The following is a 112663-nucleotide window of genomic DNA, read 5'->3' as shown; positions in this document are numbered from 1 at the left end:
GCGTCGCGCTCCAGCATGTGGGGCAGCGAGAAGACGAAGGCGCCGTTGTCCTCGCTCAGCAGACCGGTGCGCTCGCCGTCGAGCGCGGCGATCCACTCGGTCCAGCGGCCGCCCGGGTAGGCGTACTGCAGCCGGCCGACCAGCGTGAAGGGCTGGCCGTCGACACGGCCCGCCGCGAAGAGCTGCAGCGGGCTGAAGTCGTCGAACAGCTCCGCCATCTTGCCGATGCGCGCGAGCGTCTCGCCCTGGCGGACGACGGTGCTCTGGCAGTACGGGCAGACGGCGAACGCCGATTGCGCGGACCTGAATTCGACCGGTGCGCCGCAACCCGGGCAGGGCGCACGGTAGGCGCGCTGGGCGCCTGGTAGCTCAGCCATCGCGGGTGCTTAGACCAGCTTCTTGAGCAGCTCCGCCTTCTTGGCGTCGAACTCTTCCTGCGTGAGGATGCCCTTGGTCTTGAGATCGCCCAGCTTCTCGAGCGTGGCCATCACCTCGTTGGCGCTGATCTCGGTGACCGGTGCGGCGGCGGCCACGGCGGCCGTCGCCGCGGCGTTCGGGTTCAGGCCCTGCGCGAGGTTCTGCGCCAGCACCTGGCCCAGCGCCACGCCGGCCCCCAGGCCCATCGCGTCGCCCGCGATGCCGCCACCGCCGTTGGCCGAGCCTTCGGCGAACTTCGGGATGGCCTGCGCCGTCTGGTACTGCATGAACTTGCCCATGTCGTTGCCGACCATGCCCATGCCGATCTTCTGGTCGAGCACCTTCTGCAGCTCTTCGGGCAGCGAGACGTTCTGCACCGTGATGGCTTCGAGCTTGACGCCGATCTTGGCGAACTCGGGCTGCAGCTGCGTCGACAGCGCATTGGCGAACTCGATCTGGTTCGCGGCGAGATCCAGGAAGGGCACGCCGCTGGAGGCGATGGCGTTGCTGATGTTCTGCAGCACCAGGCCGCGCAACTGGCCGTCGAGGTCGGCCACGGTGTAGATGTCGCGCGTGCCGGAGATCTCGGTGTGGAACAGCTTGGCGTCGCCGATGCGGAAGCTGTAGTTGCCGAAGGCGCGCAGACGCACCGCGCCGAAGTCCTTGTCGCGGATCGTGATCGGCTGGGGCGTTCCCCACTTCTGGTCGACCTGCTGGCGCGTGCTGAAGAAGTAGACATCGCTCTTGAACGGGGATTCGAAGAGCTTGTCCCAGTTCTTCAGGTACGTGAGCACGGGCAGCGTCTGCGTCGTCAGCTTGTACATGCCGGGGCCGAAGACGTCGGCCACCTGGCCTTCGTTGACGAACACCGCCACCTGCGACTCGCGCACGGTGAGCGACGCCCCGTTCTGGATTTCCATCTCCGCCATCGGGAAGCGCCAGGCCAGCGTGCCATCGCCGGACTCGGTCCATTGGATGATGTCGATGAACTGTTTCTTGATGAAATCCATCAGTGCCATGGCGCTCCTCCAGGTGGTCGAGTTGAATCGACCGGATCATATGCGCAGCGGACGACGCTGCGGCGACTTCAAGCCAGCTGATCGCGCAGCGCGCGCTTGAGCAGCTTGCCGCCCGCGTTGCGCGGCAGCGGTGCGTCGGCCCAGGTGATCGTTTCGGGCACCTTGTAATCGGTGAGCTGCGCGCGGCAATGGGCGCGCACGGCTTCGTCATCGTGCGGCACGCCGGGCGCGTGGATGAAAGCGTGCACCCGCTCGCCCAGCACCGGGCACGGCCGACCGACGATCGCCGCTTCGACCACACCGGGCAGCGCCATCAGCGTGTTCTCGACCTCGACCGAGTAGATCTTGAAGCCGCCGCGGTTGAGCATGTCCTTCTTGCGGTCGAAGAGCCGCACGAAGCCGTCGGTGTCGACCGACCCCAGGTCGCCCGAATGCCAGTAGCCGCCGGTGAAGGCGGCCTGCGTGGCCTCGGGGTTGTCCCAGTAGCCGGGCACCACCATCGGGCCGGCGATCCACAGCTCGCCGGTTTCGCCGGCGGGCAGCTCGCGGCCGTCGTCGTCCATCACGCGCACGTCGGCGCAGGGCAGCGGCACGCCGACCGTGTCGGCATGGCCGCGCGTGAGGCCGGGCGGCATCATCGTGGTGGGCGAGGTGGTCTCCGTGGCGCCGTAGGCATTGACCAGCACGAGCCCGGGCAGGCGCTCGGCCAGCGCATCGATGGCCGACACCGGCATCGGCGCGCCGCCGTAGCCCCCGATGCGCCAGGCGGCGAGTTTCTCGCCGTCGAAGGCCGGGTCCATCAGGCACAGCGTGTACATCGCCGGCACCATCAGCGTGTGCGTGACGCGCTCGGCCGCCATCGTCTGCAGGAAGCTCGCCGCCTTGAACGCCGGAATCATCACGATGGCGCCGCCCACGTGCACCATCGCCGCGATCACTGCGATCAGGCCCGTGACGTGGCTCGCCGGTACGGCCAGCGCGGAGCGGTCGCCGGTGCGCACGCCCATGCACACCGCGTAGTGCCGCACCGAATGCGCGACGTTGAGGTGCGTGAGCATCGCGCCCTTGGGCCGGCCGGTGGTGCCGGAGGTGTAGAGGATGAGCGCCGTGTCCTGCTCGTTCACGGCGGCGATGGCAACCGGCGCGTCGCCGGGGCCCAGCGCGTCGAGCGGCAGCGCACCCTCGGCCGCGCCTGCAGCAACGATGCGCAACCGCAGCGCCGGCACGTCGACGGTGTCCGGCACGCGATCGGCCAGCGCCGCATCGAACACGATCGCGCAGGCGCCGCACTGCTGCAGCATGTAGGTGAGGCCGGGCTTCTGCTCGCGCTCGCCGATCGGCACGGCGATGGCGCCGAGGCGCTGCACCGCGAACAGCACGGCGATGAACTCGGGGCGGTTGCCCATGAAGAGCACGACACGCTCGCCGGCCGTCACGCCGTGGGCCGCGAGCCCCGCGGCGATGCACGCGGCTTCGGCGGCGAGACGGCGGTAATTCCAGCGTGTCTCTCCACAGACCACCGCATCGCTGTCGCCATGCGCGGCGACGGCCTGTTCGAGCAGTGCGTGCATGCTGCCCGGCCGCTCGACGAAGCAGCGCACGATGCGATCGCCATACGCCGCCTCGTGGCGCACCGCGGGGATGTTCCGGGACTGCCAGTGCGCGTTCATGCGGCGCTCGCGTGGGCTTCGGCGGCCACATTGGCGCCGCGCTCGATCACGTACTCCACGTCGACCAGCTTGCGCGAATGGTTGAGGTCCGATTGCGCGATCAGCACCGACAGAGTGCTGCCGCGCAGCCCGGCGATGACCTCGCCGAGGCGCATCGACAGGGCCGGGGCGACGCCCTCGAAGGGCTCGTCGAGCAGCAACAACCGCGTACCGACCGCCAGTGCCCGCCCCAGCGCGACCAGCTTCTGCTGACCGCCCGACAGCAGCAGCGCGCGGCGTTCGCGCATGGCCGCGAGCTCCGGCAGCACGCCGTAGACGAAGTCCAGCCGCGCCTTCGCGTTGCGTGCGCCAGTGGCCCACAGCGGCACCAGGATGTTCTCCTCGACGGTCAGTTCGGGCACGAGGCCACGGTCTTCCGGCATGTAGCCGATGCCCGCTGCGGCGCGGCCGTGCTTGGGCATGCGCGACAGGTCCTGTCCGTCGAAGACGATGCGGCCCTGCGTGGGCGCGAGGTGGCCCATCACCGAACGCAGCAGCGTGGTCTTGCCCGCGCCGTTGCGGCCGATGAGCCCGGCCATGCTGTTGGGCGCGACGGCCAGGCTGAGGCCGCGCAGCACCTGCACGGAGCCGATGGCGACATGGATCGATTCGATGGCGAGCATCGCTTACTCCTGGCGAAGTGTGCCGGTGACGTAGCGGCGCACGTCGTCGGTGGCGAGCGCGGCTGCGGGCGTGTCGTCCGCGATGATGCGACCGCTGTAGAAGGCGATCACGCGGTCGGCGTAGCGCTCGACGATGTCCATGTCGTGCTCGACGAAGAGCACCGTCATCGGCGCCTGTCCGAGCGCGGTCATGATGATCTCCATCATCGGAAACTTCTCTTCGGCCGACACGCCGCTGGTGGGCTCGTCGAGCAGCAGCAGGCGCGGCTCGCCGGTCATCGCCATCGCGATGTCGAGCAGCTTGCGCACGCCGCCCGGCAGCTCGGCCACGCGGCGCTCGCGGTGCTCGGTGAGGTTGAAGCGCGCGAGCAGCGCGTCGGCACGGTCGACCGCATCGTCACGCCGCGCGGTCTGCCAGAACGACAGGCGGTTCTCGCGGCAGGCGGTGGCCACCAGCATGTTCTCGAGCACCGACAGCTCCTGGAAGAGCTGCGGGATCTGGAACGACCGCGCCACGCCCAGCTGCGTGATCTGCCGCGGCGCGAGACGCGTGATGTCGCGGTCGCCGAGCAGGATGCTGCCGGTGTCGGGCTTGAGGTAACCCGTGATCATGTTGACGAAGGTGGTCTTGCCCGCGCCGTTGCTGCCGATCAGGCTGACGCGCTCGCCGACGCCCACCGCAACCTCGATGCCGCTGGCCGCAACCACGGCACCGAAGCGCTTCTCGATGCCGCTCGCGCGCAGCAGGATGTCGCGCTCGGCGGGCGGCGTGAGCTCGGTGAAAGGCTTCATCACGGCGTTCATGCGCGGCCTCCCTTCGAGCGCTTGGCGCCCCCGCGGTCGACCCACAGCGAGCCGATGCCGCGCGGCAGGAAGCGGATCATCAGCAGCAGGAAGAGGCCGAGCGACAGCTGCCAGGTGTTCGGGAAGTAGAGGCTCGAAAAGGAGCGCACGATCTCCAGCAGCGTCGAGGCGACGAACACCGCCAGCACGCTCTGCCAGCCCGCGAGAATGGCCACGAAGACGAACTCGCCGGAGGTGGTCCAGTAGCTGAAGTTCGGGTCGATGTGGCCGAGCGACATCACGGTGAGCGCGCCCCCCGCACCGCCCGCGAAGGCGGCCAGCAGGAAGTTGATACTCATCGCCTGTTTGACCGAACCGCCGAGGTATTCGACGCGCAACTCGTTCTCGCGCACCGCCTGCGTGACCAGCCCGCGGGTCGAGTCGAAGTAGGCGCGTGCCAGCAGCGCCATCACGCCCGCGAAGCCGAGCGTCACGCTGTAGAGCACGTAGCCCACGCGTGCGTCCGGCAGCGCCTGGCCGAACAGGGTCGGGCGGCCCATGTTGAAACCGTCGGAGCCGCCGAGCGCGTTGGTCTTCACCAGCACGCCATAGCAGACCATCGACAGCGCCAGCGTGAGCATCGCGAAGAAGATGCCGCGGTAGCGCGCGAGCATCGGCGCGAAGGGCGTGGCGACGACCAAAGCCGCCACGCCGCCCAACAGCGCCAGGCCCAGCGCATCGGTGATGCCGAGCCTGTTGAAAGCCAGCGCCGCGGCATAGCCGCCGACCGCGAAGACGAGGCCCTGGCCGAAGGACACGACGCCGCCGCGCATCAGCAGCACGATGCCCAGCGACACCAGACCGTGCGACGCCGCCATGGTGAGCAGGAAGGTGAGCCACTTGGGCATGAAGGCGCCGGCGACGACCAGCCCCACGATGAAGGCAAGGCCGACGAGCAGCACCGTCGCACGGTGCGAGCGGTGCGAGGCCGCGGGTGGGGACGAGCTGAGAGGAATGCTCTGCATGGTCATATCTTTCGGGCCTGGATGCGCTGGAACAGCCCTTCGGGCCGCACCATGAGCACCAGCGCCATGACGATGTAGATGGAGAAGAGCTCGGCCTCCGGCATGACGTGCACCGCGAAGGAGCGGGCCAGTCCGACGATGAGTGCGCCGATGGCCGCGCCCTCGATGCTGCCGAGGCCGCCGATGATCACGACCGCGAAGGACACGATGATCACGCCGACCGACACGCCCGGCTGCACCGAGATCAGCGGCGCGGTGAAGGCGCCACCGATGGCGGCCAGGAAGATGCCGACGGAGAAGGCCAGCATGTACACGCGCGACACGTTCACGCCCATGCTGGCCGCGACCTCTTCGCTGTGAATGACGGCGAGCACGATCTTCCCGTGGCGCGTGCGGTTCAGGCCCCACCACACCGTCAGTCCCACGGCGAGCGCCATGCCCATCAGCATGAAGTCGTAGCCCACGTACACCTGGTCGCCGATCTCGACGTTGCCGAAGAGCGCATAGGGCTCCGACACGTAGTACGGGTTGGCGCCCCAGAGGAGCTTGGTGACGTCCTCGAGCATCAGGAAGAGCGCGTAGGTGACCAGCACCAACAGCACCTCGTCGCGGCCGTAGAAGAAGCGCATGAGCCCGCGCTCGGTCAGCGGCGCGACCAGCACCGCCACGGCCACGGCCGCGAACAGCATCGCGACCAGCGACCATTCGGGCGCGAACTTCAGCGTGGCGAACCAGCCGACGAAGCTGGCCGCGGCGTATGCACCCAGCGCGTAGAAGCTGCCGTGCGCGATGTTGAGGATCTTCAGCACGCCGAACACGAGCGTGAGCCCGAGCGCGACGATGAAGAGCCAGGAGGCGTAGCTCAGGCCGTCGATGAGGATGGTGATGGCGGTGTTCATGCCCGACTCGTAGGGTTGGAGACTGGAGCGGCCGCCACGGGCCCGTGCAGCGCGCGGGCCCGTGGCGGATCGGTACGGCGCGGCTCAGGCGCTCAGCACTTGGCGCCGGCGAAGTTGCTCTTGATCCAGTCTTCCGACTTCACGTTCGGCGGCGGATTCACGCACTCGGCCGGGAAGCGCTGGATGTCGTCGAGCACCACCATCTTCTTGGCGGCGTCGTAGCGCGTCTTGCCGATCGCGGTTTCCTGCGTGGCCTGGTGGCCGTCGCCCAGCGTCATGCGGATCTTTCCGCCGGGCGAATCCCATTCCATGCCCTTGAGCGCCGCCGCGAGTTGCTCCGACGTCGGCTTCTTGCCGCCGTTGGCCGCCATCGCCTTCTCGGTCGCCAGCTTGAGGCCCATCAACGCCTGCGCCATGCGGTAGGGCGCCTGCGCGGGGTACGTGTTCTGGGCCTTTTGGTAGACGCTCCACCACCAGTCGTTGAGCGCCGACTTCGGCGACAGCAGGCCGTAGGCACCGCGCGCGCCGAGGATGGCGCCGTCGGGCATCTTGTCGCCCAGGTTCGTGAGCACGTGGTCGGCCGCCGACAGCACGACCTGCGAGCGCTTGAACAGCCCGCGCGGACCCGACTGCAGGATGAAGGCCTGCAGGTCGCCGCCCCACAGGCTGGAGTGCGTGACGTCGGCGCGCTTGGACATCAGCGCCGAGATCTCGGTGCCGTACTGCCCGGCGCCGAACTTCGGCAGCAGGTCTTCGCCGGCCTTGGCGTCGGGGTAGAGCTGCGCCATCGACAGCATGAAGTCCTTGCGCGAGTCCTGGCCCCAGGCGTAGTCCTGGTTGATCATGTTGTACGTGGCCGCCTTGACGTTGCGCGCCTTCATGTAGCGGGCCAGCGCGACGTTGTCCATGGTCGCGTGCGACGCGGTGCGGAACACGTAGTTGTACTTGCCGTCCTCGAAGATGCGCGGCGTGCCGCAGTCGTAGAGGATGAGGAACTTCTTCATCTCCTCGGCCACCGGTGCCACCGCCAGGCAGTCGCCCGAGCCGACGTAGCCGACCACGGCATCGACCTTCTCGCGGTCGTAGAGGTTGCGCAGTTCCTGCACCTGCTTGGTCGCGCCGCCGTTCTCGTCGACGTAGATCGCCTCGATCTTCATGCCGCCGAAACCGGTCTTGTTGTAGGGCGCCGGCGCCTCGCCCTTGTTGAAGGCCTCGACCAGCGCCTTGGCGCCGTTGACCGCGGGGATGCCGAAGCTTTCCGCCGCCTGGCCCGAGAGAAAGCTCACCACGCCGACCTTGAAGGTCTCCTGCGCCTGCGCGCCGAATGCGAGTGCGCCCACGCCCAGGGCGATGGCGGAACGCGCCATGCCGCGGCGCCATGCGCCGACCCGTGCCGATCCGATCTGTTGCTTCGATGCCATGTCTCTTGTCTCCTTCGTTTTGGATGAACTACCGTGCTTTCGCGATGGGCGTGCGCATGTCCAGGCCCGTCATCTCGAAACCCTTTTGAAAATCGACCATGTGCTTGCGCGTCCACTCGGCGGCGGCATCGGCGTCGCGCCGCTGCAGCGCGTCAAGGATCGCGCGGTGCGCCGCGAGGTTGCGGGCCTTCGATTGCGGCAGGTGCAGGTGGATCTGCAGCAGCGTCGGGTTGTAGAGCAGGCTGATGGGCTCGCGCGCCAGCATCAGCGCGCGGTTGTGGCTGGCACGGCCGACCAGCGCGTGGAACTCGACGTCGAGATCCACCAGCCGGGCGTTGTGCTCGACCGAGTCGGCCCCGTGGGCCTGGAGATCGGCCGTGAGCGCGGTGTTGTGCGCCAGTTCCTCGAGGTCGGCGGCCTCGGCATGTTCCGCCGCCAGACGCGCGGCCAGCGGCTCCAGCGTGATGGCGACCTGCCACAGCTCCTGGAAGGTGGTCTGCTGCAACAGCAGCAGCCGCGCGGCGCGGGGCGCCAGGTCGTACAGACCCGGCAGGGTGACGAACAGCCGACGGCCCTCGCGACGTTGCACCAGACCTTCCTGTTCGACCTGGCGGATGGCTTCGCGCACCGTCGAGCGGTGCACGCCGAAGCGCTCGGCCAGGCTCTGCTCGGTCGGCAGCGGCATGCCCGGCTTGAGCTTGCCGCTGAGGATGCTGCGCTCGATCTCCGACGACACGGCCTTGTAGGCCGGCTCCAGCCGAAGCCGGGTGAACATCGACACGTCGTCCGCGGGCGGTGCGCCGACAAGCCGCACGGCGGGTGCCGCGGTACGTGCGGACGAGGGGCTGCCCGCCGTGCGGCGGGGTGCGCGAATGCTGCCGGTCAATCGATGTCTCCTCGCGCTCGTCAGCGGCGCGTTTCGTTTGTCGGACAATCGGATTTTGGTGAGCGCCTTGCGCGGCATGGAGCGGGTTTTCCCGTTGCCGCGCGGCAAGACCGGACGCGGCACCGGCCCGGCTCGGGCCTTCTCTCCAATGGGCGAGGTCTACAATCGCGCCCCCTACAACCGTGTCGCGGACGCGTCATTCAACGCGCCAGCGATCGCCGGAGAACGCTGCCAATGTCCGATCTCTCTCCCCTGAGCCCCGCGGTTCCTGCCGCACCCAGCGCTGAAGACAAGCGCGCCGAGTTGCGCCGTGCCGCACTGGAATACCACCAGCTGCCGGTGCCGGGGAAGATCGCCATCGCGGCCACCAAGCAGATGGTGAACCAGCGCGACCTGGCGCTGGCCTATTCGCCCGGCGTGGCCGCGCCCTGCGAGGAGATCGTCAAGGACCCCGCCAACGCCTACAAGTACACCGCGCGCGGCAACCTGGTGGCCGTCATCACCAACGGCACCGCGGTGCTCGGCCTGGGCGACATCGGCGCGCTGGCGTCCAAGCCGGTGATGGAGGGCAAGGGCGTGCTCTTCAAGAAGTTCGCCGGCGTGGACGTGTTCGACATCGAGATCAACGAGAAAGACCCGGCCAAGCTGGTCGAGATCATCGCGTCGCTGGAGCCGACCTTCGGCGCCATCAACCTCGAAGACATCAAGGCCCCGGACTGCTTCTACGTCGAGCGCGAGCTGCGCAAGCGCATGAAGATCCCGGTGTTCCACGACGACCAGCACGGCACCGCGATCACGGTGGCCGCCGCGCTGCTCAATGGCCTGAAGGTCGCGGGCAAGAACATCGCCGAGGTCAAGCTCGTGACCTCCGGCGCCGGCGCTGCGGCGCTGGCCTGCCTGAACCTGCTGCTCAAGGTCGGCCTGCTGCGCGAGAACGTGTTCGTCACCGACCTGGCCGGCGTGGTCTACGAAGGCCGCGAAGAGCTGATGGACGACGACAAGCGCCAGTACATGCAGAAGACGCAGGCGCGCACGCTGTCGGAAGTCATCGAGGGTGCCGACGTGTTCCTCGGCCTGTCGGCCGGCGGCGTGCTCAAGCCGGCGATGGTGGCCAAGATGGCGGCGCGGCCGGTGATCTTCGCGCTGGCCAACCCGAACCCGGAGATCTCGCCGGAAGACGCGCATGCGGTGCGCGGCGACGTGATCATGGCCACGGGCCGCACCGACTACCCGAACCAGGTCAACAACGTCCTGTGCTTCCCGTACATCTTCCGCGGCGCGCTCGACTCGGGCGCGACGACGATCACCGACGAGATGGAGATCGCCGCGGTGCGCGCCATCGCCGAACTGGCGCAGGCCGAGCAGAGCGAGGTGGTGGCGGCTGCCTATGTCGGCGAGAAGCTCACCTTCGGCCCCGAGTACCTGATCCCCAAGCCCTTCGACCCGCGCCTGATGATGAAGATCGCGCCGGCCGTGGCCAAGGCGGCCGAAGAGAGCGGGGTGGCGACGCGCCCGATCGCCGACCTCGACGCCTACCGCGACAAGCTGCAGAGCTTCGTCTACGCCTCCGGCACGATGATGAAGCCGATCTTCGACGCGGCCAAGCGCGCGACCAAGAAGCGTGTGGCGTTCGCCGAGGGCGAGGAAGAACGCGTGCTACGTGCCGTGCAGATCGTGGTCGACGAAGGCCTGGCGCGCCCGACGCTGATCGGCCGGCCGGCCATCATCGCCCAGCGCATCGAGAAGTTCGGCCTGCGCCTGCGGGAAGAACTCGACTACGACATCGTCAACGTCGAACAGGACCACCGCTACCGCGACTTCTGGCAGACCTACCACCGCATGACCGAGCGGATGGGCACCACCGTGCAGACCGCCAAGATCGAGATGCGCCGCCGCCTGACGCTGATCGGTTCCATGCTGCTGCACAAGGGCGAGGTCGACGGCCTCATCTGCGGCACCTGGGGCACCACGGCCATCCACCTGCACCACATCGACCAGGTGATCGGCAAGCGCCCCGGCGGCTGCGCCAGCACGCCCCAGGACGTGCCGATCTACGCCTGCATGAACGGCCTGCTGCTGCCCGACCGCCAGGTGTTCCTGGTCGACACGCACGTCAACTACGACCCGACGCCGGAAGAACTGGCCGAGATCACGACCATGGCGGCCGAGGAAATGATGCGCTTCGGCCTCAAGCCGAAGGCAGCGCTGCTGTCGCATTCCAACTTCGGCACCAGCAACCAGCCGAGCGCGGTGAAGATGCGCCGCACGCTCGACCTGCTGCGCGTCCAGGCGCCCTGGCTCGAAGTGGATGGCGAGATGCACGGTGACGTGGCGCTCGACGGCAAGCAGCGCGCCGCCGTCATGCCCCACAGCGCCCTGGCCGGCGACGCCAACCTGCTGGTGTTCCCGAACCTGGACGCCGCCAATATTTCCTACAACCTGCTCAAGACGGCGGCGGGCGGCAACATCGCCATCGGCCCGGTGCTGCTGGGCGCGGCCAAACCTGTGCACATCCTCACGGCCAGCGCCACGGTCCGGCGTATCGTGAACATGACGGCACTGACCGTCGCCGATGCCAACGCCGAACGCTGAGCACATTGGCGACAGCGGTCGCTAACTTCACTGTCGACGAATGCCCCCAGGCGCCTGCTCAATAATTGAGCAGGCGCTTGCTATTTGCGCATCCGTGGTGCACACTGGCGGGCTTGAATTCGCGGGTTAACCCCAAGGTTGATCCCTGATTCGGCCCCCTCGCTCTTTTCCTGTGGTGCCCCGTCGGTCACCATTTCATTCATGGCCTCGATCTCGTTGTCTGTGTCCCGATTCGCCGTCGCCGGCATGCTGCTGGCGGCATTGGCGACCGGGGCCGGTGCCCGGGAAACCCGAGACATCGACCGGACGGCAGCGCGGCAGCCGACCCAGGAATCGATTGCACTGCGCGAATTGCCGCCCCAAGGTCAGCGGACCTATCAGGCAATTCTCGAGGGAGGTCCGTTCCAACATGAGAAGGACGGCACGGTGTTCGGCAACCGCGAGCGTCTGTTGCCTTCCGCGCGTCGCGGGCACTACCGCGAATACACGGTCGATACGCCGGGCGCCCGCAATCGGGGTGCGCGGCGCATCGTGTGCGGCGGTGAGCGTCGGGCGGCGCCCGATGCGTGCTGGTACACGGCAGATCACTATGCGAGCTTCAGGCGGATTTCGCCATGACCGATGAACTGGATGGGAGCAGCGCCCCAGCGCGCCCCAAGGAAATGATGACGACGACAACCATGGAAAGACCAGCGGAGATGACCTTATCCCTTCGTGCCGTGCGACCCAACATCGTGCAGTCGATTCGCGCCTTCCGCGTGAACGACCTGCAGGATGCCGCGAACGCGTCCGGGCAGCACTTCCTGTATGCGAACCTGGCCAACGCCCAGTCGAAGCAGGACGTGCTCGACCTGATCGCACAGCAATTCACCTTCCCGGCCCACTTCGGGAAGAATTTCGACGCGCTGTACGACTGCATGACCGACCCGTTGCATAAATCAGGCCCGCAGCCTGGTTTCGTGGTGGTGCTGGAACAGATCCCGGCCAATGCCAAGTTCGACAAGGAAGCCCGCGAACAGCTGCTCGACATCTTCCGTGACGCCTCGGACTACTGGGGTGACCGGAAGATCCCGTTCAGGTGCTTCTATTCTTTTCTGTAGCCCGTTCTGCATCCACCAGCCAAGCAGAACGGGCGAACGAGGCTCAAGAGGGTAGCGTGCCGGTCGTCGGCATCGACATCGCGCCGGTCGACCCCACCGCAGAGAAGATGCCGACCGACAAGTTGGTCGACGTGTCACCGCTGGCGCTGCGCATGAGCAGCCCCTTCAACGCGGGATACTGGCTCGCCGCCGCCTGATGAAAAAAGCCCGTCGATGACGGGCTTTTTTCTTGGCGCGCTTTAGCCGCTCAAGACGAGGGGGGCAGGTGCGGGCGGAACTGCCTGTGCCAGGGCCACGTACTCGGCCACCGGCACCTCCTCGGCACGGCGCTGCGCGTCGAAGGGGCCACTGAAGCCGTGTTCGTCCAGCCATTTGCCCAGCGTATGCCGCAGGATCTTGCGGCGCTGGCTGAAGGCGACCTGCACGATTTCGCCAAGCCGTGCGGCATCGAGTACCGGCGGCTGTGCGAACGGCACCATGCGCACCACAGCACTGTCCACACGCGGCGGCGGCTCGAAGCTCTCCGGCGGGACAAAGAGGATGTTCTCCATGGCGTAGCGCCACTGCAGCATCACGCTCAGCCGGCTGTAGTCGGACGTGGCCGGCCTCGCCACCATGCGGTCGATCACTTCCTTCTGCAGCATGAAGTGCTGGTCGGCGATCAGGTGCGCGAAGCCCAGCAGATGAAAGAGGATGGGCGTGGAGATGTTGTAGGGCAGGTTGCCCACCACGCGCAGCGGTTGGCGCGGATCGCCCGCGAGCCGGGCGGCCAGCGCCGCGAAATCGACCTTGAGGACATCGGACTCGATCACGTCGAGCTGGCCGTGCTCCCGCAGCCGCTTGGCCAGGTCGCGGTCGAGCTCGATCACCGTGAGCCGCCCCAGCCGCTCGACCAGCGGCTGCGTGAGCGCCGCCAGGCCAGGTCCGATCTCGACCATCGCGTCGCCCGGCTGCGGGGCGATGCCCTGCACGATCGCGTCGATGATCCCGCCGTCCGACAGGAAGTGCTGGCCGAAGCGCTTGCGCGCGATGTGCTGGGCCATCAGGCCAGGTGCCTCATTTACTGCGGCGGCTCGCGCAGTTCGACGTAGGCCCGCCCGCGGGTTTCCTGCACCCAGGTCTCGAAGGCCTCGTCCGTCTTCTTGTCCTTCAACACCGCGCGCGCGGCTTCACGCTGCTCGGTCTGGCTCAGCTTGGCCTCACGGCGGCCGAGCACCTGGATCAGGTGCACGCCGAAACGCGACACGACGGGGTCGCTGATCTGGCCGGGGGCCAGGCGGTCCATCGCTTCCTCGAACTCCGGCACGAACTGGCCGGGGCGGCCCCAACCGAGGTCGCCGCCGTCCTTGGCGCTGCCGTCTTCGGAGTTGTCGCGCGCCAGACCCGCGAAGTCCGCCGTACCGGCCTGGATACGCCGCTTGAACTCGGCGAGCTGCGCAATGGCCTGGGCCGTGCTGCGCTTCTCGTCGTTGCGCAGCAGGAGGTGGCGCACCTGCGTCTGCGTGACCACGCCTTCGGCGGAGCCCGCCCGGCCCTTGGCCAGCACCTTGATCACATGGAACCCGGCGCCCGAACGCACCGGGCCGACGATGCCGTTGACCGGCGTGGCCTGGGTCGCCTCGACGAACAGGGGCGGGTAGCGGTCGGCCGAACGCAGCCCGAGCGCGCCGCCGTTCGCACGGTCGGGCGAGTCGGAGTTCTCGCTCGCCAGTTTGGCGAAGTCTTCGCCCGCGATGGCGCGTTGTGCGATGCCCTGCGCCTTTTGCTGCAGCGCCTTCACCTGCGCCTCGCTGGCATCTTCCGGCACCGCGACCATCACGTGCGCGAGGTTGATTTCGGGCGACAGCGCCGCGTTGCCGCTGCGCTGTTCCTGCAGGAACTGCTCGACCTCGGTGTCGCTGACCTTGACGCGGGAGTTGACCTCGCGCTCCCGCACCCGGGTCAGCGTGAGCTGGTCGCGCAGGTCGGCACGGAATTCCTGTTTGGTGATGCCGTCGGCGGCGATGCGGCGGTAGAGGTCGTCCAGGCTCACCTGGTTCTGCCGCGCCACCAGCTGTTCGGCCTGGTCGATGGCGAGATCGTCGATCTTGATGCCGACCTCTTTGGCCACCTGCAGCTGCGCCCGTTCGGAGACGAGCCGCTCGAGCACCAGGCGGTTCAGTTCCGGGCGCGGCAGGCGCTGCGCGTCGGGGTTCTGTTGAAGGATGCGGGTTGCACGCTTTTGCACCTCGGTGTTGGTGATCGGCTCGGAATTGACCAAGGCCACGATGTACTCGGCCGACCGCTGCCCGGTGACTACCGGCGCCGCAGGCACCGCGGCACCCGGTGCGGTCGCGTTCACACGCGGCCCGCCGCGCATGATGTCGGTGATGCCGGTGCCGCCGCTCGGGCGCAGGCCGAGGCCCTGTGCCTGCGCGGCCGATGCGAGCATCAGTGCGCCCAGGCAGGCCCAGATGGCGGTGGAACGGAAGCGTTTCATTATTGGGTGACTCAGTCGTAATTGGTGAAGCGGCTCGGTGTCTCGCCGGGCTGGCGCAGCGGCTGGTAGCGCTGGATGTTCTGCGACAGCGTCTTCAAGGGGCTCGCGCCGACGGCCGCAAAGCCGACGAACTCGATCTGGAACATGATCCGGGTGGCTGCTGAGACCTGTCCGGTGGACAAACGTTCCAGCACCACGCGCCCGATCCAGCAGCAACCATCGTATTCGACGCCGATTACGCCGTCGGTGAGCTTGCTGTCCTTCAGGCTGTAGTTCATGCGGCCCACGGCATACCAGCGGCCGCCGCCTTCGCCCCGGCCCGGGCCGAGGTTCTTGCCCTTGTCGCCCCACAGGTCATTGAGCGGCCATTGCCAGCCGATGTCGATCGACTTGTTGCCGTCATTGGCCAAGGTGCTGCTGTCGGCTTGGTAGCGGTACGCCGCATTGATGGTGCGGTACGGCCCCGGGTTGTAGCGGGCGGTGATGGTGCTGCGCTCCGAACGCCGGGAGTCGGGGTTGTACTGGACGGTGGTGTCCGCGGTCCACTTCGAGGTCCAGTTGATCTGGGCGCCCACCAGGATGTCGCTCAGGCGGTCTGTGACCGGCGACACCCCAGGTAGCGTGACGCGCTGATCGCTGAAGCGAAAGCGCTGCGCGACGCCGAAGCGGGCTGCCTCGGCGCCGGTGTCGGGGTCGATCAGCCGGGTGCTGACGCCGCCCGTCAGCACGTTGCTGTCGGAGATCCGGTCGTTGCCCGAAAACGCGTTCTCGGTGTAGATGGTCGCGAAGTTGAAGTCATTGGCCGCGGTGTCGTACAGCGGCAGCTGGCTCTGGTCGCGGTAGGGCGTACGCACGTAGAACAGGCGCGGCTCCAGCGTCTGGCGGAACGAGCGCCCGAACAGGCTGGTGTCGCGTTCGAACACCATTCCGCTGTCGATGCTGAAGGTCGGCACGGTCCGGCTCGCCGAATTCGATCCGTTGGCCAGCGGCCCGTCGAACTGGTAGGACGTCGCGTGCAACTGCACCTTCGGGATGACGAAGGTGCCTGGCGTGATCCAGGGCCGGCTGACCTGTAGGATGCCGAAGGCGCGCTCGCCGTCGGGCTGGCGCCGCCCGTTGAGCAGCGGCGCGTACTGCGAGTCGGCCTTGAAGCGGGTGTAGTCCAGCGAGGTGCTGACGTCGAAGCCGTTCCAGTCGTACTGGATGTTGTTCGCCGTGAGCTGCGGCATGCGGTCGTAGGGCGGCGTGATCGGCGAGAGCGAATACTGCAGGGTCTGGTACGACAGCGCACGCACCTGGCCGTACCAGTCGCCCTTGGCCCAGTTGAGCGAGGCCTCGCTGTCCAGCAGACGCGAGCTCAGGGTCGGCGTGCGGGAGAAGTCGCGCCAGTAGTCGTTGTCGCTCACCCGGTTGATGCGCAGCGTGCCCGCGAGGCCATCGAGCCCGAAGGGCTTCGGATCGAAGGTCTGGTTGTGCGTGGTCCAGAGGCCCCAGCGATCGCGGTCGCGCAGCTGGTCCGACGGCATGTAGTCGGCCCGCAAGACACCGCTGTAGGTGTTCTCCAGGTAGCGAAACTCGCTGCCCAGGTTGATGCCGCGCTTGGTCATGACCGTCGGCGTCAGCGTCGCGTCGCGGTTCGGTGCGATGTTCCAGTAGTAGGGCATCTGCAGCTCGATGCCGTTGACGCTGTCCATGCCGAAGACCGGCGGCAGCAAGCCGCTCTTGCGCTGGTTGTTCAGCGGGAAGCTGATCGACGGCAGCGCGGGCGAGCTGACGCCCATGAAGCTCAGGCGCGCGTCGGTCGCGATGCCGACGCTCTCCTCGGTGTCGGTGGTCAGGGTGGCGGCGGTCAGCAGCCAGGCGGGCACCCAGCCCGGATAGTCTTCGCGCCGGCAGGTGGTGTAGGTGGCATGCCGCGCCACCGAGATGTTCGCGTCGACGAAGTCGATGCGATCGGCGTTGCCGTTGCCCCCGGTCTCGAGGAACTGGTAGCGCACGTTGTTGAAGAAGCCCTCGAAGGTCTCGACCTTCAGCTGCAGCTCCGGGCCTTCGTAGACGTTGCCGCCCTGGTTCACCCGGACGTTGCCCTGCGCCTTGGCGAGGTCGTCGGGCTGGTAGTACTCGAGGCGGTCGGCACGGATCACCGTGTCACCGCGCCGCAGCGAGGCGTTGCCCTCGACCACGGTCTCCAGATCGGGCCGGCCCGAGATGCGGTCGCCGTCGACGAAGCTAGGACGCAGACCGCGCTCGGTGGTCGGGATGGTTTCGACCAGTTGCGGTGTGCGCCGCAGCTGCAGCGGCGCGTCGATCCAGGCGGCCTCCTGTGCGAATGCGCCTTGCGCCTGCCACAGGGCCAGCGTCAGGAGGGCCAGCGGCAGGGGGGGGCGCTGGGGCCGGCTCATTCGCCCCTCCGCCCGGTCGCTTCGGCAGCACCCGGCGCCCACGTCGCGGCGGGCAGCGGGGACACGGCGGGCCAGGCACGAGGGCAATTCAATTCGAACATGGGCAGGAGCGTCACGGATCGTCGAGGAAAGATCGTCGAGGGAAAGGGGGCTGCGAACGGGGGTGTTCGCCCAGGGCCTGAGAAGGCCATTTGTAGAATCGATTATCCATGACCGCATCCCCGAACCCGGCCGCCGGCGCCGCCCCTTCCATTGCCTGGAGCGACCCGGCCCGCGCAGCGGCCTTCGGGCGCTGGCTCGACCGCATCGCGCCGGCCCATCAGCTGATCCCCCAGACCGTGCGGCTGGCCTCGGCCGACGCCAGCTTCCGCCGCTATTTCCGCATCGACACGGCCGGCGAAGCGCGCACCCGCATCGTGATGGATGCGCCGCCCGACAAAGAGAACAGCGCGCCCTTCGTCGAGATCGCCCAACGCATGACCGACGCCGGCGTGAAGGCGCCCCAGGTGCTCGAATGGGACACGGCCGACGGCTTCCTGCTGCTCGACGACCTGGGCAGCCGCACGATGCTCGACGTGATCGACCCGGCGAACGCCGACGCGAGTCGCCCGCTGTACGGCCAGGCCATCGACGCGTTGATCGCCTGGCAGCTGGCGTCCAAGCCCGGCGTGCTGCCGCCCTATGACAGCGCCCTGCTCGAACGCGAGCTGGCGCTGTTCCCGCAGTGGTATATCGCGCAGCACCGCGGCGTCGCGGTCGAAGGCGTGATCAAGGAACGCCTCGAGCGCGCCTTCAAGGCCATCGTCGCGCACAACCTGGCCGCGCCGAGCGTCTACGTGCACCGCGACTTCATGCCACGCAACCTGATGGTGGCCGACGACGGCGGACCGCTGGGCGTGCTGGACTTCCAGGACGCGGTCTACGGTCCCATCACCTACGACATCGCCAGCCTGATGCGTGACGCCTTTCTGAGCTGGGACGAGGACTTCGTGCTCGACATCACCGTGCGCTACTGGCAGCAGGCGCGCAAGGCCGGCCTGCCGGTGCACGAGGACTTCGGCGAGTTCTACCGCGCGGTCGAATGGATGGGCCTGCAGCGCCACCTGAAGGTGGCCGGCATCTTCGCGCGGCTGACCCTGCGCGACGGCAAGCCGAAGTACCTGGCCGACACGCCGCGCTTCATCGCCTACATCCGCGCTACCACCAGCCGCTACACCGAACTCACGCCGCTGCTGCGCGTGATCGACGAGGTCGAAGGCACGCAGCCGCTGGTCGGCTTCGCGTACGGCCGGGTCTGAGGTGCCGCGCTTCCACTGTGCCGTTCCCCTGCAGGCCGGGCTCGCGCTCGCACTGCCGCCCGGCGCCGCACGCCATGTACAGGTGCTGCGGATGCAGCCCGGCGAGGCGCTGACGCTGTTCGACGGCCGCGGCGGCGAATACGCCGCAGTGGTCGAGCGCATGGGCCGCAGCGAGGTCACCGTGAACGTCGGCGCGCACGACCCGGTCGAACGCGAGGCGCCGCAGGCGGTGCACCTTGCACTGGGCATGCCGGCCAACGACCGCATGGACTGGCTGGTCGAGAAGGCGACGGAGTTGGGCGTCGCGAGCATCCAGCCCCTGATGACCGCCCACGGCGTGTTGCGCCTGGCCGGCGAACGGGCCGAGAAGAAGCGCGCCCACTGGGAAGCCATCGCGATCGCCGCCTGCGAGCAGTGCGGCCGCAACCGCGTGCCGCAGCTCCACCCGGTGCGGGCCTACGCCGACTGGCTCGGCGATGCGCACACGGACGATGGCGTGCAGCGGATCGTCCTGAGCCTGGTGCCTGGCACGCAGCCGCTGGCCGCTCTGCCGGCTGCAGGCGCCTGGCAGGTGCTGAGCGGGCCGGAAGGTGGCCTGAGCGCCGACGAAGAAGCCCGCGCGCTGGCTCAAGGCTTCCGTCCGTCCCGGCTCGGCCCCCGCGTGCTGCGCGCCGAGACCGCAGCGCTCGCGGCGCTGACGCTGCTGGGCGGGGCATGAGTGCGGTCTTCGTCCGGCCATCGCGCTTGCGGCGCCGCTTCCATCGCGTGCCCGCCTTGCTCGCGGGCCTTTGCCTGGCAGGCGCCGTGCAGGCCCAGCATTTCGCACCGAAGGCCGTGGCCGACAGGACGGTGCGTCCGGAGGTCCGGCTTGCCTTCAAGCGGCTTCTGGCCGCGCCCGTGGTGCAGCGCACGCTGGACGCGGTGCGCGACGACCACCTCAACACCATCGACGACCTGCGGCTGCTCACCGAGATCGAGGCGCCGCCCTTCAAGGAGCGACAGCGCGCCGAAGCCTTCCTCGCGCGGCTGAAGGCGCTGGGCCTGACCGATGCCACCATCGACGGCGAAGGCAATGTGCTCGGGCTGCGCAAAGGCCGCGGCACCGGCCCGACGCTGCTGGTGTCGGCGCACCTGGACACGGTGTTCCCGGCCGGCACCGACGTGCGCGTGCGCGAGCGTGAAGGCCGTCTCTACGCGCCCGGCATCTCGGACGACACGCGCGGCCTCACGGTGCTGCTGTCGTGGCTGCGCGTGCTGAACGAGCAGAAGGTGCAGACCGAAGGCGATCTGCTGTTCGCCGCAAGCGTCGGCGAAGAGGAACTCGGCAACCTGCGCGGCATGAAGCGCATCTTCGCGGAGCACCCCGAGATCGACGGCATGGTCGGGCTCGAACCCGCACCCGACGGCAGCGTTCTGGTGGCCGGCACCGCGAGCCGTCGCCACGAGATCGTTTTCAGCGGGCCGGGCGGACACAGCTTCGGCGCCTTCGGCCGCGTGCCCAGCGCCGTCCACGGCATGGGCCGCGCCATCGCGAAGATCGCCGACCTGAAAACGCCCAGCTTCCCGCGCACGACCTTCACCGTGGGCACGGCGAGCGGCGGCACCGCGGTCAACGTCATCGCGGCCGAGGCCCGGATGGCGATCGACATCCGCTCAGATGCACCGACCGAACTGCGGGTGCTCGAGCGCAGGATCTTCGAGGCAGTCGATGCCGCCGTGCAAGAGGAAAACGCCCGCGCCCGCACCGACACGCTGCGTGCCACGCACCGATTGGTCGGCGAGCGCCCGGGCGGCCGTACGCCGAGCGACGCGGTGATCGTCGAGGCCGCCGTGCGTGCCAACGCCAGCGTGGGCCTGCGCACGCTGCTGCGTGGCGGCAGCACCGACGCCAACGTGCCGATGTCGCTGGGCATCCCGGCCATCGTGGTGGGCGGCGGCGGGCAGACCGGCGGCTTCCACGCCCTGGACGAATGGATCGACCTGCACGAGGCCTGGCGCGGCGCGCAGAATTCGCTGCTCACGGTGCTGAGCTTGGTGGGCGTGCAGCGGGTGAGCGCGCCGCTGCTGGCCAGGCGGTCCGCCGCCAATTGAGTCACGCGCGCGGCGGATACCAGCGGGCCGACGGGTTCCCAGGCGACGCGCGGACGCGCACAATCGCAGCCCTTCGTTCACACATCAAGGAATAGGTCATGGGATTGCTCGACTCGATGCTCGGTCAGGTGCTCGGCGGCTCGCAGGGCGGGCAGGGCGATCTCGCCGGTGCGCTCGGCGGCCTGCTCGGCAACAGTGGCGGGCCGGAAGGGCTCGGCGGCCTGGTCTCGAAGTTCGAGCAGGCAGGCCTCGGCGACGTCATCGGCTCCTGGATCGGCAAGGGCGAGAACGCGCCCGTCTCCGGCGGCCAGCTCAACGAGGTGCTCGGCAGCGACGCGGTCTCCGCCATCGCCGGCAAGCTGGGCATCAGCCCGGGCATGCTGCTGCCGATGCTGGCCACGCTGTTGCCGTCGCTGATCGATCGGCTCACGCCGAACGGCCAGATCCCCGAGCAGGGCGTCGGCACCAACGAAGAACTGCTGTCCTCGCTGAGCGGCCTGCTGCAGAAGCGTTGAGGGCCGGGCGCCCGCCGGCCCGCCGCGACGCATGAACCGCAAGCTCTGGCTACTGGCCGCCTGCCAGGGGCTCTTCCTCACCAACAACGTCACCTTCATCGCCATCAACGGGCTGGTGGGCCTGAGCATGGCACCACGCGCCTGGATGGCCACGCTGCCGGTGATGGGCTATGTGGTCGGCGGCGCGCTTTCCACCGGCCTGGTTGCGCGCACGCAGCAGCGCTACGGTCGCCGCCGGTCGTTCCAGATTGGCCTCGGCGTGGCCTTCGCGGCGGCGCTGCTGTGCGCGCTGGCGGCCGTCAGCCGCAACTTCTGGCTGCTGACGCTGGCCACGGTCATCGCGGGCTACTACAACGCCAACGCCGGCCTCTACCGGTTCGCCGCTGCCGAACTCACGCCGCCCGAGGGCCGCGAGAAGGCGGTGTCGATTGTGATGGCGGGCGGGCTCATCGGCGCGGTGGCCGGCCCGAACCTCGCGAGTGCCACGCGCGACCTGCTCGCCGTTCCCTTCGCTGGCGCGTATCTCGCGCTGGCCTGCGTGGCCCTGCTCGCCATGGCGGTGATGCACTTCATCGCGTTCCCCGCCGTGCCGGCCGCGCAGCGTGCGAACGGCGGCCGGCCGCTGCGCGAGATCGTTCGACAGCCAGTGTTCGCGGTGGCCGCGCTTTCCGGCGCATTGGGCTTCGGCGTGATGAACCTGCTGATGGCCGCGACGCCGCTCGCCATGCAGATCTGCAGCCTGCCGTTCCCGGACGTGGCCTTCGTGCTGGAGTGGCACGTGATCGGCATGTTCGCGCCGGGCTTCTTCACCGGGCACCTGATCCGGCGCTTCGGCCCGCTGCCGGCGATGGGCGTGGGGCTGGTGCTGCAACTGGGCTGCATCGCCGTGGCGCTGTCGGGCGTGGACCTGCACCGGTTCCTGGTCGCGCTGTTCCTGCTTGGCGTGGGCTGGAATTTCCTCTTCACCGGCAGCACGACGCTGTCGCTGGGCGCCTACACGCCGGAGGAGCGCGACCGCGCGCAGGGCGCGTTGAACTTCAGCGTGTTCGCGACCGTGGCCGTCACCTCGCTGGCCTCGGGCGTGCTGGTCACGACGCAGGGCTGGCAGTGGCTGAACATCGGCTCGCTGGTACCGGTGGCGATGATCGCCGCGGCCCTGCTGTGGTTGGCGCGCCGGCAGGCCGTGGCACGGCGCGCGGCCGCGACGGTCTGACGGCGATCGACCTGAGGCGTCAGGCGGCGACCGGCTCCGCCTGCGCCTTGCGGTGCGCCACCGGCAGCGCGGCGATCACCTCGGCCACCGCCGCCGTCAGCTTCTTCGCATAGGGCACGTGCAGGAATTCGTTGGGGCCGTGCGCGTTGCTCTTGGGACCGAGCACGCCGCAGACCATCATCTGCGCAGTCGGGAAGCCTTCGCTGAGCATGTTCATCAACGGGATCGTGCCGCCCTGGCCGATGTAGCCGCAGGGCGCGCCGAAGTGCGCCTGTGACGCGGCGTTGAGCGCCTGCTCGAACCACGGCGTGATGGCGGGCGCGTTCCAGCCGGTGGCGCCGCCGCCGCCCTCGAAGGTGACCTTGGCCTGGTAGGGCGCGTTGTCTTCGAGCAGCGCCTTGAGTTCCTGCACCGCGCGGTCGGCATCGACCAGCGGCGGCAGGCGCAGCGACAGCTTGAACGCGGTGTAGGGGCGCAGCACGTTGCCCGCGTCTTTCAACGCCGGGAAGCCGTCGGCGCCGGTGACCGACAGCGTCGGCTTCCAGGTGCGGTTGAGCAGCGCCTCGACCGGGTCGGTGGTGGTGGGCAACGCGAAGGTGGTCGAGCCGCCGCAGTCGTAGTGCGCCCACGGGAAGCGCTTGAACAACTCGTCGCCGAGGATGCCGGCGGTCACGCGCGCCTGCGCCAGCCGGTCGGCCGGCACCTCGCAATGGAAGCTCGCGGGCAGCAGGCGGCCAGTGGCGCTGTCCTCAAGGCGGTCGAGCACCTGCCGCATGATGCGGAAGCTCGACGGCACCAGGCCCGAGGCGTCGCCGGAGTGGATGCCCTCGGTCAGCACCTCGACCTTGAGCGTGCCGCCGGCCATGCCGCGCAACGAGGTGGTGAGCCAGAGCTGGTCGTAGTTGCCGGCGCCGGAGTCCAGGCAGATCACCAGGCTGACGTCGCCCAACCGGTCCTTCAGGGCCGTGACGTAAGGCAGCAGGTCGTAGGAGCCGCTTTCCTCGCAGGTTTCGATGAGGCCGACGATGCGCGGGTGCGCAGCGCCCTGCGCCTTGAGCGCCTGCAGCGCCGCCACGCTGGCGTAGACGGCATAGCCATCATCGGCACCGCCGCGGCCGTAGAGCAGGCCGTTCTCGTACTTCGGTGTCCAGGGGCCGAGGTCGTTGCGCCAGCCGGTGAACTCGGGTTGCTTGTCGAGGTGGCCGTACATCAGCACGGTCTCGCCCATGTCGGTGCCGGTCGCGGGCACCTCGAAGAACAGCACCGGCGTGCGGCCCGGGAGACGCACGATCTCGAGCGTCAGGCCCTCGACCTTCTGCGCCTCGACCCAGGCCGCGGCATTACGCAGCACGGTCTCGAGGTAGCCGTTGGCCGACCATTCCTTGTCGAAGCCCGGCGACTTGGCCGGGATGGCAATGTAGTCGGTGAGTTGCCGGAGGATGTCGGTGTCCCACTTCGTGGTGACGTCGGACAGGGCGCGCTCGGCATCGAGTGCGCCGGCGGGCCTTTGGCCAATTTCGCGGTGCAGGGGGGCGTTCATCGGGGTTCTCCGCTGAAAGGAATCGAGGGAAAAAGCATTGTGCGCCTGCGGCCGCGCCGCGTAGAGTGCGCAGTCCCAATCCCGACTCGACATGAGGAGCGTCCGATGAGCAGCAGCAAGGCGACCGACCGCATCCGCGTGGGCATCGGCGGCTGGACCTACGAGCCCTGGCGCGACAACTTCTATCCCGCCGACCTGCCGCAAAAGCAGGAGCTGCACTACGCGAGCCGGCAGGTCACCGCGATCGAGGTCAACGGCACCTACTACAGCACCATGAAGCCCGAGAGTTTCCGCAAGTGGCATGACGAGACGCCCGACGACTTTGTCTTCTCGCTCAAGGCCTCGCGCTACGCGACCAACCGCAAGCTGCTGGCAGGGGCGGGCGAATCGATCACGCGCTTCGTCGACAGCGGCATCACCGAGCTCAAGGACAAGCTGGGGCCGATCGTCTGGCAGTTCATGCCGACCAAGGTCTTCGACGCGGAGGACTTCGCGGCCTTCCTCGCACTGCTGCCGAAGAAGGCGGGGAGCCACACCCTGCGTCACGTGATGGACGTGCGGCACGAGAGCTTCATGGCGGCCGAGTACCTCGCGCTCGCACGCAAGCACGGCGTCGCGACGGTGTTCACCGACTCGGACAAGTTTCCATCCTTCGCCAACCTCACGGCCGACTTCGCCTATGCGCGCCTGATGAACAGCGACGCGAAGCTGAAGGCCGGCTATGCGCCGAAGGCCCTGACGGCGTGGGCGGCGCGTGCGCAGCAGTGGGCCGGTGGCAGCGCGCCGGACGATCTGCCGCGTGTGGACGGTGCCGACGATGTCGCGGCCAAGGCACGCGACGTGTTCGTCTTCTTCATCAACGGCGCCAAAGAAAAAGCACCTGCCGCAGCAGGTGCCTTGATCGCGAAGCTGGGCGCCTGATCAGGCAGCTTGCAGCGACGGCTTCTTCGATTCCGATGCGCCGAAGGTGATCTCGCCGGAGAGCTGGCCGCCTTCCTCGATCACGATCTTGCCGTAGCGGATCTTGCCGGTGACCTTGCCGGTCGAATGGATGACGAGCTTCTCACGCACCGTGAGGTTGCCGTCGAAGACGCCGCGGATCTCCGCGATGTCGATCTCGGCCGAGCCCTTGAACTCGCCCTGCTCGGCAATCTGGATCACGCGCGAATCCATCGTGGCCTCGACCAGGCCTTCGACCACGAGCGTGTCGCAGTCGGTGATCTCGACGCCCTTGAGCTTGATGTTCGGGCCGACGGTGAGCTTGCTGCCGCCTTCCTTCACGGCCGGTGCGGTCGCAGCCGGCGTGGTGGGCGTCAGGGCCGAAGGCGTGACGGGCGTGCCGGCGAGATTGGTGCCACCGCCGACGAGCGGCGCAGGGCGGGAATTGAAGTTGTCGGTGTCGCGGTCACGCTTGCCGAAGAAGGGGGACTGTGAAGCCAAGACTTACTCCTCTGGAAACGGCCTATCGTAAGAAGCCCACGCACCATGCTGGCACTTTTTTCCGAAAGATTGGTAACGAGATCATTCGCCTGGCGCAGCATTGGGTACTTTCGATGTGCTTCGAGGGCGCACAACGACAATGCCATCGCCGTCGCTGCTCCTTCACCGATCCATGCCCAAGAAGAAACCTCTGCCACGCTCTGCCGCCGGCCCGGCCATCGCCGACGAAGTGCCGGTCGAACTGCGCTTCGGCAAGCCCGACCACGGATGGCGGCTGAAGCTCTATTCGATCATCTTCGAATCCGAGACACGTGCGGGCCGGTGGTTCGATCTGGCGCTGATTGCGGTCATTCTCGTGAGCGTTCTGGTGGTGGTGCTCGACAGCGTGCAGCCGATCCGCGCGCGATGGGGCTCGGTCTTCGGCGTGCTGGAGTGGTTCTTCACCATCGTCTTCACGCTCGAGTACATCGCGCGCCTGGCCTGCCTGAAGCGCCCGATGCGCTACGCCGCGAGCTTCTATGGCGTGGTGGACCTGCTGGCGCTGCTGCCGACCTATCTCGCCATCCTGGTGCCCGGGCTGTCGGTGCTGATCGACGTGCGCATCCTGCGGTTGCTGCGCATCTTCCGCATCTTCAAGATGTCGCGCTATGCGGCCGAGTACCGCACGCTGGTGACCGCGCTGGCCGCGAGCCGCCGCAAGATCATGGTGTTCGTCGGCTTCGTCCTCATGGTCGTGCTGGTGCTGGGCACGCTGATGTACGTGGTCGAAGGGCCGCAGCACGGCTTCACCAGCATTCCCGTCGCGGTGTACTGGGCCATCTCGACCATGACCACCGTCGGCTTCGGCGACCTGGTGCCCAAGACCGACATCGGCCGCGCGATCGCCTCGGTGATGATGCTGCTGGGCTGGGGTGTGCTGGCCGTGCCGACCGGCATCGTGTCGGCCGAGATGGTGCGTTACGGGCGTGATGCGATGCCCGCACTGACGGGAGGCCACGGCCTGCTGGCGGAGGCATTGCACATCGCACCGGACACGCGCCGTTGCGCCGACTGCGGCGCCGGCCAGCACACCGCCGACGCCCGCTTTTGCCGATGCTGCGGGAACGCGCTGGGCTGAGCCCTCAGGCGTTGGCGTCGGCCCAGACGGCACGGCCCTGCGACGCATCGTCGATGCGCGCCACGAGCGCCGGGGCGTCGGTCTCGACCACCTGGAAAGTGCAGCGAACGAGCGTGCCGTGTGCGACATCCATCAGCGACGCACCGGCCGCGACCAGCTCGCGGCGCAGCATGCCTTCCATCGCATAGGGCACGCTGCACGACAAGGTACGCTGCCGCTGCAACGGCAGCTTGGTCGCGCCGAGCAGCGCCTGCGCCACCGCATCGGTGTAGGCGCGCACCAGGCCGCCCGCGCCCAGCTTCACGCCGCCGAAGTAGCGCACGACGGTTGCGAGCACGCCTTCGAGATCCTGATGCCGCAGCACCTCGAGCATCGGCCGGCCGGCGGTGCCGCCGGGCTCGCCGTCGTCGTTGGCCGCCGACTGCCCGCCGGCCATCAGCGCCCAGCAGACGTGCGCCGCGCCGGGATGCGCCACGCGCAGATCGTTCACGACGCGCAATGCGGCCTCGCGGTCGGCCACCGGCTGCACGCAGCCGATGAAGCGGCTCTTCTTGATGACGAGCTCGCTGTGGACCGCGGCGGCGAGCGTCTGCGCCACGGGCTCAGGCGCGCTCGAACTTGAAGACGGCCGTGCCGGCGCGCGCGTTCGGCAGCCAGCGCACCTCGCGGTCGTCCTGCACGCCGAAGGCATCGAGCACGCGCAGGCTGTTCTTGCCCGCGAGCACCTCGAAATCCTTGAAGGTGCCGACGCGGATGTTGGGCGTGTCGTACCACTGGTAGGGCAGGCGGCGCGTCACCGGCATGCGGCCGCGCGCGATGCTCAGGCGGTTGGGCCAGTGCGCGAAGTTGGGGAAGGCGACGATGCCGATGCGGCCCACGCGCGCCGTCTCGCGCAACATGACCTCGGCATTGCGCAGATGCTGCAGCGTGTCGATCTGCAGAACGACATCGAAGGACGCATCGTCGAACATCGCGAGGCCTTCGTCGAGGTTCAGCTGGATCACGTCGACGCCGCGGCGGATGCACTGGAGCACATTGCCGTCGGCGATCTCCACGCCGTAGCCGCTGCAGCCGCGCTCGCGCTGCAGCAGGTCGAGCAGGGCGCCGTCGCCGCAGCCGAGGTCGAGCACGCGCGCGCCTTCGGGCACGAGCTTGGCGATGAGACGCTGGGTGTCGATGTCGCTCATGCTGGCAGCTCTGCCGCGACGCGCTCGAAGTAGGAGCGCACCACGCCCATGTAGCGCACGTCGTCGAGCAGGAAGGCGTCGTGGCCGTGGGGCGCGTCGATCTCGGCGTAGCTCACGCTGCGGCGGTTGTCGAGCAGTGCCTTGACCAGCTCGCGGCTGCGCGCGGGGGAGAAGCGCCAGTCGGTGGTGAAGCTCACCAGCAGGAACTTCGCGGTCGCCTTCGCGAAGGCTTCGGTGAGGTCGCCTCCGTGTTCACGCGCCGGGTCGAAATAGTCGAGCGCGCGGGTGATCAGGAGGTAGGTGTTCGCGTCGAAGTACTCGCTGAACTTGTCGCCCTGGTAGCGCAGGTAGCTCTCGATCTGGAACTCGATGTCCTGCGTGGAGTAGCGGTAGTGGGTACCCGCGATTTCGCCTTCGACCGCACTGCGCAGCGTGCGCCCGAACTTCTCGTTCATCACGTCGTCGCTGAGGTAGGTGATGTGGCCGATCATCCGCGCGATGCGCAGGCCGCGCTTGGGAATCACGCCCTGCTCGTAGAAATGGCCACCGTGGAAGTCGGGATCGGTCACGATGGCGCGGCGCGCCACCTCGTTGAAGGCGATGTTCTCGGCCGTCAGGTTGGGCGCGCTGGCCACGACCACGGCGTGGCGCACACGCTCCGGATACTGAAGCGTCCACGACAGCGCCTGCATGCCGCCGAGGCTGCCGCCCATCACGGCCGCGAGCGTGCGGATGCCCAGCACGTCGAGCAGGCCGGCCTGCGCGTCGACCCAGTCTTCGACGGTGACCACCGGAAAGTCGGCACCGTAGACGCGGCCGGTGGCGGCATTGACGTGCATCGGCCCCGTCGAGCCGAAGCAAGAGCCGAGGTTGTTCACGCCGATGACGAAGAAGCGGTCGGTGTCGAGCGGCTTGCCGGGCCCGATCATGTTGTCCCACCAGCCTTCGGACCTGGGCTGCCCGGCATAGACGCCGGCGAGGTGGTGCGACGCATTGAGCGCATGGCAGACCAGCACCGCGTTGCTGCGGTCGGCGTTGAGCGTGCCGTAGGTTTCGTAGGCGAGCGAATAGTCGCTGAGCGACGCGCCGCTGCGCAGGGGCAGCGGCCCCGCGAAGGACATGGACTGTGGAACGACTTCGAAAGACATGGACGAAGAAAAACCCGGCCTCGCCAAAAAACGAGCCGGGTTCGGCCACGGTCTTTAGCTGAATTTGTTAAGCGCCCGCAAGCTGTAGCAAATCGGCGCCCGGCGAGTATAGCCGTGCCGTCAGCCGACGATCATCACCACGCCCAGCACCAGGAAGATCGCGGCCGAAATGCCGTGGACCAGCTTGATCGGCACGCGCCGCATGATGCGTTCGCCCAGGAAGACCACCGGCGCATTGGCCAGCATCATCCCGAAGGTCGTGCCGGCGACCACGCCGATGTAGTCGTTTACGAAGCGCGCCGCCAGCATGACGGTCGCGATCTGCGTCTTGTCGCCCATCTCGGCCAGGAAGAAGGCGACGACGGTGGTGCCGAAGACGCCGAAATGCGAGCGCGTGCCGGTCTCCTCCTCGTCGAGCTTGTCCGGGATCAGCATCCACAGCGCCATCGCGATGAAGGCCCCGCCGAGCAGCCAGCGCAAGGTCGTCGGCCCCAGCCACTGGGTGACGAAGGCACCCACCGCGCCGGCGAGCGCATGGTTGACGAGGGTGGCGGCGAAGATGCCCAGCACGATCGGCCAGGGTTTGCGAAAACGCGCCGCGAGGACGAGCGCGAGCAGTTGGGTCTTGTCGCCCATTTCCGCCAGGGCGACGATGCCGGTGGCGACGAGAAAAGCTTCCATGATGACGTGGGGATTCCTCGGCCGAAGCAGACGCAATTGACCATGCAACCCTTCGGCCGAATCCCGAAGTTGCATGGTCAAAGGTCTCGCCAAGTGCTGACCGCTTGCGCCATGTCCTGTGTGGGGCAGGACAAGTGTGTTGACGCAAACCCTTCTCGCGATGGAAGGCGGCTACTCCCCAATGACCGGCCGATTCTAACGGTGTGGGCCGATCATCTTGTGAGCCAGCGCTGACTTCTCAGAGTGAAAACGGCGGCTGCGCCGAGGGGAAAATCCTGCTTGCAAATTTCATATTTCACCCATAATGCACGAGCCTCCCTTCAAATTTGCCAGGGCGGAAATTGGGTGATCGGTCAGTTTCGCGCGACTCGGCGATCCGCCGGGATGATTGCTTTCGGGACTCCATCGCTTTCTTTGATGTGTTTATGAGGAGTCCCTCGATGGGCAACAAACTGTACGTCGGCAACCTGCCTTATTCGGTGCGCGACGGTGATCTGGAACAGGCCTTCGGCCAATTCGGCTCCGTGACCAGTGCCAAGGTCATGATGGAACGTGACACCGGCCGCTCGAAAGGCTTCGGCTTCGTCGAAATGGGCAGCGATGCCGAGGCACAGGCCGCCATCAGCGGCATGAACGGCCAGCCGCTGGGCGGCCGCAGTGTCGTGGTCAACGAAGCACGCCCCATGGAAGCCCGCCCGCCCCGTAGCGGTGGCTACGGCGGTGGTGGTGGCGGCTACGGGGGTGGCGGCGGTGGTGGTTATGGCGGTGGCGGCGGCAATGGCGGGGGCGGCTACGGCGGTGGCGGTGGTGGCCGCAGCGGTGGTGGCGGTTACGGCGGTGGTGGTGGTGGCCGCAGCGGCGGCGGTGGTGGCGATGGCGGTTTCCGCAGCCCCTACGGTGCCGGTCCGCGCGGTGGTGGTGGCGGCCGCAGCGGTGGTGGCGGCGGCTACGGCGGTGGTGGCAACAGCGGCTACTGACCCACAGCGCTCCGCAACAAGGCTCCTTTCGAGGAGCCTTTTTCATGCCTGCGACGGCGTATCGGCGCTCAGCCTTCGTCGCGTCGCTTCTTGCGCCCCCGCCCCTGCACGGCGCGGTCGAACACGGCATTGGGCAACAGGCGCATCAGCTTCGCGACGACGCCCATCTGCCAGGGAATCACGCGGTAACTGCGGCCGGCCTCGATGGTGCGGAAGGCCTGTTCGGCGAAGTCGTCGGCCCGCATCAGGAAGGGCATGCCGTAGCGGTTGTCCTGCGTGAGCGGCGTGTCGATGTAGCCGGGGCAGATCGTCACGACTTTCACGCCGCTCGCACGCAGCTCGCCGCGCAGGCTCTCGCAGTAGGCGACGACACCCGCTTTGCTGGCGCAGTAGGCGCCGTGACCCGGCAAGCCACGGATCGCCGCGACGCTGCCGATGCCGACCAGCCGGCCGCTGCCCCGTGCCGCCATCGCGGCGACGAAAGGATGAAAGGTTGCCGCCAGGCCGACGTTGTTGATGGCGAAGGTCTGGGCCAGCACGTCGAGGTCGCCGCGGTCCGCCGTGTCGATGCCGACACTGATGCCGGCGTTGGCGATCACCACGTCCGGCAGCCCCTGTTCGGCGATGCAGCGTGCGCCGACCGCGGCGATGGCATCGATCTGCGCCACGTCGGCACCGTAGATGGCGCAGCGGTCCGCGGCGATGCCGCGCGCAACCATCCAGGTGGCGATCTCCCCGGTGCGGCGCGCGACCAGCGCCAGGTCGTAGCCGGCGTCATGGAAGCGGCCGGCCAGCGCCTGGCCGATGCCGCTGGAGGCGCCGGTGATGAAGGCCAGCGGCCGCGGGTGGGCAGCCATGGGAACGCGTCAGCGCGGCGCGCGCGACGCCGGCGTCGGCGCGGTGGCCGATGGCACCAACTGGCCGCGCACCCGGCCCTGCAGGTTGGCGACGCCGCTCAGGTTGTCGTAGTCGAGCGTGTCGGCCGTGAAGCGATCGGTGCCGCGGATGAGCGTGACCGGCTTGTTCGACGTCACGCGTTCGCTGTCGAGGTACGCATGCAGGAAGTCGCCCCGGAACTCCAGCCGCGGGGCTGCGCGACCGGACGCGACGGTCGCCGCGTCGCGCACCACCACCGCGTTGCCGAACAGCTGCACCTCGCTGCCATCGCCATTGGACAAGCCGCGGTCGGCCGTGGCTCGCGTGACGAGGCCCTCGGGCGAAATGGCACGGATGCGCACCTTGTCGACCTCGAGCGTGTCGTTGTCGGGGTAGTGACGTCCTTCGGTGCCGAAGAGTTCGCTGCGCAGCTCGCCGCTCGGCAAGAAATTCTTGATGACGAAGCCGCGCATGAAGAAGTCCGGCTCGTGGGTCGGTGCCGCCTTGGCGGTGGGCTCGAGCAGCTTGGGCGCGTTGCGCACCAGCCAGTAAGTGCCCAGGGCCAGCAGGGCTGTCACGATGACCGGGAGGTAGATGGTGGCGCGGTCGACCGCGTCACGCAGCAGCGCACGAAACGGCTTCATGCGGCGGGGCCTCGCGCCGCATCGAGCAGGCGTCGGTAATGACCGCCGGCCGTCAGCAGCAGGTCGCAGAACTCGCGCGCCGCGCCTTCGCCGCCGCGCGCCGTCGTGACGTGGTGGGCGATGGCGCGCACTTCGGCATGCGCGTTGGGCGGCGCCGCGCAGAAGGCGGCCCGGCAGAGCACCGGGAGGTCGGGCCAGTCGTCGCCGATGGCGGCGGCCTGCGTCCACGCGAAGCCCAGCTGCGCCAGCATCGCCTCGGCGGCGGGAAGCTTCTCTTCGGTACCGTAGCGCACATGCTCGATGCCCAGGGCCTCGAGCCGCACACGCAGCGGCTTGGAATCGCGCCCGGTGATCACCGCCGGCACGATGCCTGCCGCGCGCAGCAGCTTGAGGCCGTAGCCGTCGAGGATGCTGAAGCGCTTGAGCGTCTCGCCGTGCTCGCTGAAGAACACGCCGCCGTCGGTGAGCACACCGTCGATGTCGAAGAAGGCAATGCGGATGTCCTGCGCCGCCAGCAGGGTTTCAGTGGGGAAACGCGTTGCCATCAGATGACCTTCGCGCGCATCAGGTCGTTAATGCTCAGCGCGCCGATCAGCACCTGGGCCGCGTCGACCACCAGCACGCTGGTGATGCGGTGATGCTCCATCAGTTCCGCAGCCTCCACGCCCAGCGCCTCGGCGCGGATGGTGCGCGGCGCGGGGTGCATGACGTCGGCGGCGGTGAGCGCCCGCAGGTCGGCGCCGGTTTCGATCAGGCGGCGCAGGTCGCCGTCGGTGAAGATACCGACCGGGCGGCCTTCGGCGTCGACCACCGCCGCGGCGCCCAGGCCCTTGGCGCTCATCTCGCGCATGAGGTCGCTGAAGGTGGCAGTGGGCGCCACGCGTGGCACGTCGTCGCCCGCGCGCATCAGGTCACTCACCAGCGTGAGCAGCTTGCGCCCGAGCGCGCCGCCCGGGTGCGATCGCGCGAAGTCCTCGGCACCGAAGCCGCGGGCATCGAGCAGCGCGACGGCCAGCGCGTCGCCCATCGCCATCTGCGCGGTGGTGCTGGCCGTCGGCGCCAGGTTGAGCGGGCAGGCTTCCTTCTCGACGCCGCTGTCGAGCACGAGGTCGGCATGGCGCGCCAGCATCGAGTCGCGCCCACCGGTGATGGCGATCAGCGGCACGCCCTGGCGCTTGACGACCGGCAGGATGGCGGCGAGCTCGTCGCTCTCGCCGCTGTTGGAAATCGCCAGCACCAGGTCGACCGCCTTGATCATGCCGAGGTCGCCGTGGCTGGCTTCGGCCGGGTGCACGAACATCGCCGGCGTGCCGGTCGACGCCAGCGTGGCGGCGATCTTGCGGCCGACATGGCCGCTCTTGCCCATGCCCATCACGACCACGCGGCCGCGCACCCCGAGGATCTTGTGCACGGCCTCGACGAAGCTCGGGCCGATGCGCGACTTCAGGCCGAGCACGGCCTCGGCTTCGATGTCGAAGGTGGTGCGGGCCCGCGCCAGCAACGTCTCCGGGTCGGCCTTGTCGGCCAGGGGGGGGCGGGAACTCATCCGGCGGATTTTATCGGTCGGCCGTCTTCCGGCCCGCGGACCCCACGAGTGGCCCGGCCCCGCGCATGGCGCTTGCTAGCATCGGGCATGTCCTCGCTCGATCTCACGCTGTTGTATTTGCTCGCTGCGGTGATCGGCGTGGTGGCCTGCCGGTCGCTCAAGCTGCCGCCGATGCTGGGCTACCTGTCGGCCGGGGTGCTGATCGGGCCGCACGCGCTGGCACTGGCGCAGAACTCCGAGGGCATCCGCCACCTGGGCGAATTCGGCGTGGTGTTCCTGATGTTCGTGATCGGGCTGGAGTTCAGCCTGCCCAAGCTGCGCGCGATGCGCCAGCACGTGTTCGGCCTCGGGCTGCTGCAGGTGATGCTGACCATGAGCATCGCCACCGCCGGGGCCCTGTTGCTGGCGCAGTTGCTGCCGCCGGCCTGGCAGCTCGGCTGGCAGACGGCACTGGCGCTGTCGGGTGCGCTCACCATGAGCAGCACGGCCATTGTCGTGAAGCTGATGTCCGAGCGCCTCGAGCTCGAGAGCGAGCACGGCAAGCGCGTGATGGGCGTCCTCCTGTTCCAGGACCTGGCGGTGGTGCCGCTGCTGGTGCTGATCCCGGCCCTCGGCGCGCCACCCGAGACGCTCTTCAAAGCCCTGTCGATCGCGCTGCTGAAGGCCACCTTCCTGGTGGGCGTGCTGCTCTACGGCGGTCCGCGCGTGATGCGCTGGTGGCTCACGCTGGTGGCGCGGCGGCGCAGCGAGGAGCTGTTCATGCTCAACCTGCTGCTCGTCACGCTGGGCCTGGCCTGGCTCACCGAGCTGGCCGGCCTGAGCCTGGCGCTGGGCGCCTTCATCGCCGGCATGCTGGTGTCGGAAACCGAATACAAGCACCAGGTGGAAACCGACATCCGGCCCTTCCACGACGTGCTGCTCGGTCTGTTCTTCATCACCATCGGCATGTCGCTTGACTGGCACATCGTGGTGGAGCGCTGGGCGCTGGTGGCGGTGCTGCTGGTGCTGCCGCTGGCCTTCAAGCTCGGGCTGGTGACGCTGCTGGCACGCGGCCTGGGCGCGACCACCGGTGTCTCGCTGCGCGCCGGCCTGTACCTGGCGCAGGCCGGGGAGTTCGGCTTCGTGCTGCTCACGCTGGCGCAGGACCGCAGCCTCTTGCCGCCCTGGCTGGCGAATCCGGTGCTGGCATCGATGGTGCTGTCGATGCTGGCGACGCCCTTCATCATCATGTACAGCAACGCCATCGTGCGCAAGCTGGTCGCCAGCGACTGGATGCAGCAGTCGCTGCAGATGACGAGCATCGCGCGCAAGACGATCAACACCGCGCAGCACGTGATCATCTGCGGCTACGGCCGCTGCGGCCAGAACCTGGCGCGCATCCTCGAGCGCGAGGGCATCCCGTACATGGCGCTCGACCTCGACCCCGACCGGGTGCGGCAGGCCGCCGCCGCCGGCGACTCAGTGGTGTTCGGCGACGCCGCGCGCCTGCAGGCACTGATGGCGGCCGGCCTGGCGCGGGCCAGCGCGGTGGTCGTGACCTACCTCGACGTGCCCGGCGCCCTCAAGGTGCTGGCCAACACGCGCGCGCACGCGCCGCAGGTGCCGGTGATCGTCCGCACGCAGGACGACCTCGACCTGGAGAAACTGCAGGCCGCCGGCGCGACCGAGGTGGTGCCCGAGGCCATCGAAGGCTCGCTGATGCTGGCCAGCCATGCGCTGGCCCTGGTCGGCGTGCCGATGCGGCGCGTGATCCGTGTGGTGCAGGACCTGCGCGACGCCCGCTACAACCTGCTGCGCGGCTACTTCCATGGTGCCGACGACGACCGGGGCGACGAGATCGACCACGAGCGGCTCAACAGCTTCACGCTCACGCCCGGCGCACGGGCGGTCGGACGGGCGCTCGGCCAGCTCGCGCTGCACGCCGTGGGTGTGCGCATCGTGGGGATCCGCCGGCACAGCGGCACGGCGGCCTCGCTGGCCGACGACACGGTGCTGGACGACGGCGACACGCTGGTGCTGTCGGGCAAGCCCGAGGCGCTGGCGCTGGCGATCGAGGTGCTGCAGAAAGGCTGATGCGCGCGGCGCATCGATGCAATTTCAGGCGGCGTTGGTCGGATTGCGCTTCTCTTCGTCGATGCGCTGCTGCTTGCGCACCGCGTCGCAGCGCGCATGGGTGCTGAACTCGGGCTTGGCGCATTGCACGACCAGGCACTGTGCCGTGGCGATGAAGTTGCGACCGGCACAGGCCTGCGCCGGGTCGGCCGGCGGCGGCGGGTCGACTGGCACCGTCGACGGCGCGGCCGCCGCCGGTGCCGCGGCGACGGGCGGTGCCGCGGCGGGTGGCGCCGACACGGACGCCGCCTTGCGCGGCTTCCGTGTTGCCGGCACCGCGGACGGGCCGGCGACGGCCGGCGAAGAAGCCATGGGCGCAGGCGCGGCAGCGGCCGTCTTTTCGACGGGGAGCGCTTCGGCCGGTGACACCGGGGCCGAGACCGGCAACACGACGGGCTCCGGTGCGGAGGCAGGCGCCGACACGGGTACCGCCGTCGGATCTTGTGCCTGCGGTTGCACCACCACCGGCACCGGCCGCCGATGCAGGCCGCGGTAGACATACAAGCCGCCGGTGGCGACGACGATGGCCGCGGCCGCCAGCAGCACCCAGAACACGCTGCGGTCGCGCGGTCGCGGCGCCACGTCCAGCAGATGCGGACGCGAGGAGGGCTCGGCAGACGCGCTGCGCAGCGCCGACGGGCGCGATGCACGGGCCGCCGGCTGCGAACCGGCACGCGGTGGCGGCGCGCGGCCGTCGTCCAGCGACGCCACGACCGTGGCGCCCCACGCGTCGTCGAGCGCCTCCGCTTCCGCGGCCGAACGTGGCGGCAGGCTCACCAGCTTGCCGCCGCACCCCTTGCAGAACTTCGCCGCGTCACGGTTCTCCGTGCGGCAGGCCACGCAGAGCAATGCCATCGCGCGCTCAGGTCACCGCGACGCGCTTGAGCCGGTCGACCATGCGCTTGGCGATCACGCCGCCGAGGGCGATCACGATCTCCAGCGCCAGGTTCGGCTGGCGGTTCGACATCTCGGCGAAGCGCACCGGCGTCAGCCGCCAGACCCGCGCGGCGCCGATGGCCACCACGTTGGCGGACCGCGGCAGCCGCGAGAAGAAGGAGCCTTCGCCGACCACCGCCCCCGGATTCAGGATAGCCAGCTGCATCTGGCCCTTGCTGCCGGCCAGGTGCACGCTGAGCGTGCCGCTCTCGATGAAGAACAGGGTGCGGTCCTGCGCACCCTGGCTGATCAGCACATGCCCGGCGGGCAGATCGAAGCCCTGCATGTATTCGCCGAGCAAGTCCCATTGCTGCGCATTCAGCGCTGGCGCAAAGGCGTCGTAGCTCGTGTTGTGCGTGACCGCACGGCACAGCGCCTGGATGGCGGAAGACATGGTCCGGTCTCCTGTGTTCGGTGAGAACCGTAAATGTAGACAAATGTCACACGCTTGTGTCCGGGGATGTACTACTTTCCTATGCAGAATCGCGAAAAAATCACACCCAGTAAATCATCGGAGCCGAATTCGCCGGTGATCTCGTTCAGAGCGTTCTGCGCCAGGCGCAGCTCCTCGGCCAGCAGGTCGAGCGCGGGGTTGCGGGCGCCGAGGTGCGCCCCGGCCTGCGCCAGATGCCGCGCCACGCGCGCCAGGGCGTCGACGTGGCGGGCCCGCGCCAGGTACAGGCCTTCGGGGACCGACTGCCAGCCGGCGATTTCCAGCAAGCGCTGGCGCAGCGCCTCGATGCCGTCGCCCGTCTTGGCAGACAGCGCCACGCCGCCGGCCGGTGCCGGCGACGACGCCGCGTCCTGCTTGTTCCAGACATCCAGCACCGGCACGTCCGCCGCGAGACGCGACTGCAAGGTGCGCAGGATCTCGGCATCCGCCGCCGCGTAGGCCGGCGCCTCGGTGCGGGTCAGGTCATGCAGGAACAGCACCGCGTCGGCGCTGTCGATCTGGCCCCAGGCGCGGGCCACGCCGATCTGCTCGACCTCGTCGCTGCTGTCGCGCAGCCCGGCGGTGTCGGCCACGTGCAGCGGCACGCCCTGGATCTGGATGGTCTGCGACACCACGTCGCGCGTGGTGCCGGCCACGGCGCTCACGATGGCCAGCTCGGCGCCGGCGAGCGCGTTGAGCAGCGAACTCTTGCCTGCGTTGGGCTGGCCGGCGATCACGACCTTGATGCCTTCGCGCAGCAGCGCGCCCTGGCGCGCGCGCACGCCGACGGCGGCCAGTTGTGCCTGCAGCGCGGCGAGCTGGCCCGCGGCATCGGCCTTCTGGAGGAAGTCGATGTCTTCCTCGGGGAAGTCCAGCGTCGCCTCGACCAGCATGCGCAGGTGCACCAGCGCGTCGCGCAGCCCATGCACCTCGCGCGAGAAGGCGCCCGACAGCGAACGGCCGGCGCTGCGGGCCGCGGCCTCGGTGCTGGCGTCGATCAGGTCGGCGATCGCCTCGGCCTGCGCGAGATCGATCTTGCCGTTGAGGAAGGCACGCTGGCTGAACTCGCCCGGCTCGGCCACGCGCAGGCCGCGCAGCCTCGGCTTGCCGCTGGGCGCATCGACCTCGGCGGCTGCCTCGAGGCAGCGCGCGAGCAACAGTTGCAGCACGACCGCACCGCCGTGGGCCTGCAGTTCGAGCACGTCCTCCCCGGTGAAGGAATGCGGCGCCGGGAAATGCAGCGCCAGCCCGCGGTCGATGGCCTCGCCATCGGCATCGAGAAAGGGCAGGTAGGTGGCCTCGCGCGGCTTGAGCGGCCGTCCGCACAGGGCGTCGATCAGCGGGCCGAGCGCGCGGCCCGAAACACGCACGATGCCGACCGCACCGCGTCCGGGTGCGGTGGCGATGGCGACGATCGGGTCGGTGGAACGGGCCAGCATGGAAGACCTATTGTTTCGCAGTTGCCATGGAAAAGGGCCGCTTGCGCGGCCCTCGGAGCAGATCGGCGTCGGGCCCGGGCCTACTTGCCCAGGACGCCCAGGCGCTTGTTGATGAACCACTGCTGCGCGATCGACAGCGTGTTGTTCGTGATCCAGTACAGCACAAGGCCGGCCGGGAAGAAGATGAACATCACGCTGAAGGCCAGCGGCATGATCCACATCAGCTTGGCCTGCATCGGGTCCGGCGGCGTCGGGTTGAGCCAGGTCTGGAACAGCGAGGTGGCGGTCATGATGACGGGCAGGATGAACCAGGGGTCCGGCGCCGAAAGGTCGTGGATCCAGCCGATCCAGGGCGCGTGGCGCATTTCGACCGACGACAGCAGCACCCAGTAGAGCGCAATGAACACCGGAATCTGGATCACGATGGGGAAGCAGCCACCCATCGGGTTGACCTTCTCGGTCTTGTAGATGCGCATCATCTCCTGCTGCATCTCCTGCGGCTTGTCTTTCAGCCGCTCGCGCATCTCCATGATCTTCGGATTGATGGCCTTCATCTTGGCCATGCTGGCGTAGGCCTTGGCGTTGAGCCAGTAGAAGGCCGCCTTCAGCAGCACGACCAGCGCGACGATGGCCCAGCCCCAGTTGCCCAGGATGCCGTGCAGCTGGTTCAGCAGCCAGTACAGCGGCTTCGAGATGATCGTGAAGATGCCGTAGTCCTTGACCAGTTCGAGGCCGGGCGCGAGCGCCTCGAGCTTCTTCTCTTCTTCGGGGCCGGCGAACAGGCTGCTGTCGATCGTCTGCGACGCGCCCGGCGCCAGCTTCTGCAGCGGCAGCACCATCGCCACGGAGTACAGATTGTTGCCCAGATCGGCCACACGGAATTCGCGCTTGAGGTTGTCGCTGCCGGGGACATTGAGCAGCCAGGCCGACACGAAGTAGTGCTGCACCATCGCGATCCAGCCGTTGTTGGCGGGCGGCGGCAGTTCGGCTTTGTTCTTCGTGATGTCGGCGAACGCGACCTTGTGGAACTTCTTCTCGTCCGTGTAGAGCGCCGGGCCGGTGAAGGTGTTGGTGCCGAACATGGTGCCGGCGGCCACGGTGCCGTGGCGCACGAACTGCAGGTACAGCTGTGCGTCGCGCGGCTGGTCGCCCACGTTGACCACCTGGTGCTTCACGCGGATGGCGTAGTCGCCGCGGGTGAACACATAGGTCTTGACGTACTTGAGGCCGCCGGCGGGTTGCGACTCGAACGCGACCTCCAGCGTGTTCTGCCCGTCTGCCAGCGTGCGCGGGCCGGCCGTCGGCGTCATCGGCGTCAGGTGGTTGGGAAAGCGGTCGCCGCTGTCGACGGTGTTGAGCAGGCCCGTCTGCGCGACATAGCGCGTCGCCGGCGAGCCATCTTCCATCAGCGTGACGTCCTTGATGACGTTGGGTGCCGGCGGGTTGCCGATGAGCCGGTGGAAGGTTTCGATCAACCCGCCGTTGTTGGTCTGCTCGTCATACTTGCGCAGCTGCAGCTCCGACAGCGTCCCGCCCTGGCCGTCGATGACCGCGGAGAACACGTCCGTCGTGATCTTCACCTTCTCGCCGGCCGCTGCCGGTGTGCCCTGCGTGGGCACCGCCGCCGCGCTCGCGGTGCTGCCGGCAGCCGTCGGAAGCGCACCGTTGGCGGCCTTGGGCGATGTCGGGGCGGTGCCCGCCGCCGGCGGGGCCGGCTGGGTCGTCCTCGAAGGCAGGAAGGTCGGCTTGTTGCCGTTGTAGACCTGCCACTGGTCCCACAGCATCACCAGCGAGAAACCAAAGATCACCAGCAGGATGGTGCGGCGAATATCGTTCATGAAGAAGACTTCTTGTCGGAGGAGAGAAAGGCGAACAGCGATCGCGAAGCGTCGCGCCCGGCCTTCGTGGGAGGCACCGGATCGTGGCCGCCCTGGCACCAGGGCTGGCAGCGCGCGATGCGGTGCAGGGTGAGATAGCTGCCCTTGGCAGCGCCATGGCGCTCGAGCGCCTCGATGGCATAGACGGAACAGGTCGGCTCGAACCGGCACGACTGCCCGAGCCAGGGACTCAGGAGCAACCGGTAGGCCTTGACCAGGCCGATCAGCGCGCGCCGGATCATGGACGCGCCGCTTGGGCCCGCTGGAGCAGTTGCTGGAGTTCGGCGCGCACGGCCGCCTTGAGCTTGTCCGACGTGGCGCTCACGAATTGCTTGCGGTCGAAACCGGCGCGCAGACGCACCACGTGCGCAGCAGGCGGCAGCGAAGCTTCGGCCAAGGCGCTCACGGTATAGATCTGTCGCTTGATGGCATTGCGCGTGACCGCGCGGCGAGCCCAGCGTTTGGGCACCATGGCGCCCACCCACACGTCGCGCGCGCTGCCGAACAGCGACTCGGCCCCGGCTGGCGCGTCGAGCGTGCAGCGGTGCAAGGCGAAGTGGGCGGTGCGCGCCACGGTGGCACCAGCGAGGACGGCCTGGAACTGCGCGCGGGTCTGGAGCCGCTGCATGGAACCCGCCCGCAGTGCGCCACGCGGGGCTGCGGACGGAAGCGGCGAATCCTGCAAGGGTGCCGTCGGTCGGGCCTTAGACGGCCAGACGCTTGCGGCCCTTGGCGCGGCGAGCGTTGATGACGGCACGGCCGCCGCGGGTCTTCATGCGGACCAGGAAGCCGTGGGTACGGGCGCGGCGGACTTTGGAGGCTTGGTAAGTGCGTTTCATGATGCTTTTTCCTAGGAACCCGCCGATGATCGATTGCGCCGGCGAGGGTTGACGCCCCGAAACACACAAGAGGTTTTCAGGGAAACCCGCGATTATCACAAACATTTGCCGAACCAACAAATCCTGCCCTTTGCCAGGGCATGGAAGCGTTGCCGAATCGACCGCCAATCCGGGTGTGGATAAGGTTTTGACAAGTTAGAATGCCCGACGCCCTGACGAGGCAACTATCCACAACACGACAACCAGAAAAATGACCGAGGGACGCCCCTTTCTCACTGCCCATGCCGACCGACGGCGCGGGTGACAGCCTCTGGCAGGCCTGCGTCGACCAGCTCGCGCAGGAGCTGTCCGAGCAACAGTTCAACACCTGGATCAAGCCGCTGACCGCACAGGTCACGGACGACCTGTCACGCATGACCGTGTTCGTCGCGAACCGTTTCAAGCTCGACTGGATCCGGGCCCAGTACGCCAGCAAGATCTCGGCCATGGCCGAGAAGATCTACGGCCAATCGGTGCATGTCGAGTTAGCGCTTGCTCCGCGGGAAGCGCCCGTGCGCAGTGCACCCGTGGCCGTCATGGCCGAAACGGATGTGCCGCGTGACGTGGCCGGCCTGGGCGAGGATGCGGCCTCGGCCGCCTTCAAGAATCGCCTGAATTCCGGCCTCACCTTCGACACCCTGGTCGAGGGCACGGCCAACCGCATGGCGCGCGCGGCAGCCATGCACGTGTCGGGCATGCCAGGGCATCTGTACAACCCGCTGTTCATCTACGGCGGGGTCGGGCTGGGCAAGACCCACCTGATGCACGCCGTGGGCAATCGGCTGCTCGCCGACCGACCCGATTCCAAAGTTCTCTACATCCACGCCGAGCAGTTCGTGTCGGATGTGGTCAAAGCCTACCAGCGCAAGACCTTCGACGAGTTCAAGGAGCGGTACCACTCGCTGGACCTGCTGCTGATCGACGACGTGCAGTTCTTCGCCAACAAGGACCGCACGCAGGAAGAATTCTTCAACGCGTTCGAGGCGCTGCTGGCCAAGAAGTCGCACATCGTGATGACGAGCGACACCTACCCGAAGGGCCTCGCCGACATCCACGAGCGGCTGGTGTCGCGTTTCGATTCGGGACTGACCGTGGCCATCGAGCCGCCCGAGCTCGAGATGCGCGTGGCCATCCTGATCAACAAGGCGCGGGCCGAATCGGCCGAGATGCCGGAAGAAGTGGCCTTCTTCGTCGCCAAGAACGTGCGCTCGAACGTGCGCGAACTCGAAGGCGCGCTGCGCAAGATCCTGGCGTACTCGCGCTTCAACCAGAAGGAGATCTCGATCGCCCTGGCGCGCGAGGCGCTGCGCGACCTGCTGTCGATCCAGAACCGGCAGATCTCGGTGGAGAACATCCAGAAGACGGTGGCCGACTACTACAAGATCAAGGTCGCCGACATGTACAGCAAGAAGCGCCCGGCCAGCATCGCGCGGCCGCGGCAGATCGCGATGTACCTGGCCAAGGAGCTGACACAGAAGAGCCTGCCGGAAATCGGCGAACTCTTCGGTGGCCGCGACCACACGACGGTGTTGCACGCGGTGCGCAAGATCTCGGGCGAGCGCCAGCAGCTCACCGAGCTCAACCAGCAGCTCCACGTGCTCGAACAGACCCTCAAGGGCTAGTCACCGGCACCGGCTAATCTCGGCACTGCACAAGTAACGAATCGAACGAAACGAGGAAGAGGTAAGAGATGATCGTCCTGAAGGCAACACAAGACAAAGTTCTCGCCGCGCTGCAGTCGGTGGCGGGCATCGTGGAGCGGCGTCACACGCTGCCGATCCTGGCCAACGTGCTGATCCGCAAGACCGGCGGCCAGTTGCAGCTCACGACCAGCGACCTGGAAATCCAGATCCGCACGACGGCCGAGCTGGGCGGGGACGAAGGCAACTTCACCACGACCATCGGCGCACGCAAGCTGATCGACATCCTGCGCACCATGCCGACCGACCAGACCGTGAGCCTCGAGTCGAGCGCGAGCAAGCTGGTGCTCAAGGGCGGCAAGAGCCGCTTCACGCTGCAGTCGCTGCCGGCCGAAGACTTCCCGCTGGTGCAGGAAGCCGCCAACTTCGGCCCGGTCTTCAGCGTGCCGCAGAAGACGCTGAAAGACCTGCTGCAGCAGGTGTCGTTCGCGATGGCCGTGCATGACATCCGCTACTACCTCAACGGCATCCTGTTCGTGGCCGAGGGCAAGCAGCTGAGCCTGGTGGCCACCGATGGCCACCGCCTGGCCTTCGCCTCGGCGACGCTCGAGGTCGAGGTGCCGCGCCAGGAAGTGATCCTGCCGCGCAAGACCGTGATCGAGATGCAGCGCCTGCTGTCCGATGCCGAAGGCGCCATCGAGATGCAGTTCGCCAACAACCAGGCGAAGTTCAGCTTCGGCGGCATGGAGTTCGTCACCAAGCTGGTCGAGGGCAAGTTCCCCGACTACAACCGCGTGATCCCGAAGGCGCACAAGAACAGCGTCACGCTGGGCCGCGCCACGCTGCTGGCCAGCCTGCAGCGCACCGCCATCCTGACCAGCGACAAGTTCAAGGGCGTGCGCCTGAACCTGGAGCCGGGCACGTTGCGCATCGCCTCGAACAACGCCGAACAGGAAGAAGCCCAGGACGAGCTCGACATCGACTACGGCGGCGACGCCATCGAGATCGGCTTCAACGTGACCTACCTGATCGACGCGCTGTCGAACATGAGCCAGGACATGGTCAAGCTCGACCTGGCCGACTCCAACAGCTCCGCGCTGCTGACGATTCCCGAGAACGCGAACTTCAAATACGTCGTGATGCCGATGCGGATCTGACGCGTTCCCGTCGACAGCCCTTGCACCCACAACCCGCGGCCACCGCGGGTTGGGTCTTTCAAGAGACCCCAGAACCCGTTTCCCCAGAGAGGATGTGTCCCCAATGAGCGAAGAAAACAAGCCGGAAGCACCGCACACCGAGCCGGTCTACACGCCTGAAATCGACAGCGCGATCCCGATCGAGATCACGCCGCCCGACACCTCGTACGGCGAAGGCTCGATCACCATCCTCGAAGGCCTCGAAGCCGTGCGCAAACGGCCCGGCATGTACATCGGCGACACCTCCGACGGCACCGGCCTGCACCACCTGGTGTTCGAAGTGGTCGACAACTCGATCGACGAGGCGCTGGCCGGCTACTGCGACGACATCGTCGTGACCATCCACAGCGACAACTCGATCTCGGTCACCGACAACGGCCGCGGCATCCCGACCGGCGTGAAGATGGACGACAAGCACGAGCCCAAGCGCTCGGCCGCGGAAATCGCGCTGACCGAGCTGCATGCCGGCGGCAAGTTCAACCAGAACAGCTACAAGGTTTCGGGCGGCCTGCACGGCGTGGGCGTGTCGTGCGTCAACGCACTGAGCGTGATGCTGCGCCTGGTGGTGCGCCGCGAAGGCAAGATCCACGAACTGGAGTTCAGCCGCGGCTTCGTGCAGAACCGCCTGCTCGAGACGGTGAACGGTGTCGAGGTCTCGCCGATGAAGATCGTCGGCGACACCGACAAGCGCGGCACCGAAGTGCACTTCCTGCCCGACACCACGATCTTCATCGAGAACTCGGACTTCCACTACGAGATCCTCTCCAAGCGCCTGCGCGAGCTGAGCTTCCTGAACAACGGCGTGCGCATCCGCCTGAAGGACGAACGCAGCGGCAAGGAAGACGACTTCTCCGGCGCCGGCGGGGTGCGCGGTTTCGTCGAGTTCATCAACAAGGGCAAGACCGTCCTGCACCCCAACGTGTTCTACGCCGAGGGCGAGCGCCCGGCCGAAACGTACGGCGGTATCCCCGGCACGCACATCGGTGTGGAAGTCGCGATGCAGTGGAACAGCGGCTACAACGAGCAGGTGCTGTGCTTCACCAACAACATCCCGCAGCGTGACGGCGGCACCCACCTGACCGGCCTGCGCGCCGCGATGACGCGCGTCATCAACAAGTACATCGAAGAGAACGAGTTCGCCAAGAAGGCGAAGGTCGAGGTCACCGGCGACGACATGCGCGAAGGCCTGTGCTGCGTACTGAGCGTGAAGGTGCCCGAGCCGAAGTTCTCGAGCCAGACCAAGGACAAGCTGGTGTCCAGCGAAGTGCGCGCGCCGGTGGAAGACATCGTCGGCAAGCTCCTGACCGACTACCTGCAGGAACGCCCGGCCGACGCCAAGATCATCTGCGGCAAGATCGTCGAAGCGGCCCGCGCCCGCGAAGCCGCTCGCAAGGCGCGCGAGATGACGCGCCGCAAGGGCGTGCTCGACGGCATGGGCCTGCCCGGCAAGCTGGCCGACTGCCAGGAGAAGGACCCGGCGCTGTGCGAGGTCTACCTGGTGGAGGGCGACTCCGCCGGCGGCTCCGCCAAGCAGGGCCGCGACCGGAAGTTCCAGGCCATCCTGCCGCTGCGCGGCAAGATCCTGAACGTCGAGAAGGCGCGCTACGAGAAGCTGCTGACCAGCAACGAAATCCTGGTGATGATCACCGCTTTGGGCACCGGCATCGGCCGCGCCGGCGCCACGACGAACGGCGGTGGCGCCGACGACTTCAACGTCGCCAAGCTGCGCTACCACCGCATCATCATCATGACCGACGCCGACGTCGACGGCGCCCACATCCGCACGCTGCTGCTGACCTTCTTCTACCGGCAGATGCCGGAGCTGGTCGAGCGCGGCCACATCTACATCGCGCAGCCGCCGCTCTACAAGGTGAAGGTCGGCAAGGAAGAGCAATACCTCAAGGACGGCCCGGCGCTCGACGCCTTCCTGCTGAAGGTGGCGCTGCAGAACGCGAGCATCGAGACCGGCGGCCCAAACCCGACCACGCTGGCCGGCGACACGCTGGCCGAGCTGGCGCGCAAGCACCAGCTGGCGCAGGCCGTGATCGCGCGCCTGGGCGTGTTCATGGACGCGGCCGCGCTGCGCGCCATCGCCGACGGCGTGTCGCTCGACCTCGACACCACCGCCAGCGCCGAAGCCTCGGCCGTCGCGCTGCAGGCCAAGCTGCGCGAACTCAACGAAACCGGCGTGCCCGCCGAGGTCGCGAGCGAGTTCGACACGCGCACCGACAAGCCGGTGCTGCGGATCAGCCGCCGCCACCACGGCAACATCAAGAGCAGCGTGATCACGCAGGACTTCGTCCACGGCGCCGACTACGCCGCACTTGCCACCGCCGCCAACACCTTCCGCGACCTGCTCGGTGAAGGCGCGGTCGTCAAGCGCGGCGAGGGCGAGCGCGCGAAGGAAGAGAAGGTCTCCGACTTCCGCATCGCGATGAAGTGGCTGATCGGCGAAGCCGAACGCACCACCTCGCGCCAGCGCTACAAGGGCCTGGGCGAGATGAACCCCGAGCAGCTCTGGGAAACCACCATGGACCCGAATGTGCGCCGCCTGCTGCGCGTGCAGATCGACGACGCGATCGAAGCCGACCGCGTGTTCACCATGCTGATGGGCGACGAGGTGGAGCCGCGCCGCGAGTTCATCGAGCAGAACGCGCTGCGGGCGTCGAATATCGACGTTTGATGATGATGCTGGCCGGACACCAGCGCCCATGAGCTGGCTCGGCGACACGGCGCAGCGCGTGCAGCGCACGGTCCTGGCCACGCCGGGACTCGGCGTGATCGTGAGGGCCATCCACAACTACATCGTCCACCAGAGCGCCAACCAGGCAGGCAGCCTCGCGTTCTCGTCGGTGCTGGCAATGTTCCCCTTGCTGATCCTGCTGTCGGCCGCGGCCGGTTTCGTCGGGCAGCCGGGCGACGCGGCGGCCCTGGTCGAACGCGTGATCGGCTATGCGCCGCAGGTGGTGCGCGACGCCATGCAGCCCGTCATCCGGCAGGTGCTGGCCCAGCGCAACCAGGCGCTGCTGACGATCGGCGTGCTCGCCACGCTGTGGACCGCCTCGTCCGGCATGCAGGCGGTGCGCTCGGCACTGAACCGTGCCTACGGCATCGAGCGGGGCCTGCCGTTCTGGAAGGCGCGCATCAAGTCGACCCTGTTCACGGTGGTCGTGGGCGCTGGCGTGCTGGCCGCGTTCAGCTCGGTGGTGGTCATGCCCTACGTGTGGGCGTTGCTCGAGCAGAGCGTGGGCGCCGGGCAGGATACCCTCTGGCTGCGCAACAGCGTGCGCTACGGTTCGGCGTACGTGGTGCTGACGGTGATGTACGCGCTGCTTTACGGCTGGCTGCCCGACATCCGCCAGCGCCTCTACACCGTGATGCCGGGCGCCCTGATGGGCGCGGCGCTGTGGGTGGGGGCCGCGGCGACGCTGTCGTACACCCTGCGCACCGCCGGCAAGCTGGCCTTGCTCTACGGCAGCTTCGCGGGCGTGGTCGCCACGCTGGTCTTTCTCTACATCAGCGCGACCACGCTGATCTTCGGCGCGGAGATCAACGGGGTGCTGCGCGAGAAGGCGGAGGAGCCTTCGCGTGCGAATCCTTGAACTCAAGCAGCGCTTGCGCGCGGCTGGCGCAGGCCCCAGCCATGAGCAGCGCATCCTGCGGCTGTGGTCGCATGCGCTGCCCCGCAACAGCGGCCGGCGGCTGCCCGCGAGCTTCTTTCCGTCATCGCTGATGGCGGCCCTGCCGGCCATCGAGGCCGAGCTGGCCGGGCTCGCACGCGTCCAGTCCGTGCATCCGGGCGACGACGGGGCTGAGCGGCTGCTCGTCGCGTTGGCGGACGGACAGACCGTGGAGAGCGTACTGCTGCCCGGAGGCGGCCTGTGCGTCTCGTCGCAGGTGGGGTGCGCCGTCGGCTGCCGCTTCTGCATGACGGGCCGCGACGGCTTGCTGCGCCAGGTCGGCAGTGCCGAAATCATCGCCCAGGTCGCGCTCGCGCGGTTGCGCCGGCCGGTGCGCAAGGTCGTGTTCATGGGCATGGGGGAACCGGCCCACAACCTCGACAACGTGATGGAGGCCATCGAGCTGCTGGGCACGGTGGGCAACGTCGGCCACAAGAACCTGGTGTTCTCCACCGTCGGCGACCCGCGCGTGTTCGAGCGGCTGGATCGGGAGCGCGTCAAGCCGGCGCTGGCGCTGTCGCTGCACACGACCCGGGCCGCGCTCCGGAAAGAACTTCTTCCGCGCGCGCCGGCCATGACGCCCGAAGAACTGGTGGACGCCGGCGAGCGCTACGCCCGCGCCACCGGCTACCCGATCCAGTACCAGTGGACCCTGCTCGAAGGCGTCAACGACGGCGACGACGAGATCGAGGGCATCGTGCGGCTGCTGTCGGGCAAGTACGGCGTGCTCAACATGATCCCCTTCAATGCGGTCGATGGCGTGGCCTTCAGCCGCCCTGCGCTGGCGCGCTGCGAGGCGATGGCTCGTACGCTGCACGCCCGCGGCATCCTCACGAAGCTGCGCCACTCGGCCGGCCAGGACATCGACGGCGGCTGCGGTCAGTTGCGCGCGCGGGTGGGCGAGGTGCCGGTCGTCTTCCGCCCGGGCGCTGCCGCCCCACCGATCGCACGCTGAAGGTAGGGCGCGGTCCGGCTGGTCGTCGACAACGCCACTTCCTGCGGCGTGCCGCAGGCCACCAGTTGCCCGCCCCGGTCGCCCGCGTCCGGGCCAAGGTCGATCACCCAGTCGCTGCCCGCGACCACGCGCATCTCGTGCTCGATCACGACGACGGTGTTGCCCGCATCGACCAACGCGTGCAGCTGCACCATCAGCTTGTCGACGTCGGACGGATGCAGGCCGGTGGTCGGCTCGTCCAGCACGTACAGCGTCTGGCCGCGCTGTGCGCGCTGCAGCTCGGTGGCGAGCTTGATGCGCTGCGCTTCGCCGCCCGACAGCTCCGTCGCCGGCTGCCCCAGCCGCAGGTAGCCCAACCCGATCAGGCGCAACAGGGCGAGCGGGCGCTGCACCGTCGGTTCGTCGGCGAAGAAGTCGTGCGCTTCGTCGACCGTCATGCCCAGCACGTCGGCGATGCTGCGACCGTTCCAGTGCACCTCGAGCGTCTTCTCGTTGTAGCGCGCGCCGTGGCAGGTCGGGCAGGGCGCGTACACGCTGGGCATGAAGAGCAGTTCGACGCTGACGAAGCCCTCGCCCTCGCAGGTCGGGCAGCGGCCCTTCGCCACGTTGAACGAGAAGCGACCGGCGTCGTAGTGGCGCTTGCGCGCCGCCGGCGTGGCGGCGAAGAGCTTGCGCACCGGATCGAAGAGGCCGGTGTAGGTCGCGAGGTTGGAGCGCGGCGTGCGGCCGATGGGCTTCTGGTCGACACGCACCAGGCGGCGCACGCGCGCGATGTCGCCGCCGAGCCGACCGGCGGTGAGGGCCGATGCGACGGTGGCGCTCGGCATCGCGTCGCCGCCGGCCTCGTCGTCGTCGGCCGGCGGTTCGTGGCCCAGATGCGCCGACACCAGGTCGATCAGCGCCTGGCTCACCAGGCTCGACTTGCCCGAGCCCGACACGCCGGTCACGGCCGTCAGCACGCCCAGCGGCACGTCGGCGTCGACGTCCCGCAGGTTGTTGCGCGTGACGCCTTCCAGCCGCAGCCACCCCGACGGTGCGCGGGGCTGCCGCGCCGTGGCCAGGGCCGGGTCGGCGAACAGGTAGCGCGCGGTGTGCGACGCGCTCACCGACCGAAGCCCGTCGGGCGGCCCGCTGTACAGCACCCGGCCGCCTTGTTCGCCGGCATCGGGGCCGACGTCGACCAGCCAATCGGCCTGGCGCATCACGTCGAGGTCGTGTTCGACCACGAAGAGCGAGTTGCCGGCACGCTTGAGCGCATGCAGCGCGTCGAGCAGCGCCTCCGCATCGGCGGGGTGCAGGCCCGCCGAGGGTTCGTCGAGCACATACACCACGCCGAAGAGGTTGGAACGGATCTGCGTGGCCAAGCGCAGCCGCTGCAGTTCGCCCGGCGACAGCGTCGGTGCGCTCCGGTCCAGTGACAGGTAGCCCAGGCCCAGGGCGCGCAGCGTCTCCACGCGCGCCAGCACCTCCTGCGTGATGCGCTGGGCGGCGATGCGCTTTTCTTCCGAGAGCTCGCGCGTGCGGCGCACGTCGGGCGATGCCGCATGCGCCGAGCCACCGGCCGCCACGCGCTGCGCCGTGTCGAGGCGCGAGGTATCCCGGCTGCGCACCGAGGACGCGCTGCCTGGCGTCAGCGAGCCGGCCGCGGCAGGTGCCAGCACCTCGGCCAGTCGGTCGAGCGGCAGGCGTGTCAGCGCGCCGATGTCATGGCCGGCGAAGGTCACGCTGAGCGCCTCGGGCTTCAGGCGCTTGCCATGGCAGGTCGGGCACACGCTGCCGACCATGTAGCGCGAGGCGCGCTTCTTCATCAACGCGCTCTGCGTGGTGGCGAAGGTGTGCAGCACGTACCGGCGCGCGCCCATGAAGGTGCCCTGGTAGCTCGGCTCCATCTTGCGGCGCAGGGCCGCGCGGGTCTCGGCTGGCGTGAAGCCGGCGTACACCGGTACCGTCGGCTGCTCGTCGGTGAAGAGGATCCAGTCGCGGTCCTTGCGCGGCAGGTCGCGCCACGGCGTGTCGACGTCGTAGCCCAGCGTCACCAGGATGTCGCGCAGGTTCTGCCCCTGCCACGCAGGCGGCCAGGCGGCAATCGCACGCTCGCGGATGCTCAGCGAGTCGTCGGGCACCATCGATTGCTCGGTCACCTCGTACACATGGCCGAGGCCATGGCAGGTCGGGCAGGCGCCCTGCGCGGTATTGGGCGAGAAGTCTTCCGCGAACAGCATCGGCTGATGCGGGGGGTAATGGCCGGCACGCGAGTACAGCATGCGCAGCAGGCTCGACAGCGTGGTCACGCTGCCGACCGACGAGCGCGTGCCGGGCGTGCCGCGTTGCTGCTGCAGCGCCACGGCCGGCGGCAGGCCGTCGATGGCATCGACCGCGGGCACGCCGACCTGGTCGATCAGCCGCCGCGCGTAGGGCGCGACCGATTCGAAGTAGCGGCGCTGCGCCTCGGCGTAGAGCGTGCCGAAGGCGAGCGACGACTTGCCCGAGCCCGAGACGCCGGTGAAGACGACCAGCGCATCGCGGGGGATGTCGACATCCACGTCCTTGAGGTTGTGCTCGCGCGCGCCGCGCACCCGCACGAAGGCGCTCAGGTCGCGCTCGTCATGCCCGTCCCGCGCTTTCACGGCAGCCGGACCAAGATGACCCGGATCTGCAGCACGCGTTCGTGATGTTGCCCGTTGACGTGCAGCGACACGGCGTGGCCGGCCGCTTGAAGGTCGGTGGTCGTTGAGAGGGTGGGGCGGTCCACGGTGTGTCCTTGAAAGGGGCAGCGGGTTGTGTGCATCGGAAGCTGCACGGTCACCGACGTGCGCCGTGCCGCGTGTAAGACAAAGGAGGGAAAGCGCCGCGATGGCGCGACGGCCGTGCGCTGCGTGCTAGCGTCGCGCCTCTCAAGAATTCTCCCATTTCAGCCATGCGCCAGACCGACAAGAAAAGCCCAAAGGGCCGCCTGACCACCATCGTGCTGACGGCCGTGCTGACCCTCGCGGCCACCCTGCTGGTCCTGAACTTCACCGGGGGCGAGAAGAAGATCGACGAGCAGATCGTGCGCGAATATGCGCTGGACGAACCGCAGTTCCAGCGCGCGCTGGGCGTGCTGCTGGGCCCGCCGATCACCGAGGGCAACCGCTTCGAGGCGCTGCACAACGGCGACCGGATCTTCCCGCCCATGCTGGCGGCGATCCGCGGTGCGACGCAGAGCGTGACCTTCGAGACCTACATCTACTGGTCCGGCGATATCGGCCGGGCCTTCGCCGAGGCGCTGAGCGAGCGGGCCCGCGCAGGCGTCAAGGTGCATGTCCTGCTGGACTGGGTGGGCAGCGCGAAGATCGACGAGGAGTTTCTCAAGGAGATGGAGGCGTCGGGCGTGGCCATCCGCAAGTTCCACAAGCCGAGCTGGTACGACATCGCGCGGATGAACAACCGCACCCACCGCAAGCTGCTGGTGGTGGACGGGCGCGTCGGCTTCACCGGCGGCGTGGGCATCGCGCCCGAATGGACCGGCAACGCGCAGGACCCGGAGCACTGGCGCGATTCGCACTACCGCGTCGAAGGGCCGGTGGTCGCGCAGATGCAGTCGGTCTTCATGGACAACTGGATCAAGGCCTCGGGCGAGGTGTTGCATGGCGAACGCTATTTCCCGAAGATCGCGCCCGTGGAGGCGGCCGCGCGTGCCGTGGCCGACGGTGCGCAGAGCGGCGGGCGCGCCCAGATGTTCAGCAGTTCGCCCACGGGCGGCAGCGAGAGCATGCACCTGATGTACTTGCTGGCCATCGCGGCGGCGACCAAGACCATCGACCTGTCGAGCGCGTACTTCGTGCCCGACGCGCTTACCGTCGATGCGCTGGTCGCGGCGATGAAGCGCGGCGTGCGGGTGCGCATCATCACGCCCGGCCCGCTGATCGACGCGAGCACGGTGCGCCGGGCATCGCGCGCCACCTGGGGGCCGCTGCTCGAAGCCGGCGCGCAGATCAGCGAGTTCCAGCCGACCATGTTCCATTGCAAGGTGTTCACCGTCGACGGCCTCCTGGTGTCGGTCGGCTCCACCAACTTCGACAACCGCTCCTTCCGGCTCAACGACGAGGCCAACCTCAACATCTACGACGCGGCCTTCGCGGCGCAGGAGACGCGGGTGTTCGAGGAAGACCTGAAGCGGTCGACGCGGCTGACCTACGACGCCTGGCAGGCCCGGCCCTGGCGGGAAAAGGCGATGGAGCATCTGTCGTCCCTGCTCGCCACGCAGCTCTGAACGGACGCCCGCCCTCGCGCCGGCGGCGGTTGTCACGCCATCTACGCGTAAACGCTGTACTGTGCCCGATTGTTGCTAGGGAAGAATTCCCGACGCACCGTCGCACTGGAATTCCGGTACAGCATGACCCCCTTTCGCGTTACATCTGCCGTCGCACGCACCGTGGCAACCGCCGCCCTGGCCTGGGGCACCCTCGTCGCCGCGCAGGCCGCGGCGAATCCGCCGATCCGCATGGCCGACGGTGTCGAGTACATGTGTGGCGGCGCGGACAAGACCGAGGCGCAGTTCCTCCAGATGGTGTCGCCGCGCTGGGCCGCGACCCTCGAATTCGCCCTGGGGCAGGGCGCGCGCGGCACGCCGCCGTCCGACGTGCGGGTTCTGGTGCGCGACAAGTACAACGGCAAGCTGGTGATGGAAACCACCGCCACCGGCCCGCTGATGCTGACGCGGCTCGAGCCCGGCTCGTACGACGTCGAAGCGACCCTCGGCGGCATCACGCTGACCCAGCAGGTGAACGTGTTCAACGGCATGCCGGTCAAGGCCCGCTTCGTCTGGCCGTCGAACATCGACGTGCCGCCGCTGGCCGGCAGCACCATGGTGACGCAGGACGCCTCCGCCGCGCGCCGCTGACGCACCGAAGGGCGCCGGAAGCGCCCTGCAGGCGGGCACACCCGCCTGCGCCTTTCTCCTGGCACGGGGCTTGAATGCGTCCTGGGCGCCTCGCACATGCGGTCGGCGTACTTCGCCTGCCTCTCACCCGTCCCGCCCGTTCTCCCCCGCATGCCGCTTCGCCCGCTTTCCATCCTGACGGCCCTGCTGCACGTCTACATCGCCCTGCGCCTGTTGCCCGCGTTGTTCGCACTGACACCCGCCGGTGCGCTGCTGCTGCTGGCCATGCTCGTCGTCTCCGCCGCAACCATTCCGCTGCCTTTCGTGCGCATGCGCACCGAGCGGCCGCCGCTGCCCGACGCTTGGCGCTGGATCGGCCTGATCAGCATGGGCTGGTTCTCGTCGATGTTCGTCCTCACGCTGGCGCGCGATGCAGGGCTCGCGCTCACCTGGGGGGCGCAGTGGGCGGCCGGCGTGCAAGTCGACTGGCCGGGCACGCAGCGGTGGAGCGCTGTCGCCGTGGCGCTGCTGGCCACGCTGGTCACGACCATCGGCTTCTTCAACGCGCGCCGCACCGCGCGGGTGCAGACGGTCGAGGTGCCCATCGCCGGCCTGCCGCCGGCCCTCATCGGCTTCACGATCGCGCAGCTCAGCGACATCCACGTCGGGCCGACCATCCGGCGCGGCTACATCGAGCGCATCGTCGACGCGGTCAACCGGCTGGAAGCCGACGCCATCGCCATCACCGGCGACCTGGTGGACGGCAGCGTGGCCGAGCTGCGCGATCACATCGCCCCGTTGGCCGACCTGCGCGCGCGGCACGGCACCTTCGTGGTGACCGGCAACCACGAGTACTACGCCGGTGCGCACGCCTGGATCGACGAATTGCGCCGGCTCGGCCTGACGGTGCTGCTCAACGAGCATGTGCTGCTGGCGGCGCGGCGCGCCAAGGGCGCGCAGACCGACGAGGAGGTCGGTGCGATGACGCTGCTGCTGGCCGGCGTGACCGACTACACCGCGGTGCACTTCGATGCCGCGCATGCGAGCGACCCGCAGGCCGCCTTGGCCGGCGCACCCGAAGCGGTGACCACGCGGGTGCTGCTGGCGCATCAGCCACGCAGCGCCCCGGCGGCGCTGGAGGCGGGCTTCCAGTTGCAGATCTCCGGCCACACCCACGGCGGCCAGTTCTTCCCGTGGAACCTGTTCGTGCCGCTTCAGCAGCCCTTCACGGCCGGCCTGAACCGCCTGGAAGGCATGTGGGTCTACACCAGCCGGGGCACCGGGTACTGGGGACCGCCGAAGCGCTTCGGCGCACCGTCGGAGATCACCCTGCTCCGGCTGGTCGCGCGCTGATCAGGCCTCGGGCTGGGCGCCGAGGCGTCGCGCGTTGGCGGTGGCCTTGGCGTGGATCGGCTTGAGCCCGCGTTGCACCACCCGCGCGCTGGCGCTGCCCAGTTGCGTGGCGGTCGCCACCGCACGATTGCCCGCGTTGAGCAGCTCATGGCTGTGCGCCGCCGCCTGCGCCGGCGTGAGGCTGGTGGCCAGGCCCATCAACGCCGTGACACCGCTGAGCCAGTCGCGCACCGAGCGGTTCATCAGCGAATAGCTTGCCGTGTGCAGCTGGTTGACGATGGCGGTGCCGGATTCGCTCGCAGCCGCCAACTTTTCATGGCTCATCAACTGGAACTCGGCCAGATCCGCCGCGCTCGGCGCGAGGCCCGCCTTGGCCATGCGCTCGGTCCGGATCTGGATGACCGAGCCGGACGACAGGAGCATCTCCTGGGTCTTGAGGGCGACGTCGGTCCATAGCATGAGGGGATTGAAAAAACGCGAGGAGAACGAGGAAGACATGGGCGCTTTTTTCAGGGGCAGAGACGGTGACTATAGGCCGATGGGGATGTTTTTGCTGCGCTGCAGCATTTCACGCGCGGGTGTCCTACCGATCGGCGAGCGAATTGCCAACTTTTGCGCTTTTCATCCCAGGTAATCATTCAATCCAGCACAACAACTCCTGCGCGAATTCCATGAAACGCCTGTCTTGCCACACCCGTTCGGCGTTCGCCACCGGCCTGCTGCTTCTCTGCGCCGGCACGGCCAGTGCCTTTGGCGACGCGACGCCGGGGATGTACCTCGAAGGCGGCCGCACCTTCAACGGCGGCACGGACGCCGATGTCTGGTCGATCGGTGCGGTGCTTCCCTGGTCGTGGCATGAGCGAGGCCCCGAGGATGGCACGTCGTTCGCCTGGGACCTGTTCGCCAGCCAGTGGCGCGCACCCGAAGCCGTCGACGGCCGGCGCACCTATGCGCAGATCGGCGTCATCGCCACCTGGCGCTACCGCTTCGACCGCGGCGCATCACCCTGGTTCGTGGAAGGCGGCCTGGGCGGGACGGTGATGAACCACGTCTACCGCACGGCCGACGAGCCGTTCAGCACGGCCTTCCAGTTCACCGAAGTGGTGGGCATCGGCCGCAGCTTCGGTGCACGGGGCGAGCACGAACTGTCGGTGCGTGCGCAGCATGTGTCCAACGCGAGCATCAAGAAACCCAACCCGGGCGCCAACTTCGTGCGCCTGCGCTACCTCTACCGCTTCTGATCCGGCCGGTCGACGCGTGCCGGGGTCAGCGCGGCACGGCTTCGTGCACCTCGCCCTGCACCAGCGATGTGGCCTTGGACAGATCCTCCAGCCACGCCGCATAGGCTTCGTCGCGCTGTGCCGGGTCGCCGCGCAGCAGGGCCGACGGATGCAACGCGACCAAGACTTGCTCGCCGCGCGGCCCGGTCTGCCACTGCCCGCGTTCCTGCATGACGGCCACGGGTCGCCCCAGCACGGAACGCGCAGCGGTGGCACCCAGTGCCAACACGGCGCGCGGTCGAACTTGCGCCATCTCGCTTTCGAGCCAGTGCAGGCAGGCCGCCGCCTCGCGTTGCGTCGGTGTCTTGTGGATGCGGCGCTTGCCGCGCAGTTCGTACTTGAAGTGCTTCACCGCGTTGGTCACATACAGCGCATCGCGCGGCCAGCCCAGGTCCGCGATGGCGCGGTCGAAGAGCTGGCCTGCCGGGCCGACGAAGGGACGGCCGCGCAGATCCTCCTGGTCACCGGGCTGTTCGCCCACCACCATGAGCACCGCACCGATCGGTCCTTCGCCGAAGACCGACTGCGTGGCGTGTTCGCCGATCGGGCATTCGCGGCAACGGTTGGTGGCGCGCTTGAGTTGGCCAAGCGCATCGGCGGGGTCGGCGGACAACGCATCGACGCCCGATGTCCCTGGCTCGTGATGTGCCGATGCGGTCATCGGCTGCAGCGGCACGATCCGCCGCGCCGGCGCGGTGGGCGCTGCATCGATCATCCGGCCGCTTCGCGCCATCGCCTCGGCCGCGAGCGGCGAGATCAGCGCTGCCTCGGGCAGGTTCTGCCAGTAACGCCGCGGCATCTCCTTCTGCATCATCGCCAGCTTCAGCCGAGCAGGGTTGAAGATGTGCTCGTAGTAGGTGAGCCATAGGGCCTCGCCCGCATCGGCCGGTGGTGCATCCTCGCGGCGCGCGCCGGGGCCGATGTCGAGACGACCGCCGGCGAGATCCTCGATGCCATCGTCGGACGGGAACCAGCGCGCCGACCGCTGCGGCGTGAGGATGGCCCAGTGCATCTGCGTGAAGCGGCGCACGAAGAAGGGCGCGACCGCTTCGACGATGTGGTGCTCGGGGTCGAACCATGCGACATGCAGCGGCGGCAGGCCGTCCCCCTGCGCGATCGGGCGGAAGCGGACGAAGGCCTTCATCTTGTGCATCTCGCGGCGCACCGCCTGCGCCATGTGCTGCACGCGCACACGCTCGGCGTCCAGCGGGTCGTACCGCAGGCCCGGCTCGTGCACCAGACGCCACAAGAGACGATAGAGCATGCCGAAACGGGCCGGGTCCGCGTGCAGCACCACGGTCTCGCAAAGCCGCACGAAAGCCGGTGGCACAACCGCTGAAGCACTGCCATGGCCGACGACGGGGCGTTGCGTCTCGAGCGAGGCGAAGAGGTCGCCCGCTGCGCTGGCCCGCGTGTGCCACACGACCTCCTCAGGCGGCACCTGTCGCGCCAGCAAGGCCCGTGCTTCGCTGCGGAAGCCGGGCCAGTCGGTGTCGCCTGCGAGCGTGACGGTCTGCGTTGCCATGTCCGCAATCTCGCGTGCGTGCACCGCACACCTTGTAGGCGCTCAGGTGGAAAAGAGAGAGGCCTGCACCGGCGCGGCACGGAAGCGCGATGCGAGGTCGCCTGCATCGAGCGCACGGCCCGGTCGGTGGTCGACCAGTTGCACGAAGGGCAGCACCTTCTTCAACGGCACATGCAGCCGCGCGAGGTCGTCGCTGCGCACGCGACGCACCCGCCGCGCGACGAGCAGGCGTTCCACCGCCTTCACGCCGAGGCCGGGCACGCGCAGCAGCATCTCGCGCGGTGCGGTGTCCAGGTCGACCGGGAAGCGCTCGCGGTGGGCCAGCGCCCACGCGAGCTTCGGGTCGACATCGAGCGACAGCATGCCGGTCGATCCATCGGCCGCCGCGGGCACGATCTCGTCGTGCGCGAAGCCGTAGAAACGCATGAGCCAGTCGGCCTGGTACAGCCGGTGCTCGCGCACCATCGGCGGCGCGGCGAGCGGCAGCGACGACGACGCATCGGGGATCGGGCTGAAGGCCGAGTAGTAGACGCGGCGCAGGCGATAGGCACCGTAGAGCTGCGCGCTGGCCGAGAGGATGGTGCGGTCGTCGGTGGCATCGGCACCGACGATCATCTGCGTGCTCTGTCCGGCCGGCGCGAAGACCGGCGCCGGTGCACGCCGCGCCGAGGCCTGGGGCATCGACATCACGCGGGTCTTCGCCGCCTCGCGCTGCGCGTCCTTCGCATCGTCGATGTGCACCCGCAGCCGCGCCATCGAGCGCCGGATGGCGGCGCCGTCCTTCTCGGGCGCGAGCGTCTCGAGGCCCTGCACCGTCGGCAGTTCGACGTTGATGCTCAGGCGGTCGGCATAGCGGCCCGCCTTCTGCAGCAGCTCGGGCGAGGCCTCGGGAATGGTCTTGAGGTGGATGTAGCCGCGGAAGTCGTGCACCTCGCGCAGTACGCGCGCCACCTCGACCACCTGCTCCATCGTGTAGTCGGGACTCTGGATGATGCCGCTGGAGAGGAACAGGCCCTCGATGCAGTTGCGGCGGTAGAAGTCGAGCGTGAGCTGCACCACCTCGTCCACCGTGAATCGCGCGCGCGGCACGTTGCTGGTCACGCGGTTCACGCAGTAGAGGCAGTCGTACTGGCAGAAGTTGGTCAGCAGGATCTTCAGCAGCGAGATGCATCGCCCGTCGGGCGCGTAGCTGTGGCAGATGCCGGAGCCTTCGGTCGATCCGATGCCGCGCCCGCCCACCGAGTTGCGCGAACGCGTGCCGCTGGAGGCGCACGAGGCGTCGTACTTGGCCGCGTCGGCGAGGATGGCGAGCTTGCGTTGCGTGTTCACTGGATGAATATACAGTGCCACAGCAACCCTCCGCGCAGGGCGGTTACGGCGCGACGTTCAGGCGTGGCTTGCCGCCAACCGGCGCGCACGCACTTCCATCACGAGGTAGCTCACCGTCGCGATGGCCAGGGGCAGGAGGTAGTACAGCACCCGGTAGCCGATCAGCGCGGCGAGGATCTGGCCCTGCGGCAGGCGATGCAACAGCAGCGCGACGAACACCGCCTCGAGCACGCCCAGGCCCGCCGGCACATGGGTGATGACGCCCGCCACGGCGCCGACCAGCAGCACCGCCACCACTTCCGGATACGGCACCGTCCGCTGCAGCAGCAGCCACACCACGCCGCCCATCAGGCACCAGTTGGTGCACGACATGAGCATCTGCAGCAGCGCCATCCGAAGGGGCGGGGGCTGGAAGGCGTGGCCGCGGATGTGCCAGGTCTTGTCGCTCACCAACGCGCACAGGGCGAGATAGCCCGCGGCCAGCACCAGCAGCACGGCGCCGAGCACGCGCAGTCCACCGTTGTCGATCTTCCAGTTGGCCGGCAGCTCGAGCGGCCAGAAGCAGAAGGCAGCACCGGCGACGACCAGGTAGCCGAACCAGTTGGTGAGCATGCTGAAGCCGAGCACACGCGTGATGGTCGGGTTGTCGAGCCCCAGCCGCGAATAGAGCCGGTAGCGAAAGGCGACGCCGCCGACCAGCGAGCCGAGGTTGAGGTTGAAGGCGTAGCTCACGAAGGTCACGCCCATCACCGTGCCGGCGCCAAGCGGGTGCCCGGTCATGCGGCGGCCCAGCAGGTCGAAGGTGCTGTACAGCACGAAGCTCGCCGCCACCAGGGTGGCGGCCAAGGCGAGGGTGGTGGCCGGCAACTTCGAGAACGCGCCGAGCACGTCGTCCCAGTCGATGCCGCGCGCCTGCTCGACGATCAACCAGGCGACGAGCCCGAAGAACACCCACGTGCCGATGCGCTTGACCCGCGGCCACCAGGGCCGCCCGGACCGCTTGTTGGACGACGTCACGTCGTTGTCCGCAGCGCCGGGGGCCGCCGCCATCACGCCGCCGTTTCGGTCTGCGTCGCGCCGGCCGGCGGCAAGGGCGGCGGGTCGAGCGGCTTGAGCCGCGGCGCATGGCGTGGCAGCCAGCCGGTGAGCGACGGGTACCAGCGCAGCACGTGGAAGATGAGGAAGCTGCGCACCAGCCGCCAGCCGCTCCATTCGGCGAGGTCCTCGACCCGGATCTGCTTGCAGCTGTACGTCATCAGGTGCTCGAGCCGTTCCGACAGCACCTGGTTGAAAGCGCGGTCGCGCACGATCACATTGGCCTCGAGGTTGAGCGACAGGCTCAGCGGGTCGAGGTTGCTCGAACCCACCGTGCTCCACTGGTCGTCCATCAGCGCCACCTTGCCATGCAGCGGACGCTCGCAGTACTCATAGACGCGCACCCCCGCATTCAGCAGGTGGTGGTAGAGCAGGCTGGCCGCCGTCTTGACAATCGGCATGTCGGGTTCGCCCTGCAGGATGAGGCGCACGTCCACGCCGCGGCGGGCGGCGCGGCGCATCTCCTTGATGAGCCGGTAGCCGGGAAAGAAGTAGGCATTGGCGATCACGATGCGCTCGCGCGCGGTGCGAATGGCCGCACGGTAGTGGCGCTCGATGTCGTTGGTGTGGCGCCGGTTGTCGCGCGTGACCAGCTGCACCTCGGCCTCGCCGACGGGGCTGTTCAGCTCCTCGTGGCGCGCGGCCTTCAGGCGCCGACGGAACCAGCCCGAGCCCTTGCCGCCGACCGCGATCGCGTGCAGCACGAAGCGGTGGATCTCGGTGACGACCGGGCCGCGCAGTTCCACGGCGTAGTCCTGCTTGGCCTTCGGCCCGAAGTCCATCAGGTGGTCGGCCGAGTAGTTGATGCCACCCACGAACGCGCGCTGTCCGTCGACGACCACGATCTTGCGGTGCATGCGGCGGAACACGTTCAGGCGCTGGCCGAAGACCTGCCGCCCCGGGTCGAACACGCGCACCTTCACGCCCACGGACGTGAGCCCGCCGATGAACTCGGGCGAGAGGTCGGGCGAGCCGAAGCCATCGATCATCAGGTCGACCTTCACGCCGCGCTGCGCCGCCGAACGCAGCGCCGCATGCAGCCCTTGGCCGACCTTGTCGTCGAACAGGATGAAGGTCTCGACAATCACCTCGCGCTGCGCCTCGCGGATCGCCTCGAACACGCGCGGGAAGAACTGCTCGCCGTTCTCGAGCAGCTCGATCGCGTTGCCCTGGAGCCAGCGGCGCCCGTTCACAACTCGATCTCCGCCACCAGCGGCGCATGGTCCGACAGATGCGACCACGGCTTGCGCGGCAGCACGATCGGCGAGTGCACGCCTGCGTTGCGCACATAGATGCGATCCAAGGGCAACAGCGGGAAGCGCGCCGGAAAGGTCTTGGCCGCTGCACCGTTGGCATGGACGAAGACTTCGCGCAGGTTGGCCCCATCGGCCAGGATGTCGTGCGCCCGGCCGCGCCAATCGTTGAAGTCGCCGGCGACCACCAGCGGCGCATCCGCCGGCACCTCGTCGCGCACGATGTGGCAGAGCAGCTCGAGCTGCTGCTGGCGGTGCGACTCGGCCAGGCCCAGGTGCGCGCAGATCACGTGCACCTCGCCCACGCGCCCCGGCACGCGCAGCGCGCAGTGCAGCAGGCCGCGCTTCTCCGGCCCGGCGATCGACACGTCGTGGTTCGTGAAGCTCGCGATCGGGAACTTCGACAGCACGGCATTGCCATGGTGCCCCTTCGGATACACCGCGTTGCGCCCGTAGGCGAACTGCGGCCACATGGTGTCGGCCAGGAATTCATAGTGCGGCGCCTCGGGCCAGTTGTCGTGCTTGCGGGCATGGCGCGCATGCGTGCCCTGCACCTCCTGCAGGAAGACCACGTCGGCACCGACCGTCCGCACCGCCTCGCGCAGCTCCGGCAGGATGAACTTGCGATTGAGCGCCGTGAATCCCTTGTGGATGTTCACGGTCATGACCTTGAGCGACACGGGGGTTCGCTGTTCGGAGGGCGGAGTGGCGTCGCTCACAGCGGCAGGGTGAAAAAGCACATGACCTCCTTTGTAGGGCGACGCGCTGTTTCCCGCTGTAGGACGCTCCAGCGTCTTCGCCGGCCCGCTGCCGCGTCCTACAGGCCCACGCCCCGACGCCCCACAGCGTCGCGCAGCACCGGCTTCTACGGTGGCCCTCAACAGCACGAAGAGGCTGTCGATTCCAACCTTTTCATCACCTCCCAAGGAAGACAACCATGACGAAAATTCTGACCCCCGCCATCGCATTCGCCACCCTGCTCAGCGCAGGCGCTGCCTTCGCCCAGACGCCCGCGCCGGTGATGCCGCCGTCGACCGCCGGCCAGGCCAGCACCGAGTCGCGTGCCGGTGTGCCCAACCCTTCCCAGCGCCCCGACGGCAGCATGCCGGCTTCGCGCGATGCTGTGAAAGCAGAGGCCCGCGCGAACAACCGCAACCCGGCCAACACGACGACGCCCGGCGGCGAGGCGAGCACGCGCACCAACAACCAGCCCAACGCCACGCCGCAGGTGATGAGCGGCACGACGCGTGCCGAGGTGCGCCAGGACGCCGTCAAGCCCACGCCGCAGTTCGGTCAGAAGGGCGAGCGCCCGGACGTGCCGACGAATCCGAAGAACTCGACCGGCACGCCCAAGTAAGCACGACGCCCCCATGTGAAGAAGCCCGCGGCATCGCTGCCGCGGGCTTTTTTGTGGACGCCACCGACCCGCAGGCCGGCGGGTCGATCAGCCCTTCGCTGGCGCAGGACGATGGCCGTGCTGGCCCTGGTGCGGGCCGTGCCCGCCATGGGCGCCCCGTGGGCCGAAGCGCATGCCTTCCACATCGAAGGTCTTCTGCTGCGCTGGGGTGAGCGCGGCGTAGAAGGTGCGTGTCGCATCGGCACGCTGGGCGAAGCGCGCGGCGCGTTCGCTCTGGCGGGCCTGCATGCGGTCCAGGCGCTGCGGCGTGGTCATCTTCTCGAACTCGGCGCGCATGGCGGCGCGGTCCGGGCGCTGCGCAGGCGATGCCGGCGGCTGGATGGCACTGGTGAAAGTCGACCAGGCGCCTTCCTGCGAGGCCTCGAGCTTCAGCTTGGCCTTGAGGTCGGCCAGGTGCTTGGCGCGGCGTTCCTGCATGCGCTCGAAGCCCTTGCCGTCGCGCGGCTTGTGGGCGCGCTGGTCGGCCTGGGCCGGCGAGGCGGCCTGCGTGATGGCAGGCGGCACGTTGGAAGGCGGCGGCGTCTGGGCCGATGCGGCGAAGGTGGCCGAGGCCAGCAGGCTGGCCCACAGGATGCGTTGACGTGCGGAGATCATGAGAGCGTTTCCTTTCAGAGTGAGGACGCTGGCCTGCCGCGGGATCGTTCATCGAGGCTGCGGTGCCGGGGTCCTGCCTGTCGCCCTTCGGCAGCAGGTGAAGGGAAGTGTGGGGTCCGGATGTTTCGCCGGCTTGCCGCTGCGGTCAACCGTCGGTGAGCGGGCGTAAAGATCCGTGAACGGCGCGCCGACGCCGCGTCCGCGCTCAGCCCGGCATCGCGATGCGCGCAAGTGCATCTCGGACGGCGGCCGGGTCGGTGGGTCGCACCAGCCGCTCGACCTCCTGCCCGTCGCGCAGGAAGACCAGCGTGGGCCACAGCTTGACCCGGAAGCTCCGCCCCAGCGGCCGGCCGCTGCCGTCTTCGACCTTCAGGTGACGCACCGCGGGCTGCGCGGCGAACGCTGCATCGACCAGCGGCTGCGCCGCCTGGCAATGGCCGCACCAGTTGGTGCCGAAGTCCACCACGGCGGGGCCGCGCCACCGGTCGATGTCGGCGCGGATTTCGGTTTCGGGGGTGTAGGGGGTGCTCATTCGCGGTCCTTTTCTGCCGCGATGGTGGCATGCGCGGCGCGACCATGTCGTCGGCCAAGGCCTGAAGGCCCTGACGGCGCGGTCATTCGAGGGCGGTCATTTCCCACGACACGTTCTGCCAGGCCACGCCGAAGCGCTCGTCGGCGGAAGCGGTCGTCTTGCGGCGCAAGGCGTCGAGCGCCCATTCCGCCCCGGCCTGCACGCTGTCGATCAGCGGCACCGGCACCTGCGACGCGATGTCGGCCGCCATGCCGGCCAGCCCCGCGCCACCGAGGATCACGGCCTGCGCCTTGAAACGCTCGGCGGCCTGGCAACAGGCATCGGCCAGCAGCTGGCGCGCGCCGGCCGGGTCGGCCATCAGCTGCGCACCGGTGGGTGCGACCGTATGGATGCCCGCCAGCGTCTGGGTGTGGCCCAGCGCGCCGGCCAGGCGCGACAGCATCGGTCGCCAGCGCTCGCCGCCGGTCACGATGGCGAAGCGGCCATGCCACGCGGCCGCCGAGAAGGCCGCCTCGGCCAGTCCGCCCACCGGCACGCCGGCGCCTTCGCGCAGCGCGAAGAGGCCCGGGTCGCCGAAGCAGCCGATCAGCACCGCGTCGGGCTTGCAGCCGTCTTTTGCGACCGTGGCTGCCCACGCGTCGAGGACCGAATGATTCGCCACCGCGTAGGTGGCTTCGGACGAGATGTACGGCGCGCCGAAACGGGCCGTGACGCTCTGCACCTCCATCGCTTCGCCGAGCGCCTTCTGCACGTGCTGCTGCAGCAGCGCGGTGACGGATGTCGAGGTGTTGGGGTTGATGACGAGAAGGTGCGGCACAGGGACCTCAGCGACGACGGGTGGCGCGGCGGCGCAGCAGCGAAGCCGTGCCGAGCGCGATCGCCATCACGCCCAGCGACACGATGGTGGTGACCGTGCCCAGCGCGTAGATCGAGGGCGTGGTCACGGTGGAGGTGAGGCCCTGCAGCTCGAGCGGCAGCGTGTTGACGTCGCCGATGGCCTGCGAGGTGCGGGCGATCTCGTCCCAGCTCAGCGTGAAGCCGAACATGCCGATGCCCACGATCGACGGGCCGATCAGCGGCAGCACCACGTGGCGGAAGGTCTGCCAGGGCGTGGCGCCGAGGTCGCGTGCCGCTTCCTCATAGGCGGGATTGAAGCGGTTGAACACCGCGAACATGATGAGCAGGCCGAAGGGCAGCGTCCACGTCAGGTGCGCGCCGAGCGCCGAGGTGAACAGGCCGAGCGCGGTGCCATAGTTCTCGAGCGTGCTGGTCGCGTCGATGGCGGTCAGTGCCTCCTTGATGCCGGTGTCGAGCAGGCGGAACTGCAGGCCGATGCCCAGCGAGATGATGATCGACGGCATGATCAGGCTGGCCACCGTGACGAAGAAGAGCAGGTTGCTGCCCACCAGCTTCTTGCGAAAGGCCAGGCCCGCCAGCACCGACAGCACGACGGTGAAGGCCATCACCACCGCGCCCAGCGCCAGCGAGCGACGGAAGGCGGCGCCGATGTCGACCGTTCCCAGCCCCTCGGCCAGCTTGTAGAACCAGTGCAGCGACACCCCGCGCAGCGGGAAGGTGAGGCCGCCTTCGGGGCCCTGGAAGCTGAGCACGAAGATCGTGATCATCGGGCCGTAGAGGAACAGCACGAAGAGCGCGAACACTATCGCGAGCGGCCAGAAGCCGGCGGCGCGTTTTTCGCCGATGCGGTTGCTCATGATGGCTGTCCTTCGAGGACGCGTGCCGAGGCCACGGGGTATCCCCCTCCGCGAATGTCCCCCGCCGACTGCGTCGGCTCCTCCTTTATTTCGCTGCGGGGGACACCCCATACCCTCGACACGGGTGACGCTGCGTCGTGCGAAGCGTCGAACAACGACCACCGTGACGGATCGGGTCGATGGTGTGCTCTGCGCAGCGAAATCAAGGAGGAGGCCGCAGGCCGGGGGACATTCGCGGAGCAGAGTACGCCGTCGGCGCGAGCCCGCCTGCAACGAATCGAAGGACTCTGTCGCATCAGAGTTCCTTCCGGATATCGACGAGCCGCGTCAGGCCCCAGATGATCATCAGCACCACGGCCAGCAAGATCATCGCGTTGGCCGCCGCGAGCGGGAACTGCAGGTAGGACGTCTGCACCTGGATGATCTTGCCGATGGAGGCGATCTGCTGGCCGCCCATCACGCCGATGGTGACGAAATCGCCCATGACGATGGTGATGACGAAGATCGAGCCGATCAGGATGCCGGTGCGCGACAGCGGGACGATCACGTTCCACAGCGTCTGCCAGCCGGTCGCGCCCGAGTCGTTGGCCGCTTCGAGCAGCGAACGGTCGATGCGCATCATCGAGTTGAAGATCGGCACGATCATGAACATCGTGTAGAGGTGCACGAAGGCGAGCACCACCGAGAAATCAGAGAACAGCAGCCATTCGACCGGCTCGTTCACCACGCCGAGGCCCATCAGCCCCTGGTTGACCAGCCCGTTGCGGCCCAGCAGCGGCACCCACGAGATCATGCGGATCACGTTGGAGGTCCAGAAGGGCACGGTGCACAGCACGAAGAGCACCGTCTGCATCGTCGACGAGCGCACATGGAAGGCCAGGAAGTACGCGACCGAGAAGCCGACGAGCAGCGTGATGCCCCACACCAGCAGGCAGAACTTGAGCGTGCTGAGGTAGGTGCTGAGCGTCACGCACAGGTCGCCGTTGTCTGTGAGCTGCGAGCAGCCTTCGAACAGGCTGAAGTAGTTGCGCAGCGTGACCGCAGGGATCAGCTCGTACTCGTTGAAATTCCACAGGCTGACCATCGCGATCAGCGCCAGCGGAATCAGGAAGAACAGCAGGAACACCAGCGCGAACGGCGCCGCCTGCCACCACGCCTTGACGGCGTGGACGGAGGGGCTGGGCGCGTGCGCGCTGGTGGTGGGGGCGCTCACAGGATCACGCAGCCACGAACTCGTTCCACTTGCGGACCATGTACTCGTTCTCGTCCATCACCGCGTTCCAGCAGGCGATGCCGCCCATGCGCTGTTCGTAGCTGCCGCCGTCGCGCACCGAGCCGGCCTTGGCCAGCACGTCGCCGTTCGGGCTCTTGATATCTTGCGAGGCGGCCTTGCCTTCCATCCAGTAGGCCCACTCGTACGCTTCCATCTTGGCCTTGGCGGTGTCGAGCACGGCGCTGTAGTAGCCCTGGCGGTTGAGGTAGGCACCGGCCCAGCCGTCGAGGAACCAGTTGATGAATTCATAGGCGCCGTCGAGCTTCTTGCCGCTCAGCGTGGCCGGCAGGCCGAAGCCGGCAGCCCAGGCGCGATAGCCTTCTTTCAGCGGCTGGAAGTTGCAGGCGATGCCCTTGGTGCGCACGGCCGTCACGGCGGGCGACCACATCGACTGGATCACCACTTCGCCCGAGGCCATCAGGTTCACCGACTCGTTGAAGTCCTTCCACAGCGCGCGGAACTGGCCGGCCTTCTTGGCCTCGATCAGGGTCTTGATCGTCAGGTCGATCTCGGCCTTGGTCATGTTGCCCTTGTCCTTGTACTTGTGGATGCCCTTGGCCTCCACCACCATCGCCGCGTCCATGATGCCGATCGACGGGATGTTCAGGATCGCGGCCTTGCCCTTGAACTCGGGGTTGAGCAGCTCGGCCCACGATTCGATCGGGCGCTTGATCAGGTCGGGCCGGATGCCCAGCGTGTCGGCGTTGTAGACCGTGGGAATCAGCGACATGAACTGCGTCGGCGACGTCGCGAACTTCTTCGATTTCTCGCCTTCGAGGTAGATCACCTTCTTGGGCGCGGTGCCCTGGTCGCCGACGGCCTTGCCGGCCACCATGCCTTGCGTGAACAGCGGGGTGATCTTGTCGGCGTTCTTGATCTTCTTGGTGTCGATGCCCTTCAAGTTGCCGGTCGGCACGATCTTCTTGAGCGAGAAGAACTCGGTGTCGATCAGGTCGAAGCTGTTGGGCGCGGTGACGGCGCGCTTGGTCACGTCGTCGGTGGTCACGGCCACGTACTGGATCTCGATGCCGGTGTCGGCCTTGAACTTCTCGGCAATGGCCTTGTCCTGGTTCACCGCGGTGCCCAGGTAGCGCAGCACGACCTTCTCCTGCGCACGCACGAAGGGCGCCATGCCGCTGGCCAGGATGCCGGCCAGGCCGGCGCCGCCTTGAATGAGGGTGCGGCGTTGCAGGCCTGGGCTGGACGTGTCGATGGGTTCGGACATGGAAGGTCTCCGGTTGCTGGTTTGACAAGAATGAGTGGCGGGCTCAGAACGTGTGAAGGAACCGTCGCGAGCGCCCCGAGCTTGCGTCGAGGACCGGAGCCGCACTCGCGTGCGGTGAGGACCGCAGATGCGAGATCGGGGTGCGCAGCAGGTTCATTCGCACGTTCTCAGGCCACGAAGGCGGCGATGGCCGCGGTGTCGTCGCGCTCGGCAGGGGCCGTGGTGGCAGGGTCGGCCGGGCGCTGGGCCCCGGGGCCGAGCACCCGCGCATCGGCCTCGGCCCAGGTCAGGCGCACCGCGTCGCCCGACGCATAGGGCCGCGCCAGGAAGGCGGCTTCGCCGAGCAGCACCGAGACGGTCTGGCGCGCCTTGGCCACGCCGTCGAGGGCCAGGCCGAGCAGCACGTAGGTGCCCTGGTATTCGACGTCGGTCACGTGCGCGGCAAGGCCCGGGCCGGCGCCGTCGGGGGCGATCTGCATGTGGTCGTTGCGCACGGCGATCGGGCCGGCCGGCGTGTCGAGCACGTTGTGGCCCCCCATGAAGCGCGCGACGAATTCGCTGGCCGGGTGGTTGTAGACCTCGTGCGGCGAGCCGACCTGCTCGATCAGGCCGTGGTTCATCACGACCATGGTGTCAGCCAGTGCCATCGCCTCTTCCTGCGAGTGCGTGACGTGGATGAAGGTCAGGCCCAGTTCCTTCTGCCAGCGACGCAGCTCGGCGCGCATCTGGATGCGCAGGAAGGGATCGAGCGCCGACAGCGGCTCGTCGAGCAGCAGCACCCGCGGCTCGGTGATCAACGCGCGGGCCAGCGCCACGCGCTGCTGCTGGCCCCCGGAGAGTTCGCCGGGCTTGCGCTCGGCCAGATGGCCCATGGCCACCCGTTCGAGCAGGTCGCCGGCGCGCTTCTGGCGCTCGGCCTTGCCGACTCCCTTCATCTTCAGGCTGAAGGCCACGTTGTCGAGGGCCGAGAGGTGCGGGAACAGCGCGAAGCTCTGGAACATCATGGCCGTGCCGCGCGCGGCGGCGGGCAGGTCGGTGATGTTGCGGTTGTCGAGCAGGATGTCGCCGGTGCTCACCGACTCGTGGCCCGCGATCATGCGCAGCGTGGTGCTCTTGCCGCAGCCCGAGGGGCCGAGCAGGCAGCAGTAGCTGCCGCTGGCGATGCGCAGGTCGATCTGGTCGACCGCGGCGGGCGTGCCGGCCGCATAGCGCTTGGTCAGCGCGATCACTTCGACAGCGGCGGGAGGCGGGGTGGCAACGTCCATGCACGCACTTTCGCAAGACATGTGCCAATCACAGGCGCACCAATACCGTGCATAAATATCATGTCAGACGAATTCGTTACCATCTGCTTCATTTGCACGTCGACCGCTTTCCGGCGCTCCCCACGACACGCTGCCCGCAGCGCACACCCCATGGACCTCCAAGCGACGATCGGCCTCGGCCTGCTGACACTCGTGCTCGGAGCCATCGCCATCATGGGGACGCACCCCGAAAACCGCCTGCCGTATGCGTTCCACATCACGCTCGTCACCAGCCTCGCCTACATTGTCTCGCGGCTGACTTGATTGCGTTGAGCGGCGGCCGCCGCGCTCAGGACGGCGCCGCGAACCGCGCCGCCGCCACCCCCCGCAGCAGCGACTCGCGCTGCGCCCGGCTGATGCCGCGGATGCCCTCGGCCACGCGCTTGAAGCGCGCCGCATCGATGCTGCCGGTCGCCTGCCACTGCGACAGTTCGGCCGACGGCTTGTGCAACATCGCCGCCATCCAGGCGGCCTGCGCCGGCTCCAGCGTGCGGGCGCCGCGCCCGAAGTAGCGCCTGGCCGCGGCTTCGGCCCCGCACAGGGTGCCGCCCCAAGGGGCGTTGTCGAGGTACAGCTGCAGGATGCGCGCCTTGCCCAGCGTCTGCTCCATCTCCACCGCGTAGAGCATCTCGCGCAGCTTGCGCTCGCCGCTGCGTTCCGAACCGGTGATGGCCAGCTTGGCCAGTTGCTGGGTCAGCGTGCTGCCGCCGCGTTCCACGCCGCCGCTCTTCTGGTTGGCCGCCAGCGCGGCGCCGAGCTCCTCCAGGTCGTAGCCCGGGTGCTGGAAGAAGCGCTGGTCTTCCGCGGAGATGACCGCACGCGCGAGCCAGCTGTCGGCGGCCAGCTTGGCCGAGGGACCGCAGCTGCTGCGCGCGCCGAGCAGCGCCTCGGAGCCCAGGCCTTCCACGGTGAAGGCCGCGATGCGTGGGCGCAGCGCGAGCGCGCCATCGGGCAGACCGAGCTCCGCGTGCAGGCCGAGCGTGCCGCCGATGCGCGCCTGCTTCAGCTCGGGCAGCGACGGGGCGATGACCCGGTACCAGCGGGCGATCGGTGCATCGTCGGCGTCGAAAGCCAGCTGCAAGCCCTTCTGCGACAGGCGCCCGTTCCAGCGGCCCGCGAGCGGCGGTTCGGCATCCCCAGCCGGCGTCGCTTCGAAGCGGCCGTTGAGCAGGTGACCGTCGCGCCGCACGGTGGCGCTCAACTGCGCGACGCGGATCGGCTGCGCGCCCAGCGCGGGCACATCGACGACGCAGGGCCCGCAGCGCAGGCCCAGGCTCTGCGTCGCATCGCTCCAGTCGAAATGCAGGGTGCCGTGGGCGGTTTCGATCGAACGGCCGGCGAGGTGCGGCGCGAACCAGGGCGAAGTCGCCAGCCGGACCGTCGTCGGAACGCCGACCGTGAGGCGCAGCACGGGTGGCCCCACCTCGGCGGCCCACTCGCCGGTGGACGGCGCCAGCACCAGTTTCACGATCAGCGCGAGCGCGATGCCAGCGGTGACGACCAGGGCCAGCAGGCTCAACAACAACAGGCGCAATGCTCTTTTCACGGCAAATGACTCACAGATCTCCCATCGAACGTGCCACGGTCACGGCCTGCCAGGGCCCGGGCGACTGCCCGGCCGCGGCGGCCCAGTACCAGGCTGAAGTGTCGGTGAAAGCGCGGCCATCGGCGTCGACGATGCGCTCGCACACGCGCAGGGTTTCTCCGTGCTTGCGCACCGCCGAGAAGCAGCGCCACAACCGCTGCTGCGCATCGTTCTCCAGCCGGACCTGCGCCACACGGTAACCGAGCGCGCGGTAGCAGTCGGCCGCCGGGTGGAGCATGCGGGTCGGCGATGCGACATGGCGCAGCACGAAGACGCCTTGCCCGTCGGTCATGCGCGCGATGGCGCCCGGGAAGCGCTGTGCGAAGCGGTGTTCGACCTCGCTGAGTGCCAGCGGCCGCAGCGGTGCGCCGTCCCAGGTCGACGGCCATTCGTGGAAGGCGTGCGCCGGCGGCGACGCCGGGGCCTGCCACGCCTGCGCCACCGAGGCGACCGCGCACACCGCCATCGCGACACCGAACAGCGCCTTGTGCGCGATGCGGTGGACGAAGCGGTTGGCCAGCCAGCGTTCGAGCCAGGGCATCGACAGCCCAGCAGGCGACGCCGACGCATTCACCGGCATGGCGCGCCCCATCGCACGTGCGATGCCGGCACACACCGCGGCCAGCACCAGCAGGCCCAGCGCGTCGTGCACCCAGGGCGCCGGTGCCTGGCCCGCGCCTTCCAGCGCCACCAGCACGCTGTTGCGCACCACGTTGCCGATCAGCACCAGCAGCCCGACGACCGGCAGGCGCGCGGCGAAGCTGCGGTCACTGCGACGCGCCCACAGCGCGACCACACAGGCGGTGAAGTACCCCAGCCACACCATCTGCACGCCGGAGCAGGGCGCATCGACGATGACGAGCTGCCCGTCGACCCACAGCGTGCTACCTTCGCGCGCCACGTCGAAGCCCGGCATCAGCAACCAGCGGCTCGCCTCCGCCGTCAGCACGCGCAAGGGGTAGCCGGCATAGAACTGCAGCGACGACAGCAGTGGCAGCGCCAGCACGGCCAGGCCCGCCACGGGCAGCGCCGACACGCGGCGCGGCAGGAAGGCCAGCAGGCCGCAGGCCCAGGCCAGCACGGCGACCAGGCCAGACAGCAGCGGCGGCAACACCCCGTGCAGCGCCGTGGCGGCCAGCGTACCGAGCGAGGCCAGCAGCAGCCAGCCGAGCCGGGGCGCCGCGCGCAGTTCGCCGCGCAGCGATGCGACCAGCGCCACGAGCGCGGCGATGGCCAGCAGGCCCAGCGGGTCGTCCGACCCGTCCACGACCCGGCGGGCCATCCAGGTCCACGTCGGCCACAGGGCCACGGTCTGCAGGGCCAGCCAGGCGGCGGCGGGCACGCGGTCGAGGCGGATCCCGCCGTCGATCATGCGCGGGTGGGCAGAGGCGATGTGCGCCAGGTTCATGTCAGTTCTCCATCACGCAACGACCGCGAAAACCGGCGCGGCCAAAGACCAGGGATACCGCGGAACCGGCTTCGCCGGGCCGCCGGTATCGCCCCCTTGAGGGGGAGGCGCCGCAGGCGCATCGGGGGGTGTTCCACTTCAGGCGGTGAAGCGGCGTGCGTTCTGGCGACGCGCCCGGCGGCGCAGCATGGCCAGCATCGACAGCACCACGGCCACCGCGCCGAGCATCTCGGGTTCGGGCGTACTCGGCACCTCCGCACCCAGCGCCTGCCCGACGGCGAGCTCGCTCACGCCCTTGGGCTGCGGCGAGGGCTGATCGACGCTCGCCGCGTTCTGCGGCGCGACGTTGCGCACGACCTTGTCCACCGCGATGAAGCTGGTGTACTGCGTCAGCAGGCTGTACTTCAGGCCGAGTTCGGTGATCGCCTTCGCGAAGCCGTCGCCGCCTTCCAAGGCTTCCTGGTCGCTCAGCGCCGCGATGCGATGGCGCGCCCACAGCGCGCGCAGCGCAGCGGCGTTCTGCGGCGTGCGGCCGTCGATGGCGATCTCTTCGCGGTAGGGCCCGTTCGCGCTCTGGCCTTCGATCACGACGCGGCCTTGGGCCTCACCACGCCACTTGCCGAACACGATCACCGGGCGCTCGCCCAGCACGTCGGGCAGCACGGCCGGCTCGACGTCGTACACGTCGAGGCCGCCGAAGGTCGCACGCACGTTCGTCAGCACCGGCGACTCGACCATGCGGCGGAAGCGCGCGGCCTGCTCGGGCGCCTGGATCGGGTCGGTGATGATGAAGGGCTCGCCCATGCCGGCACGGGCCAGGCCCTCCATCAGGTGGCGATTCACCGAGGAGCCGATGCCGAAGGCGAACAGGTTGGCCTTCGACAGGTTCTTGCGCACCAGCTCGAAGGCCTCGCGCTCGACCGTGACGTAGCCGTCGGTCACGACCACCACGGTGCGCGACACGTTGGGCGCCTTGGGTTCGGCGTACACGCGCTTCAACGCAGGAATCAACTCCGTGCTGCCACCGCCGCTGTAGTTCTGGATGGTCGCCAGTGCCTGGTCGATGTTGGCGCGCGTGGCCGGCACCGAGCGCTGCGACAGCATCTTGCTGCTGCCGGAGAACAGCAGCACGTTGAAGGTGTCGCTCGGGCGCAGGCCACCGATCAGGCGCTCCAGCACCGTCTTCGCCGTGTCGAGCGGAAAGCCGTGCATCGACCCCGAGATGTCGACCACGAAGATGTAGTCGCGCGGCGAAACGGCACTGGCTGCGACCGACTTCGGCGGCTCGACCATCGCGAGGAAGAAGTTTTCTGCTCCCTCGCCCTGGCCTTTGTAGAGCATCAGGCCCGATTCGATCTTCTCGCCGGCCAGGCGGTAGTCCAGCACGAAGTCACGGTTGGCGGCAGGCTCCTGCGTGGGCGCGAGGGCAACGCTCGCATGGCGATTCTCGTCGCTCTTCTTCACGTCGATCGCGTGCGTGGCCGAACGCACTTCCTTCAGGCCCATCGGCGTGTCGAGCGCGACCTTCAGCTGGAAACCCGCGTTGGACGGCACACCGGCGCGCAGCACCGGTTGTGCCACCCAGGTCGCATCACGCTGCGCCGACTGCGGGCTGTTGTAGCGCGGCCCCACCACCGTCGGGAACACGAACTGGTAGTTGCCGGCATTCGGCACCAGCAGCTCGGTGTAGCGCAGCTCGACCTTCACCTCGTCGTTCGGCAGGATGTTCGCGACGTTCATCTGGAACACGTTGGGCAGGTGCTGCTCGAGCAGCGCGGCCGTCTTGCCTTCCTTCTTGGCCGTGTCGTACTCGATGCGCGCCTGCTGCTTCTCGCGGATCTGTGCGGTGATGAGCCGGTCGGCCAGCCGCACGTTGAGCCCGCTGACGGCCGCCTTGGTGGAGCCGGGAAAGACGTACTCCGCCTCGATGGCGCGCTGGCCTTCGTTGCGGTAGGTCTGGGTCACCGTCACGTCGGCGATGACGCCGGAGATCTTCACGTCGACCGCGGTGTTCTTCAGCGGCAGCGCATCGACGCCGGGTTGGTCGCTCTTCACGAAGAAGTACGGGCTCTCGGTCTTCAGGCGCGGGCCCGTGGCCTCCTGCGCATGAAGCGGTCGCGCGGTGAGGGCCAGGAAGGCCGTGCTGGCCAGGGCCAGGGTGCCGGCCCAGAGCCATGAGCTCCAGCGGCCCGGCTGCGCGGTGGTGTTTTGCATGGCGTTCGTCCTTTTCTTTTCCGTTGCCCCGCGATATGCGGAGTGCACGGGAAGGACTGTCGAAGCGCCACGCGAAGCCGATGAGAAGAGAGTTCGCGCTGTGTGAAGTCTGTGTGAAGTCGGTGTGCGCAAAGCCGTCGCTCGACTTCATCGGGCCTTCGAACGGGCTCGCGAGCATCGGGGCTTCGCCACACGGCCCACACCCTCCAGGGACCACAACAATGCTTCAGACGCTTCGCAACTCCATCGTCATCAAGGTGCTCGGCCTCATCCTGCTCACCTTGCTGCTGTGCATTCCGCTCGACCGCATCGATGCGCTCAACCGCGAGCGTGGCGAGAGCCAGCGCGAGGCCGCCGCCGAACTGGCCAGCACCTACACCGGCGCGCAGACCGTGATCGGCCCGGTGCTCGCGGTGCCCTATGTCGAGCGCTGGATGGAGACGCAGCGCAACAGCAAGGGCCAGGTCACCGGCGTCGAGCCGCGCAGCGAGGAGGGAGTGCACTTGGTGTTCCCCGACACACTGCACATCGAGGGCGCGCTCGCGCCGCAGCAGCGTTACCGCGGCATCTTCCGCATTCCGTTCTACACGCTCGATGCGACGCTCAACGGTGGCTTCGCGGCCTTCGACCCCGACACGGTGGCGCGCAGCGTGAGCGGCTCGAAGCTGGAGTTCCGCACGCCCTATGTCGTGTTCAACCTGAGCGATCTGCGCGGGCTCGACGGGTCGCCTGCGCTGAGCATCGGCGGCGCGACACTGCGCTTCGCCCAGCGCATGCCAGGGCTGTCGGAGCAAGCCTTTGGCGGCGGCATCCACGCGCCCCTCGAAGGCACGGCGCTGTCCACCTGGCTGGCCGGCAAGCCGCTGCCCTTCGACATGAAGCTGGCGCTGGTCGGGCAGGAAACGCTGTCGATCGTGCCCATCGCCAATGAGACCACCGCGCATCTGCAGTCGCCGTGGGCGCATCCCAGTTTCGGGGGACGTTTCCTCGCGTCGGAACGCCGGATCGATGCACAGGGCTTCGATGCACGCTGGCGTGTCTCGTCGCTGGTGACCTCGGCGCGTGACCAGGTGCGTGCGGGACTGCTCGACCCTGCCGCTACGGCCTCATCCAGCGCAACGTCACAGGTCGATGCAGCGCGCCCGGCTTCTGCCCGCCGCCAAGCCATGGCCGATGGCCCGCTGCAAACCTTCGATGTGTCGCTGGCACAGCCGCTGAATGTTTATTCGATGTCCACCCGCGCAGGCAAATACGGCGCGCTCTTCATCGCGCTGGTGCTGATGGCCGCCTTCATGTTCGAGCTGTTCCGCACGCTGCGCCTGCACCCGGTGCAGTACGGCCTGGTGGGCCTGTCGATCGCGCTCTTCTTCCTGCTGCTGCTCGCGCTCTCGGAGAAGATGGCCTTCGCCGCCGCCTATGCGTCGGCCGCAGCCGCCAGCGTGCTGCTGCTGGGCGTGTACTTCAGCGCCGTGCTCGGCGGTTGGAGGCGCGGCCTCTCGTTCGCGGCGTTCGTGGCCGTGCTTTATGGTGCGCTGTACGGCCTGCTCGCCTCGGAGAGCAATGCGCTGTTGCTGGGCGCGCTGCTGGTCTTCGGCATGCTGGCGTTGCTGATGCTCGCCACGTGCAGGGTCGACTGGTATGCCCTCTCCACGGCAGGGGCCACCGCCCCCGTTGCGGAACCGATGCCCGCCATGGTGGCTCCTACCTCGTCGAACGTTCGCTGATCACCCATGTCCTCCTTCCCTCGCTTTTCTCGACTCTCGCCACGTGCGCGGCGCATCGTGCGCATCGGGCTTCTCTCGGGCACCGCCCTGGCCGCCGTGCTGCTGTGTGCCGGCGGCGTGGCCGTCGCGGTGATCTCCGCGCGCCTGCCCGACGTGTCGGCCCTGTCGGACTACCGGCCCAAGCTGCCGCTGCGCGTGTACACCGCCGATGGCGCGTTGATCGGCGAGTTTGGCGAGGAGCGGCGCCAGCTCGTGCCGATCGACCAGGTGCCCAAGGTGCTCAAGGACGCGGTGCTCGCTGTCGAAGACACGCGCTTTTACGAACACGGCGGCGTCGATGCGAAAGGCATCGCGCGCGCCATGCTGTCGAACCTGCAGCACGGTACGCGGCAGGGCGCGTCGACCATCACGCAGCAGGTGGCGCGCAACGTGTACCTGAGCTCGGAGCAGACCTACTCGCGCAAGCTGTACGAGGCCCTGCTGGCCTTGCGGCTGGAAAGCCGGCTGAGCAAGGACCAGATCCTCGAGGTCTACATGAACCAGATCTATCTCGGCAACCGTGCCTATGGTTTCGCCGCCGCGTCGGAAGCCTATTTCGGCAAGCCGTTGAAGGACATCAGCGTGGCTGAGGCGGCGATGCTGGCGGGGCTGCCCAAGGCACCGCGCACCGGCAACCCGGTGAACAACCCGCGACGCGCACGCGCACGGCAGCTGCACGTGATCGACCGCATGCGCGAGACCGGCGTCATCACCGTCGCGCAGGCCGACGAAGCGAAGGCCGAGCCCCTGCACCTGCGCGACCCGGCCGACCCGAAGCAACTGCATGCGGAGCATGTCGCCGAAACGGTGCGCCAGACGATGGTGGCGCAGTACGGCGAAAGCGCCTACACGCGTGGCTTCAAGGTCTACACCTCGCTGATCGCGACCGACCAGGCCGCGGCCTACCGCGCGTTGCGGCGCGGCATCATGGACTACGAACAACGCCAGCCCTACCGCGGCCCGGAGCGCTTCGTGAACCTGCCCGATGACGCGGCGGCGCTCGACGAGGCCGTCGACGATGCACTGGCCGACCTGCCCGACAACGGCGACCTGATGTCCGCCGTGGTGCTGTCGGCCACGCCGCGCGAAGTCGTGGTGGTGCGCGGCGACGGCGATCCGATCACGATCACCGGTGCCGGCCTGCAGATCGCGCGCGTGGCGCTGTCCGACAAGGCAGCACCCAACGTGAAGCTGCGGCGCGATGCGGTGATCCGCATCGCGAAGGGCGCACGCGACAGCTGGACGATCACGCAATTGCCCGAGGTCGAAGGCGCCTTCGTGGCGCTCGACCCGCGCGACGGCGCCGTCCGTGCGCTGGTGGGCGGCTTTGATTTCGAGAAGAACAAGTTCAACCATGTGACGCAGGCGTGGCGCCAGCCGGGGTCGAGCTTCAAGCCCTTCATCTATTCGGCCGCGCTGGAGAAGGGCTTCACGCCGGCCACCGTGGTCGACGATGCGCCGCTCTTCTTCGATGCCGCCACCACCGGCGGCCAGCCCTGGGAGCCGAAGAACTACGACGGCACCTTCGACGGGCCGATGAGCCTGCGCAGCGCGCTGATGGCCTCGAAGAACATGGTGTCGGTGCGGATGCTGCAGTCCATCGGCGCACCGTATGCACAGGACTGGATCACGCACTTCGGCTTCGACCGCGACAAGCACCCGGCGGTGCTGCCGATGGCGCTGGGTTCGGGTTCGGTCACGCCGATGCAGATGGCCTCGGCCTACGCGGTGTTCGCCAACGGCGGCTACCGCGTGGGCCCGCAGCTCATCACCCGCGTGACCGACCACCGTGACCAGGTGCTGGCCGAGTACGCCGCACCGGTACTCGACGAAAGCGCACGGGCCATCCCTGCGCGCAACGCCTTCGTGATGAACACCCTGCTCAACAGCGTGATGAAGGGCGGCACGGGCACCAAGGCCTGGCAGGCGTTGAAGCGCGACGACCTGTACGGTAAGACAGGCACCACCAACGATTCGCTCGACACCTGGTTCGCCGGTTTCCAGCCAACGATGGTCGGCGTTGCATGGATCGGCTACGACACGCCGCGGCGCCTCGGCGTGCGCGGTGAAACCGGCGGCAGCCTGAGCCTGCCGGTGTGGACTGACTACATGCGTACCGCGCTGCAGGGCGTGCCGGTGAGCGAACCGACCCCGCCCGAGGGCGTGGTGCAGGTGGAAGGCACCTGGTACTTCGACGATTACGCGCCGGGTCGCGGCATCGCATCGCTGGGCGAGGCGAACGGCGGAATGCCGCCGGCCGAATCGCTCGCCGCACCGGCGATCGGATCGATGCCGACGGCCGAGGAGCGCAAGAGCATCCTCGACATGTTCCGCTGAACGTTCTATCGCGCGGCGAGCGGCAATGCGAGTGTCGCCAGCGCACCACCGCCCTTGGCATTGACCAGCTCGATGCGCCCGCGATGCAGCGCGGCGATCTCCTTCACGAAGGCCAGGCCGAGCCCGGTGCTCTTGCGCTTGCTGTGCGGCCTGGCGAGCGAATAGAACTTCTCGAAGACCTTGTCGCGTGCGTAATCCGGAATGCCGGGCCCATGGTCGCGCACGACGATGCGGGCATGCCGCACGTCGGCCTCCAGCCCCAGGTGCACGGCGCTGCCCGAGGGCGCGAAATCGATCGCGTTGTCGAGCAGGTTGCTGACCGCGCGCCGCAGCAGGAAGGGGTCGCCCTCGACCGTCGGCTGCGCGCGCAGGTCGAGCGTCACGCGCACCTCGCGCGCGGCCGCGGCGGCCTGCGCACCCGCGGCCACGTCGTCGAGCAGCGTGGCCAGCGCCATCGGCTGCGTGCGCTGGAGCACGCGGCGCGTCTCGAGCGCGGTGAGCTCCATCATGCGGTCGACGATCTCCTGGATGCGTTGCGTCTCGCTCGCGATGTTGGCGAGGAAGCGTTCGCGCTCTGCCTGCGGCATCGACGGTTCCTGCAGCAGCTCGGCCGCGCCGCGGATGGCCGACAGCGGGCTCTTCACCTCGTGGGTGAAGGTCTGCACGTAGTCCGAGACGTAGTTGCGGCCGGTGAGCGCATCGCGCATCTCGCTGAAGCCACCGCGCAGCGCGTCGAGCAGGCGCCGTGCCATGCGGCCGATGCTCAGCGTCTTCTGCGCGCGGACCCAGCCGACATAGTCGGAGATCAACCCGAAGGGCCGCACCAGCCACACCGACACGATGATCGCCAGCACCAGCAGCGCGAAGGCCGAGCCAACGCCCACCCACAGCGTGCGCGCCCGCGCGTCTTCGACGAACTGGCCGAAGCTCTGCACCGGCTTGCCGACGCTGACCATGCCGACGATCTCGTTGTTCCAGCGGATCGGTGCGCCCACGTACATGACCGAGGTACGCGGGTCGACCTCGACGTCGCGCGAGGTGCGCGCGCCATACAGGCCGGCGAGCGAGCGGCTGACGTCGGTCCACGCCAAGTAGTCGGCGCCGGTGGCTCGGCCGAGCGAGTCGAACAGCACCCGGCCGCTGCGGTCGGTCACGTACACGCGCAACTCGACGCGGTTCTTGTGCAGGTTGTAGATCTGCGCCGAGAACTGGCGTGCGTAGACCGAGCGGAACAGCGGATCGAGCCGCGCCGTGTTGATGGCGCCGGCGATCACGTCCTGCTCCACCAGGCTGGCCATCAGCTGCGAGCTCTCGACCAGCGACTCTTCGGCCGACTCGCGGTAGCGCGGGTCGATGTCGCTCACCACGCGGTACAGCAGGAAGGCGATGCCCGCCGTGTAGATCAGCAGGATGCCCAGGAAGATGCGCGAGCGCTTGGTCACGTCACACGGCGGTCGGCAGGTCTTCGTTCAAGGCGTAGCCCGTGCCGCGGAGCGTGCGGATCGGCTCGACCTCGGGTGCCACGGCCTTGAGCTTGGCGCGCAGCGTCTTGATATGGGCGTCCACCGTGCGGTCGAAGCTCTCGCCCGGGTCGTCCCACACCATTTCCAGCAACTCGTCGCGGGTGTAGACGCGGCCCGGCCGCTGCACGAGGAGGCACAGCAGGCCGTATTCGTAGCGCGAGAGTTCCAGCGCCCGGCCGTAGTAGCGGATCTGCCGTCGCTCGCCATCGATCAGGAAGGGCTGTGGCGGCCTGGCCACCATCGGGGCAGGGGGGGCCACGGGCGCGGACGCAGCGGCCCGCACGCTGCGTCTGAGCACCGTCCTGACCCGTGCGACGAGCTCTCGGGGCGAAAAAGGTTTGGCGATGTAGTCGTCCGCGCCGAGCTCCAGGCCGACCACCCGGTCGATCTCGTCGCTGCGCGCGGTCAGAAAGATCATCGGCACGTCGGCGCCGCCCGGCAAGGCGTGCAGCCGCTTGAACAGCTCGAAGCCATTGAGGTCGGGCAGGCCGACATCCAGGATGGCCAGCGCCGGCGGTTCCTGCGCGAACTGGGCGATCGCCTCCTGCGCGGTGGCGCACCACACGGGGGTGAAGCCGTCGCTGCGTAGCACGTACTGCAGGGTGTCGGCGATGCCGGATTCGTCTTCCGCGATGAGGATGCGGGGGTTGGGGACCGGGGCGGGGACGCTCATGCGGGAATGGTAGCGATGCGTCAGCGAGCCGATTCGGCCTTTTACGGCCAGGCCTGTTGTCGGGCGGACAGGGCCTGACGGCCACACCCGTAAAAGATTTCTGCGAAACGCGCGGCGTCTCTATCTTCTTCTTATCTCTCTTATTCAAATTAGTAGTAGTAGATAGGGGTCGCACCTTTCTGTGGACAGGGCACTATTTCACTGGTGTGACAAGGACTTGCCGCACCCCGGCCCATGTGCGCACCCTTGCTTTTCTGCTGTCGCGTCCAAAGGGACAACTTCGCACGCCTGCCCCGGCCTGTGGACAACCCCTTCCTTGTGCCGGAACTCTCCCCAGAGTTGTCCTTTGACAGGCGGGTCGAAATCTGGGAAAGGAGCGGTGGCGGCCAAAGACATCCACTGCTCAAAATTTAGGCATACTGTTGTTTCTCATTTAAAAACAATAAGTTAGAAGACCTTTACAACCAAGTGCTTGAGTTATTCACAGAGTTACCCAAGGTTTGTGGGGAGAAGCTTGGGCGGGGCGTACTTCTGCTTCACCATGACCGAATCGGCGGTGATCGCCGTTCAACCAAGGAAAAATTCGTGAGTCCCACCGAAACCCGTGCCATCGTCACCCTGAGCCTGCTGGCCGCCTTCGTCGACGGCGACAAGCACGACCGCGAACGCGCCGAGATCAAGCGCATCGCCGAAGGCCTGTCGCAGGCCGATGGCGTGCACCTGCCGTCGCTCTACCAGGACGTGCTGATGAAGCGGGTGTCGCTGGCCGATGTGGGTGCCGCGCTCACCAGCGCCGAATCGCGTCAGCTGGGCTACGAGATGGCGGTGTGCGTGTGCGACGCCGACGGCGCCCAGTCCGAGGCCGAGCGTCATTTCCTGGCCGATGTGCGCACGTCGCTCGGTCTGGATGCGCCGGCCGCTGCGCAGTTCGCCGAGCAGGCCGAGGCGATCGCGACGACGCCGCTGGCGACCGGCACGGCCGTCGCGGTGCCGGTGGCTGCCGGTGCAGCCACCGCGACCGCGGCAGCGCCCGCTGTCGACAACGCGGAGCTCGACCAAGCCATCCTGAACGCCGCCATCCTCAACGGTGCACTCGAACTGCTGCCCGAGACCCTGTCGACCATGGCGATCATTCCGCTGCAGATGAAATTGGTCTACCGCATCGGCAAGGCCCACGGCTACGAGCTCGACAGCGGCCACGTGAAGGACTTCATCGCCACTGTCGGTGTGGGCCTGACCTCGCAGTACCTCGAGCAGGCCGGTCGCAAGCTGCTGGGTGGCTTGCTCGGTAAGGTGGGCGGTGGCCTGCTGCGCGGGCTGGGCAACCAGGCGGTGAGTTCGGGCATGAGCTTCGCCACCACCTATGCGCTGGGCCATGTGGCCAAGCGCTACTACGCGGGCGGTCGCACGCTGTCGACGCAGATGCTCAAGGAAGCGTATGCCAGCGTGACGAAGGAAGGGCAGGGGCTGCAGACGCGCTACCTGCCGGCGATCCAGGAGAAGGCGCGCACGCTGAACCCCTCGCAGATCCTCTCGATGGTTCGCGGGGCCTGATTTCCCGTCAGGGGGTTGTCGATGCGCCCGCCAGGTCCTCCAGGATCGGGCAATCCGGCCGCGCATCGCCGTGGCAGCAATGCACCAGGTGCGACAGCGTGCGTTGCATCGCCTGCATGTCGGCGATGCGCTGCTCCAGTTCACCCAGGTGCTTCTGCGCGATGCGCTTGACGCTCGCGCTGGTGCGCCGGCGGTTGTGCCAGAGGCCGACCAGTTCGGCGATCTCGTCCATCGAGAAGCCGAGGTCGCGGGAGCGCTTGACGAAGCGCAGCGTGTGGATGTCGGCCTCGGTGTATTGCCGGTAGCCGCTCTCGGTGCGCGCCACGTCCGGCAGCAGGCCGAGCCCCTCGTAGTGGCGCACCATGCGCGCCGACACGCCGGAGCGGCGCGCGGCCTCGCCGATGTTCCACGGACCGGCGGTCATGTCAGTGCACCTTGTAGCCAGCGTTCTCGATCGCCGCCACGATGTCCTGGCGCGGCTGTTCGCTCAGCACGTCGACATGGCCGGTGGGCAGGTCGACCGTGACCTGCGCTTCGGGGTCGACGGTCTGCACCGCGTTCTGGACGGCGCTGGCGCAATGGCCGCAGGTCATGCCGACGACTTCGAATTTCTGGCTCATGGTGGGGCTCCTTGCAGATGAAGAGTGGGGAAGAGCCTTCAGTGTGAACCTTGACGCCATGGCAAGGTCAAGCGACCGGCCGCTTGACCTTGCCACGATGTGAGGCTTTAGGCTTGCACCCATGAACGATGTCCACACGCTGTCCCCGCACACGCTCGACCTGTCCGTCGGCGGCATGACCTGCGCGTCCTGCGTGGCCCGCGTGGAGCGCGCATTGCAACAGGTGCCGGGTGTGCGCGTGGCGAGCGTGAATCTGGCAACCGAGAGCGCCCGCGTCGTGATCGATGCGAGCGACGACGAGGCGATCGATGCACGTCTTCGCCGCGCGGTGCGCAGCGCGGGCTACGAGCCTCGCAGCGCCGAGGCCGCGCAGGCCGCGGCCGATGCGTCCCCGTGGGAAGGCTTCTGGCCCGTGGCCGCCGGACTCGCCCTGTCGGCGCCTTTGCTCGCGCCGATGCTGCTGCAGCCCTTCGACGTGCACGCGATGCTGCCGCCATGGTGGCAGCTACTGCTCGCCGCACCGGTGCAGTTCTGGCTGGGCGCGCGCTTCTACCGCGCGGGCTTGCATGCGGCGCGCGCGCTCACCGGCAACATGGACCTGCTGGTGGCCCTCGGCACCAGCGCGGCCTTCGGCCTGTCGCTCTGGCTCTGGTGGCGTGCGGCGCCGGGTGACATGCCCCATCTCTACTTCGAAGCCTCGGCGGTCGTGATCTCGCTGGTGCTGCTGGGCAAGTGGCTGGAAGCGCGTGCCAAGCGGCAGGCCACCTCGGCGATCCGTGCGCTGCAGCAGCTGCGGCCCGAGGTGGCGCACCTGGTCGGCCCGCGTCAGGAGACCGACGTGCCCCTGGCCGAGGTGCTCAAGGGCGACAGGCTCGCCGTGCGCCCTGGCGAGCGCGTGCCCGCGGATGCACATGTGCTCGAAGGCCGCTCGGAGGTCGACGAGTCGATGCTCACCGGCGAGTCTTTGCCGGTGGCGAAGGGGCCGGGCGATGGGCTCACCGGCGGTTCGGTGAATGGCGCGGGCCGGCTGGTGGTCGAGGTGCGTGCGGTGGGTGCGGAGAGCGTGCTGGCCCGCATCATCCGTCTCGTCGAAGACGCGCAGGCCGCGAAGGCGCCGATCCAGCGGCTGGTCGACAAGGTGGCCGCCGTCTTCGTGCCGGTGGTGCTAGGCATCGCACTGATCACGCTCATCGCCTGGCTGGTGGCCGGCGCGGGCAGCGAGGCGGCGCTGGTGCATGCGGTCGCGGTGCTGGTGATCGCCTGCCCTTGCGCGCTGGGGCTGGCCACGCCGGTGGCGGTGATGGCCGGCACCGGCGTGGCGGCGAAGCACGGCATCCTGATCAAGGACGCGCGTTCGCTCGAGTTGGCGCACAAGGTCGACACCGTGGCCTTCGACAAGACCGGCACGCTGACGCTGGGCACGCCGGCCCTGACCGAGCTGGTGCCGAGCGCCGGTGAAACGACGAACGACCTGCTCGCCGTGGCGGCGAGCCTGCAGCGTGGCAGCACGCATCCATTGGCGAAGGCGGTGCTGGATGCCGCGACGAAGGCCGGGCTCGACGTCGATGCGGCGCGTAACCTGCGATCCGAGTCGGGGCGCGGCGTGCGCGGCTCGGTCGGCGGCGCCGAATGGGCGATCGCCAGCCTGCGCTGGTGCGACGAGCTCAACGCGGTGCCTGATGCATCCGCCGTGCAACGCCTGCAGCAGCGCGGCGCCACGGTGTCGGCGTTGCTGTCGTTCGCTGCCGATGGCGCGCCGCAGGTGAAGGCCCTGCTGGCCTTCAGCGACGAGCCGAAGCCGCAGGCTGCCGAGGCCGTCGCGGCGCTGCAGGCGCGCGGGTTGCGCGTGGTGATGATCTCCGGCGACAACCTGCATGCCGCAGAGGCCATGGCCGCACGTGTGGGCATCGCGCCCGACGATGTGCGCGCCGAGGTGCTGCCGGCCGACAAGGCGGCGCAGGTCGCGGCGCTGCGCGAGGGTGGCCATGTCGTCGCGATGGTGGGCGACGGCGCCAACGACGCACCGGCGTTGGCCGCGGCCGATGTCGGCATCGCCATGGCCAACGGCACCGACGTCGCGATGGAAGCCGCCGGCATCACGCTGATGCGCGGCGACCTGTCGCTGGTGGCCGATGCCCTCGACCTGTCGGCGCGCACGGTGGCGAAGATCCGTCAGAACCTGTTCTGGGCCTTCGCGTACAACGTGGTCGGCATTCCCTTCGCGGCCTTCGGTCTGCTCAGCCCGGTGGTGGCGGGTGCGGCCATGGCGGCATCGAGCGTGAGCGTGATGGCCAACGCGCTTCTGTTGCGGCGCTGGCAACCGGGGCATCGCCGTCGCGAGGTTTGAGGTGGTGTAGAAACGCAGGCACCACGCCCACCGACCCTCTCATGCGAATCCTGTTGATCGAAGACGACGCCGTGCTGCACGACGTGATGCTGCGCAGCCTGCGCGATGCCGGCCACCGCGTGGACCTGGCGACGAACATCGAAGACGCCGACCACCTCTGGCGCGTGCAGACCTTCGACGCCGTGCTGCTCGACCTCAACCTGCCGGCCACGGCCAGCCCCACCAGCGGCCTGGCCAGCGGCTTGCATGTGCTGCGCCTGGCGCGCGGCCGCGGCGACCGCACGCCGGTGCTGGTGCTGACCGCACGCGACCGCACCGACGAGCGCATCGCGGGCCTCGACGCGGGCGCCGACGACTACCTCGGCAAGCCCTTCGACCTGGCCGAGGTCGAGGCGCGGCTGCGGGCCCTGGTGCGGCGTGCACAGGGCACCGACGATGTCTCGACGCTGGGCCAGTTGCGGCTGGACCGCAAGGCGCGGCGCTTCGGCGTGGCGGGCGTGCCGCTCGACCTGCCGGCGCGCGAGTTCGAGGTGCTGTGGGAACTGATGAGTCCCCCGGGCCGCACGGTGAGCAAGCGCGAGCTGTCTGACAAGCTGTCCACCTTCGACGAGTCGCTGGGCGACAACGCACTCGAGGCCTTCATCTCGCGCCTGCGCAAGAAGCTGGCCGGCAGCGGCGCGCGCATCCGCACATTGCGCGGCATCGGTTATCTGCTGGAAGCCGAGGCGTGAGCGCGGCGCCGTCGCTCACGCGACGCGTACTACGCGGTGTGCTGCTGCCGCTGGCCCTCACCTGGCTGGTCGGCACCGGGGTGGCGCTGGTGGTGGCCAACAGCTTCACCGAACAGGCCTTCGACCGGACCTTGCTCGACGATGCCTACGCCATGTCTGCGAACGTGCGCGCCACGGCCGACGGCATCGAACTGCTGCTGACGCCCCGGGAAGTCACCGCGGTGCTGTTCGACCAGACCGAGACCGTGCATTTCGCCGTGCTGCAGCGGGATGGCCGGCGCCTCGCGGGCGAAGCCGGGTTGACGGCGCCGGTGCCCGAGGGTGATGTGGCGCACCGTTTCTCCGACATCGTGTTCCAGGGCCAGACCCTGCGGGCGGTCGTGCTGAACCATGCGGAGCCCAATCCGTACCGGGTGGTGGTGGCGCAGACCACGCGGGCGCGCTCGGCCCTGGTGGAACGTCTGCTGGTCTACGCGCTGGTGCCGCAGATCCTGCTGCTCGCCGTGTTGGCGATCTGGCTGTGGCGCGGCATCAACCGTGCGCTGCGGCCCCTGGGCGAGCTCGAAGCCACGCTCGACCGTCGCGATGCCAACGACCTGTCACCGGTACCGGTGGCGCGCAGTTCGCGCGAGCTCGAGCGCCTGGGCGACGCGATGAACGCCTTGTTCGCGCGGGTCACGCACAGCGTGCGCGCGCAGCGCGAGTTCGCCGGCAATGTGGCGCACGAGCTGCGCACGCCGCTGGCCGGCATCCGTGCGCTGGCGGACTACGGCCTGGCGCAGAAGGATTCGGCGGTGTGGCGCGAGCAGCTCGAGCGCATCGCCGCGAGCCAGGCGCGGGCCAGCCACCTGGTCGATCAATTGCTCGGCCTGGCCCTGGCGGACGAAGGGCGCACCGCACTGCAACGTGCGCCGGTGCGGTTGGACCTGCTGGCGGAAGAAGCGGTGATGCGGCACCTGGCACGTGCCGACGCGCAGGGCGTCGACCTCGGGGCGCATGGGCTGGATGACGGGCCGGTGACGGTGCAGGCCAACGCCGCGCTGGTCGAAGGCATCCTGGACAATCTGCTGGACAACGCCCTGCGCTACGGTGGCCGCACGCTCACGGTCGCGCTCGAGGGCACGGTGCTGAGCGTGGTGGACGATGGCCCGGGCATCCCCGCCGAATCGCGCCAGGCGCTGATGCAGCGCTGGGCCCAGGGGGCCGACGGGCAACGGCTGGGGCAGGGGGCCGGGCTCGGGTTGTCGATCGTCGCGCGCTATGCGCAGCTGCTCGGCGCCCGCCTCACGCTGGAAGATGCCGATGCGCGCGGCGGGCTGCGCGTGAGCCTCGCTTTCCCGCCGGGGTCTGCGCCGGGGACCGATCAGGCCAGCGCCGGGTAGTCGGTGTAGCCCTTCTCGCCGCCGCCGTACATGGTGGCCTTGTCGAGCTCGTTCAGCGGTGCGTTCTCGCGCAGGCGGCGCACCAGATCTGGGTTCGAGATGAAGGGCTTGCCGAAGGCCACGAGGTCGTCGCCTTCCTTCACGGCCGTCTCGGCCAGCGCCTTGTCGTAGCCGTTGTTCACCATCCAGGCGCCCTTGCCGCCGGCCTGGCGGTAGGCGGCCTTGAGCGCCTCGTAGTCGAAGGGCCGATCGTCGATCTCGCGCGGGCCGCCGGTGGCGCCTTCGATGACGTGGATGTAGGCCAGGTTCATCGTGGCGAGCTGCTTTACGACGTAGTCGAAGAGGGGCTGCGGGTCGGCGTCGTAGGCGTCGTTGGCCGGCGTCACGGGCGACAGGCGGATGCCGGTCTTGCCGCCGCCGATGGCGTCGACCACGGCACGCGTCGCTTCGAGCAGCAGGCGGGCGCGGTTCTCGATGCTGCCGCCGTAGTCGTCGGTGCGCTGGTTGCTGCCGCTCTTCAAGAACTGGTCGAGCAGGTAGCCGTTGGCACCGTGCATCTCGACACCGTCGAAGCCGGCGGTTTCCACGGCATTGCGCGCGGCGACCGCGTAGGCGTGCACGATGCCGGGCAGTTCCTCGGCATCGAGTGCGCGCGGCTCGGAAGTTTCGACGAAGCTGGGGACGCCGTCCTTGATCAGCACCGTCTTGCTCTTGGCCGTGATGGCCGAAGGCGCGACCGGCTTGCCGTTGTCGGGCTGCAGGTCGGTGTGCGAGATGCGGCCGACGTGCCACAGCTGCACCACGATCTTGCCGCCCTTGGCATGCACCGCGTCGGTCACGCGCTTCCAGCCGTCGAGCTGCGCGGTGCCGTAGAGGCCCGGCACATCGGCATAGCCCTGGCCCTGGTGGCTGATGGCGGTCGCTTCGGTGATGAGCAGGCCGGCGCTGGCGCGCTGTTCGTAGTAGGTCGCGGTGATGGGCTTGGGGATCGCGTTGGGCGAACGGTTGCGAGTCAGCGGCGCCATGACGATGCGGTTGGCGAGCTGCAGGTCACCGGCCTGGACGGGGTCGAAGAGGGTTGGCATGTTGTTGTTGGGTTGCGGGTTGAACGACGGATGAAGCCTAAGCCGGCCCGCCGACTCGTGCTCTGGCAGGGTTGTCGGCTTTGGTGTAGATGCGGATCGTGGACGGCCCGCAGAATGCACCGCATGAGACGGCGGCACGTGGCGCAGCGGGTCGAAGTGCCGGCCCGAATCGACGCATCGAGCGCATGCGCGCGCAGCCGGACGCGCGCTGAGCGCGCAGCGCTCCAGGGACGCGTTACTTCGCCTGGCTCTCGGCCTTCTGAGCGGCCTGCACCGCAGGACGTGCGCCGACGCGCGCATGCCATGCCAACAGGTGGGCATAGGGCGAGAGGTCGACGCCGGTCGGCTTGGCCCAGTTGAGCACGGTGAAGAGGTAGCCGTCGGCCACGCTGAAGTGTTCGCCCATGAGGAATTCCTTGCCTTCGACTTCCTTGTCGAGCCACGCGAAGCGCGTCTTCAGACGTTCCTTGGCGATGGTCTTCGCATCCTCGGGCATGGCCGCGTTGAACAGCGGGCTGAAGCCCTTGTGGACCTCGGTGCCGATGAAGGTGAGCCACTCCTGCAGGCGGTAGCGCTGCAGCGTGCCGGCGGCGGGCGCGAGGTTCTTCAGGGGCGCCTGGTCGGCGATGTACTGCACGATGGCCGGGCCTTCGCGCAGGCGCGTGCCGTCGTCGAGTTCGAGCATCGGCACATAGCCCAGCGGGTTGATGCCGTAGTAGTCGGTGCCGTCCTGGAGCTTGTGGCTCTTGGTGCTGGCCAGCACCGGTTCGAAGGCGATGCCGGCCTCGTGCAGCGCGATCATGGGCGAGAGGGAACAGGTGCCGGGCGAGTGATACAGCTTCATGGAGTGCTTCGAAGGGGTGGGAAAACTGGAGCGGAGGTCGATCCTAGCGGGTTGATCGGCATCCGGTGCGCGCTGCGTTTTTGTCCTACGGCGCCTCGCGCGGCGCGACTATCCGGAGCACACGGACGCTTTTTTAAGCTCATCAAACGGTGGCGTGGTGCTGCCGACGAGGAGTTCGCATGTTGAAGTACGCCATCATTTTCGCGATCGTTTCGCTGGTCGCCGGTGCGCTCGGCTTCGGCGGCGTGGCAGCTGGCGCGGCCGGCATCGCCAAGGTGCTGTTCGGGCTGTTCCTGGTGCTGGCGGTGGTGTTCCTGGTGCTCGCGGCGCTGGGCGTCGGCGCCGTCCGAAAAGCGATCGACTGAGCGTGCACTTCTCTCACATCGAGACCGTCCTCGACTACGAGGTCGCGGCGCCGTCGCATCTGCTGCTCAACATCGAGGCGGTGCGCTCCGGCGCACAGGTGGTGCTGCGCGAGAACCTGGTGGTGGAGCCGGCGGTCGAGATGCATGCCTTCTGCGACGAGGGCAGCGGCAACCGGTTCATCCGCTTCGATGCGCCGCCGGGGCCGTTGAAGATTCGCTACTCCGCGAGTGTCCAGCGCTCCTTCGTCGAGGTGCCGGTCGATCTGAAGGAAGTGCCGGTCAACCAGGTGCCCAACGAGTTGGTGCACTACCTGATGCCCTCGCGCTACTGCGAGTCCGACGTGATGGCGCGTGCCGCGCAACAGCTGTTCGGCGACCTGCCCCAGGGCATCGGCCGCGTGCAGGCCATCGTCGACTGGATCCACGACAGCATCCGCTACGAGCCGGGCAGCAGCGAGTCGACGACCACCGCGCGCGACGTGTTCGTCCAGCGTGCCGGCGTCTGCCGCGATTTCGCGCACCTGGGCATCACCTTCTGCCGTGCGCTGAACATCCCGGCCCGGCTGGTCGTTGGCTATGTGTACTTCGACGAGCCGCCGCAGGACTTCCACGCCATCTTCGAGGCGTGGATCGGCGGGCAGTGGGTGTTGTTCGACCCGACGCGCATGGCGCCCGTCGACCGCCTGGTGCGCGTGGGCACCGGCCGAGACGCCAAGGACGTGGCGTTCTGCACGATCTTCGGGCCGGTCAGCATGACCAACAAGATACTGACGGTGCGCGAGTACCAGGACGAGAGTGCGCCGCCCTCCGTGGCCCCAGCGCCCACGGGCACCATCGTCGGCATCGAGAAGCCGGTGCCGGTGGCGCCGGCCGCGTCGGAAGATCGGGCCCTGAGTGCGGCACATGATCTGTCCGCGCTCGACTGATGCTACAAAAAACATAGCAACATATCGGGTCGTAGCAAGGGCTGCGGCGTGGCGCCGATGAAACGCGCGGGTGTCCCCACAGGCGGCATTGACGGGGGTTGGCGCTTAAAATCACCGCCCCCTCTCTCGCAGAGTTCCGCAGCGCGCGCACGCGTTCGCCACCCACCATGTTGTATCCCGAAGAATTCGATGTGATCGTCGTCGGCGGCGGCCATGCCGGCACCGAAGCCGCGCTCGCGGCCGCCCGCATGGGCGCGAAGACCCTGCTGCTGACCCACAACATCGAGACGCTGGGCCAGATGAGCTGCAACCCGTCGATCGGCGGCATCGGCAAGGGGCACTTGGTGAAGGAGGTGGATGCGCTGGGCGGCGCGATGGCGCTGGCCACCGACGAGGCGGGCATCCAGTTCCGTATCCTCAACTCGAGCAAGGGCCCGGCCGTGCGCGCGACGCGTGCGCAGGCCGACCGCGTGCTCTACAAGGCCGCCATCCGCCGCAAGCTGGAGAACCAGCCGAACCTGAGCCTGTTCCAGCAGGCCGTCGACGACCTGATGGTAGAGGGCGACCGTGTGGTCGGTGCCGTGACTCAGGTGGGCATCCGCTTCCGGGCGCGCACGGTCGTGCTCACGGCGGGTACCTTCCTGGACGGCCGCATCCACGTCGGCCTCGACAACTACCAGGCCGGGCGCGCGGGCGATCCGCCGGCGATCAGCCTGTCGGCCCGCCTCAAGGAGCTGAAGCTGCCGCAAGGCCGCCTCAAGACCGGCACGCCGCCTCGGCTCGATGGACGCAGTATCGATTTCTCCAAGTGCACCGAGCAACCGGGCGACGGCATGCCGGGCGGCGCGACGGACGTGATGCCGGTGTTCAGCACCATGGGCCGCGCCGACATGCATCCGCAGCAGATGGCCTGCTGGGTCACCCATACGAACGAACGCACCCATGACATCATCCGCTCCGGCTTCGACCGCAGCCCGATGTTCACCGGGAAGATCGAAGGGGTGGGGCCGCGCTACTGCCCGAGCGTCGAGGACAAGATCAACCGCTTCGCCGACAAGGACAGCCACCAGATCTTCCTGGAGCCCGAGGGCCTGACCACGAACGAGTACTACCCGAACGGCATTTCGACCAGCCTGCCTTTCGACATCCAGTACCAGCTGGTGCGCTCGATGGCCGGGCTAGAGAACGCGCACATCCTGCGGCCGGGCTACGCCATCGAGTACGACTACTTCGATCCGCGCGAACTCAAGAGCAGCTTCGAGACGCGGGCCATCCAGGGGCTGTTCTTCGCGGGCCAGATCAATGGCACCACCGGCTACGAAGAGGCGGCGGCCCAGGGCTTGTTCGCCGGCATCAATGCGGCGTTGCAGTGCCGTGGCGAGGACGCCTGGCTGCCGCGTCGTGATGAGGCGTACCTCGGCGTGCTGGTCGACGACCTGATCACCAAGGGCGTGACCGAGCCGTACCGCATGTTCACCAGCCGCGCCGAGTTCCGGCTACAGCTGCGCGAGGACAACGCCGACATGCGCCTGACCGAAGCCGGGCGCCGCCTGGGTCTGGTCGACGATGCGCGCTGGGATGCTTTTTCTCGCAAGCGAGACGCTGTTTCACGTGAAACACAGCGCATGAAGTCGATCTGGGTGAGTCCCCGCAACCTGCCGGCCGCCGAGTCGACGCGCGTGCTGGGCAAGGCCATCGAGCACGAATACAACCTGGGCGATTTGCTGCGCCGGCCGGATGTGGACTACGCGTCGCTCATGTCGCTGGACGGCGGCAAGTACGCACCGGCCCAGGCGCTGGAGGCGACCGAGGTGGAGCAGGTGGAAATCTCCGCCAAGTATTCCGGGTACATCGACCGGCAGCACGACGAGGTCGAACGTGCGTCGCATTTCGAGAACCTCAAGCTGCCGGCGGACTTTGACTACGGCCAGGTGCCTGCGCTGAGTTTCGAGGTGCGGCAGACGCTGGCGCGCCAGCGCCCGGAAACGCTGGGTCTGGCCTCGCGCATTTCCGGTGTGACGCCGGCGGCGATCTCGTTGCTGATGGTGCACCTGCGCAAGGGCGGTCATCGGGCGTTCGCCAAGACCGCCGATGCGGCAACCGCATCCACGGCCGAATGAGCGGCGAGGCGACGTTGCGCGCGGGCGCAGCACAGCTCGGACTGACACTGAACGACCAACAATGCGAGCGGCTGTTGGCGTATGGCGCGTTGATCCTGAAGTGGAACAAGGTCTACAACCTGACCGCCTTGCGGGACCCGGCGACGGTGATGACGCACCATCTGCTGGACAGCCTCTCGGTCGTCGCGCCGCTGCAGCGTGAGCGGCCGGGTGTAACGCGCCTGCTGGATGTAGGGAGCGGTGCCGGACTGCCTGGTGTGGTGATCGCGATCATGCGGCCCGATGTCGATGTCACCTGTCTTGACGCGGTGGCCAAGAAAACCGCGTTCGTGCAGCAGGTGGCGGCAGAACTCAAGCTACCCAATCTCCGCGGCCTGCACGCCCGGGTCGAAACACTGGCGGGTGCATACGACGTCATCAGCAGCCGGGCTTTCGCCTCGCTGCCGGACTTCTACAACGGCTCGGTGCAACTGCTGGCGGAGGCGGGTGTCTGGCTCGCCATGAAGGGCAAGGTGCCGGCGGATGAGTTGGCGGCACTGCCGCCCGGCGTGGACGTGTTTCACGTGGAACAACTGACCGTGCCTGGCCTCGATGCCGAACGCTGCATCGTCTGGGCACGCAAAGCCCCGCACTGAAGCCCGAATGAGGCTTCAACGAGGCGTGGAAGATGCCGAAGATGCCGGAAGAGGGCGCCGCGACGCCGGGGCTGACTTAGACTCGACGCTCCCTTTCTTCAGGCACTTCCCATGTTCGGCATCGCTGATTACGGCGCTTTCGTTGCGGCCATCGTTCTCTTCCTCGCGATCCCGGGCCCCGGTAACTTGGCGCTGATCACCTCGACAGGGAAGGGCGGCATCCGAGGCGGCTTGGGCGCCACGCTGGGTGTGATCGCCGGCGACCAGGTGCTGATGTGGATGGCGGTGGCCGGCGTGGCCGCGTTGCTGGCCGCCTACCCGGCCGCCTTCCACGCGGTGCGATGGCTGGGCGCCGCCTACCTAGCCTGGCTGGGCTTCAAGATGCTGCTGGCCAAGCCCGGCGCCGCGCCCATCCTGAATATCCGCCCGCGGCAGTTCGCGCGGCAGGCCTTCTTCATCACGTTGCTCAATCCCAAGGCCATCGTCTTCTACATGGCGTTCTTTCCGCTGTTCGTCGACCCGGTGCGCCACCAGGGGGTGGTGACCTTCGGTGCGATGGCACTCACGATCGCGGTGCTCACCTTCGCCTATGGTCTGGCCGCGACGCTGCTCACGCACTTTTTGGCCGAGCGCATGCGCGCCAATCCGCGCATCTCGATGACGCTCGAGAAGCTGGCAGGGGTCTTCCTGATCGGCTTCGGCGTCAAGCTCGCCGTGTCGCGCTGAAAGGGGCCGGACGATGGCCAAGATTTTCTGTATCGCCAACCAGAAGGGTGGCGTCGGCAAGACCACCACCACCGTGAACCTCGCTGCCGGCCTGGCCAAGGTCGGGCAGCGGGTGCTGATGATCGACCTCGACCCGCAGGGCAACGCCACCATGGGCTCGGGCATCGACAAGCGCCAGCTCGAGACCACGGTCTACGACGTGCTGCTGGAGTCGTCCTCGGTCACCGAGGCACGGGTGAAGTCCGAGTCCTGCGGCTACGACGTGCTGGGCGCCAACCGCGAACTCGCCGGTGCCGAGGTCGAGATGGTGGCACTGGACCGCCGCGAGAAGCGCCTGCGCACCGCGCTGGCCGCCGTCGGTGCCGAGTACGACTTCATCCTGATCGACTGCCCGCCCAGCCTCAGCCTGCTGACGCTCAACGGCCTGTGCGCCGCCCACGGCGTGATCGTGCCGATGCAGTGCGAGTACTTCGCGCTCGAAGGCCTGACCGACCTGGTCAACACCATCAAGCAGGTGCACGCCAACCTGAACAAGAACCTGCAGATCATCGGCCTGCTGCGCGTCATGTTCGACCCGCGCATCACGCTGCAGCAGCAGGTGAGCGAGCAGCTCAAGGCGCACTTCGGCGACAAGGTGTTCGACACCGTGATTCCGCGCAACGTGCGCCTGGCCGAAGCGCCGAGCTATGGGTTGCCGGGCGTCGTCTTCGACCCGGCCGCCCGCGGCAGCCAGGCCTTCGTCGCCTTCGCGCAGGAGCTGGTCGCGAAGATGCCACCGGCCAGCGCCTTCGCGCCGTCGGCCCCGGCCGCCCCGGCACCGATCGACCTGCCCGAGACGCTGCAGGGTGCGGACGGCAGCCTCCAGCCATGACGGGGGCTGCCACCACGCTCCTGCTGCCCGGCTGGCAGAACAGCGATGCGACCCACTGGCAGAGCCGCTGGGAAGCGGTGCACGGCGACCATCGCGTCGAACAGCACGACTGGATGCGGCCGAAACGGGGCGACTGGTCTGCGTGCCTTGAAGAAGCGGTGCTGGCCGCGCCGGGCCCGGTCGTGCTGGTGGCGCACAGCCTCGGCTGCATCCTCGTCGCGGCATGGGCGGCGCACTCTCGCCACACGACCAAGGTGCGCGCCGCCTTCCTGGTGGCGCCGGGCGACCTCGAACGCGATGACCTGCGTCAGATGATTCCCGGCTGGGCGCCGATCGTGCGCCAGCCCCTGCCTTTCCCGGCCCTGATGGTCGCCGCCAACGACGACCCGTACTGCGATGCGGCCCGCGCGCGCGGCATGGCCGCGGACTGGGGCGCACGCTTCGTCGACCGCGGCCCGGGCGGCCACCTCAACGGCGAGTCCGGCCTGGGCGACTGGCCTGAAGGCCGGGCGCTCCTGAACGATTTCCTGAACGACAACGAAGATTGACCTCGATGGCCACCAAGAAACCCAAGGGCCTCGGCCGCGGACTCGAAGCCCTGCTGGGCCCCACCTACAACGGCGGCAGCGACGCGGGCAGCAACGACGCCAACTCCGCTGCCGGCGGCGCCTCCGCCGCGAACCCGACCATCCTGAAGCTGGACCAGATGGTTGCCGGTGTCTACCAGCCCCGCACCCGCATGGACGAGGGCGCGCTGTACGAGCTGGCCGAGAGCATCAAGGTGCAGGGCATCATGCAGCCCATCCTCGTGCGCCGGCTCGATGCCGAATCGGCCGCGACGAAAGACGCCGAATTCGAGATCATCGCCGGCGAGCGCCGCTTCCGTGCCGCCAAGCTGGCCGGCCTGGACAGCGTGCCGGTGCTGGTGCGCGACGTGCCGAACGAGGCCGCCGCCGCGATGTCGCTCATCGAGAACATCCAGCGCGAAGACCTCAATCCACTGGAAGAGGCGCAAGGCTTGCAACGCCTGGTCACAGAGTTTGGGCTCACTCATGAAATGGCGGCGCAGGCGGTGGGCCGCTCGCGCAGCGCGGCCAGCAACCTGCTGCGGCTGCTCAATCTGGCCGAGCCGGCGCAGGCCATGCTGATGGCCGGTGACATCGACATGGGCCACGCCCGTGCGCTGCTGTCGCTGGACCGCGGCACGCAGATCACCGCGGCCAACCAGATCGCCGCCAAGAAGATGTCGGTTCGGGAGGCCGAGGCGCTGGTGAAGAAGCTCGCCGCGGAGTTCAGCCTGACGCCGTCGCCGCGGCGCGGCAACAGCGCCGAGAAGTCGCGTGACCTGCAACGGGTGGAAGAGGAACTGGCCGACCTGCTCACGGCCGAGGTCGAGGTGCGCATCAAGAAGCGCAGCAAGCGCGGCGGCAAGGTGGAGGAGAGCGGCGAGCTCGCCATTCATTTCGGCTCACTCGATGCTCTCAATGGGTTGATCGAACGCATCCGCCGAATGGCCTAACGGTTTCGGGGATCGCATAGCGTTCCGACGATTGCCTCGTCGTCGCCTTTGCGATTATTCTCCCGCGTTACGTTTATTCACCTTTCATTCACTTTCCATCATGTCGTTTGCCAAGCTCCCCCTTGCTACCGCCGTTGCTGCCACGCTTTTCCTCACCGCCTGCCAGACCACCGACATGCAGATGGGCAGCCAGGGTGCCAAGACGGTCGCCACCGGTGCCGCCGCCGGCGACGCATCGGCCAACGCCAGCAGCTCGCTGGAGAAGTGCCCGGCGCCGCTGGGCACCGTCTCGCTCATCGAGAACCAGTCGGCTGGCTGGTACACCATCCTGCGCAACGAGTACAAGCTGCCGCCGACGGCCAACCTGCTGCGCCTCTTGATCCAGCAATCGAACTGCTTCGTCGTCGTGGAGCGCGGCGCCGCCGGCATGAACGCTATGACGCGCGAGCGCGCGCTGATGCAATCGGGCGAGATGCGCCAGGGCAGCAACTTCGGCGCCGGCCAGATGGTCGCGTCCGACTACGGCCTGTCGCCCGAGGTGATCTTCAACAACGACAACGCCGGTGGCATCGGCGGCTCGCTCGGCGGCCTGGTGGGGGGGCGTTACAGCGGCGTGCTGGCGGCGGTCGGCGGCAACCTGCAGACCAAGGAAGCCAGCACCCTGCTCACGCTGATCGACAACCGCTCGGGCGTGCAGGTCGCGGCTTCCGAAGGCAGCGCCTCCAAGACCGACTTCGGGGCCTTCAGCCGGATCATGGGCAACACCGGCGGCGGCAACCTCGGCGGCTACAGCAACACGGCGCAGGGCAAGGTGATCAGCGCGGCCTTCATGGACGCCTTCAACCAGATGGTCGTGGCGCTGCGCAGCTACAGGGCGCAGGCGGTGCAGGGCCAGGGCCTGGGCGGCGGTGGCCGGCTGAGCGTGGATGGCGCGGCTGCGCCGTCGCAGACATCGGCGCCGGGTGCCACCAAGGCCACGACGACCCGTAAGAAGAAGTAAGCGCCGGAGGATGAGGGCGGTCCGCCCTCAACCGTCCCCCCGGTCACTCGCCTGCGTCACAGGCTGAAGATCTTGCCCGGGTTCATGATGTTCTTCGGGTCGAGCGCGCGCTTGATGGTGCGCATCATGTCGACCGCGCCCACGCCGGCCTCGTCGACCAGGAAACCCATCTTGTGCAGGCCGATGCCGTGCTCGCCGCTGCAGGTGCCTTCCAGCGCGATGGCGCGCGACACCAGCGCGTGGTTGAGCACCTCGGCCTGGGCGCGCTCCTCGGCGTCGTCGGGGTCGATCAGGTAGCCGAAGTGGAAGTTGCCGTCGCCCACGTGGCCGACCAGGAAGTAGGGGATGCCGCTGGCATCGGCCTCGGCCACCGATTCGAGCAGGCAGTCGGCCAGCCGCGAGATCGGCACGCAGGTGTCGGTCGAGATGGCGCGGCAGCCCGGGCGCGACTGGATCGCCGCGAAGTAGGCGTTGTGCCGTGCCGTCCACAGGCGCGTGCGTTCTTCCGGCGTGGTGGCCCATTCGAAGGCGTTGCCGCCATGGCCGCTGGCGAGCTCCTGCACCGTCTCGGCCTGCTCCTTCACGCCAGCGGGCGAGCCGTGGAATTCCATCAGCAGCATCGGCTCCTCGCGCAGCCCGAGCTTGGCGTAGGCGTTCACCATGCGCACGGTGTTGTTGTCGATGAGTTCCACGCGCGCGATCGGCACGCCGAGCTGGATCATCTCGATGGTGGTGCGCACCGCCGCCTCGATGCTCGGGAAGGAGCAGATCGCGGCCGACACGGCCTCCGGTAGCGGGTAGATGCGCAGCGTGATCTCGGTGATGACGCCCAGCGTGCCTTCGCTGCCCACCATCAGCCGCGTGAGGTCGTAGCCGGCCGAGGACTTGCGCGCCCGCGTGCCGGTGCGGATCGTCTCGCCGCTGGCCGTGATCACCTCGAGGCCCAGCACGTTCTCGCGCATGGTGCCGTAGCGCACGGCGTTCGTGCCGCTGGCCCGTGTGGCCGCCATGCCGCCGATGGAGGCGTCGGCGCCCGGGTCGATCGGGAAGAACAGGCCGGTGCTCTTGATCTCGTCGTTGAGCTGCTTGCGCGTCACGCCCGGCTGCACCGTCACCGTGAGGTCGTCGGCGTTGATGGAGAGCACACGGTTCATGCGCGACAGGTCGATGCTGATGCCGCCCTGCACCGCCAGCAGATGGCCTTCCAGCGACGAGCCGACGCCGAAGGGGATCACCGGCACGTCGTGGTCGCTCGCGAGCTTCACGGCATCGGCCACGTCCTGCGTGCTCTCGGCGAAGACCACGGCGGCGGGCGGTGGCGCCTCGAAGGAGGACTCGTCGCGGCCATGCTGCGTGCGCACGGCCAGCGCCGTCGAGCAGCGCTCGGCGAAGCGGGCCTTGAGTGCGTCGAGCAGTGCTGCAGGCACCTCACGCAGATGGAGTTCGGGCAGCAATTGGGCTGCGGTGGTGGGCGCATTCATCGGTTGTCTCCTGAGGCGGTCTACCATTCTAAGAACCGCATCCACGAAAGTCTTCGCCATGGGCAATCGCCTCACCCAGATCGCCACCCGCACCGGGGACGACGGCACCACCGGCCTCGGTGACAACAGCCGCGTGCCCAAGGACCATCGGCGCGTCCAGGCCATGGGCGACGTCGACGAGCTGAACTCGCACATCGGCCTGCTGCTGTGCGAGCCGATGCCCGCGCCGGTGCGCGAGCTGCTGGTCGACGTGCAGCACCAGCTCTTCAACCTCGGTGGCGAGCTGTCGATGCCCGGCTACACGCTGCTCAAGGCCGAGGCGCTGCTGCAGCTCGACCAGGCCCTGGCCACGCACAACGCGACGCTGCCGCGGCTGGCCGAATTCATCCTGCCGGCTGGTACGCGCGCGGCCTCGCAGGCGCATGTCTGCCGCACCGTGGCGCGCCGGGCCGAGCGCGCCGTGGTCGCGCTCGGTGCCGACGAGGCGCTCAACGACGCGCCGAGGCAGTACCTCAACCGCCTGAGCGATCTGCTCTTCGTGCTGGCGCGCGTGCTCAATCGCGTGAACGGCGGCGATGACGTCTACTGGAAAAGCGAGCGTCTGACGCGCGCCACGGCGGAAGCAGCGCAGCATCCCGATACCGCCCCGGCGGACACCGACGAATCCTGAAAGGAGCCACCCCATGACCCGAACGTCGACTTCCAGATGGTCCAAGCGCTGCACGGCTGCCGCCTTTTGCATGGCGCTGGTCCTGCCTTTCGCCGCCACAGCGCAGCACACCGATAACCCGCCGCCGCGCAAGGGCACGGTCATGAACGGCGTGGAACGCGGCAGCCAAGCCGCCGCCCGTGGCGTGACCCGCGCCGACAACGCCACGCGTCGCGGCGTGGCGAACGTGTCCGAACGCGCGAGCCGCCCGGTTCGCAACGTCGGCGAGTCGATCGGCCGCAAGCTGCCCGGCGGCTCGCGTCACCCAGCACCGCCGCCGGTCGGCCCGCAAAGCACCACGCCATCGCCGGGTTGAGCCGGCGCACGGGCGAATGGCCCACGGATACCTGCGCTTACGGCCTTCACCGGATGCGCATGTGCGCCGTGGTGTGCCGACACATACCGCGCCCACACTGGAACCCTCATCCACGCAGAAGGAGTTTCAGATGAACAACAAGTCCAAGGGCATGACCCTCGTCGCCGCCGCGCTCGCCCTGTGCATGGCTGGCGGTGCCTTCGCGCAGGATCGCCGGGGCGATGACCGCGGCCCCCGCGGCCATGACCAGCGCCATGAACAACACGATCGGCGCGACGATCGGCGTGACGACCGCCGCGATGCCCGCAACGAGTGGCGCCACGACCGCCAGGATTTCCGCGATGGCCGCTTCGCCGATCGCCGCGGTTATCCGCAGCCGCATGCCGACTGGCGCCGCGGCGGGCGCGTTCCGCAGGAATACCGTGGCCGCAACTATGTGGTCGAGGACTGGCGCGGTTACCGCCTGCAGCAGCCGCCACGCGGCTACCAGTGGGTGGGAGTGGGCGGGGACTTCGTGCTGGCCGCCATCGCCACCGGCGTGATCGCGCAGATCATCACGTCGCAGTAAGCACCGGCGAAGAAAAAGGCGCTGTCCGCGAGGGCAGCGCCTTTTTTTCGTCATCGACTCACACGGCAGAGGGTGTGGTCAGCTGAGCGCACACGTTGCGCCCGGTGATGGTGAGGCGCAAGCCGCCCCCATGCCATTCCAGCCAATTGAGGGCGACGAAGCCCTCGATGTCCTGGTCGTCGATCAGATCCGCCTGACGATGGTTCAGCCGCTCGACCGTGAGCGGCAGCGCCTGCCGCAATCGCTCGCGCAATGCAGCCGCTGCGGCTGCCTTCACTTCGATGCGCGTCTGCTGGGTCGATGCCATGGCGGATCCGTTTCGCAAGCTGAGGATGTCTTCCACTGTAACCTTTGACAGCGACAGTGGATCGGACTATTTACCCCGCCCTCAGCCGAAGCGCAAGGAGCGCAGGCCGACCGTGCGATCGATCACGATCACGACCGCCAGCGTGAGCAGGATGCTCACCGTCGACACCGCTGCTGCGGTCGGGTCGAAATCCCAGCGCAGGTAGTCGAACAGCTGCAGCGGCAGCGTCGTCATGCCGATGCCCTTGAGCAGCAGCGACATGTTGAACAGGTCGAAGGAAATCACGAACGCGAAGAGCGCGCCCGTGATGATCCCGGACTTGATCAGCGGCAGCGTCACGCGCACGAAGGCCCGCAGCGGCGAGGCCCCCAGGCTGCGCGCCGCCTGCTCGAGCGATGCGTCCTGGTTGTAGAGCGTCGATGCCACGTTGGTGAACACGTAGGGCAGCGTCACCAGCACATGGCCGATGACGAGGCCGAACATGGTCTTGGTGCCGATGCCGCTCGCATAGAGGAAGAACAGCAGCGCGATGGCGGTGAGGATCTCCGGCAGCATGAGTGGCAGCATCAACAGCATGCGCAGGCCCTCGCGGAAGCGCGTCGAATAGCGCACCACGTACAGCGCGCCGGTCACGCCGATCACCGTGGAACACACGGTGGCGATGGCCGCGATCTTCAGCGAGGTGCCGATGGCGCGCATGAAGGCCTCGTTGGCGAACAGCGTGCCGAACCAGCGCAGCGAAATGCCCTGCGGCGGAAAGGTCAGGAACTCGCCCGCGTTGAGCGACATCAGCACGATGATCACGATCGGCAGCAGCAGGAACACGTAGACCGCGCCGACGTAGGCCAGGCCCAGGCCGTCGGCCACGCGGCTGCCCATGGGGTTGCGCTTCACTGGATGCCTTTCGTGAAGAGGCCGCTGATGCGGGCATAGACGAACACCGCTGCCATGCCGCAGAAGGCCAGCACCAGGGCCTGTGCGGCGCCGACCGGCCACTGGAAGTTGTCGATGAGGTTCTGCACCACCAGCACCGACATCGTCTTGACCTGCGCGCCGCCCAGCATCACTGGTGTGACGTAGGCGCTCAGCGTGAGCACGAAGACCAGGATGGTGCCGGCCTGGATGCCGGGCCAGGACAGCGGCAGGATGAGCCGCCAGAACACCTTGAGCCGTGACGCACCGAGCGAGCGCGCGGCCTGCTCCAGCGTCGGGTCGATGGCCTGGATCACGCCCACCAGCGGCAGGATCATGAAAGGCAGGAACACATGCACCAGCGCGATGGTCACGCCCAGGCGGTTGTTCATCAGCTGCAGGCCGGTCTCGATCAGGCCGATGTCGATCAGCGTGCGGTTGATGACGCCGTTGCCCGACAGCAGGATCAGCCAGCCGAAGCTGCGCACCACCACGCCGACCAGCAGCGGCGACAGCACCAGCACGTAGAGCAGGCTGCCCCAGCGCGACTTCGTGCGCGCGAGGTGGAAGGCCACCGGGTAGCCCAGCAGCAGGCAGATCGGCACCGTCGTGAGGCCCAGCAGGAGCGTGTCGCCCAGCACGCCGAGCAGGTAGCTGTCGGTGAGCTGCGTCGCGTAGTTGCCGAGCGTGAAGCCCTGGCCGTACGGCGCGCCGACGGCCGGCGGGCGCAGGCTCATGCTCACGATGTTCAGGTAGGGCAGCACCAGGAACACGCCGATCAGCAGCAGCGCCGGCACGATGAGCCAGAAGGCACGGCGCGACAGCGGCTGAGGGCGGCGCTGTGGCGCGGCGACCGAACCCGGCACGGGCATCACCGCGGCGCTCATGCGTCGGCCGCGACGATCCAGGCGTGGCCCGGATCGAAGGCGAAGGCGGCGGTCACGCCGGCGTCCATGCGCTGGCTCGGTGCGGTCTGCACCAGCAGGCTCTGGCCACCGGCGCATTGGACCGTGTGCTCGACCGTGCTGCCGAGGAAGTAGGTGGCCTGCACGTGGCCGGTGTAGGGCCCGTCGTTCTGGAAGCGGATCGCTTCGGGGCGGATCGTCACGTGCACCGCCTGACCGCTCGCGAGCGGCTGGTCGTAGCAGGCCGGCACGTCGCCGAGCGGCGTGCGGATGCGGTAGGTGGGGTACGGGCCGGCGGCATCGGTCATGCCCTCGACGCGGCCTTCGATCAGGTTCGAACGGCCGATGAAGCGCGCCACCTCGATGCTGCGTGGGCGCAGGTAGATGGCCTCGGGCACGTCGAACTGCAGCAGCCGGCCGCCGAGCATAACGGCCACGCGGTCGGACATCACCATCGCCTCGGCCTGGTCGTGCGTGACGTACAGCGTGGTGATGCCCACGCGCTTCTGCAGCTCGCGGATGAACACGCGCATGTCTTCGCGCAGCACCGCGTCGAGGTTGGCCAGCGGCTCGTCGAGCAGCAGCAGGCGTGGCTCGATGACGAGCGCGCGCGCCAGCGCCACGCGCTGCTGCTGGCCACCGGAGAGCTGGCGCGGGTAGCGCTCGGCCATGGTGGTGAGCTGCACCATCGCCAGCACCTCGTCGATGCGGCGCTTCATGTCGGCCTTGCCCACGCCGCGCATCTCCAGCCCGAAGGCCAGGTTGCGCGCGACGGTCAGGTGCGGGAACAGCGCATAGTTCTGGAACACCATGCCGATGTCGCGCTTCTCGGGCGGCAGGTCCGTGATGTCCTCGTCATTGAGCCGCACGCGGCCCTGGTCGGGAAACTCGAAGCCTGCCACGCAGCGCAGCGTGGTCGTCTTGCCGCAGCCGCTGGGCCCCAGCAGCGAGATGAACTCGCCCTCGACCGTGTTCAGGTCGAGGTGCTGAATGGCCGGCGCGGCGCTGCCGGCGAAGGTCTTGCGCAGGCCGTCGAGCGACACGCGCGTGGTGCGTCGCCCGAGGGCGGGCGACGCGTCGGTCGCCACGCTCACTTCATCTCCCGGTTCCAGCGGTCGGTGATCGCTGCGACCTGCGGATTGACCTTGCTCCAGTCGAACTGGAAGATCTTCTTCATGCCCTCGCCGGACACCGGCACGTCCTTGGCGAGCGCCGCGTCGAGCTTGGACTTCGTGTTGGTCGGCGAGGTGAAGAACTCCTTGGCCATCATCTCCTGCACGTCGGGGCGCAGGACGAAGTCGAGGTACTTGTACGCCTCTTCCTTGGCGGGCGCGTTCTTCAGCACATTGAAGGACTGCTCGAAGGCCAGCACGCCTTCGGTGGGCACGACCATCTCGACCGGCACGCCCTTCTTCTGCAGCGCCACGATCTCGGGGAAGTCGATGACGGCCACCGTCACGTCGCCGCGCGTGAGCATGGTCGACAGCGTGCCGCTCCAGTCGGCCTGCGTGAAGGGCAAGAGCTTCTTGATTTCGACGAAGGCGCGGTCGATCGCGTCCTGCGAGCCGCCGTAGAGCTTGGCCGTCATCAGGAGGAAGAGCATCGCGGCGGTGTTGCCGATCTGGTAGAGGCCGATCTTGCCCTTGAACTCGGGGTTGCTCCACAGGTCGCTCCACGACTTGGGCGGCGTCTTCACCAGGTCCTTGCGGTAGCCGATGCCGATGGTCGAGACGATGGCGCGCACGCCGTTGTCGCCGGGGTTGCGCAGGAACGGGTAGGCATTGGCCAGGTTCGGCACCTTGGCCGCGGGGATGGCCTCGAAGTAGCCTTCGGCGCGCACCATGCTCGCGATGTTCTCGTTGAGCATGAGGATGCTGTAGGGCGGCTTCTCGATGCCGGCCGCGCGCAGGTTGGCGACGAAGTTCTTGCCCAGGCCCACGTCGAGCGTGGTTTCGACGCCGGCGGACTTCTGGAACATCGGCATCAGGTCGGAGCGCCAGAACTTCTCCCAGCGGCCGCCGTAGGTGTTGACGACCAGGTTCTGTGCCGCGGCGGAGATGCCGGGGATGGCCAGCGCCGACATGCCCGCGGCTGCGGCCATGGCCTGCAGGTAGTCGCGGCGGGAAAAGTTTTTCATGGGTGTCCTTGAAGAAGAAATGGAAAAGAGGAGGCGTGAGAAAAGGGCGTCAGGCCGAGGCCTTCGACGTGTCCCGCCGGTAGTCGTAGTTCTTGTTGAGCCGCTCCATCAGGTACTCGCCGTAGGGCACCGGTGGATAGAGGGGCGGGTGCTCGGCGTCGGTGCAGGTCGGCAGGCATTCGATCAGCGCATCCATCGACGGGTCGAGGAAGTAGGGCAGCGAATAGCGGTCGCCGCCCGAGCGGTTGATCACGCGGTGCGGTGTCGACACGAAGCGGCCGTTGGTCCAGCGCGCCAGCATGTCGCCGACGTTGAGCACGTAGGTGTTGGCGATGGGCGGCGCCTCGATCCAGTCGCCACCGCGCGGACGCACCTGCAGGCCGCCCGAGTCGTCCTGCGCCAGCAGCGTGATGATCCCGTAGTCGGTGTGCGGCGCCGAGCCCATCTGGTCGCTCTCCAGTGCCGACTGCGGCGGCTGTGGTGGGTAGTGCAACGCGCGCAGGAAGGTGGTCGGGTGGTCGAAGTGGTGGTCGAGCGACGTGGCCGGCAGGCCGAGGCTGATCGCGATCAACCGCACGATGTAGCGGCCTAGCACGTCGACCTCGCGCACGTACTGTTCCATGGCGGGCTTGAAGTCGGGCAGCCACGTCGGCCACTGGTTCGGGCCCTGCATCGGCAGGCCGGCCAGCAGGCCAGGGTCGTCCGGCGGCAGCTCGTGCATCAGCATCAGCGATTCGCTCATGTTGGGCTTGGTCACCTTGGCCACGGACGAGGTGACGATGGTCGAGGTCGCCATGCCCATGTAGCCGCGGTGCGCCGCGTTGATGGCGAGCGACTGCTTCCGTTCGAGCGGCGATTCGTGGAAGCGCCTCGACGCCGCGAAGGCCGCGGCGCGCGTGGCGGGCGACACCGTGTGGCCGCCGATGTAGGCAAAGCCGAGGGTGCTCAGCGCGTCGTGCAGCTCGGCGGCACTGGCCCGCGCCGCGGCGCTCTGCGGGTCGACGTTGCCGCCGAGGTCGATGAGGGGAATGGACGTCAGCATCGGGTGGTTCAGAGGGAAAAAGGGGAGGTTTGCGCGGCGCCGCGCCACTGGGTCAGCAGGTCCTGCGATTCCATGACGAGGCCCAGGTGCAGCGACACCATCGTGAGCGCCGCGGCTTCGAGCTGCGGGTCGGTGCCGCGCACCAGGTCGCGCAGCACGATCACGCGGTAGTTGTGGTTGTTGGCGTCGAAGGCCGTATTGAGCACGCAGCAGTCGGTGAAGCCGCCGTCGAGCACCACGGTCGTGATGCGCTGGTTGCGCAGGAGGAAGTCGAGGTCGGTTGGGTAGAAGGCCGACAGCCGGCGCTTGTTCTCCACGCGCATGTCGCCGGGCTCGACGCGCGTGACCCATTCGGTCCACGGCGAGCCTTCGATGGCGTGTGCATCGGCGTTCGGGATGGCACCGATGTGCAGCGGGAAGGTGCGCCGCCAAGCCGACGGGATGCCGCGGATGTCGTCGACCCCATCGGGCCGCAGCGTCGACTTCACGTGCACGATGCGCCCGCCCAGCGCACGCACTTCGTCGTGGAACGCATCGATGGGCGCGACCACGTCGCGCGCACGCGGGGCCGGGCAGGGACACTCGGGCGAGTCGTCGAGATGGCCGCGGTGCATGTCGATGGAGATGACCGCGGTGGTGGCCGGGTCGAGGTAGTCGGCGAACTGGCGCGCGTCCAGTTCGCGTTCCTTTTCGTAGACGAAGGCGCGCACTATCTTCTTTCCTCTCGCACATAGGGTTGGCCCAATGCACCGGGTTCACCGTCGGCGCCACGGCGCGCGACCGCGACCCACACCATCACGGCCAGCGTGATCGCGTAGGGCGTCATCAGCACGAAGTACTGCGGCAGCTGCACGCCCGCTGCCGCGAGTTGCGGGATCAAGGCCTCGACGCAGCCGAACAGCACCGCACCGGCCAGCGCCTTCCACGGCGACCAGCGCGCGAAGATCACCAGGCCCACGGCGATCCAGCCACGGCCGCCGGTCATGCCGGCGATCCAGAGTTTGGTGCTCACCACCGAGATGTACGCCCCCGCCAGGCCGACCAGCGCCGAGCCCGCGAGCACCGCGGCGAAGCGCCATGCGGTGACGCTGATGCCGGCCGCATCGGCGGCCTGCGGGTTCTCGCCCACCGCGCGCAGGCGCAGGCCTGCGGTGGTGCGCGTGAGGACCCAGACGACCGCGATGAAGATCGGCAGCGTGAGGTACACGACGATGTTCTGGTTGAACAAGCGGCCGACCAGCGGCAGCGCCGACAACGGCCACAGCGCAATGGCGCCGACGCTGCTGACGGCCACGTTGGTCCAGCCGAACAGCGTGCCCGCCAGGCTGGTGAGCCCCTGGCAGAAGAAGACCAGCGCGAGGCCCGCGATCACCTGGTTCACGCGCAGCAGGATCGTCATCACCGCGAACAGCACCGACACCGCACTGGCCGCGAGCATGGCGAGGATCAGCGACACGCCGGGCTGCCCGAAGGCGATCTGCGCGCCGATGCCGGCCAGCGCGCCGACGAGCATCAACCCTTCGGCGCCGAGCGACAGCACGCCGGAGCGCTCGCAGACGATCAGCCCGAGCGCGGCGAGCGCATAGGGCACCGCGAAGTCGGGCGCGTTGCCGAGCCAGTTGGTGGCGATGGCGAAGACGTCCATGGGTCAGTGCTGCCCGGCCGCCCGAAGGCACTGACGCGCCCCCTCGGGGGGCAGCGATACGCGAAGCGATGAGCGTGGGGGTTTCATTCAGGTCTTGCTCACCACCGAACGGATGCGGTGACGAATGAAGAAGTCCGACGACGCCACGCAGATCACGACGATGGCCTGGATCAGTTGCACCATCGAGAACGGGATTTGGTAGAACACCTGCAGGTTGCGCCCGGCCACGAAGAGCGCCGCCACCAGCACCGCCACCACCGTGGCCGCCAGCGGGTTGTTGCGTGCCAGGAAGGCGATCAGGATGCCCGAGAAGCCATAGCCCGCGTAGAAGGCCTGCGTGAGCCGGCCTTCCTGCCCCGCGACGACGACGAAGCCCGCGATGCCCGACAGCGCGCCCGACAGCAGCACGGCCGAGAAGATCATGCGGCGCACCGGCACGCCGACCGCATCGGCCATGCGGGGGTTGGCGTCGACGAAGCGCAGGTAGAGGCCCGCGCGGCTGATGCCGACAAACCACCAGGCAAGCACCGCGACGACGAGCGCCAGCCCGATGGCCGCCGTGCTCACGTTGCCGAACCATTCGGGCAGCCGCTCGAAGGCGCGGAACTGCGGCGAGTAGGGGAAGGAATCCTTCGGGTCCTTCCACGCGCCGTACACCAGGTGCAGCAGGAAGTTGCTCGCGATGTAGTTGAGCATCAGCGACGAGATGATCTCGTTCACGCCGAGCTTCAGCTTGAGCAGCGTGGGCGCCATCGCCCACAGCAGGCCGAGCGCCATCGCCATGGCGAGCATCAGCGGCAGGCGCAGCGCGGCGGGGCCGACGTCGAAGAAAGAGATCGTGGTGGCGCCGATCGCGCCCCAAATCATCTGGCCCTCGAGGCCGAGGTTCCAGAAGCGCGCGCGGAAGGCCATTGACGCGGCGATGCCCACCAGGATCATCGGCGCCGCCTGGAACAGCACGGCCTGCAGACTCTGTTTGTCGAACAGCGTCTGCAGCACGAACTCGTTGAGCAGCTCGTTGGCCGGCACGCCCGCCGCGACCAGGATCGCGGCCGAGACGCCCATGCCGATGATGAGCGACACGCCGAGGATCAGCGCCTGCCGGTGCCACGCCATCTCCTGGCGCAGCTCGAGCGCGAAGCGCCGGCTGGCGAGGGGGCGCCGTGGCGCCACGGGTGCGGCGTTGATCGAGGGAACGGTCACCGAAGCATCAGCCATGGTCGGTCATCGCCTGCCCGACCGCCTGACGGTCCGCCGGTTGATCGAACTCGGCCACGATGCGTCCGCGCGTCATCACGCCGACGCGGTCGGCCAGTGCCAGCACCTCGTCGAGGTCTTCGCTGATCAGCAGCACGGCCGCGCCCGCATCGCGGGCGGCCAGCAGGCGCGCATGCACCTCGGCACCGGCACGCACGTCGAGCCCGCGGCTGGGGCTGTGCGCCAGCACGATGCGCGGCGCGCGGCCGAACTCGCGCGCCAGCACCAGCTTCTGCGCGTTGCCGCCCGAGAGCAGTGCGGCCTTCTGGCCGAGGCTGCGCACGCCCTGCACATCGAACTGTTCGACCGCGGCCTGCGCATCGGCTTCGAGCTTGCGCGTGTCGAGCCGCCACGGCGAGCCGTAGCTGCCCGCATGCACCTGGCCGATGCCGAAGTTCTCGGCCACGGTCAATGCGCCCGCGAGCGCGAGGCCGTAGCGGTCGGCCGGGATCGCGGCGAATTGCAGGCTGCGCCGCTGTGCATTCGACAGGCGCTTCAGGTCGCCGACATCCTGCAGCGTGATGTCGCCTTCGACGGCATCGTCCAGGCCCATCAGCGCCGCCGCCAGCTCGCCCTGGCCATTGCCACCGACGCCGGCCAGCCCGTAGATCTCGCCGGCCTTCAGTTGCAGGTCGACGCCGTCGAGCGCCGGTCGGCCACCTGCCACTGCACTGCGCAGTCCGCGCACCGTGAGCCGCGGCGCGCCGGCGGCGACGCCATCACGCCGCCGTTGCGGCACCGCGACCGAATCGCCGACCGTGAGCTGCACCAGCTCGGCCACCGCCACCTGCTTCGGGTCGACCGTCTTCACCGTGCGGCCGCCGCGCATCACGGTCACGCGGTCGGCATAGGTCTTCACGTCGGCCATCTTGTGCGTGACCAGCACGACGGCTGCGCCGCTGCGCGCGAGCGCCTGCACGGTCGAGAGCAGGCGCTCGGCTTCGGCATCGGTCAGCACGGCGGTCGGTTCGTCGAGGATCAGGATGCGCGCGCCGGCCAGCAGCACCTTGAGGATTTCCACGCGCTGCTGCTCGGCGATCGACAGGTGCGCGACGCGCTGCGTCGGGTCGATGTCGAAGCCCAGCTCGGCCGCCTTGGCGCGGATCTGTGCTTCCAACTGGCCGAGCCGCTTGCGATGGCTGCCTTCGCCCGATGCCAACGGATGGCCCAGCAGGATGTTTTCGGCCACGGTGAAGGGCTTCACCAGCTTGAAGTGCTGGTGCACCATGCCGATGCGATGCCGCGCTGCATCGCGCGGGCCGCCCAGCTGCACCGGGTTGTCGTCGACCCACATCCGGCCGGCCTCGGGGGCATAGAGGCCGGCCGCGATGTTCATCAGCGACGACTTGCCCGCACCGTTCTCGCCCAGCAGCGCATGCACCTCGCCCCAACGCGCGTCGAAGTCCGCGTCGGTCAGCGCCTGGAAGCCGTCGAAGGACTTGCCGATGCCGGTGAGTTGAAGGGCGGTCGCCATGCTCGGGTGCCAGGGCCTTACTTCTGCGTGACCACGCCCTTGACGTACCAGTCCATCTTCCAGAGGTCGGCGTCCGACAGCACGGCGCCGGCGGCGACGCGCTCCTTGCCCTCGCGGTCCTTCAGCGGGCCGGCGTAGATCTGCTTGCCCTTCAGCAAGGCATCGCGTTCGGCATTGATGAGCGCAGCCTTGTCTTTGGGCACGCCTGCACCGAAGCCGGCGATGTCGGTGCCGCCGTCCTTCATCGCGATGAAGGCGCCGTATTGGGCCGGCTTCCAGCCGCCCGCCATGATCTTCTTGAGTTCGGGCGTGAGGAACTTGTCCCAGACCCAGACCGACGAGCACAGCGTGGCCTTGGGCGCGAACTGGCGCAGGTCGCGGTGGTGGCCGGTGCCGTACACGCCGCGCTCCTGCGCGACGATCTGCGGCGTGGGCGAGTCGACGTGTTGGCCGATCACGTCGGCGCCCTGGTCGATCAGCGCCATCGCGGCGGCGCGTTCCTTCACCGGGTCGTTCCACGCGCCGGTGTAGATCACGTTGACGGTGGCATTCGGGTTCATCTTCTGCGCCCCGAGCGCGAAGGCGTTGACGGTCCAGTTCACCACGCCGAAGGGGTTGGCCGCGACGAAGCCCAGCTTGCCGCTCTTGGATGCCGCGCCGGCTGCCATGCCGCACAGGTACTGGCTCTCGTAGGTGCGGCCGTAGAACGATTCGAGGTTGGCGCCGTTGGTGGTGCCCGAGCCGTTGAGGAAGGCGACATCGGGGTACTTGGCGGCCAGCTCCTTGAAGGCGTCGGAATAGCCGAAGGCCGTGCCGATCACGATGTTGGCACCGCGCGAGATGAAGCGCTCGGCCGCCGGCTTGATGGCCGAGGCGTCTTCGGGCACGTTCTCGACGAACTGGATCTTCTTGCCGATGGCGGCCTCGACCTTGAGCCGTGCCTCGTCGAAGGCCTGCGTCCAGCCGCCGTCGTTCTTCGGGCCGAAATAGATCATCGCGATCTTCGGCTCGCCCTTGAGGGTGAAGCCATCGGCAGCCACGGCGGCCCCCGGCAGCGTTGCACATGCCACCAGCGCCGCAACGGCGCAAGAAATCGATCGACGCAACATCACTCTGACCTTTCAGGCGGGAAGAAAAAAGAAGGGGGAGGGCGGCGCGCGTCTACATCATGAAGTTGATGCGGAACACGTTGCCTTCGGGATCGAGCAGTACTGCTTGGTACCAGTGGTAGTAGGTCTCGTACGGCGCCTTGACGAGCTTGGCGCCGGCGTCGACGGCGATGGGCACCCTGCGGTCGACCTCGTCCTTCGAATCGACGTCGATGTTCAGCAGGAACTTCACGCCGCGGGTGTCGGAGAACTCGGCCAGGTGCAGCAGCGCGTAGGCGTCGAGCGCGTTGAAGCCCAGGCTCGACTTGCCGGTGTCCAGGCCGCGGAAGATCGGCGAGCGGATGGCCTCGATCTCGGGAAAGCCGAACACGCGCTGGTAGAAGCCGCTGAGCGCGACCACGTCCTTCGCGAAGACGTTGACGTAGGAGAGGTGGGCCATGCGTGTCTGCGCGTGCGGGCTCAGGCCGTGGCCTTGGTGCCGCCGAAGGTCGTCTGCTTGACGAACTTCGAGGTCAGATGGTCGCCCGAGGAGATGGGCGCGTACTTCGCCACCTCGCCCGGCACCAGGCAGCTCGGCAGGCACTCGACCATCGCGTCGTAGTTGGGTTGATGGAAGAAGACCAGCGACTGCCGGCGGTTGCTGCTGGCCACCTCGAAGGGTGGGTTGACCACGCGGTGCAGCGTCGACACCCACTGGTCGTTGGTCCACTGCATCATCAGGTCGGCGATGTTCACGACCAGGCCGCCGTCGACCTGCGGCACGTCGACCCACTGGCCGGCCTTGTTGAAGACCTGCAACCCCTTGTCGTCGGGCAGCACGATGGTGAGGCTGCCGTAGTCGCTGTGGGCGCCGGCGCGCAGCTGGCCCGGCAGGGGCGCCTCGGTCTGCGGCGGGTAGCTCAGCACGCGGAACATGCTGATGTGCTTGTCGATCTTGTCGTCGAAGAAGGTCTCGGGCAGCTTCAGGCCGAGCGCGAAGATGCGCATGAGCGAACGCGACAGGTCGCTCATCGCCTCGAAGTAGGCCTCGTAGGCCTCGCGGA

110 protein-coding genes and 1 riboswitch (2 of these 111 cut by a window edge) are annotated in these 112663 nt (G+C 68.3%); of the genes, 43 read left to right on the top strand and 67 right to left on the bottom strand.

The window, feature by feature from the left end:
- The 9 genes from QTH86_RS17325 to QTH86_RS17285 all read right to left on the bottom strand — a co-directional run.
- Nucleotides 1–377: the 5' portion of a DUF4178 domain-containing protein gene (locus QTH86_RS17325; protein WP_286647438.1), read on the bottom strand. The gene continues 1105 nt to the left of window position 1, outside the view; only the first 377 of its 1482 coding nucleotides appear in the window; it begins with the start codon at nt 375–377; the stop codon falls past the left edge of the window.
- Between the two features lie 9 nt (nt 378–386).
- On the bottom strand, nt 387–1436 hold the full coding sequence (locus QTH86_RS17320) for an SPFH domain-containing protein (protein ID WP_286647437.1): 1050 nt from the start codon (nt 1434–1436) through the stop codon (nt 387–389).
- 68 nt (nt 1437–1504) lie between these two features.
- The gene (locus tag QTH86_RS17315) at nt 1505–3106 is read right to left on the bottom strand and encodes a class I adenylate-forming enzyme family protein (RefSeq protein ID WP_286647436.1); all 1602 of its coding nucleotides are present in this window, start codon (nt 3104–3106) and stop codon (nt 1505–1507) included.
- Nucleotides 3103–3768: an ABC transporter ATP-binding protein gene (locus QTH86_RS17310; protein WP_286647435.1), complete on the bottom strand. Its 666-nt coding sequence runs from the start codon at nt 3766–3768 to the stop codon at nt 3103–3105. The genes QTH86_RS17315 and QTH86_RS17310 overlap by 4 nt, the downstream gene beginning before the upstream one ends.
- A gap of 3 nt (nt 3769–3771) precedes the next feature.
- Nucleotides 3772–4572, bottom strand: a complete 801-nt coding sequence (locus QTH86_RS17305; protein ID WP_286647434.1) for an ABC transporter ATP-binding protein — start codon at nt 4570–4572, stop codon at nt 3772–3774.
- Nucleotides 4569–5576: a branched-chain amino acid ABC transporter permease gene (locus QTH86_RS17300; RefSeq protein ID WP_286647433.1), complete on the bottom strand. Its 1008-nt coding sequence runs from the start codon at nt 5574–5576 to the stop codon at nt 4569–4571. The genes QTH86_RS17305 and QTH86_RS17300 overlap by 4 nt, the downstream gene beginning before the upstream one ends.
- A gap of 2 nt (nt 5577–5578) precedes the next feature.
- Nucleotides 5579–6475: a branched-chain amino acid ABC transporter permease gene (locus QTH86_RS17295; protein ID WP_286647432.1), complete on the bottom strand. Its 897-nt coding sequence runs from the start codon at nt 6473–6475 to the stop codon at nt 5579–5581.
- 92 nt (nt 6476–6567) lie between these two features.
- Nucleotides 6568–7896, bottom strand: a complete 1329-nt coding sequence (locus tag QTH86_RS17290; RefSeq protein ID WP_286647431.1) for an ABC transporter substrate-binding protein — start codon at nt 7894–7896, stop codon at nt 6568–6570.
- 28 nt (nt 7897–7924) lie between these two features.
- The gene (locus QTH86_RS17285; RefSeq protein WP_286647430.1) at nt 7925–8671 is read right to left on the bottom strand and encodes a FadR/GntR family transcriptional regulator; all 747 of its coding nucleotides are present in this window, start codon (nt 8669–8671) and stop codon (nt 7925–7927) included.
- Between QTH86_RS17285 and QTH86_RS17280 the strand changes: the two genes are divergently transcribed.
- The 5 genes from QTH86_RS17280 (at nt 8664) to QTH86_RS17260 (ending at nt 12671) form a co-directional block, all read left to right on the top strand.
- Complete coding sequence (locus QTH86_RS17280) at nt 8664–9038, top strand: hypothetical protein (RefSeq protein ID WP_286647429.1); 375 nt, start codon at nt 8664–8666, stop codon at nt 9036–9038. The genes QTH86_RS17285 and QTH86_RS17280 overlap by 8 nt on opposite strands.
- Nucleotides 9017–11374, top strand: coding sequence for an NADP-dependent malic enzyme (locus tag QTH86_RS17275; protein ID WP_286647428.1), 2358 nt, complete (start codon nt 9017–9019; stop codon nt 11372–11374). The genes QTH86_RS17280 and QTH86_RS17275 overlap by 22 nt, the downstream gene beginning before the upstream one ends.
- A gap of 192 nt (nt 11375–11566) precedes the next feature.
- Entirely contained in the window at nt 11567–11992 is a 426-nt protein-coding gene (locus tag QTH86_RS17270) for a guanyl-specific ribonuclease (RefSeq protein ID WP_286647690.1), read from the top strand.
- A 44-nt stretch (nt 11993–12036) separates the two neighbouring features.
- Nucleotides 12037–12474, top strand: a complete 438-nt coding sequence (locus QTH86_RS17265) for a barstar family protein (RefSeq protein WP_262075704.1) — start codon at nt 12037–12039, stop codon at nt 12472–12474.
- A 56-nt stretch (nt 12475–12530) separates the two neighbouring features.
- Complete coding sequence (locus tag QTH86_RS17260) at nt 12531–12671, top strand: hypothetical protein (protein ID WP_286647427.1); 141 nt, start codon at nt 12531–12533, stop codon at nt 12669–12671.
- Nucleotides 12672–12713: 42 nt separating this feature from the next.
- On the opposite strand, the gene rsmA is transcribed toward QTH86_RS17260, so the two are convergent.
- From rsmA to QTH86_RS17245, 3 genes are read right to left on the bottom strand one after another with little or no spacing between them, the layout of a single operon-like run.
- A complete protein-coding gene (rsmA, locus tag QTH86_RS17255) occupies nt 12714–13517 on the bottom strand; it encodes a 16S rRNA (adenine(1518)-N(6)/adenine(1519)-N(6))-dimethyltransferase RsmA (protein ID WP_286647426.1) in 804 nt (267 codons plus the stop codon).
- A 17-nt stretch (nt 13518–13534) separates the two neighbouring features.
- The gene (locus tag QTH86_RS17250) at nt 13535–14953 is read right to left on the bottom strand and encodes a peptidylprolyl isomerase (RefSeq protein WP_286647425.1); all 1419 of its coding nucleotides are present in this window, start codon (nt 14951–14953) and stop codon (nt 13535–13537) included.
- An 11-nt stretch (nt 14954–14964) separates the two neighbouring features.
- Complete coding sequence (locus QTH86_RS17245) at nt 14965–17355, bottom strand: LPS-assembly protein LptD (protein WP_286647424.1); 2391 nt, start codon at nt 17353–17355, stop codon at nt 14965–14967.
- 209 nt (nt 17356–17564) lie between these two features.
- Here QTH86_RS17245 and QTH86_RS17240 point away from each other — a divergent pair, with 209 nt between their 5' ends.
- The 5 genes from QTH86_RS17240 (at nt 17565) to QTH86_RS17220 (ending at nt 22472) form a co-directional block, all read left to right on the top strand.
- Nucleotides 17565–18653, top strand: coding sequence for an aminoglycoside phosphotransferase family protein (locus QTH86_RS17240; protein WP_286647423.1), 1089 nt, complete (start codon nt 17565–17567; stop codon nt 18651–18653).
- Between the two features lies 1 nt (nt 18654).
- Nucleotides 18655–19371 (top strand): 16S rRNA (uracil(1498)-N(3))-methyltransferase, encoded by a 717-nt coding sequence (locus tag QTH86_RS17235; protein ID WP_286647422.1) that lies wholly within the window; start codon nt 18655–18657, stop codon nt 19369–19371.
- Entirely contained in the window at nt 19368–20744 is a 1377-nt protein-coding gene (locus QTH86_RS17230) for a M20/M25/M40 family metallo-hydrolase (protein WP_286647421.1), read from the top strand. Before QTH86_RS17235 ends, QTH86_RS17230 begins: the two co-directional genes overlap by 4 nt.
- A gap of 98 nt (nt 20745–20842) precedes the next feature.
- Nucleotides 20843–21259 (top strand): YidB family protein, encoded by a 417-nt coding sequence (locus QTH86_RS17225; protein ID WP_286647420.1) that lies wholly within the window; start codon nt 20843–20845, stop codon nt 21257–21259.
- A 31-nt stretch (nt 21260–21290) separates the two neighbouring features.
- Complete coding sequence (locus tag QTH86_RS17220) at nt 21291–22472, top strand: MFS transporter (RefSeq protein WP_286647419.1); 1182 nt, start codon at nt 21291–21293, stop codon at nt 22470–22472.
- 19 nt (nt 22473–22491) lie between these two features.
- Here QTH86_RS17220 and QTH86_RS17215 read toward each other — a convergent pair whose 3' ends face one another.
- On the bottom strand, nt 22492–24012 hold the full coding sequence (locus QTH86_RS17215) for a M20 family metallopeptidase (protein WP_286647418.1): 1521 nt from the start codon (nt 24010–24012) through the stop codon (nt 22492–22494).
- A 105-nt stretch (nt 24013–24117) separates the two neighbouring features.
- Between QTH86_RS17215 and QTH86_RS17210 the strand changes: the two genes are divergently transcribed.
- Nucleotides 24118–24933, top strand: a complete 816-nt coding sequence (locus QTH86_RS17210; RefSeq protein ID WP_286647417.1) for a DUF72 domain-containing protein — start codon at nt 24118–24120, stop codon at nt 24931–24933.
- On the opposite strand, the gene QTH86_RS17205 is transcribed toward QTH86_RS17210, so the two are convergent.
- The gene (locus QTH86_RS17205; protein ID WP_286647416.1) at nt 24934–25452 is read right to left on the bottom strand and encodes a bactofilin family protein; all 519 of its coding nucleotides are present in this window, start codon (nt 25450–25452) and stop codon (nt 24934–24936) included. It lies immediately after the preceding gene.
- A gap of 172 nt (nt 25453–25624) precedes the next feature.
- Here QTH86_RS17205 and QTH86_RS17200 point away from each other — a divergent pair, with 172 nt between their 5' ends.
- The gene (locus QTH86_RS17200) at nt 25625–26569 is read left to right on the top strand and encodes an ion transporter (RefSeq protein WP_286647415.1); all 945 of its coding nucleotides are present in this window, start codon (nt 25625–25627) and stop codon (nt 26567–26569) included.
- Nucleotides 26570–26573: 4 nt separating this feature from the next.
- Here QTH86_RS17200 and QTH86_RS17195 read toward each other — a convergent pair whose 3' ends face one another.
- The 4 genes from QTH86_RS17195 to QTH86_RS17180 all read right to left on the bottom strand — a co-directional run bounded on the left by QTH86_RS17195 (nt 26574) and on the right by QTH86_RS17180 (nt 29585).
- The gene (locus QTH86_RS17195; protein WP_286647414.1) at nt 26574–27167 is read right to left on the bottom strand and encodes an IMPACT family protein; all 594 of its coding nucleotides are present in this window, start codon (nt 27165–27167) and stop codon (nt 26574–26576) included.
- Nucleotides 27168–27171: 4 nt separating this feature from the next.
- Complete coding sequence (metW, locus tag QTH86_RS17190) at nt 27172–27756, bottom strand: methionine biosynthesis protein MetW (RefSeq protein ID WP_286647413.1); 585 nt, start codon at nt 27754–27756, stop codon at nt 27172–27174.
- Nucleotides 27753–28904, bottom strand: a complete 1152-nt coding sequence (gene metX / locus QTH86_RS17185; protein WP_286647412.1) for a homoserine O-succinyltransferase MetX — start codon at nt 28902–28904, stop codon at nt 27753–27755. Before metX ends, metW begins: the two co-directional genes overlap by 4 nt.
- A gap of 120 nt (nt 28905–29024) precedes the next feature.
- On the bottom strand, nt 29025–29585 hold the full coding sequence (locus QTH86_RS17180; RefSeq protein ID WP_286647411.1) for a TMEM165/GDT1 family protein: 561 nt from the start codon (nt 29583–29585) through the stop codon (nt 29025–29027).
- 11 nt (nt 29586–29596) lie between these two features.
- A riboswitch (yybP-ykoY riboswitch) is annotated at nt 29597–29777 on the bottom strand.
- 248 nt (nt 29778–30025) lie between these two features.
- Here QTH86_RS17180 and rbp point away from each other — a divergent pair.
- A complete protein-coding gene (gene rbp / locus QTH86_RS17175) occupies nt 30026–30562 on the top strand; it encodes an RNA-binding regulator (RefSeq protein WP_286647410.1) in 537 nt (178 codons plus the stop codon).
- Between the two features lie 68 nt (nt 30563–30630).
- Here rbp and QTH86_RS17170 read toward each other — a convergent pair whose 3' ends face one another.
- From QTH86_RS17170 to QTH86_RS17155, 4 genes are read right to left on the bottom strand one after another with little or no spacing between them, the layout of a single operon-like run.
- A complete protein-coding gene (locus QTH86_RS17170; RefSeq protein WP_286647409.1) occupies nt 30631–31419 on the bottom strand; it encodes an SDR family oxidoreductase in 789 nt (262 codons plus the stop codon).
- A gap of 9 nt (nt 31420–31428) precedes the next feature.
- Entirely contained in the window at nt 31429–32082 is a 654-nt protein-coding gene (lptC, locus tag QTH86_RS17165; RefSeq protein WP_286647408.1) for an LPS export ABC transporter periplasmic protein LptC, read from the bottom strand.
- Complete coding sequence (locus QTH86_RS17160; protein WP_286647407.1) at nt 32079–32627, bottom strand: KdsC family phosphatase; 549 nt, start codon at nt 32625–32627, stop codon at nt 32079–32081. Before QTH86_RS17160 ends, lptC begins: the two co-directional genes overlap by 4 nt.
- Nucleotides 32627–33628, bottom strand: coding sequence for a KpsF/GutQ family sugar-phosphate isomerase (locus QTH86_RS17155; protein WP_286647406.1), 1002 nt, complete (start codon nt 33626–33628; stop codon nt 32627–32629). The genes QTH86_RS17160 and QTH86_RS17155 overlap by 1 nt, the downstream gene beginning before the upstream one ends.
- An 87-nt stretch (nt 33629–33715) precedes the next feature.
- On the opposite strand from QTH86_RS17155, the gene QTH86_RS17150 reads away from it, so the two are divergent.
- Nucleotides 33716–35701, top strand: coding sequence for a monovalent cation:proton antiporter family protein (locus QTH86_RS17150; RefSeq protein WP_286647405.1), 1986 nt, complete (start codon nt 33716–33718; stop codon nt 35699–35701).
- A 24-nt stretch (nt 35702–35725) separates the two neighbouring features.
- Here QTH86_RS17150 and QTH86_RS17145 read toward each other — a convergent pair whose 3' ends face one another.
- The 7 genes from QTH86_RS17145 to rpmH form a co-directional block, all read right to left on the bottom strand.
- The gene (locus tag QTH86_RS17145) at nt 35726–36595 is read right to left on the bottom strand and encodes a hypothetical protein (RefSeq protein WP_286647404.1); all 870 of its coding nucleotides are present in this window, start codon (nt 36593–36595) and stop codon (nt 35726–35728) included.
- A 7-nt stretch (nt 36596–36602) separates the two neighbouring features.
- Entirely contained in the window at nt 36603–37070 is a 468-nt protein-coding gene (locus QTH86_RS17140) for a Crp/Fnr family transcriptional regulator (RefSeq protein WP_286647403.1), read from the bottom strand.
- Between the two features lie 71 nt (nt 37071–37141).
- On the bottom strand, nt 37142–38548 hold the full coding sequence (gene mnmE, locus QTH86_RS17135) for a tRNA uridine-5-carboxymethylaminomethyl(34) synthesis GTPase MnmE (RefSeq protein WP_286647402.1): 1407 nt from the start codon (nt 38546–38548) through the stop codon (nt 37142–37144).
- Between the two features lie 80 nt (nt 38549–38628).
- Complete coding sequence (yidC, locus tag QTH86_RS17130) at nt 38629–40386, bottom strand: membrane protein insertase YidC (RefSeq protein ID WP_286647401.1); 1758 nt, start codon at nt 40384–40386, stop codon at nt 38629–38631.
- Complete coding sequence (yidD, locus tag QTH86_RS17125; protein WP_286647400.1) at nt 40383–40667, bottom strand: membrane protein insertion efficiency factor YidD; 285 nt, start codon at nt 40665–40667, stop codon at nt 40383–40385. Before yidD ends, yidC begins: the two co-directional genes overlap by 4 nt.
- Nucleotides 40664–41053, bottom strand: coding sequence for a ribonuclease P protein component (locus tag QTH86_RS17120; RefSeq protein WP_286647399.1), 390 nt, complete (start codon nt 41051–41053; stop codon nt 40664–40666). Before QTH86_RS17120 ends, yidD begins: the two co-directional genes overlap by 4 nt.
- Nucleotides 41054–41129: 76 nt before the next feature.
- A complete protein-coding gene (gene rpmH / locus QTH86_RS17115; protein WP_007834827.1) occupies nt 41130–41264 on the bottom strand; it encodes a 50S ribosomal protein L34 in 135 nt (44 codons plus the stop codon).
- Between the two features lie 281 nt (nt 41265–41545).
- Between rpmH and dnaA the strand changes: the two genes are divergently transcribed.
- The 5 genes from dnaA to QTH86_RS17090 all read left to right on the top strand — a co-directional run bounded on the left by dnaA (nt 41546) and on the right by QTH86_RS17090 (nt 48774).
- Nucleotides 41546–42925, top strand: a complete 1380-nt coding sequence (gene dnaA, locus QTH86_RS17110) for a chromosomal replication initiator protein DnaA (protein ID WP_286647398.1) — start codon at nt 41546–41548, stop codon at nt 42923–42925.
- A 68-nt stretch (nt 42926–42993) separates the two neighbouring features.
- Complete coding sequence (dnaN, locus tag QTH86_RS17105) at nt 42994–44100, top strand: DNA polymerase III subunit beta (protein ID WP_286647397.1); 1107 nt, start codon at nt 42994–42996, stop codon at nt 44098–44100.
- A gap of 103 nt (nt 44101–44203) precedes the next feature.
- Entirely contained in the window at nt 44204–46822 is a 2619-nt protein-coding gene (gyrB, locus tag QTH86_RS17100) for a DNA topoisomerase (ATP-hydrolyzing) subunit B (RefSeq protein ID WP_286647396.1), read from the top strand.
- A gap of 28 nt (nt 46823–46850) precedes the next feature.
- On the top strand, nt 46851–47741 hold the full coding sequence (locus QTH86_RS17095) for a YihY/virulence factor BrkB family protein (RefSeq protein WP_286647395.1): 891 nt from the start codon (nt 46851–46853) through the stop codon (nt 47739–47741).
- Nucleotides 47728–48774, top strand: a complete 1047-nt coding sequence (locus QTH86_RS17090) for an RNA methyltransferase (protein WP_286647394.1) — start codon at nt 47728–47730, stop codon at nt 48772–48774. The genes QTH86_RS17095 and QTH86_RS17090 overlap by 14 nt, the downstream gene beginning before the upstream one ends.
- Here the strand turns inward: QTH86_RS17090 and QTH86_RS17085 are convergent.
- Both QTH86_RS17085 and QTH86_RS17080 read right to left on the bottom strand, forming a co-directional pair.
- On the bottom strand, nt 48699–51401 hold the full coding sequence (locus QTH86_RS17085) for an excinuclease ABC subunit UvrA (protein WP_286647393.1): 2703 nt from the start codon (nt 51399–51401) through the stop codon (nt 48699–48701). The genes QTH86_RS17090 and QTH86_RS17085 overlap by 76 nt on opposite strands.
- Nucleotides 51398–51526, bottom strand: a complete 129-nt coding sequence (locus tag QTH86_RS17080) for a hypothetical protein (RefSeq protein ID WP_286647392.1) — start codon at nt 51524–51526, stop codon at nt 51398–51400. Before QTH86_RS17080 ends, QTH86_RS17085 begins: the two co-directional genes overlap by 4 nt.
- Nucleotides 51527–51691: 165 nt before the next feature.
- On the opposite strand from QTH86_RS17080, the gene QTH86_RS17075 reads away from it, so the two are divergent.
- From QTH86_RS17075 to QTH86_RS17065, 3 genes are all read left to right on the top strand, one after another.
- Nucleotides 51692–53026 carry a phospholipase D-like domain-containing protein gene (locus QTH86_RS17075; protein ID WP_286647391.1) on the top strand — a complete coding sequence of 445 codons (1335 nt, stop codon included), beginning with the start codon at nt 51692–51694 and terminating at the stop codon, nt 53024–53026.
- Between the two features lie 162 nt (nt 53027–53188).
- The gene (locus tag QTH86_RS17070; protein ID WP_286647390.1) at nt 53189–53656 is read left to right on the top strand and encodes a hypothetical protein; all 468 of its coding nucleotides are present in this window, start codon (nt 53189–53191) and stop codon (nt 53654–53656) included.
- A gap of 150 nt (nt 53657–53806) precedes the next feature.
- Nucleotides 53807–54988 carry a metallophosphoesterase gene (locus QTH86_RS17065; protein WP_286647389.1) on the top strand — a complete coding sequence of 394 codons (1182 nt, stop codon included), beginning with the start codon at nt 53807–53809 and terminating at the stop codon, nt 54986–54988.
- Here QTH86_RS17065 and QTH86_RS17060 read toward each other — a convergent pair whose 3' ends face one another.
- Nucleotides 54989–55447 (bottom strand): polyhydroxyalkanoate granule-associated phasin, encoded by a 459-nt coding sequence (locus QTH86_RS17060; RefSeq protein ID WP_286647388.1) that lies wholly within the window; start codon nt 55445–55447, stop codon nt 54989–54991. It lies immediately after the preceding gene.
- A gap of 212 nt (nt 55448–55659) precedes the next feature.
- Here QTH86_RS17060 and QTH86_RS17055 point away from each other — a divergent pair, with 212 nt between their 5' ends.
- On the top strand, nt 55660–56229 hold the full coding sequence (locus QTH86_RS17055) for an acyloxyacyl hydrolase (RefSeq protein ID WP_286647387.1): 570 nt from the start codon (nt 55660–55662) through the stop codon (nt 56227–56229).
- Between the two features lie 25 nt (nt 56230–56254).
- On the opposite strand, the gene QTH86_RS17050 is transcribed toward QTH86_RS17055, so the two are convergent.
- The 5 genes from QTH86_RS17050 to QTH86_RS17030 are packed head-to-tail and all read right to left on the bottom strand — an operon-like array spanning nt 56255 to nt 62135.
- A complete protein-coding gene (locus QTH86_RS17050; RefSeq protein ID WP_286647386.1) occupies nt 56255–57793 on the bottom strand; it encodes a UdgX family uracil-DNA binding protein in 1539 nt (512 codons plus the stop codon).
- A 42-nt stretch (nt 57794–57835) separates the two neighbouring features.
- Entirely contained in the window at nt 57836–59122 is a 1287-nt protein-coding gene (locus QTH86_RS17045; RefSeq protein WP_286647385.1) for a putative DNA modification/repair radical SAM protein, read from the bottom strand.
- Between the two features lie 57 nt (nt 59123–59179).
- On the bottom strand, nt 59180–60172 hold the full coding sequence (locus QTH86_RS17040; protein ID WP_286647384.1) for a lysylphosphatidylglycerol synthase domain-containing protein: 993 nt from the start codon (nt 60170–60172) through the stop codon (nt 59180–59182).
- The gene (clsB, locus tag QTH86_RS17035; protein ID WP_286647383.1) at nt 60172–61410 is read right to left on the bottom strand and encodes a cardiolipin synthase ClsB; all 1239 of its coding nucleotides are present in this window, start codon (nt 61408–61410) and stop codon (nt 60172–60174) included. Before clsB ends, QTH86_RS17040 begins: the two co-directional genes overlap by 1 nt.
- Nucleotides 61407–62135 (bottom strand): endonuclease/exonuclease/phosphatase family protein, encoded by a 729-nt coding sequence (locus QTH86_RS17030; RefSeq protein WP_286647689.1) that lies wholly within the window; start codon nt 62133–62135, stop codon nt 61407–61409. The genes clsB and QTH86_RS17030 overlap by 4 nt, the downstream gene beginning before the upstream one ends.
- 272 nt (nt 62136–62407) lie before the next feature.
- On the opposite strand from QTH86_RS17030, the gene QTH86_RS17025 reads away from it, so the two are divergent.
- Nucleotides 62408–62827, top strand: coding sequence for a serine/threonine protein kinase (locus QTH86_RS17025; RefSeq protein ID WP_286647382.1), 420 nt, complete (start codon nt 62408–62410; stop codon nt 62825–62827).
- An 87-nt stretch (nt 62828–62914) separates the two neighbouring features.
- On the opposite strand, the gene QTH86_RS17020 is transcribed toward QTH86_RS17025, so the two are convergent.
- The 7 genes from QTH86_RS17020 to QTH86_RS16990 form a co-directional block, all read right to left on the bottom strand.
- Entirely contained in the window at nt 62915–63481 is a 567-nt protein-coding gene (locus QTH86_RS17020) for a Spy/CpxP family protein refolding chaperone (RefSeq protein ID WP_286647381.1), read from the bottom strand.
- A 205-nt stretch (nt 63482–63686) separates the two neighbouring features.
- Nucleotides 63687–64013, bottom strand: a complete 327-nt coding sequence (locus QTH86_RS17015; protein ID WP_286647380.1) for a thioredoxin family protein — start codon at nt 64011–64013, stop codon at nt 63687–63689.
- 82 nt (nt 64014–64095) lie between these two features.
- A complete protein-coding gene (locus QTH86_RS17010; protein ID WP_286647379.1) occupies nt 64096–64830 on the bottom strand; it encodes an aspartate/glutamate racemase family protein in 735 nt (244 codons plus the stop codon).
- Between the two features lie 7 nt (nt 64831–64837).
- Nucleotides 64838–65728 carry an ABC transporter permease gene (locus tag QTH86_RS17005; RefSeq protein ID WP_286647378.1) on the bottom strand — a complete coding sequence of 297 codons (891 nt, stop codon included), beginning with the start codon at nt 65726–65728 and terminating at the stop codon, nt 64838–64840.
- A 295-nt stretch (nt 65729–66023) separates the two neighbouring features.
- A complete protein-coding gene (locus QTH86_RS17000; RefSeq protein WP_286647377.1) occupies nt 66024–66941 on the bottom strand; it encodes an ABC transporter permease in 918 nt (305 codons plus the stop codon).
- Nucleotides 66942–66945: 4 nt separating this feature from the next.
- Entirely contained in the window at nt 66946–68226 is a 1281-nt protein-coding gene (locus QTH86_RS16995; protein ID WP_286647376.1) for an ABC transporter substrate-binding protein, read from the bottom strand.
- Nucleotides 68227–68393: 167 nt separating this feature from the next.
- Entirely contained in the window at nt 68394–69491 is a 1098-nt protein-coding gene (locus QTH86_RS16990) for an ABC transporter ATP-binding protein (protein WP_286647375.1), read from the bottom strand.
- A gap of 150 nt (nt 69492–69641) precedes the next feature.
- On the opposite strand from QTH86_RS16990, the gene QTH86_RS16985 reads away from it, so the two are divergent.
- On the top strand, nt 69642–69794 hold the full coding sequence (locus QTH86_RS16985; RefSeq protein WP_286647374.1) for a hypothetical protein: 153 nt from the start codon (nt 69642–69644) through the stop codon (nt 69792–69794).
- 25 nt (nt 69795–69819) lie between these two features.
- Here the strand turns inward: QTH86_RS16985 and QTH86_RS16980 are convergent, their stop codons facing one another.
- From QTH86_RS16980 to QTH86_RS16970, 3 genes are all read right to left on the bottom strand, one after another.
- Nucleotides 69820–71076 carry a biosynthetic peptidoglycan transglycosylase gene (locus QTH86_RS16980; RefSeq protein ID WP_286647373.1) on the bottom strand — a complete coding sequence of 419 codons (1257 nt, stop codon included), beginning with the start codon at nt 71074–71076 and terminating at the stop codon, nt 69820–69822.
- Nucleotides 71077–71086: 10 nt separating this feature from the next.
- Nucleotides 71087–72523: an exosortase Q, long form gene (xrtQ, locus tag QTH86_RS16975; protein ID WP_286647372.1), complete on the bottom strand. Its 1437-nt coding sequence runs from the start codon at nt 72521–72523 to the stop codon at nt 71087–71089.
- A 138-nt stretch (nt 72524–72661) separates the two neighbouring features.
- Nucleotides 72662–74737 carry a VIT and vWA domain-containing protein gene (locus QTH86_RS16970; protein WP_286647371.1) on the bottom strand — a complete coding sequence of 692 codons (2076 nt, stop codon included), beginning with the start codon at nt 74735–74737 and terminating at the stop codon, nt 72662–72664.
- Between the two features lie 221 nt (nt 74738–74958).
- On the opposite strand from QTH86_RS16970, the gene creD reads away from it, so the two are divergent.
- Together creD and QTH86_RS16960 are read left to right on the top strand one after the other, a co-directional pair.
- Complete coding sequence (gene creD, locus QTH86_RS16965) at nt 74959–76461, top strand: cell envelope integrity protein CreD (RefSeq protein ID WP_286647370.1); 1503 nt, start codon at nt 74959–74961, stop codon at nt 76459–76461.
- Nucleotides 76462–76467: 6 nt separating this feature from the next.
- Nucleotides 76468–78837: a penicillin-binding protein 1A gene (locus QTH86_RS16960; protein WP_286647369.1), complete on the top strand. Its 2370-nt coding sequence runs from the start codon at nt 76468–76470 to the stop codon at nt 78835–78837.
- A gap of 5 nt (nt 78838–78842) precedes the next feature.
- Here the strand turns inward: QTH86_RS16960 and creC are convergent, their stop codons facing one another.
- Nucleotides 78843–80279, bottom strand: coding sequence for a two-component system sensor histidine kinase CreC (creC, locus tag QTH86_RS16955; protein WP_286647368.1), 1437 nt, complete (start codon nt 80277–80279; stop codon nt 78843–78845).
- Nucleotide 80280: 1 nt separating this feature from the next.
- Entirely contained in the window at nt 80281–81033 is a 753-nt protein-coding gene (gene creB, locus QTH86_RS16950; protein ID WP_286647367.1) for a two-component system response regulator CreB, read from the bottom strand.
- A 585-nt stretch (nt 81034–81618) separates the two neighbouring features.
- Between creB and QTH86_RS16945 the strand changes: the two genes are divergently transcribed.
- Complete coding sequence (locus QTH86_RS16945; protein WP_286647366.1) at nt 81619–82587, top strand: YcjF family protein; 969 nt, start codon at nt 81619–81621, stop codon at nt 82585–82587.
- 7 nt (nt 82588–82594) lie between these two features.
- Here the strand turns inward: QTH86_RS16945 and cueR are convergent, their stop codons facing one another.
- Together cueR and QTH86_RS16935 are read right to left on the bottom strand one after the other, a co-directional pair.
- Nucleotides 82595–83011: a Cu(I)-responsive transcriptional regulator gene (gene cueR, locus QTH86_RS16940; RefSeq protein WP_286647365.1), complete on the bottom strand. Its 417-nt coding sequence runs from the start codon at nt 83009–83011 to the stop codon at nt 82595–82597.
- A gap of 1 nt (nt 83012) precedes the next feature.
- Nucleotides 83013–83207, bottom strand: coding sequence for a heavy-metal-associated domain-containing protein (locus QTH86_RS16935; protein ID WP_286647364.1), 195 nt, complete (start codon nt 83205–83207; stop codon nt 83013–83015).
- Nucleotides 83208–83328: 121 nt separating this feature from the next.
- Between QTH86_RS16935 and QTH86_RS16930 the strand changes: the two genes are divergently transcribed.
- From QTH86_RS16930 to QTH86_RS16920, 3 genes are read left to right on the top strand one after another with little or no spacing between them, the layout of a single operon-like run.
- A complete protein-coding gene (locus QTH86_RS16930) occupies nt 83329–85554 on the top strand; it encodes a heavy metal translocating P-type ATPase (RefSeq protein ID WP_286647363.1) in 2226 nt (741 codons plus the stop codon).
- A gap of 41 nt (nt 85555–85595) precedes the next feature.
- Nucleotides 85596–86285 (top strand): response regulator transcription factor, encoded by a 690-nt coding sequence (locus tag QTH86_RS16925; protein ID WP_286647362.1) that lies wholly within the window; start codon nt 85596–85598, stop codon nt 86283–86285.
- Complete coding sequence (locus QTH86_RS16920; protein WP_286647361.1) at nt 86282–87667, top strand: sensor histidine kinase; 1386 nt, start codon at nt 86282–86284, stop codon at nt 87665–87667. The genes QTH86_RS16925 and QTH86_RS16920 overlap by 4 nt, the downstream gene beginning before the upstream one ends.
- Here the strand turns inward: QTH86_RS16920 and QTH86_RS16915 are convergent.
- Both QTH86_RS16915 and gstA read right to left on the bottom strand, forming a co-directional pair.
- A complete protein-coding gene (locus tag QTH86_RS16915) occupies nt 87649–88752 on the bottom strand; it encodes an alkene reductase (protein ID WP_286647360.1) in 1104 nt (367 codons plus the stop codon). The genes QTH86_RS16920 and QTH86_RS16915 overlap by 19 nt on opposite strands.
- A 235-nt stretch (nt 88753–88987) precedes the next feature.
- Nucleotides 88988–89596: a glutathione transferase GstA gene (gene gstA / locus QTH86_RS16910; protein ID WP_286647359.1), complete on the bottom strand. Its 609-nt coding sequence runs from the start codon at nt 89594–89596 to the stop codon at nt 88988–88990.
- Between the two features lie 179 nt (nt 89597–89775).
- Here gstA and QTH86_RS16905 point away from each other — a divergent pair, with 179 nt between their 5' ends.
- The 9 genes from QTH86_RS16905 to QTH86_RS16865 all read left to right on the top strand — a co-directional run bounded on the left by QTH86_RS16905 (nt 89776) and on the right by QTH86_RS16865 (nt 97758).
- Nucleotides 89776–89961: a DUF1328 family protein gene (locus QTH86_RS16905; protein ID WP_262077645.1), complete on the top strand. Its 186-nt coding sequence runs from the start codon at nt 89776–89778 to the stop codon at nt 89959–89961.
- A gap of 2 nt (nt 89962–89963) precedes the next feature.
- A complete protein-coding gene (locus tag QTH86_RS16900) occupies nt 89964–90887 on the top strand; it encodes a transglutaminase-like domain-containing protein (protein ID WP_286647358.1) in 924 nt (307 codons plus the stop codon).
- A 167-nt stretch (nt 90888–91054) separates the two neighbouring features.
- Nucleotides 91055–93007 carry a tRNA uridine-5-carboxymethylaminomethyl(34) synthesis enzyme MnmG gene (gene mnmG / locus QTH86_RS16895; protein ID WP_286647357.1) on the top strand — a complete coding sequence of 651 codons (1953 nt, stop codon included), beginning with the start codon at nt 91055–91057 and terminating at the stop codon, nt 93005–93007.
- A complete protein-coding gene (gene rsmG / locus QTH86_RS16890; protein ID WP_286647356.1) occupies nt 93004–93642 on the top strand; it encodes a 16S rRNA (guanine(527)-N(7))-methyltransferase RsmG in 639 nt (212 codons plus the stop codon). Before mnmG ends, rsmG begins: the two co-directional genes overlap by 4 nt.
- Nucleotides 93643–93753: 111 nt before the next feature.
- Nucleotides 93754–94368: a LysE family transporter gene (locus QTH86_RS16885; RefSeq protein ID WP_286647355.1), complete on the top strand. Its 615-nt coding sequence runs from the start codon at nt 93754–93756 to the stop codon at nt 94366–94368.
- Nucleotides 94369–94381: 13 nt separating this feature from the next.
- The gene (locus tag QTH86_RS16880; protein WP_286647354.1) at nt 94382–95239 is read left to right on the top strand and encodes a ParA family protein; all 858 of its coding nucleotides are present in this window, start codon (nt 94382–94384) and stop codon (nt 95237–95239) included.
- On the top strand, nt 95236–95787 hold the full coding sequence (locus QTH86_RS16875) for an RBBP9/YdeN family alpha/beta hydrolase (RefSeq protein ID WP_286647353.1): 552 nt from the start codon (nt 95236–95238) through the stop codon (nt 95785–95787). Before QTH86_RS16880 ends, QTH86_RS16875 begins: the two co-directional genes overlap by 4 nt.
- Nucleotides 95788–95792: 5 nt before the next feature.
- Nucleotides 95793–96758 (top strand): ParB/RepB/Spo0J family partition protein, encoded by a 966-nt coding sequence (locus QTH86_RS16870; RefSeq protein WP_286647352.1) that lies wholly within the window; start codon nt 95793–95795, stop codon nt 96756–96758.
- A 100-nt stretch (nt 96759–96858) separates the two neighbouring features.
- Nucleotides 96859–97758 carry a CsgG/HfaB family protein gene (locus QTH86_RS16865; protein ID WP_286647351.1) on the top strand — a complete coding sequence of 300 codons (900 nt, stop codon included), beginning with the start codon at nt 96859–96861 and terminating at the stop codon, nt 97756–97758.
- A 56-nt stretch (nt 97759–97814) separates the two neighbouring features.
- Here the strand turns inward: QTH86_RS16865 and QTH86_RS16860 are convergent, their stop codons facing one another.
- A complete protein-coding gene (locus QTH86_RS16860) occupies nt 97815–99239 on the bottom strand; it encodes an FAD-binding oxidoreductase (RefSeq protein WP_286647350.1) in 1425 nt (474 codons plus the stop codon).
- A 58-nt stretch (nt 99240–99297) separates the two neighbouring features.
- Between QTH86_RS16860 and QTH86_RS16855 the strand changes: the two genes are divergently transcribed.
- The 3 genes from QTH86_RS16855 (at nt 99298) to QTH86_RS16845 (ending at nt 100832) form a co-directional block, all read left to right on the top strand.
- On the top strand, nt 99298–99909 hold the full coding sequence (locus QTH86_RS16855) for a cob(I)yrinic acid a,c-diamide adenosyltransferase (protein ID WP_286647349.1): 612 nt from the start codon (nt 99298–99300) through the stop codon (nt 99907–99909).
- 13 nt (nt 99910–99922) lie between these two features.
- Entirely contained in the window at nt 99923–100264 is a 342-nt protein-coding gene (locus tag QTH86_RS16850) for a hypothetical protein (RefSeq protein ID WP_286647348.1), read from the top strand.
- A gap of 130 nt (nt 100265–100394) precedes the next feature.
- Nucleotides 100395–100832 (top strand): RcnB family protein, encoded by a 438-nt coding sequence (locus QTH86_RS16845; protein WP_286647347.1) that lies wholly within the window; start codon nt 100395–100397, stop codon nt 100830–100832.
- Between the two features lie 58 nt (nt 100833–100890).
- Here the strand turns inward: QTH86_RS16845 and QTH86_RS16840 are convergent, their stop codons facing one another.
- From QTH86_RS16840 to QTH86_RS16780, 13 genes are all read right to left on the bottom strand, one after another.
- Entirely contained in the window at nt 100891–101139 is a 249-nt protein-coding gene (locus tag QTH86_RS16840; RefSeq protein ID WP_262077655.1) for a hypothetical protein, read from the bottom strand.
- Nucleotides 101140–101220: 81 nt separating this feature from the next.
- Nucleotides 101221–102033: an ABC transporter permease gene (locus QTH86_RS16835; protein ID WP_286647346.1), complete on the bottom strand. Its 813-nt coding sequence runs from the start codon at nt 102031–102033 to the stop codon at nt 101221–101223.
- Nucleotides 102030–102938, bottom strand: coding sequence for an ABC transporter permease (locus QTH86_RS16830; protein ID WP_286647345.1), 909 nt, complete (start codon nt 102936–102938; stop codon nt 102030–102032). The genes QTH86_RS16835 and QTH86_RS16830 overlap by 4 nt, the downstream gene beginning before the upstream one ends.
- Nucleotides 102935–104050 carry an ABC transporter ATP-binding protein gene (locus QTH86_RS16825; protein ID WP_286647344.1) on the bottom strand — a complete coding sequence of 372 codons (1116 nt, stop codon included), beginning with the start codon at nt 104048–104050 and terminating at the stop codon, nt 102935–102937. The genes QTH86_RS16830 and QTH86_RS16825 overlap by 4 nt, the downstream gene beginning before the upstream one ends.
- Nucleotides 104047–105093, bottom strand: a complete 1047-nt coding sequence (locus tag QTH86_RS16820) for an ABC transporter substrate-binding protein (protein ID WP_286647343.1) — start codon at nt 105091–105093, stop codon at nt 104047–104049. Before QTH86_RS16820 ends, QTH86_RS16825 begins: the two co-directional genes overlap by 4 nt.
- 49 nt (nt 105094–105142) lie before the next feature.
- Nucleotides 105143–106135 carry an isopenicillin N synthase family dioxygenase gene (locus tag QTH86_RS16815; RefSeq protein WP_286647342.1) on the bottom strand — a complete coding sequence of 331 codons (993 nt, stop codon included), beginning with the start codon at nt 106133–106135 and terminating at the stop codon, nt 105143–105145.
- A gap of 8 nt (nt 106136–106143) precedes the next feature.
- Complete coding sequence (locus QTH86_RS16810; protein WP_286647341.1) at nt 106144–106845, bottom strand: cysteine hydrolase family protein; 702 nt, start codon at nt 106843–106845, stop codon at nt 106144–106146.
- A complete protein-coding gene (locus tag QTH86_RS16805) occupies nt 106845–107780 on the bottom strand; it encodes an ABC transporter permease (protein ID WP_286647340.1) in 936 nt (311 codons plus the stop codon). Before QTH86_RS16805 ends, QTH86_RS16810 begins: the two co-directional genes overlap by 1 nt.
- Before the next feature lie 87 nt (nt 107781–107867).
- A complete protein-coding gene (locus QTH86_RS16800; RefSeq protein ID WP_286647339.1) occupies nt 107868–108998 on the bottom strand; it encodes an ABC transporter permease in 1131 nt (376 codons plus the stop codon).
- Nucleotides 108991–110511: an ABC transporter ATP-binding protein gene (locus tag QTH86_RS16795; RefSeq protein WP_286647338.1), complete on the bottom strand. Its 1521-nt coding sequence runs from the start codon at nt 110509–110511 to the stop codon at nt 108991–108993. The genes QTH86_RS16800 and QTH86_RS16795 overlap by 8 nt, the downstream gene beginning before the upstream one ends.
- 17 nt (nt 110512–110528) lie before the next feature.
- On the bottom strand, nt 110529–111620 hold the full coding sequence (locus QTH86_RS16790; RefSeq protein ID WP_286647337.1) for a BMP family ABC transporter substrate-binding protein: 1092 nt from the start codon (nt 111618–111620) through the stop codon (nt 110529–110531).
- 52 nt (nt 111621–111672) lie between these two features.
- The gene (locus tag QTH86_RS16785) at nt 111673–112059 is read right to left on the bottom strand and encodes a VOC family protein (RefSeq protein ID WP_286647336.1); all 387 of its coding nucleotides are present in this window, start codon (nt 112057–112059) and stop codon (nt 111673–111675) included.
- A gap of 20 nt (nt 112060–112079) precedes the next feature.
- Nucleotides 112080–112663, bottom strand: the 3' portion of a protein-coding gene (locus tag QTH86_RS16780) for an isopenicillin N synthase family dioxygenase (protein ID WP_286647335.1). Its footprint extends 418 nt past the window's final position; the window shows 584 of its 1002 coding nt (coding positions 419–1002); its start codon lies beyond the right edge, outside the window; it ends in the stop codon at nt 112080–112082.

This window comes from Variovorax sp. J2L1-78 (assembly GCF_030317205.1).
Lineage (GTDB): Bacteria > Pseudomonadota > Gammaproteobacteria > Burkholderiales > Burkholderiaceae_C > Variovorax > Variovorax arabinosiphilus.
The sequence above is the reverse complement of the archived record's forward strand: the minus strand, read 5'-3'. Positions and strand labels throughout refer to the sequence as shown.

Coding starts and splice junctions, on each gene's coding strand:
- QTH86_RS17320 (WP_286647437.1), bottom strand. CDS start 1,436: ATGGCACTGATGGATTTCATCAAGAAACAGTTCATCGACATCATCCAA.
- QTH86_RS17315 (WP_286647436.1), bottom strand. CDS start 3,106: ATGAACGCGCACTGGCAGTCCCGGAACATCCCCGCGGTGCGCCACGAG.
- QTH86_RS17310 (WP_286647435.1), bottom strand. CDS start 3,768: ATGCTCGCCATCGAATCGATCCATGTCGCCATCGGCTCCGTGCAGGTG.
- QTH86_RS17305 (WP_286647434.1), bottom strand. CDS start 4,572: ATGAACGCCGTGATGAAGCCTTTCACCGAGCTCACGCCGCCCGCCGAG.
- QTH86_RS17300 (WP_286647433.1), bottom strand. CDS start 5,576: ATGCAGAGCATTCCTCTCAGCTCGTCCCCACCCGCGGCCTCGCACCGC.
- QTH86_RS17295 (WP_286647432.1), bottom strand. CDS start 6,475: ATGAACACCGCCATCACCATCCTCATCGACGGCCTGAGCTACGCCTCC.
- QTH86_RS17290 (WP_286647431.1), bottom strand. CDS start 7,896: ATGGCATCGAAGCAACAGATCGGATCGGCACGGGTCGGCGCATGGCGC.
- QTH86_RS17285 (WP_286647430.1), bottom strand. CDS start 8,671: ATGTTCACCCGGCTTCGGCTGGAGCCGGCCTACAAGGCCGTGTCGTCG.
- QTH86_RS17275 (WP_286647428.1), top strand. CDS start 9,017: ATGTCCGATCTCTCTCCCCTGAGCCCCGCGGTTCCTGCCGCACCCAGC.
- QTH86_RS17265 (WP_262075704.1), top strand. CDS start 12,037: ATGATGACGACGACAACCATGGAAAGACCAGCGGAGATGACCTTATCC.
- rsmA (WP_286647426.1), bottom strand. CDS start 13,517: ATGGCCCAGCACATCGCGCGCAAGCGCTTCGGCCAGCACTTCCTGTCG.
- QTH86_RS17250 (WP_286647425.1), bottom strand. CDS start 14,953: ATGAAACGCTTCCGTTCCACCGCCATCTGGGCCTGCCTGGGCGCACTG.
- QTH86_RS17245 (WP_286647424.1), bottom strand. CDS start 17,355: ATGAGCCGGCCCCAGCGCCCCCCCCTGCCGCTGGCCCTCCTGACGCTG.
- QTH86_RS17240 (WP_286647423.1), top strand. CDS start 17,565: ATGACCGCATCCCCGAACCCGGCCGCCGGCGCCGCCCCTTCCATTGCC.
- QTH86_RS17230 (WP_286647421.1), top strand. CDS start 19,368: ATGAGTGCGGTCTTCGTCCGGCCATCGCGCTTGCGGCGCCGCTTCCAT.
- QTH86_RS17225 (WP_286647420.1), top strand. CDS start 20,843: ATGGGATTGCTCGACTCGATGCTCGGTCAGGTGCTCGGCGGCTCGCAG.
- QTH86_RS17220 (WP_286647419.1), top strand. CDS start 21,291: ATGAACCGCAAGCTCTGGCTACTGGCCGCCTGCCAGGGGCTCTTCCTC.
- QTH86_RS17215 (WP_286647418.1), bottom strand. CDS start 24,012: ATGAACGCCCCCCTGCACCGCGAAATTGGCCAAAGGCCCGCCGGCGCA.
- QTH86_RS17210 (WP_286647417.1), top strand. CDS start 24,118: ATGAGCAGCAGCAAGGCGACCGACCGCATCCGCGTGGGCATCGGCGGC.
- QTH86_RS17200 (WP_286647415.1), top strand. CDS start 25,625: ATGCCCAAGAAGAAACCTCTGCCACGCTCTGCCGCCGGCCCGGCCATC.
- metW (WP_286647413.1), bottom strand. CDS start 27,756: ATGAGCGACATCGACACCCAGCGTCTCATCGCCAAGCTCGTGCCCGAA.
- metX (WP_286647412.1), bottom strand. CDS start 28,904: ATGTCTTTCGAAGTCGTTCCACAGTCCATGTCCTTCGCGGGGCCGCTG.
- QTH86_RS17180 (WP_286647411.1), bottom strand. CDS start 29,585: ATGGAAGCTTTTCTCGTCGCCACCGGCATCGTCGCCCTGGCGGAAATG.
- rbp (WP_286647410.1), top strand. CDS start 30,026: ATGGGCAACAAACTGTACGTCGGCAACCTGCCTTATTCGGTGCGCGAC.
- QTH86_RS17170 (WP_286647409.1), bottom strand. CDS start 31,419: ATGGCTGCCCACCCGCGGCCGCTGGCCTTCATCACCGGCGCCTCCAGC.
- lptC (WP_286647408.1), bottom strand. CDS start 32,082: ATGAAGCCGTTTCGTGCGCTGCTGCGTGACGCGGTCGACCGCGCCACC.
- QTH86_RS17160 (WP_286647407.1), bottom strand. CDS start 32,627: ATGGCAACGCGTTTCCCCACTGAAACCCTGCTGGCGGCGCAGGACATC.
- QTH86_RS17155 (WP_286647406.1), bottom strand. CDS start 33,628: ATGAGTTCCCGCCCCCCCCTGGCCGACAAGGCCGACCCGGAGACGTTG.
- QTH86_RS17150 (WP_286647405.1), top strand. CDS start 33,716: ATGTCCTCGCTCGATCTCACGCTGTTGTATTTGCTCGCTGCGGTGATC.
- QTH86_RS17145 (WP_286647404.1), bottom strand. CDS start 36,595: ATGGCATTGCTCTGCGTGGCCTGCCGCACGGAGAACCGTGACGCGGCG.
- QTH86_RS17140 (WP_286647403.1), bottom strand. CDS start 37,070: ATGTCTTCCGCCATCCAGGCGCTGTGCCGTGCGGTCACGCACAACACG.
- mnmE (WP_286647402.1), bottom strand. CDS start 38,548: ATGCTGGCCCGTTCCACCGACCCGATCGTCGCCATCGCCACCGCACCC.
- yidC (WP_286647401.1), bottom strand. CDS start 40,386: ATGAACGATATTCGCCGCACCATCCTGCTGGTGATCTTTGGTTTCTCG.
- yidD (WP_286647400.1), bottom strand. CDS start 40,667: ATGATCCGGCGCGCGCTGATCGGCCTGGTCAAGGCCTACCGGTTGCTC.
- QTH86_RS17120 (WP_286647399.1), bottom strand. CDS start 41,053: ATGCAGCGGCTCCAGACCCGCGCGCAGTTCCAGGCCGTCCTCGCTGGT.
- rpmH (WP_007834827.1), bottom strand. CDS start 41,264: ATGAAACGCACTTACCAAGCCTCCAAAGTCCGCCGCGCCCGTACCCAC.
- dnaA (WP_286647398.1), top strand. CDS start 41,546: ATGCCGACCGACGGCGCGGGTGACAGCCTCTGGCAGGCCTGCGTCGAC.
- dnaN (WP_286647397.1), top strand. CDS start 42,994: ATGATCGTCCTGAAGGCAACACAAGACAAAGTTCTCGCCGCGCTGCAG.
- gyrB (WP_286647396.1), top strand. CDS start 44,204: ATGAGCGAAGAAAACAAGCCGGAAGCACCGCACACCGAGCCGGTCTAC.
- QTH86_RS17095 (WP_286647395.1), top strand. CDS start 46,851: ATGAGCTGGCTCGGCGACACGGCGCAGCGCGTGCAGCGCACGGTCCTG.
- QTH86_RS17075 (WP_286647391.1), top strand. CDS start 51,692: ATGCGCCAGACCGACAAGAAAAGCCCAAAGGGCCGCCTGACCACCATC.
- QTH86_RS17065 (WP_286647389.1), top strand. CDS start 53,807: ATGCCGCTTCGCCCGCTTTCCATCCTGACGGCCCTGCTGCACGTCTAC.
- QTH86_RS17060 (WP_286647388.1), bottom strand. CDS start 55,447: ATGCTATGGACCGACGTCGCCCTCAAGACCCAGGAGATGCTCCTGTCG.
- QTH86_RS17055 (WP_286647387.1), top strand. CDS start 55,660: ATGAAACGCCTGTCTTGCCACACCCGTTCGGCGTTCGCCACCGGCCTG.
- QTH86_RS17050 (WP_286647386.1), bottom strand. CDS start 57,793: ATGGCAACGCAGACCGTCACGCTCGCAGGCGACACCGACTGGCCCGGC.
- QTH86_RS17040 (WP_286647384.1), bottom strand. CDS start 60,172: ATGGCGGCGGCCCCCGGCGCTGCGGACAACGACGTGACGTCGTCCAAC.
- QTH86_RS17030 (WP_286647689.1), bottom strand. CDS start 62,135: ATGACCGTGAACATCCACAAGGGATTCACGGCGCTCAATCGCAAGTTC.
- QTH86_RS17025 (WP_286647382.1), top strand. CDS start 62,408: ATGACGAAAATTCTGACCCCCGCCATCGCATTCGCCACCCTGCTCAGC.
- QTH86_RS17020 (WP_286647381.1), bottom strand. CDS start 63,481: ATGATCTCCGCACGTCAACGCATCCTGTGGGCCAGCCTGCTGGCCTCG.
- QTH86_RS17015 (WP_286647380.1), bottom strand. CDS start 64,013: ATGAGCACCCCCTACACCCCCGAAACCGAAATCCGCGCCGACATCGAC.
- QTH86_RS17005 (WP_286647378.1), bottom strand. CDS start 65,728: ATGAGCAACCGCATCGGCGAAAAACGCGCCGCCGGCTTCTGGCCGCTC.
- QTH86_RS16995 (WP_286647376.1), bottom strand. CDS start 68,226: ATGTCCGAACCCATCGACACGTCCAGCCCAGGCCTGCAACGCCGCACC.
- QTH86_RS16990 (WP_286647375.1), bottom strand. CDS start 69,491: ATGGACGTTGCCACCCCGCCTCCCGCCGCTGTCGAAGTGATCGCGCTG.
- QTH86_RS16985 (WP_286647374.1), top strand. CDS start 69,642: ATGGACCTCCAAGCGACGATCGGCCTCGGCCTGCTGACACTCGTGCTC.
- xrtQ (WP_286647372.1), bottom strand. CDS start 72,523: ATGAACCTGGCGCACATCGCCTCTGCCCACCCGCGCATGATCGACGGC.
- QTH86_RS16970 (WP_286647371.1), bottom strand. CDS start 74,737: ATGCAAAACACCACCGCGCAGCCGGGCCGCTGGAGCTCATGGCTCTGG.
- creD (WP_286647370.1), top strand. CDS start 74,959: ATGCTTCAGACGCTTCGCAACTCCATCGTCATCAAGGTGCTCGGCCTC.
- QTH86_RS16960 (WP_286647369.1), top strand. CDS start 76,468: ATGTCCTCCTTCCCTCGCTTTTCTCGACTCTCGCCACGTGCGCGGCGC.
- creB (WP_286647367.1), bottom strand. CDS start 81,033: ATGAGCGTCCCCGCCCCGGTCCCCAACCCCCGCATCCTCATCGCGGAA.
- cueR (WP_286647365.1), bottom strand. CDS start 83,011: ATGACCGCCGGTCCGTGGAACATCGGCGAGGCCGCGCGCCGCTCCGGC.
- QTH86_RS16935 (WP_286647364.1), bottom strand. CDS start 83,207: ATGAGCCAGAAATTCGAAGTCGTCGGCATGACCTGCGGCCATTGCGCC.
- QTH86_RS16930 (WP_286647363.1), top strand. CDS start 83,329: ATGAACGATGTCCACACGCTGTCCCCGCACACGCTCGACCTGTCCGTC.
- QTH86_RS16925 (WP_286647362.1), top strand. CDS start 85,596: ATGCGAATCCTGTTGATCGAAGACGACGCCGTGCTGCACGACGTGATG.
- QTH86_RS16915 (WP_286647360.1), bottom strand. CDS start 88,752: ATGCCAACCCTCTTCGACCCCGTCCAGGCCGGTGACCTGCAGCTCGCC.
- gstA (WP_286647359.1), bottom strand. CDS start 89,596: ATGAAGCTGTATCACTCGCCCGGCACCTGTTCCCTCTCGCCCATGATC.
- QTH86_RS16905 (WP_262077645.1), top strand. CDS start 89,776: ATGTTGAAGTACGCCATCATTTTCGCGATCGTTTCGCTGGTCGCCGGT.
- mnmG (WP_286647357.1), top strand. CDS start 91,055: ATGTTGTATCCCGAAGAATTCGATGTGATCGTCGTCGGCGGCGGCCAT.
- rsmG (WP_286647356.1), top strand. CDS start 93,004: ATGAGCGGCGAGGCGACGTTGCGCGCGGGCGCAGCACAGCTCGGACTG.
- QTH86_RS16885 (WP_286647355.1), top strand. CDS start 93,754: ATGTTCGGCATCGCTGATTACGGCGCTTTCGTTGCGGCCATCGTTCTC.
- QTH86_RS16880 (WP_286647354.1), top strand. CDS start 94,382: ATGGCCAAGATTTTCTGTATCGCCAACCAGAAGGGTGGCGTCGGCAAG.
- QTH86_RS16875 (WP_286647353.1), top strand. CDS start 95,236: ATGACGGGGGCTGCCACCACGCTCCTGCTGCCCGGCTGGCAGAACAGC.
- QTH86_RS16870 (WP_286647352.1), top strand. CDS start 95,793: ATGGCCACCAAGAAACCCAAGGGCCTCGGCCGCGGACTCGAAGCCCTG.
- QTH86_RS16865 (WP_286647351.1), top strand. CDS start 96,859: ATGTCGTTTGCCAAGCTCCCCCTTGCTACCGCCGTTGCTGCCACGCTT.
- QTH86_RS16860 (WP_286647350.1), bottom strand. CDS start 99,239: ATGAATGCGCCCACCACCGCAGCCCAATTGCTGCCCGAACTCCATCTG.
- QTH86_RS16855 (WP_286647349.1), top strand. CDS start 99,298: ATGGGCAATCGCCTCACCCAGATCGCCACCCGCACCGGGGACGACGGC.
- QTH86_RS16850 (WP_286647348.1), top strand. CDS start 99,923: ATGACCCGAACGTCGACTTCCAGATGGTCCAAGCGCTGCACGGCTGCC.
- QTH86_RS16845 (WP_286647347.1), top strand. CDS start 100,395: ATGAACAACAAGTCCAAGGGCATGACCCTCGTCGCCGCCGCGCTCGCC.
- QTH86_RS16840 (WP_262077655.1), bottom strand. CDS start 101,139: ATGGCATCGACCCAGCAGACGCGCATCGAAGTGAAGGCAGCCGCAGCG.
- QTH86_RS16830 (WP_286647345.1), bottom strand. CDS start 102,938: ATGAGCGCCGCGGTGATGCCCGTGCCGGGTTCGGTCGCCGCGCCACAG.
- QTH86_RS16820 (WP_286647343.1), bottom strand. CDS start 105,093: ATGAAAAACTTTTCCCGCCGCGACTACCTGCAGGCCATGGCCGCAGCC.
- QTH86_RS16815 (WP_286647342.1), bottom strand. CDS start 106,135: ATGCTGACGTCCATTCCCCTCATCGACCTCGGCGGCAACGTCGACCCG.
- QTH86_RS16805 (WP_286647340.1), bottom strand. CDS start 107,780: ATGGACGTCTTCGCCATCGCCACCAACTGGCTCGGCAACGCGCCCGAC.
- QTH86_RS16800 (WP_286647339.1), bottom strand. CDS start 108,998: ATGGCTGATGCTTCGGTGACCGTTCCCTCGATCAACGCCGCACCCGTG.
- QTH86_RS16795 (WP_286647338.1), bottom strand. CDS start 110,511: ATGGCGACCGCCCTTCAACTCACCGGCATCGGCAAGTCCTTCGACGGC.
- QTH86_RS16790 (WP_286647337.1), bottom strand. CDS start 111,620: ATGTTGCGTCGATCGATTTCTTGCGCCGTTGCGGCGCTGGTGGCATGT.
- QTH86_RS16785 (WP_286647336.1), bottom strand. CDS start 112,059: ATGGCCCACCTCTCCTACGTCAACGTCTTCGCGAAGGACGTGGTCGCG.